The sequence below is a fragment of the Ruegeria sp. AA6 genome, from assembly GCF_056542865.1.
The window spans coordinates 455,665-568,476 of record NZ_JBQGAN010000001.1; the positions used below are offsets into that span (position 1 = coordinate 455,665).

Sequence of the window (112,812 nt, forward strand, 5' to 3'; positions counted from 1 at the left end):
GTCCGGTTTCGGTGATCAGGATCGACTCGGTAATCTCAAGCCCCCAGTCATCCATCCAGAGGCCGGGCATGAAGTGGAAAGTCATTCCGGGTTCAAGAACGGTCTCATCCTCGGGGCGCAGCGATATGGTGCGTTCTCCCCAATCCGGCGGATAGCTGAGGCCCACCGGATAACCGCAGCGAGCACCCCGTTCGATCCCGGCGCGTTCTAGTGGGGCGGCCAGAGCCAGTGCAATGTCCCGTGCCTGATTACCCGCGCGGGCGGTGTCCAGACCGGCCTCAAGCCCTTCGACAAGCGCCTCTTCGGCCCGAAGCAGGTGATCGGGTGGCTGGCCCAGAAAGACAGACCGGCAAAACGGCGTGTGGTAGCGGCGGTAACAGCCGGACAGCTCAAAGAACGTGCACTCACCAGATTCGAATGGCGCGCCATCCCAAGTCAGATGAGGCGCGGAGGCTTCCGGGCCAGAAGGCAGAAGCGGAACGATGGCAGCGTAGTCGCCCCAGTCGTCGCCCACACCCGTCATCGCGTCATGATAGATTTGAGCGACCAGTTCGTTCTTGCGAAGGCCGGGTTCAACACGCTCTAGCACGCCGTCGATCACATGCTCGGAAATTCGGGCGGCTTTGCGCATCAGGGCGATTTCTTCGCCGGATTTAACTGTGCGTTGCCAGTTTACCAAAGCATTCGCGTCAACCAGTTCGGCCTCAGGCAATTCTTCCAACAAGGTTAGGTGCGCTTTGGCCGAGTAGTAGTAGTTGTCCAGTTCAACTCCGATCCGGCCAGTCACCAGCCCGCAGTCGCGTATCAGAGCAGCAAGGTCCTGCATTGGATGGCGGATGGTGGATTGCACATAGTGATCCGCATAGCCGTGGATTCGGTTATCTGACATCCAGACCGTGCGCCGTGCGCCGTTGGCGTCCTGATTGCGGCCCCACCAAATCGGATCTCGGTCATGCAGGACCAGCACGCCCTGATGGACATAGAACGACCAGCCCTCATACCCCGTCAGCCAAGCCATGTTGGAGGGGTCTTCCACAAACAGCGCATCCAATCCGGCGGCCGCCATTGCGGTGCGGGTTTTCGCCAGCCGGCGGTCGTATTCCGATTGGCTGAAGGCCGGGTTGGCGTGTGCCATAGACTGCTCCTGTGGTGACCGAGTTTTGTTGACAGAACTCGACGGATGGGATCACGTCAATGGGCAACACAGGAAAGACACTCACTTGAAACTCACATCAAACCCGTATCGTGGCGGCGCCAAGCTGATTGAGGCCGCACCATATCCGTCTACCGATGCAGGCCGTGTAGCCGACCTGTTGAACCAATGCCCGGCGGCGGCCGAGACGCCCTTGGTGCCGGTCGATGGTTTGGCCGACGTGGCGGCACTTTGGGTCAAGGATGAGCGTGGCCGAATGAACCTGGGGTCGTTCAAGGCGTTGGGTGCGGCCTATGTCATCGCGCGCCACGCGGCAGATGTGTCCGAGAAGCCGGATGGTGGTACTCTGTCTGGTCGGACGTATGTCACGGCCAGTGCGGGCAATCACGGAATGAGCGTCGCCGCTGGCGCTCGAATTTTCGGTGCGAACGCAGTCGTTTATATCGCCGACACCGTGCCTGAAAGTTTTGCTGACCGCCTGCGCGCACAGAATGCTCAGGTCGTGCGGCATGGCGCGGATTACGCCGCCAGTATGGATGGGGCCAGCAAGGCCGCGCAGGACAACGGTTGGATATTGCTGTCGGACAGTTCGTGGGACGGGTACTTTGAGCTGCCGCATACTTTGATGGAAGGGTATTTGCAGATGGCCGCAGAGGCCGCCCAGCAATGCCCGGAAGAACCGACCCATATCATGCTTCAGGCCGGTGTCGGCGGGCTGGCGGGCGCGGTCGCCGCATATGCGCGAACCGTATGGGGTGATAGACCGACGATCATCGTGGTTGAACCCGACGCCGCGCCAGCCTTGCAGGCGAGTATTGAGGCCGGGGCATGTGTTTTTGCCGACGGCCCAGACAGCGTCATGGGGCGGCTGGATTGCAAAGAGCCGTCGCTGATCGCCCTGAACGGACTTGCACGAGATGCGGACTATTTCCTGACCCTGACCGATCAGCAAGTGACGGAACATCTCTCGGCCATGGCCTCGGCAGGTATCGCCACAACTGCATCGGGTGGGGCAGGTGTTGCTGCTGTCATGAATGCGGATGCGCGCAAGGCTCTGGGCATTGGTCCTGATGCCCGGGTGTTGTGTTTCCTCTCTGAGGTTGCTGAATGAGAGGGTTCGACACGTCCGAGTTCCAGTCCCGAACCGACCGCGCGCAACGTCGCATGGCGCGGGCGGGTCTGTCGGCGCTGCTGCTGACCACCGAACCCGAGATTCGCTATTTTACCGGCTACCTGACCCGCTTTTGGGAAAGCCCGACGCGCCCTTGGTTTTTGATCCTTCCTGCGAGCGGGAAGCCGATCGCTGTCATTCCTTCGATCGGAGAAGCCTTGATGGCGCAAACCTGGGTCGAAGACATCCGCACCTGGAGCGCGCCGGACCTGACCGATGATGGCGTCAGTCTGTTGGCAGAAACCTTGTGCGAAATCTGTCCATCGGATGCAGTGATCGGTCTGCCGGATGGACACGAAACCCATGTCCGTATGCCTCTGGCCGATCTTCACCGGTTACAACAGGGGATTGGCCATCGTCGCTTTGGAAGTGACGACGGCATTCTGCGTAGGCTTAGGATGGTCAAATCCGAAGCGGAGATCGCAAAGATTGAAACCGCCTGTGCCATTGCTGGGCGGGCTTTTCAGCGCGTGCCTGAGATTGCAACAGAAGGCGTGGCGGTGGACGAAGTCTTTCGCCGCTTTCAGATGTTGTGTTTGGAAGAGGGCGCGGACTGGGTCCCATACCTTGCAGGCGGCGCAGAGCAGGGCGGTTATACCGACGTGATTTCCCCTGCGCGGGCGACTGCGTTGAAATCTGGGGACGTGCTGATGTTGGACACCGGTCTGGTATGGGACGGGTATTTCTGTGACTATGATCGCAATTGGTCAGTCGGACCCGCCAGCGCCGAGGTTCGCGATGCCTACGCCACGCTGATCGAGGCATCGGATGCCGCCTTTGACGTCGCGCGGGAAGGCAATACGGCAGCCGATCTGTATCACGTTATGAACAACATCCTGTCTAGCCAGAGCGAAGACACTGGTGCAGGCCGATTGGGGCATGGGTTGGGGATGTCGTTGACGGAATGGCCGTCGATGATCCCAGATGACCACACTGTTCTGGAACCCGGGATGGTCCTGACGTTAGAGCCCGGCATCTCGGTCGGAGGCAAAATTTTGGTCCACGAAGAAAACATCGTCATCACCGATGGCGAGCCGCGTTTTATCAGCCCCAGAACGAGAACGGAGTTGCCCCAGATATGAGCTATTTGCCGCACACGCTGGACGAGGATGATCCCAACGCAACGCCGATGGGGCTGATTGTACTGCAGACCGATGAAACCATTGAACCCGAGTTCAACGCCTATTTCGCCGACCGGTCCTGTCCGATCTATGTTTCGCGTATTCCAAGCGGAGCTGAGGTGACAACGGACACGCTGGCAGAAATGGAAAAAGCCCTGCCAGCGGCTGCGGCTTTGCTACCCAAAATTCGCCCCTACAAGGTCGTCGGATACGGGTGCACCTCGGCCAGTTCCATTATCGGCTCAGCCCGGGTTGAGAGGATGGTTCAAAAGACCTGCAAGGCCGCGGTGGTCACGAACCCACTGCGCGCTGCGTCGGCTTGTGCGGCGCATGTGGGCGTGTCGAAATTTGCGCTGCTCTCGCCATATGTCGAAGAAGTGAACGAGCCGTTACGTCGGGCATTTGCTGAAAACGGGGTTTCGATGGACGTTTTTGGCTCATTTGGAGAGGCCGAAGAATCGAAAGTTGTGCGCATCTCACGGCGATCGGTCGTTGACGCAGCGCTTAAACTTGGGGCTGATCCATTAGTTGAAGCTGTTTTTATAAGCTGCACGAATCTAAGGACTTTTGACGTGATACCCGAGGTGGAAAAACGTCTGAGCAAGCCTGTTTTATCAAGTAATCAAAGCCTTGCCTGGCATATGCGAAAGCTGAATTTTGCTTAGGTGCGGTTTGAGTTGTTCAAAAATTGTCATGTCACCGACACATTTTGGTTGCGCGTCCTGCCTCGCGTGTCCTTAAATGGCGCCGATAGGTCTTTGAGATCCGGATAAACCGGGCAAACAACAGGCCGCACAGGGAGCCAAGTCGGTATATGTCCAATGACGCAGCGTTCGTCGAATTTCAGCGTGTCCAAAAGTCTTATGATGGCGAAGTACTCGTTGTAAAAGATCTTAACCTCTCAATGCCCAAAGGTGAGTTTCTGACAATGCTGGGTCCGTCAGGGTCTGGTAAGACAACTTGCCTGATGATGTTGGCCGGGTTCGAAACCGCCACGCATGGCGAGATCATGTTGGACGGGCGTCCGATTAACAATATCCCGCCGCATAAACGCGGAATCGGGATGGTGTTCCAGAATTACGCGCTGTTTCCGCATATGACCGTTGCCGAAAATCTGTCCTTCCCCTTGGAAGTACGGAAGATGGGCAAGGATCAGCGCGAAGAAAAGGTAAAGCGCGCGCTGGACATGGTGCAGATGGGGGCTTTTGGCAGCCGCCGTCCGGCCCAATTGTCTGGTGGCCAGCAACAGCGGATCGCACTGGCGCGGGCGCTGGTGTTCGAACCCGAACTGGTTTTGATGGACGAACCGCTGGGCGCGCTGGACAAGCAATTGCGTGAACATATGCAATTCGAAATCACACGTCTGGCGCATGAGCTGGGGATCACCACCGTATATGTGACCCATGACCAAACCGAAGCTCTTACGATGTCTGACCGGGTTGCCGTTTTTGACGATGGGCGGATTCAGCAGCTGGCTCCACCGGATCTGTTGTACGAAGAACCCGAGAATAGCTTTGTCGCCCAATTTATCGGCGAAAACAATACGTTGGAAGGCGTTGTTAAGTCAATTGACGGCGACTCTTGTGTGGTGGCTCTGGACGATGGGTCCGAGATTGATGCCAAGCCGGTGAATGTTCACAATGCGGGTGATCGGACCAAAGTATCTATCCGTCCAGAGCGGGTCGAGTTCAACAAAGACCGACTACACGCCGATGCGCATACGCTTACTGCGACGGTTAAAGAATTCATCTATATGGGTGACGTGTTCCGGTTCCGCCTGTCGGTGGCGGGGAATGATGATTTCATCATCAAGACACGGAACGCACCGGATGCGGTGAAGCTGCATCCAGGTCAAGAAGTCGAGATCGGCTGGTTGGCCCAAGATTGCCGGGCGCTGGACGCCTGAGCCGAAACCTTCCCGCGCGGTCCGCCCGGGCACGCGGGACACTCAGAGGATCGGGTTGCCCCGTGATCCGGTCTTCAAAGCTACAATTACGGGTATAACAGGGAGTTAACTATGAAAGTGACTAAATCCACTCTGCTGGCCAGTGCAGTTGCTGCGGTTGCTGGCGGTGCAATGGCCGAAGAGATGACGATCGTCTCTTGGGGCGGCGCGTATTCTAAATCGCAGCTGAAGGCGTATCACGAGCCCTATTCCGAAAAGACAGGCGTCACCATCCTGAACGACGACAGCTCGAACGAAGCGGTGGCCAAGCTGCGCGCGATGAACGAAGCGGGCAACATCACATGGGATGTGGTTGACGTTGTGGCTTCGGACGCGATCCGTCTATGTGACGAAGGTCTGGCGCTGGAAATCGACTTTGACAGCCAACTGGCCGCGGCACCTGACGGGACTCCGGCGTCCGAGGACTTTGGCGACCTGCTGGTCAGCGACTGCTTTATTCCGCAGATCGTGTATTCGACCACCTTTGGCTATCGGACCGATCTGGTGGGTGACAACCCTCCGACCGAAATCTGTGCCGTGTTCGACCTCGAGACTTATCCGGGCAAGCGTTCGCTGGAAAAGCGTCCGATCAACAACATGGAATGGGCTCTGCTGTGTGACGGTGTAGCCAAGGACGACGTTTATGATGTTCTGGCAACCCCGGAAGGGCAAGATCAGGCGTTGGCCAAGCTGGACACCATCAAGGACAGCGTTGTCTGGTGGTCTGCGGGTGCCGACACGCCGCAGCTGTTGGCTGATGGCGAGGTCATCATGGGCTCGACCTATAACGGTCGCCTGTTCAGCGTGATCGAAGAGCAAAACCAGCCGGTCGCCATGCTGTGGGACGCGCAGGTGTTCGATCTGGACGGTTGGATCATCCCCGCCGGTCTGAGCGAAGAACGTCAGCAGCGCGCGTTGGACTATATCATGTTCGCAACAGACACGCAGCGTCTGGCGGATCAGGCCAAGTGGATTTCATACGGTCCTGCACGCGCGTCTTCGGCGCCGTTGGTCGGTCAACACGCGGAACTGGGTATCGACATGGCACCACACATGCCGACCGATCCAGAAAATGCCAAGAACACGTTCCTGTATAACTACGAGTTCTGGGCCGACTACCGCGACGACATCGACGCGAAATTCCAGGCGTGGCTGGCGCAATAAGCCCGCTTTGTAAGACACGGTCGGGGCCACCATTGGCCCCGACCCACAAAAGACCAAGGGACGCAGATGACTGACGCTACTCAATCCGGCCCGATGCTGGCCGCCGATGGCACGCCTCTGAAAAAATCGCTGGCGCGTTCGTTGCGACGTCGCAAACTTCGGGCCTTGGCCCTCGTTGCGCCCTTGTTGCTGTTTGTTCTGCTCTCGTTTGTGATCCCGATCGTTTCGATGCTGTTCCGGTCGGTGGAGAATGGCATCGTGGCCGAAACGCTGCCGCTGACAGTAGTCGAGCTAAGGAACTGGGATGCTGAAAGCGGTGAGCTACCCGACGAAGCCTTGTATGCGGCCTTTACGAAAGACATGGTCGCCGCAGTTGAGGCGAAAGAGCACACGAAACTGGGTACACGGCTGAACTATGAACAGACAGGCATGTCCTCGATGTTTCGGAAATCAGGTCGTAATATTAAGAAAATAGACCCCGAAGCTGATGCGCCGTTCAAGGAAAAGCTTATTGATATTCACGATGGCTGGGGCGACGTGGAAACGTGGCGCACGATCAAAACCCATGCTGTTCCAATCACAAACGGATATTTCCTCAACGCGATCGACATGCGTCGAACCCCTGAGGGGGCTCAGGCCCAACCAGAAGACAAGCAAATCCTGATCAAGCTGTTCGGACGCACTCTGTTCATGTCTTTGGTGATTACGGGCGCGTGCATCCTGCTGGCCTATCCGGTCTCGTACCTGTTGGCCACCTTGCCGATGCGGGTTTCAAACCTACTGATGATCCTTGTTCTGTTACCATTCTGGACATCGCTACTGGTGCGAACTTCGGCTTGGAAAGTGATGTTGCAACAGCAGGGTGTGATCAACGAAACGCTGGTCTGGCTTGGTCTCGTGGCGGATGACGCGCGGCTTGTAATTATCAACAACCAGTTCGGCACTATCATTGCGATGACGCATATCCTGCTGCCATTCATGATCCTGCCGATGTATTCCGTTATGCAGACGATCCCACCGTCCTACACCCGTGCGGCTAAATCCATGGGGGCCACCAACTGGACGACATTCTGGAGGATCTACTTCCCGCAATCCATTCCCGGTATCGGGGCGGGGTCGATCCTCGTGTTCATTCTGGCCATTGGCTACTACATCACGCCCGAGATCGTCGGCGGCACCAAAGGCGTCTTTATCTCGAACCGGATCGCGTACCACATCTCGTCCTCACTGAACTGGGGTCTGGCTGCGGCGCTGGGGACGATCCTGCTGGCGGTCGTTCTGTTGCTCTACTGGTGCTACGACAAGATCGTTGGCATCGATAACGTCAAGCTGGGTTAAAGATCATGGCAGCACTTACACCTATATCCCGCAAGCCGTTGTCGGTGGTTCTACCGACAGTAGCTGTCGCAGGAGGTTTCCTCGGCATGTTTGTTGGCGCCGGACAGGGCAGTGTTCTGCTTGGCATCCTAGTTGGTGCCGCATTGATGGCGGGCCTCGCATGGCTTTATATCACTGTGCTGGACAACGAGCGCGTCGCGCGCTGGATCACCATTCTGGGTCTTGCTTTGGTCGGTTATTTCTTTGCAGGTATGACCGGCCTGATTGTGGGTCTGTTGGCCGGATGGTTCTTCGCGTTCTTTATTTTCTGGCTTTACGAAGGGCGCTATCGCCGAAAGCTGTTGCCGTACCTGACAGGCCGTCAGGTTTTCGAACACTACCTGTTCCGGGTAATCTGCGGAGCGATCTTCGTTTTCCTGATCACGCCGATCCTTGTGGTTCTGCCGCTGTCGTTCAACGCACAGGACTTCTTTACCTTTACGCCCGAGATGCTGAGGCTGGACCCCGAAGGGTATTCGCTGAAACATTATCGCGATTTCTTCACCAATAATGAGTGGCAGCGCAGCTTCAAGAACTCGCTGATCATCGCGCCGATTGCGACGTTCATTTCGGTGTCGCTCGGTACATTGGCAGCTATTGGTCTAAGTCAATCGCACGTACCGGGGCGGCGCGCCATCATGGGGGTCTTGATTTCGCCGATGATCGTGCCGCTGATTATCTCAGCCACAGGTATGTTCTTTTTCTATAGCGATATCGGTCGGTTCCTTGAGGGAACGCTGGGAATGGATAAGAACTTTGTCGGCTATGTCAAAGTCATCTTGGCGCACGCAGTTCTGGGCATTCCGTTCGTAATCATCACCGTAACGGCAACTCTGGTTGGGTTTGACCAATCGCTGACCCGGGCCGCGGCGAATATGGGGGCAGGGCCGGTGCGGACCTTCTTCAAGATCCAAATGCCGTTGATCCTGCCGGGGGTGATTTCGGGCGGCCTGTTCGCCTTTATCACCTCATTTGACGAAGTGGTTGTGGTGCTGTTCGTCGGTTCGGCCAGCCAAAAGACGCTGCCATGGCAGATGTTCACCGGTCTACGTGAACAGATCAGCCCGACAATTTTGGCGGTTGCGACCATCCTTGTGGTGATTTCGATTGCGCTGCTGACCACAGTTGAATTGCTGCGGCGGCGGTCAGAGCGCCTGCGGGGGCTTAGCCCGGCTTGACGCGACTCGAAAGCTGATTTAGCGATTTCACCATGCACTCCGGTCACGATGGCGTCGTGACGCAACGCGGGGTGCATGGCTCTCGGTTCCCGAGGCCGCTCGTCCTGAACGCCGGGGCTTGTGGCCGGGCGATGCCTGTCCGGCATTGAGGAGAGACCCTATGAATGACCTGAACAATCGCCCCGAGTTCTTTACCTGCCACAATGGCGACAAAGCACCGTTGCCTTTCAGCAAGGCGGAATATGCGCGCCGTCTGGCCAGCTTGCGCGCGACGATGGCCGCACGAGATATCCCTGCGGTGCTGCTGACGTCGATGCAAAACATCGCGTATTATTCGGGCTTCCTGTATTGCTCATTTGGCCGGCCGTACGGCTGTGTCGTGACTCAGGAAAGTTGCACGACGGTTTCGGCAAATATCGATGCGGGCCAGCCGTGGCGACGCTCGGTCCAGGACAATGTCATCTACACCGATTGGAAGCGGAACAATTACTGGCGCGCTGTGGCTAATCTGATTGGTTCCGCTAAAAGGATCGGTATCGAAGGCGATCACATGACCCTGGCGATGCGCGACACCGCGCTGGACATGCTTGGCGGGCCGGAACTGGTGGACATTGCACCTGACACAATGGCCGCGCGGATGGTTAAATCCGCGGAAGAGATCGAATTAATCAAAGGCGGCGCACGCACTGCAGATGTCGGCGGCGCGGCCGTTCACGCCGCAATCCGCGAAGGCGCGACCGAGATCGAAATCGCCATGGCTGGTCGTGATGCGATGGAGGCTGAGATTGCCCGCGCTTACCCTGACGCCGAATATCGTGATACATGGGTTTGGTTCCAGTCCGGACTGAATACAGACGGGGCACATAACCCAGTTACCAAGCGGGCGTTGCAAAAAGGCGATATCCTGTCATTGAACACTTTTCCGATGATTTCAGGCTATTACACCGCGCTGGAACGCACTTTGTTCCTTGGCGAACCTGACGCGGAAAGCCTGCGTATTTGGAAAGCCAACGTAGCTGCGCATGAACTGGGGCTGAGCCTGATTAAACCCGGCGCGACATGCTCGGGCATCTGCGAAGAAATCAACCGCTTCTTCGCGGATGAAGGGCTGCTGCAGTACCGCTCATTCGGCTATGGGCATTCTTTCGGAATTCTCAGCCACTACTACGGCCGCGAGGCCGGGTTGGAGCTGCGTGAGGATATCGACACAGTACTGGAACCCGGCATGGTTGTCTCAATCGAGCCAATGCTGTGGATCCCGGAAGGTCAAAAAGGCGCCGGCGGCTATCGTGAGCATGACATTCTGGTTGTCCAGGAAGACGGCGCGGAAAACATCACCGGCTTCCCGTATGGCCCCGAACATAACACGATCAGCGCCTGATTTGATCGGCAGGAGGGGAAGCATTCCTTCCTGCCACACCTCAAAAGCCGATGGGGACTGCCGTCCCGTGCCCGGTGTTCTGCCGAACCACTTATAAGCGTTAACAAAACTGTCAGTATGATATAAACTTGCAGTGTTGTTCTTGGTTGATGCTTGGGTGTGTAGTGTGGGTCAAACAATCTATGAAAGATATGGTGGGTTTAAAACGATCAGTCGGATCGTGATGACTTTCTATGAAATGGCCTTGGATTCCGATCAGATTGGCGGTCACTTCGAAGATATCGACATGCCGCGTCTGATTGACCATCAGACAAAATTTGTTTCTTCGCTGGTTGGTGGGCCAGCGTCTTTTAGCGACGATAGAATAGAGGCCGTGCATCGGAACCTGAACATCTCTCACGCTGACTTCGATGAGATGGCCGAGCTGTTTGCTGAAGCGCTTTCAATGCACGGGATGCGAGATGATCACATAAAGATCGCCTTGCAAGCCATAGAATCAAAACGGGCCATTATCGTTGCGCGAGACGCGGCATGAGCATTTTGGCAATAAACGAACAATTGCTCCGCGCGATTGGTGTTGGCGTGGCAGTCGTGCGCGCATCGGATTTGACTTTTGTGTTCCACAACGGGCCATTTGCTGAATGGTTTGGCGCCCCGACCGAGGGGCAGACTTTACTGGATATTTTGCCCTCGCTTGATCCGCGCGAGTTGGACGACGTCAAGCAATCCGGGCTCCGCTACACCGTTGAACTGCAGATCAAGCCAAAACGTAGAACGCTGATATTTGCGACAGCTGTTTCACTGGCAAACGGTTTGTCCGAACAGGTTTTGGTTGTCGAATGCCAGAACATCACGCGCATTCGAGAGCTTGAGAGTATGATCGACAGCTACTCGACCATGGTCGAGCGCAACACGCGGGAATTGGAGCGCGAGAAGGAGCGGGTCGAGAGGCTGTTGCTGAACCTGATGCCCAAGGCTGTGTACGAAGAGTTCAAAACGTTCGGCGTTGTTACACCGCAACTGTATGATCAGGTTTCTGTTGTGATGTTGGATTTCGTGGGGTTCACGGATTTCGCTGCCAAAACCGACCCGACCGTCACGCTGAGCGAGTTGAACGACATATTCACCGCCTTTGACCGCATCGTTGAGCAATTCGGTTGCGAGCGGATCAAAACCATCGGCGACGCGTATTTGGCGGTTTCCGGGATGCCAGACCCGACACCGGATCATGCGACCGCCGTTGCCCATTGCGCCGTACGTTTTTTGCGATATCTGGAGCGACGCAATGAAAGCCACCCTCATAAGTGGCAGGCCCGGATCGGGCTGGGGACGGGGGCTGCGGTTGGGTCTGTGGTGGGCATTCAAAAGTACGTTTATGATGTTTTTGGTCCGGCTGTGAATATCGCGTCACGCCTGCAAGTGTTTGCCAATCCTATGAAAATCGTTGCCCCTGAAGAAATGAAATACGCTCTGATCGACGAATTTCAGGTCTCGGATCTGGGGAGTGTGGATATCAAAGGCATGGGTGCGATGGAGCTTATCAATGTCACGTCTGGGCTAAGTGCACCGCAGCCATTGTCCAGATTCTAAATCTCAATCATCCTGTGGAACCAATCCCAATCCGCGCAGATAGATACCAATCCCGGATTCAAGCAAATCCTCCGGCGGGAAAGGTGAGCTTGCACCGGTGTTTCGGGCGAACAGTTCAACGACACCGTGGCTCATGGCCCAGATATGTGCGCTGAACATAGACGCCGGAGGGCGCTTTTCAGGTGGGATATGTTGCGAAAGGTCGGCTGCGGCTTTCTCTAGCACACCCTTGGCACGGTTGGCAGCCAGCGCCAGTTTCGGGGTTCGATTGATGGAAATCCCACTTTCAAACATGGCGATGTAGTGACCCGGATGTTTGCGCGCAAAGGCCAGGTAGGCACGGCCCGTGGCCTCGAACGCAGCCAGGGCTGAGGGCTGCCCTTTGTCGTAAGCGTATTGCATCAGGTCCGCGAACATCTCAAACCCTTGGCGGGCGGCCTCGGCGATCAAATCCTCGCGCCCGTGGAAATGGCGATAGACCGCCGCAGGGGTGACACCAGCGGTCTTTGCAGCCTCGGACAAGGTAAAGCCGGTTGGCCCTTTTTCCTCGATCAGCGACAGGGCAGCCTCAATCAAAGCTTGTTTGAGGTTCCCGTGGTGATACCCGCGTTTTGTCATCCCTGTTTAAGCTGCCTTTGTTGTTTAAGTTATAGGAATGAATGACATAGGTCGCGCGGCTGTATTCGTCCACCGGAGATCACGCATCCCAGATTTCAGGCCCGCCGCAAATTCTAGGATCGTTGGGCCCGATGGCATCCTCATCCTTCTCGTCATAGTCCAAAGCGTGCAGCACGGTACGAATGGCCGCGAGACGCGCCCGTTTCTTGTCGTCTGACCGCACGATGGTCCAGGGGCAATGTTCGGAATGGGTGCGTGTCAGGGTCTCGGAAATCGACTCGCTGTATTCGTCCCATTTGTTCAGGCCGGCGACGTCGATCGGGCTGAGTTTCCATTGTTTGAGCGGATCAGTCTCTCGAGCCAGAAACCTATTCAGCTGTTCGGCCCGGCCAACGTTCAGCCAGAACTTGAACAGTTTGATCCCATCATTCACAAGACCGGTTTCCAACGGCAGAACCTGCCGGAAAAACCGCTCGCGTTGCTCAGCCGTACAGAACCCGAACACGTTTTCGACAACGCCTCGATTGTACCAGCTGCGGTCAAAAAACACGATTTCCCCAGCGGCGGGCAGGTGGGTGACGTAACGTTGGAAATACCACTGACTGCTTTCCGTATCCGACGGTTTGCTTAGGGCTACGTTACGCGCCCCGCGAGGATTTAGATTTTCCCGGAACCGCTTGATTGTACCGCCTTTTCCTGCTGCGTCGCGTCCCTCGAAAATCAAAGCGACGCGTTGGTCTGTTTCTTTGATCCACGACTGCATTTTGACCAATTCGATCTGCAGCTTTTCCATCTCTTTGTCGTAATCCTTACGCTTCATCCGTTCGTCGTAAGGGTAGGTCGGGTTCAGAATGTCGTCTTTTCCCGACTTTTCGATGGCCGATCGCACCTCTTTCGGGGCGTCTTTTTTGAAGTACTTTTCGATGGAACCTTTTTCGGAACGGGCCATGCGTTACCTCGCCATAAAATCCATAACTTACTATGGATTAGCCGAGGGCTTAACGCAAACCCGCACGTTGGGCTGCGCGGTCAATGGCTGCGGCGACCTCGGGGGCGGCGACCACCTGCGGCATATGCCCGATCCCAGGCAATTCAATCAGTTCCGCACCGGGGATTTCGTCGATAAGGCGATGCGAATGCCACTCAAGGCCAACGGTGTCATCAGCAGTGCCGTGGACGATCTCGGTTGGAACATCGATTTCGCTGTAGCGAGGCTGTAATTCGCGGACCTCTTCCAGCAGATTGGCGCGCTGTTTGGCGTTCGCATGCATCGAAGCGCGGCGCATGGTCAGGCCGGGGCCGAAATGGTCTGCATAGCCCTCGGGCGCTGTTTGAGGGGCGAACACCCGATCTAATGCTTTTCCCACGTACCATTCAGGGACAAAGGCAGTGACCAGCGGCAGCGCACCAGCATTCCCGGCCGAAGTGGCTGCCATTTTGTTGAACCCGTCCAGGGGCGTCTCCCATGGGATGGCGGCGGGTGCGATCAGGACAAGACCCGAGATGTTGTCTGGCCGCGTCACAGCCCACGCAAGCGAGACAGACCCGCCATAGCTTTGCCCGGCGACGATAGGCGTGTCAACCCCGAGTCGGGCTGCGGCCTTTTGCAAAATATCTGCTTGTTCTTCAATCGTTTCGCCATCAGGGTTGAAGCTGGCGCTATAGCCCAGACCCGGACGGTCGAACACGATCACACGGTAGTTTTCAGCCAGGATTGGCGCCAGAGCAAAGGTCATATCGCGCGTATTGCCGCTGGACCCGTGGATCAACACGACGTCCGGTCCTTCACCCACTACGACGGCATGAACGGGGACGCCGTCGACGTCGACGATCTGACCTTCGGGCGGAAAGGCGGCTTCGGCCCGGGCCTCGTTTCGCGCAGCGCGCCAGATGGCGACGGCCCACAGCACGACCAGAAGGGTCAGAGCGATGAGGCCGACGCGCATCATCTTCTCAGGCTCTCAGATCGGTTATGTCCACACCGATCCGGCTGATGTCATAAGGTGTGGTGCCGTAAATCTCGCTGATCCAGTTGCCGTAAAGCAGATGCGCATGGCTGCGCCACCGGTTTTGTGGTGTCTGGCTCGGGTCGTCGTCAGGATAATAGTTCATCGGCACGTTGATGGGCGTGCCATTGGCAACGTCGCGATCATACTCTTGCTTCAGAGTATCGCTGTCATATTCGAAATGGTTGAAGATATAGAGCGCACGATGCGCCGGGTCTTCAACCAGACAGGGTCCGACATCTTCGCTACCCAACAGAGTTTTCAACCCGTCAGCGCCGTCGATTTCACCTTGCTTCATTTCGGTCCAACGGCTGACAGGGATCACACAATCATCCGAGAAACCGCGCAGGAAGGGGGAAGCAGGTTCGAGGTTCGCATGACGGAAGCAACCAAATGCCTTGGCGTCCAGCATGTGTTTCTTGACGCCGTGGAAATGGTTGATCATCGCCATGCCGCCCCAACACACGCCAAAGGTGGAATGCACATTGGTTTGTGTCCATTCGAACACTTCACGCAGTTCTTCCCAATAAGTGACGTCGTCGAACTCTAAATGCTCGATCGGAGCACCGGTAATAATCAGGCCGTCGAATTTCTCGTCCCTGACTTCCTGAAAGGGGCGATAGAACTCGGCCATGTGCTCTGCGGCGGTATTCTTGGTGCGATGCTCTGTCATGCGGATCAAAGATAGGTCGATCTGCAGTGGCGTCGCCCCGATCAGACGGGCGAACTGGTTTTCCGTCTGAATCTTCTTGGGCATCAGATTCAGAAGGCCGATCCGCAGGGGGCGAATGTCCTGACGCATTGCCTGATCCTCGGCCATGACCGAGACGCCCTCTTTCGTGAGGACATCAAACGCGGGCAGGTCGGAGGGAATCTTGATCGGCATCAGGTACAAGCCTTTGGAGTTACAGTGTAGAGGCGGTAATTAAGCGCGGTTGGCGCGGGTCTCAAGGGTGCGTTCGATCAACTCGTCGAAATCGGCGGCGTCGCGGACCTTGTGCATATCACCGGCGGTGACTGCGACGCCCCAGTTATCCGCCATTGCCTGATAGCGCGGCTGACGATGCGCCAGTGCCTGGGCATAGGTCCAGCGGATAAATGCGTTGGGGTCTACATCTTCTGCGCGGCAGGCGTGCTGTTTCAGGTATTCATCCCAAACACGTGTCAGGAACTCTGGCTGGTAAGACATTGGCTTGGGCGCCTTGTCGAAACGTCGAACCAGTTCGGCTGTGTGGTCCTCATCCCCTTTGATCCAGATCATCAGCGTCTGACTGGACAGTTCTGACAGCACGTGATCGGTGGGATCGTTCGGGTCTACCCATTCGCAGATCGAGCCGCCTGTGTCGCAGATAAAGTGCGGGTATTGATACAGACGCTGCGCGCGATCGATAAAGTACTCGGTATCTAGCAGGGCATAAATTTCAGCTTGCCGGAACTGTTCTTGCCTGCGGCGGTATTCCGGCAGGTCCAGACCGCCCATTGCAGGGTTTCCTGGCTTGCCCAGATAAGCGGCAACGGGGGTCAGGTTTTCGAACGTAATATTCGAGCCGATGAAGATCGAGTCTGACAACAACAACTCGCGCAGGAAAGGGACTTTCATCGCCTCGGCCTTTGCGTTGTCTGCGATGTATTCGCCCATGTACCGGGTGCCAATGCGGTAATCGATCGAGTAATGGAACCAGTCGCCAGAATCCCGCAGGACATTCGAGACATAGGTCTTGCCCAGACCCGACATACCGAAAAACAGCACCTTTTTTCGCGCCGCGTCGCGCCAGTCTTTTGCCGAGCTGTAGATCATTACCGCTATCCCTTTTTCTGACCTAGCTAAAACGGGCAGCGGACGGCGTCAATCGCGTGGGCCCGAGCGGTTGAGGATCAGCAGCCCCAGCGCGAGGATTGCAAAGCCCAGAAAGGCCTGTGGTGGCAGAGCTTCGTCTCGTAGAACTGCGCCCAAAACGATGGCGACTGGAGGGATGACCAGCGTCACAAGCAGCAGGTTGCCAGCTCCGGCCATAGCAAGAACCCGGTAATACAGCAGGTAGGCACCGGCGGTTGCGATCAGAGCGTAGTAGCCAATCGCAAGCCATGTTGTCATCGGAAGGTCCAAGCGAGGCGCGCCATCAACCAAAAGTGTAAGGGGCAGAATCAACACGGTTGACGCAGTTAACATACCAGCCGCCGCAACGACGGGCGGAAGGTCCGACAATGTCACGCGTGCCCAGGCACCGGCCAGTGCATACGAAATTGTTCCTGCGATAATAGCCAGTTGCGCCGCGCTCTGAAGGTCGAAGCTGGCGAAGTTCCGAATGCCTATTGCAACCGCTACACCTAGAAACCCAAGACCAACTCCTATTGCTCGTGATCGGGTCAAACGTTCATCCTTGAACAATAGCGCAGCGGTTATGACACCGAAAATGGCCGTCGCCGCATTCAGGATCGAGGTCAGTCCGGTCTCGATGTATAGCTGTCCCCAGGCCATTAAAGAGAACGGTATCGCGTTGTTCAGCAGACCCATGACGGCAAATGAAAACCAGATACGGGGGCTGCGCGGTACGGGCAACTTTCGGACCCAAACGACCAACCACAGCACCAGCATGGCCCAAAATACCCGGTGGAGTACGGAAGTCATTACTGGAATCGTATCCAATGCTATCCGGATCGATACGAACGAAGCGCCCCAGATCAAGCCCAGCAGAAGAAGCTCGGCCCATGCGTTTGGGGAAAGATGTTTTTGTTTTGCCATGGTTCGTTCTTGCAGTTGGGCTTGCTTCATTCGACCCGGAACTTGCGCAAAGGGAAACCCCGCCCAAAAGGACGGGGTCTCAATTGCTTTCGGTGAGCTTTCGATACTTAGAAAAGAGTATCTTCCAGCGTTGTCAAAGCGTTGTGACGCGGCGCCATTGCTGCCCGTGCGACGCTGTTGAGCGGCGTAGCAGCGCTGCGATCGCCAAGTGGGAACGTCAGACCAAGGCGAATGGTATCTATGTCGCCGCTGACACTGGCGATATCGATGTCCGTTCTGGCCAGTTCCAAGGAAACCTGAGCGGGGATTTCACTGATTTCACGCAAGTTAAAATCGACTCCAATACCAAATGTGGTGAGATCCGTATCGATATCGCTGAATGATTGGTGCACAACGCCGGCATAGGTGCCCCAGCCACTAGCAAATTGGTAGTAGCCGCCCAGGCCAATGCTGTACAGATCAAGGTCAACGCCCCCGCCTGACACATCGCTGCGGACGTAATGACCGCCGAAAGACGCGTTATCTGATACCTGATACCGGAACAGAGCGCCGATGTCGGTCCAATCTGCGCCGCCTGGCAGATCGGGGGACGTTGTGGATTCACCGACCCATGCTTCGAAACCGAAACCTTCAACTACGTAGCCACCTGAAATACCATAGGATGTTACGTCGGTGGACAGGCTGAAGCCCAAGCCAGTGTCCAAATCAGCATCCGCATAGTCGAGATAACCGCCCAAGACTCCGCCGCTGTTGAATTGATAGTTCAACGTGGTTCCAAGATCCCACACGGATACGTCACCCGAGAAATCATCGGGATCAACAGAGTAGTACTTGGCGTCCAAGCCCCAATGCAGGCCGTTATCAAAGCTCAGCGTGCCGGTTGCGTCGCCCGTAAAAGTACTAAAGTCGCCACCGCCGTCTGACAGGGATGATTGTCCATAGCCCAATGTCGCTGCGCCACGAAATTCCTGGGCGTTGGCAATTCCCGCAGTCATGCAAAGGATCGCTGCGGTTGAAATTTTGCTCGTTTTCAACAATTTCATTCCTCGTCTTTTTGTTGTGCGCGTCCCGTACATGACCTGGTTCTGAGTCGACAGGTGGAATGTCACTGTGAGATGCGCTGGTCAGGAATTTCCCGCGGAGTGTGGCCCAAACGCAATGAGAACGAAATCGGTGGTAAACAACTAATTTGTAACAAAAAACCCCGCCGAAAGACGGGGTTCCTTGATTGAGTAATGCTTTGGTTAGCCCAGAGAGTAAGTGATCTGGAAACCAACGCTCCAGGCGCTGTTGCCGCTGAACTCTCCACCTGTGGTGGTGGTGGCATCGCCGATATCCGTGTACCTTACACCACCGGAAATCTGCGCTCGTTCAAGTGAATAGGTTCCACCAACCCCAAGGCTCCAAAAACCATCCGTCGGGCCAAGGTTTGTGACTTCTGAGCCGGTGGAAGTTTCATATCCAGCCGTCACGGCGCCCGAGAACTCTTCCGAGAACTGATAGCCAAGACCCAGAGAATAGGTGAAAGTATCATCTGCGTAGTCGACGAGGTTATCACCTACGATGTCGACATAGTTTGGCGGTGCAAACACAGTTTGCGGCCAATCCACCCACCGGATTGAACCAAACAACAATGTTTTGGGCGCTACACCAGTTTGGAAGTCCAAGTTGATGGATTGAGGTGATTCAATTTCAGTCTCGGTGTCAGCTGTGACCAGTACTGCACTCGGTGGGAATACAGGCGGTACGACATTGAAAGATTCAGTCTGGGAGATGTCGTGCGTGATCTTTGAGTTGTAAGTCAGAGACACCCGCGCGGCGATTTCTGGCTTCTCCCACGCGACGCCGACGACATATCCGAATGCGATATCAGAATCTGTGTCGACTTCGTATCCGAGAGCGGCGGGTACGGCTACGTTGGCCTTCAAGCGTTGCGCGCGCAGACCACCGATGGCGCTGAAGCCACTGTCGAACTTGTACCGAAAAAGTGCAGTGATCGCGTCAACATCTGCTTCGGCACGCAAGACATCTGTGCGCCCACCAAACGGCGTTGTCGGGTTGATAGACAACGGGTAGTTTGACGGATATTCGATATCCGCGCCGAATGGTTCATCATAGATCAACGCAAAATCCAGCTGGTCGGAAAAAGCGTGTTTATAGGCCAGGTGCGGGGTGAAGAAATCTTTGGCGACGTTGCCTGAGTCTACACCGTCCTGGCTGCCGCTTACGTCCGGCGACGTGTATCCCAAGCGGAATTGAACCACCGAACCTTCTTCGAACAGAATATTAACTCCCTGTCCGCTGCGATCCAGGCCGCCTGCATATGCACTGGTTGCCCCAACGCTCAAAACGCACGCCTGTAAAAGCGCTTTTTTCATTGTGTCCTCCCTAAAGGTGTCTTTCAGGCCAGATCCCGTTTTCGAGTGGTTAAGATCAACCTGCCTTGCGGTGCTCGATACTTTCTTAACCCGTGTTTAACCGTCAACCGGTGACGGTGCGTTACTACTGGCTAGAGTGACGGGAATCTGTTGCCAAACTGTTACGATTTTCGGCCTGAACGTTCAGAAAAATACCAGAGAAGATCACAACCGCGCCCAGAAGGGTCCAGTGATCCAGTGGCTCATGGTACAGAATCATTCCCACCACGGCGATTGTGGGCAGGCGGGCAAAGTCGAACGGAACGACCACTGTTGCCGGGGCAATCGCCAGCGCGTTGGTGATGCAATAGTGCGCCAATAGCCCTGCTAATCCCACAAGCAGCAAGAAGGGGGCGGATTTTAGTGTCGGCAGCGTAATTTGGCCGTCCGCCCCGGCGGCGATTAGGCCAAGGACCGCCTGCATAACAGTTAGCCAAAATAATATACACCCGATGCTGGCAAACTGAGTTAGTTTCTTGGTGGAAATCGTTGTTAGCGCGAAGAAAACAGCGGAAAGAGCGGCCGCTAACACGCCCGCATTCATGGGAACAGCTCCGGGCCGGGCAACGATTAGTATACCAGCGAATCCTATTAGTGCAGACAACACACGGACGGGCGTTAACCGTTCTCCCAACAGCAAGGGTGACAAAAGGATTACCCAAATTGGCTGCGTGAATTCCAGCGCGAAGACTTGTGCCAATGGTATGACCGAGACCGCATAAAACCACAGGTTCTGACCGGCGAAATGCATCAGGTTTCGAACGCCGTGCAAGCCTATCCGGTAGGTGGAAACCTGATGCCAGTTTCGCGTCAGCGTCAGAATCAGCGCTACGACGCAGATGCCTACGAGGCTGCGAAAAAACATGATTTCGAATGTGTCATGCGTAACGCTCAGCTCACGACCCGCTACAGCCATGGATGAAAAGGAGGCAATCGCCCCCGTCATCCAAAGTGCGGCCTTGCCGATCTGCGGTTTGCTGCTGTCCATGTTCTTGCCTGCGGGAATCGCGGATTTCTTGATGGAAACCTTTGGGTTTCTGGCAATAGTTAAACAAAAAAGCCGGGACTGTGCCCGGCTTTTTACGTTATTCCCACTCGATTGTTCCCGGAGGTTTCGAGGTAATGTCATAGGTGCATCGGTTGATGCCCTTAACCTCGTTGATAATGCGCGTTGCAGTTTCGCCAAGGAATTCGTGGCTGAACGGGTAATAATCAGCAGTCATTCCATCAACGGACGTCACGGCACGAAGGGCACAGGCATAATCATAGGTGCGCCCATCACCCATTACGCCCACGGTTCGAACCGGAAGAATCGCCACAAACGCCTGCCAGATGTCGTCATAGAGTCCGTGTTTGCGGATCTGGTCGATGTAAATCGCGTCCGCCTCGCGCAGAATCTCTAGCTTCTCGCGCGTGATCTCACCGGGGCAGCGGATCGCAAGGCCGGGACCGGGGAAGGGGTGACGGCCGATGAAGCTTTGCGGTAGCCCCAGCTCCCGGCCCAAGGCGCGGACCTCATCCTTGAACAACTCGCGCAGGGGTTCGACCAGTTTCAGGCCCATCTTTTCCGGCAGACCGCCCACATTGTGGTGCGACTTGATCGTTACTGACGGACCGCCCGAGAACGAAACCGATTCGATCACGTCAGGGTACAGCGTACCTTGGGCCAGGAACTCGGCACCTTCGATGGTGTCGGCGTGTTTCTGAAACACGTCGATGAACAACTTTCCGATGATCTTGCGCTTGGTCTCGGGGTCGGACTGGCCGTCCAGTTCACCCAGGAACAGGTCGCTTTCATCCGCGTGGATCAGTTGGATGTTGTAGTTGTCGCGGAACATGCCGACGACTTCTTGCGCTTCGTTCTTGCGCAGCAGTCCGTGGTCCACGAACACACAGGTCAGCTGATCGCCAATCGCCTCGTGGATCAGGATCGCCGCGACCGAGCTGTCGACGCCGCCGGACAGGCCGCAGATGACTTTCTTGTCACCGACCTGTTCACGGATCTTGCGGATCATCTCATCGCGATAGGCACCCATGGTCCAATCGCCGTTGAACCCGGCAAGTTTCACGAAGTTCTCGTATAGCTTCGCGCCCTTGGGAGTGTGGTGCACTTCGGGGTGGAACTGCACTGCATAGAAGTGACGGCTGGTGTTGGCTGTGATCGCATAGGGCGCGTTGGGCGAGGTGCCGAAAACCTCAAACCCCGGAGCGATTTCGCTAACGTGGTCGCCATGGCTCATCCAGACTTGTTCGTCACCTTCTTCGAACCAGCCGTCCAGAATGTCCAGCTGACCCTTCGGAGTCACAAAGGCGCGTCCGAACTCGGCGGTGCCGTGGCCGCTTTCGACCTTGCCGCCCAGTTGATGCATCATCACCTGTTGGCCGTAGCAGATACCAAGAATCGGCACGCCATAGTCGAAGATTTCCTGCGGGGCGCGGGGCGATCCCTCACGCGTGACGCTGTCCGGCCCGCCCGAGAAAATAACGGCCTTGGGTGCCATCTCGCGCACAAAGTCCATCGTGACGTTCTGGTAGGGGTGGATTTCGCAATAGACATTCAATTCGCGCAGGCGGCGTGCGATCAACTGCGTTACCTGGCTGCCGAAGTCTATGATAAGAAGGCGGTCGTGGGATGTCTGGCTCATGACTGGCTCTTAGGTCGCGCGGCAGTTATGTGCAAGCGTTATGAAGGCGTTTTGCGTCAGATGTAGAAGGAGTTCGGATCAATGACCGCTGTTCGTTTCGTGAATGCGACACAAGACGATGTCCAGGCGATCACCGATTGTATTGCTGCCGCCTATGCAAAGGCGCGCGAATCCATCGCCGATCTGCCGGACGTAACTGCAGGTGTAGATCATGAAATCGCCGATCATCAGGTGGTTCTGGCCTGGACCGAGGCCGGGTTGGGCGGTGTAATCATCTATTCTCAGTCAAACGATACGCTGAAAGTGATCAATCTGGCCGTGTCGCCGCAATCACAAGGGCAGGGGATTGCCGGGAAGTTGCTAAAAAATGCTGAAGACGCCGCCCGTCGGAACGGATGCACATACATGGTGTTGCGGACGCACTTGATGATGCGGGATACCCGTGCGATCTATGCTCATCTTGGCTGGCGCGAAACTGAAGTTGCTGGAAATTCAGTCACCATGATCAAAGACCTGTAGAACTGCATTCAGCCCATTGATTCAGACTTTGCGCTGCCACGGTGCGACGCGCGGCGCCCGTCCACCCGGTAGCTCCAGATCGCGATCACTGACCAGCACACAATGTAGAAAACACCGGTAACAATCAGCGCCTCACCGGGGATGGGGCCGACATCGGCCCGGTCGATAGCTTGAGCAAAACTCTCAACCGGTGACGGGTGGACCGAGAGTTTAACGCCGAAGGCCAAGCTCTGGATTAATAGAATCCACAAATAGTTTCTGCGGATTCTGCGCCCGATCGCGATCATCAGGCTGACGTGATAGCGTGGGTGCAGGTAATCTTCGGCCAATACCTTCTGCCAGTTCTCCTCCATATGAAGATCGCCGTCATATAGCAGGGGGGCATAAAAGTGTGTTTCCAACCATCTGGCTCGGGCGCGCCATACGTTGAAATATCGATAGCGGCGGGCTTCGAGCATCAGGAACAGGATGATCAGAATGCCAACAAGTACCAAAGGTAAAGGTGACGACTCGGGAGAGGAAAAGGATATAGAAAGCGCAACGCCCAACGTCACAACGGCCCAGTTTGTTGTCGTGTCCAACCGTGTACGCCAAATGGTGCTGCGGTAAACCTCACCTCGGTACAGATGTGCAACAGCACCAATTTCGGCGGCATCAAGGGTTTTGCGCTCAAACTCGGGCGGCGGCGTCGCCTGATTTTCGGTCGTCATCGTGTTATCATGCCCGGACAGGGCCGACCGGTCAAAGTCTTAGAGCTACCTTATACATGTCGCTTTTACCCCCAGAGCGCCGTAAACCATATGCAGATACCCTGGGCGCTCCTGTAACAAAATGATCAATCTAACCAACCACACGGGATTTTCTCATGGCAGAGGCAAACACCCGGCGCAGGGCAAGAGGTGGCGGTGGCGCTGCCCGCCGGGCCGAACGCACCGCAGTTCGCATTGAAACCGCGAAATACATCGAACGGAATATTCCGAATTTCGAGGTTCTCAACGAAGAAGCGCTGGAAATCATCGAAGCCAACGCGGAAACCATTCTGGCCGAGGTCGGCGTCAACTTTGTTGACAACCCGGGCGCATTGCAGCGGTGGAAAGACGCCGGTGCCGACGTCGACGGAGAACGCGTTCGCATTCCGCGCGGTCTGGCACGCGAGCTGATCAAAACTGCGCCCAGCCAGTTCACTCAGCACGCCCGCAACCCCGAGAAATCGGTTGTGATCGGCGGTCGCAATCTGGTTCTGGCCCCGGTCTATGGCCCTCCGTTCGTGCGCGATGCGCAGGGTGGACGTCGCTATGCGACCATGGACGATTTTAACAAGTTCGTGAAACTGGCCTATATGTCCAAGTGGTTGCACCACTCGGGCGGGACCGTGTGCGAACCGACCGACGTTCCGGTGAACAAGCGTCACCTGGACATGCTGATGGCGCACATGACCCTGTCGGACAAGCCGTTCATGGGCTCGGTCACCGATCCCAGCCGCGCGCAGGATTCGGTTGAGATGTGTGAGATTATGTTCGGCAAAGAGTTCGTTCAGGAAAACACTGTCATGACCTCGCTGACCAATATCAACTCGCCGATGACGTTCGACGACGTAATGATGGGATCACTTGAGGTTTACGCGCAAAACAACCAAGCCTGCATCATCTCGCCCTTTATCGTTGGCGGTGCGATGGCGCCGGTTTCGGTTGCGGGTACGCTGACACAGGTATTGGCCGAGGTTCTGACCGGTGTTGCATACAGTCAGATTGTTCGTCCCGGCGCCCCTGCGATCTTTGGTGCCTTCGTGTCGTCAATTGACATGAACTCCGGCGCGCCGACCTTTGGTACGCCAGAGGCGTCGCTGGTCACCTATGGCGCGGGTCAACTTGCACGGCGTCTGAACCTTCCATTCCGCTCGGCTGGTTCGTTCTGTGGCTCGAAACTGCCTGACGCACAGGCCGCGTACGAAACTGCGAATTCGCTGAACATGGGGCTGATGTCTGGCGTGAACTTCATGCTGCATTCCTGCGGTTGGCTGGAAGGTGGTCTGGTTGCTGACTTTGAAAAATTCGTCATGGATGCCGATCAGCTGGGCGTTCTGCACGGATTGGCCAAGGGCATTGCCGTTGACGACAATGCTCAGGCCATGGATGCGATCCGCGAGGTGGGTCCTGGCGGCCATTATCTGGGCTGCGCACATACACAGGCCAACTTCAAAGAAGCGTTCTGGAAAAGCGAAGTGCTGGACTATAAGCCCTACGAAACATGGGAAGACGAAGGCGGGCGTGACACGCGTCAGTTGGCTTCGGCGCGGGTCGAGCATCTGCTGGCCAACTACCAGCAACCGCAACTCGACCCTGCAATCCATGCCGCGCTCAATGAATATATTGAGAAAAAGAAGGCATCCATGCCGGATGCGTTCAGCTAATTACTGATATTGCGAGGCGCGGCTGGCCTGAAACAGTTGCGCTTCGCCCAAAAGCGCGATCAGCAGGTCCAGATGACGGACCAGAGAATAGGCTGCGTCTTCCTCGACACGCTGCTCGTTAACCTCTCTTTCCATTTCCAGAAGGCGCATCAGCGCCGCCCCCGTTCCGGGCAGTGATCCGTATCCGAGAATGCGTTGCAAATGCCGGTCCCGATCATAGTCCTGCGCGCCATGTTTTGCGGCACGTGCCAGCAGTCGAGGACGGCGTAGGGTGGTAATCATGGTCATCAGGTCCTGCATTCCGGGGATCCTTTGTGAGAGTGAATGTCCCCGAATGTGCTGCACAACCTAAGCGGGCGTTGCCTTGACTGGGTTCTCGCCGAACTCTGACTTCATGAGTGTTTATGTTTTTGAATCAAATCTGGTGCTTGTCCTCGCAGGTTAACGAACGAGTAACGAAAGCGACTCTAGTTAGAATTGGTTAACAAATTTACCGGGGGCGATTGGGAACAGATTGTTTTGTCTACGAGGTCAAGGAACTATGGAAAATAACATGGCTTTCACCATTCCGGCTTGGGTGCCTGAGGGGGCGCAAAGATACCTCGCCCACACAGAGACCGGCCAATCGATCCGTGATATCGCGCGATCCGCCGGGTGCCATGCTTCGACCATTCTCAGGCAAATCAGGCGGATCGAAACGCGTCGGGATGATCCGTTGGTGGATGCCGCGTTGCAATCCTTGGCCGAGACTCATTTTGCTGATCCCGCCAGTGCTGCCCACAACACATTTGCAGCCACGAAAGAAGAAGAAGCGGCTGCCAAGGATGAAGAGTTCAACCGGGAAGCCCTACGCATTCTGCGCCGATTGTGCGAAACAGGCGCAGTGCTGGCCGTCGCGGAAGAGATGGACAAGGCTGTGGTGGTGCGCGACTCGGGTGATGGTGGAACGACCAGAACCGCTGTGGTCGAGTGCAGTATTGCCCAAGCGCTGGCTCTGAAGGACTGGATTTCCTGCGACAATCCGGGGCGTATTTCGCGGTATCGTATTTCGTCGTCAGGCCGGTCGGCGCTTAGCCAATTGGTCGCTGATGCGGAAAACAAAGCGCGAGCTCGTAGTGAATTCGGGATGGCCGAAGCGCAGGCATCTTTTCAGGCGCAGTTGATGCCGGGAAAAGGTGGGGCCAACACGAATGATCGTCCAAAGCGTGTTCGCTACGGCGTAGCTGAAAGCCCTCTTATCGCGTTGGCGCGCAGGCGGGATCGGGACGGCAAGCCGTTTTTGGACGAAACGTTGGTGGCAGCGGGGGAACGACTGCGTGAGGATTTTGAGCTGGCGCAGATTGGCCCTCAAGTCGCGCAGAATTGGGATCATTTCCTGACAGCCGGGGGACGCGGCAGCTTCGGAAGCGAGGCGCATGGTGGCCGCGGTTCATCAGATGCGCGTGACCGCGTGGCGCAAGCGTTGTCGGATCTCGGGCCGGGGTTGAGCGATGTAGCGCTGCGATGTTGCTGCTATCTGGAAGGGTTGGAACTTGCCGAAAAGCGCATGGGGTGGTCGGCTCGTTCGGGCAAGATTGTCCTTCGGATCGCATTGCAGCGACTAAAACGGCATTATGAGAGCCAGTCGGAGAGAAACCGACTGATCGGGTGATATGTTTAGGTTGCGGAAGCCCTGCCAAGTGATAATCAGGGGTTATGAATTTCACCCTTAGACAACTTCAGTATTTCCGGGCTGTCGCGGAACAGCGCAATTTTGGCCGGGCTGCGCAGGTCTGCCATGTGTCTCAGCCCGCTTTGTCGGTTCAAATCAAGGCCCTCGAGGAAAACCTCGGCGGCCCGTTATTCGAACGTAAGGCCCGAGACATCTTGCTGACACCACTCGGGCGCGACGTACTGGATCATGCGCGCGAGGTTCTGGGTGCAGCAGACCGGCTGGATCAGTTCGCACGGGATCGTTCGGGCGGGCACAGGTCTTTGTCGATTGGGATAATCCCAACGATTGCGCCATATCTGCTGCCTGGCGTTCTGGCTGGATTGCGTACCTCGGACGTGTCACTTCGGGTGCAGGTGCGAGAAGCCAGAACAGAGCGTTTGCTGACAATGTTGCGTGCCGGTGAAATCGACGCTGGTGTCGTAGCCTTGCCAGCCGGAGGCAACGAACTGTTCGAAGTTCCTCTGTTTCAGGATCGGTTTCTTCTGGCTGGAAGCGCTGCCCGGTTGAAGGGGATGACGACCAACCCCGAAGTTCTGCGCCCACTGGATTTGCAGACCGCACAGTTGATGTTGCTGGATGACGGCCACTGCTTGACCGATCAGGCGCTTGAGGTCTGCGGTCAGGACAGAAGCAGCGGGTTGATCAATATGGGCGCGTCCTCATTGGCGACCCTATCGAGGCTGGTGGCCGAAGGGTTTGGTCTGACGCTTATGCCCGAATTGGCTGCTCGGGCTGAATCCGAGGCTGTACCGGGATTGCAGTTGATGCGCTTCAGTAAACCTCAACCGGCGCGTACAGTTGGCTTGGTACGGCGTGCGTCGACTGGGGGTGAGGACTGGTTTGACGGCCTGGCCGAGGTCATCCGGCAGGTTGGCGAGGGTATAGTTTCCGCAACCCGCGCTTAAAAAAGACCCGCCAGCGGCGGGCCCTTTGTGTTCGATTGAACGAAAGCTTAGGCCAGAGCCGGCTCTTTCGCTTCGTCCAGGTGTTTTTTCAGGTTCTCAGGAGAGGAAACACCATAAGGATCTTCAGGGCAGTTATCCATCAGGCCGGGCTCTTCAAACCATGCTTCGACCACGCCGTTGTCAACGATGGCCGCATAGCGCCATGAGCGCATGCCGAAACCCAGATTGTCCTTGTCGACCAGCATGCCCATCTTGCGGGTGAACTCGCCCGAACCGTCTGGAATAACCTTCACGTTTTCCAGACCCTGATCCTGCGCCCATTTGTTCATGACAAAGCTGTCATTGACCGACATGCAATAGATGTCGTCGATACCTTTATCCTTGAATTCGGCATAGCCGTTTTCAAAACCCGGCAACTGGTAGGTCGAGCAGGTGGGCGTGAACGCACCGGGCAGCGAGAACAGGATCACGCGTTTACCGGCAAAGTAATCTGCGGTGGTTTTATCTTCCCAGCGGAACGGGTTGGGGCCTTCGACGGCCTCATCACGGACACGGGTGTGAAAGGTTACGTCAGGCAGTTTGGTACCGGATTTCATATTCATGTTCCTGTGATTCATTTGTGAACTTCGCGTGATTTAAAACAGTTCTAAAAATGCTTCAATGTGATTTGTACTGCGATTGCAAAATAGGTTGTCAGACCTTTAAGTGAGCGCGGTTTAAGGGTTTTATCGCTATCAATCAGGGCTTTATTCTGCGTATGCATGGTGCGCTGTTATGGCAGGTATGCACGGGTGGTGTAGCTATGGGCGACTGTGTATATTATATGGAAGCATAATTGACCCAAAGTCAGGAAAGCGAACCGTGCGTGATCTAAAGATCCCCGAACAACGACATCCCGAAAAGGCGCATCGTCAGGACAATGCGCAGCCGAAAAAGCCGAAGTGGATTCGCGTAAAAGCGCCCGGCGGCAAAGGGTATGCCGAAACGCACAAAATCATGCGTGAAAACAATCTGGTCACTGTCTGTGAAGAAGCCGGGTGCCCAAATGTCGGCGAATGCTGGAGCCAGGGCCACGCCACCATGATGATCATGGGTGAGATTTGTACCCGCGGTTGTACCTTCTGCAACATCGCCACTGGCCGCCCGGATGAGTTGGACGCCTTCGAGCCCGGACGCGTCGCGCATGCAGTGCAGAAGCTGGGCCTGAACCATGTGGTCATCACCTCTGTCGACCGGGATGATCTGAAGGACGGCGGGGCAGAGCATTTTGCGCAGACCATTCGCGCGGTGCGTCACCGTTCGCCGAAAACAACGATCGAGATTCTGACGCCGGACTTCCTGAAATGCGACCCCTCGGTTCTGGAAACCGTGGTCGAGGCCAAACCGGACGTATTCAACCACAACCTCGAAACCGTTCCCGGCCTTTATCCCGAAGTGCGCCCCGGCGCGCGATATTTCCACTCGCTGCGGCTGCTGCAGCGGGTCAAGGAGTTGGACCCGTCCATCTTTACCAAATCCGGTATCATGGTCGGTCTGGGTGAGGACGAACAGCAGGTTCGGCAGGTCATGGACGACATGCGTGCCGCCGACATCGATTTCCTGACTATCGGTCAGTATCTGCAGCCTACGCCGAAACACCACGGCGTTGACCGCTTTGTCACGCCCGAGGAGTTCGCGTCTTACGAGAAAGCCGCCTATGGCAAGGGCTTCCTGATGGTCTCGGCTACGCCGCTGACCCGGTCGTCCTATCACGCAGGCGATGACTTTGCGCGCCTGCGCGATGCACGTCAGAAGAAGTTGGAACAAGGGTGACACCAGAGGTCATCGAACGGCTGATCCGTCTGCGCCACGAGCTGCATCAAACACCGGAACTCTCTGGTCAGGAGCAGGCGACGGCTGCTCGCGTTGCCGAAGAATTGCAAGCGCGCGGCGTCAGTCAGGTTCTGACAGGCATCGGAGGGCACGGCGTGGCAGGTATCTATGACAGCGGTGAGCCCGGAGCGACCGTTGCCATCCGATGTGAATTGGATGGATTGCCAATACAGGAAATCTCGGGCGCGGCATACAAGTCGCGGGCTCAGGGCAAAGGTCATCTGTGCGGCCACGACGGCCATATGACGATGGTTTTGGGCGTGGCTGATCATCTGAGCCAAAGCCGCCCGCAATCAGGTCGCGTAGCGCTGATTTTCCAACCCGCCGAGGAAACCGGGCGGGGTGCAATTGCCTATCGAGCAGACCCGAAGTTTTCTGAAATCGCACCGGACTATGTGTTCTCGCTGCACAATTTGCCGGGCTTGGCGTTGGGGGAAGTTGAACTGTGCGCTGGTCCCGCCAATTGTGCCTCGCGCGGCATGAAGGTTGCGCTGACGGGTAAGACTTCGCACGCATCGGCTCCGCAAGATGGCTTGTCGCCAGCAACGGCACTGGCGTCCTTGATGCCGAAATTGGCAGCGCTCGGAAAAGGTGGACCTTTGGACGCCCGTTTCGCACTGACCACCGTCACACATGCCAATTTAGGTGAGCCGACCTTTGGTGTGGCCCCCGGAAAGGCCGAGCTTTGGGTAACTTTGCGCACCGTCGCTGATGATCGCATGCTCAGCTTGGTGGATGAGGCCGAGGCTTTGGTAGCGCAGGTCGCCTCTGAACAGGGTTTGGATTTTGGAATAACCTATGACGATGTGTTTGAGGCCTGCGTAAATACACCCGAGGCCGTCGAAATCCTGAGCGAATCCTGTTTGAAAGCGGGTGTTGGCTGTAATGAGACGCTAACTCCGCAGAAGTTTTCAGAGGATTTCGGACAGTTTGGCAAAGATGCAAAAGCCGCGATGTTCTGGCTTGGGGCGGGGGTCGAACAGCCGCAACTACACAACCCCGACTACGATTTCCCAGACGCGCTGATCCCGGTCGGAACCGGGATATTTTTGGCTGCAATCGAGCAGGTGCTCGGGCCGCTTATTCCCCGGTAAAGCGGACTTTGCCAATAAAGGGCAGATTGCGGTTGCGTTGCGCGTAGTCAATGCCATAGCCCACGACGAACTCATCGGGGATCTCAAACCCGATCCAATCTGACCGGAAATCAACCTCACGTCGGCTTGGTTTGTCCAACAAGGCGATGGATTTCAAACGCGCAGGCTTACGGCTTAACAGCAACTTGGTCACATGGTTCAGCGTGTGCCCGGTGTCGACGATGTCTTCAACCACAAGAACATCACGCCCTTCAATTGCGCCGCGCAAGTCTTTGAGAATGCGCACTTCGCGGCTGCTTTCCATCGAATCGCCGTAAGAAGATGCCTCAAGAAAATCTACCTCGATCGGTAGGTCCAGTTCACGCACCAGATCAGCGATGAAAACAAAGCTGCCGCGCAGCAAGCCGACAACGATCAATTTATCAGTATTACCGAATTCGGTGGTGATCTCACGACACAGTTCCTCAATCCGGGCGGCGATGGCCTTGGCCGAGATCATCTCATCTATCACATAAGTGCGGTCAGTCATCACAGCCCCCTTGATCTTTGGCGCGCAACATACGAAATCACGCGCCATTGTCACCTGTTAATACCGGACGCCATGCCTACTCATTCGGAAACCCGTCACCTGCCGTATACAGCTCAGCAGATGTACGACTTGATTGCGGATGTGGCGAAATACCCTGAATTTCTGCCCTGGTGCGCCGCCGCCCGTATCCGCCGTACCTATGCCGCAGGCGAGGCGCAGGTGTTGGAGGCGGATCTTATCATCTCGTTCAAAGTGTTCCGCGAACGGTTCGGCAGCCGGGTGACGCTATTTCCTGAGAAGATGAAGATCGATACCGAATATCTGGACGGCCCGTTCAAATACATGAAATCCGATTGGCAGTTCGAAGACGCAGCCGAGGGTGGGTGTAACGTGTCCTTCCACGTGGATTTCGAGTTCAAGAACGCCATCCTGCAAGGCATTATTGGCGTCGTCTTTAACGAGGCCATGCATCGGATCGTGCAAGCTTTTGAAACCCGCGCGGCGGAATTATACGGCTAGGTCTTTACCCGCGAATGCCGGGCGTTAGACTGCGCCCATGAATGATTTCTCCAATTCTCTGGCTGGGTTCGCCGCAGGACCGATTGAGACGACTATGCAAACGCGAGTCGTTACCTCTCTGTCTGCTTTGGACTGGATCGCTGTTGGGCGTGCAGGCGTTGCTGAGCCGGTCTCAAAGGCCGTTCGTGATCTGGTATTAGGCGAAGAAGGTGCCGCGCAAGCTCATCTGTTCGGCGGTGGAGCGGCCCCATTGCGAGGGGCGGCTTTGGTCAACGGAACCGTGTCACATGCCCTGGATTATGACGACACGCATTTTGCCCATATCGGGCATCCTTCGGTGGCTGTGCTGCCAGCAGCAATGGCGCTGTGTGAGTGGGATGATCGCATTCTTGTCGATTTCCTTGAAGCCGCGCTGATCGGGATGGAGGTTTCGATCCGCGTCGGGCTTTGGCTGGGTCGCGACCACTATCAGGCGGGTTTCCATCAGACTGCGACGGCGGGCGCGTTTGGGGCCGCTGTCGCGGCAGGACGTGTACTTGGTTTCGACGCCGTTCAGATGAACAAAGTTCTGGGTCTGACAGCAACCCGCGCGGCGGGTCTCAAGGCGCAGTTTGGGACGATGGGCAAACCGTATAATGCGGGCCTGGCGGCGTCTGCGGGGGTTGAGGCTGCATTGCTGGTTGCCAAAGGATTTGAACCGAATAGCAGCGCGCTCGAAGGGCAATTCGGTTTCGGCGCGACACACAAAGGGGAAGCCGATGCTCAAACGGCATTGGCCGGATTGGGTGAAGAATGGCTGTTCGAAAGCGTCAGCCACAAATACCACGCCTGCTGCCACGGCCTGCATGCCGCGCTTGAGGCCGGGCGCGATCTGGATATTGCCGAACCCGAAGTGGCTGAGATCAAAGTGAAAACCCATCCACGCTGGATGAGCGTGTGCAACCAGATGTCTCCATCGACAGGGTTGGGTGCCAAGTTTTCATATCGCACTGTGATCGCCATGCAGGCGCTTGGGTACGATACGGCACTGCCCGACAGTTACACGGAAAAGGTCTGCGCTGATCCGCGCCTAAACTCGCTGCGTGACCGTGTCGCGGTTGAGGCAGATGAAACGTTGACCGAAACGCAGGCGCATCTGACCTTGTTGCGTCGGGACGGTGCACGGCTTGAGGCGACGCATGACTTGTCGGCACCCATGTCACTGGCAGACCGCGAGGACCGCGTGCGCGGGAAAGCCGCCAAGCTGATCGGAAGAGACGAGGCGGACGCGATCTGGTCGATGCTGCGCACCGGAGGCCGCGTCCGCGATCTAGCTGCAAAACTGGCGGGTTAAACCACGCGCCAGTGCAGTGGGAAGCCCGGCTCGAACACTGTCACCGGGCCGTCGCCTGTTTCGATTTTGCTGGGGTATTCGACAGGGTCGCCCTTGGTCAGGGTGATCGTGTCTTGGTTCACGGGCAGGCCATAGAACGCAGGCCCGTTCAGCGAAACGAAACCTTCCAGCTTGTCCATGGCACCTTCACGATCGAACATCTCGGCGACCAGAGACATGGTATTCGTCGCGGTGAAACAGCCAGCGCAACCACAGGCCATTTCCTTGTTGTCATCGGTATGCGGCGCACTGTCGGTGCCAAGGAAGTACCGTTTGTCGCCCGACGTGGCCGCTTTCAGCAGCTCCAGACGGTGTTCTTCGCGTTTGGCGACGGGCAGGCAGTAGTAATGCGGCTTGATCCCGCCGACCAGAATGTGGTTGCGGTTGATGATCAAGTGGTGAGCCGTGATGGTCGCACCCAGATCCGTTTCGTTGGACTTCACATACTCAACGCCATCTTTAGTGGTGATGTGCTCCATCACCACGCGTAGACCCGGGGTCGCCTTGCGGATCGGGTCCAGAACGCGGTCGATGAAAACGGCCTCTCGGTCAAAAATGTCGATCTCGGCATCGGTGACTTCGCCGTGGACGCACAGAGGCAGACCAATCTCGGCCATTTTCTCCAAAACGGGACGGACGTTGTCGAAATTCCGCACACCGGAATGCGAATTGGTCGTTGCACCTGCCGGGTACAGCTTGACCGCCTTGACCAGACCGCTTGCGTGGGCGGCTGCCATATCTTCGGGGTCAGTATCTTCGGTCAGGTACAGGGTCATCAGTGGCTCGAACGTCATATCTTCGGGCAAAGCGGCCATGATGCGGTCGCGATAGGCGGCGGCCTGATCGCCGCGAACGACGGGCGGCACGAGGTTCGGCATGATGATCGCGCGGCCAAAATGACGCGCGGTTTCAGGCAGTACGGCTTGCAACATAGCGCCATCGCGCAGGTGCAGGTGCCAGTCGTCGGGGCGGCGGATCGTGATGCTATCGGTCATGGGGCCTCCGCTAGCATACAGGCAGCGCGTGCGAAAGACCTTGTCAACATTCCTGATCGCCGTACGTCAATGGCAGGCGCAGTCTTGACGCGCGCGCGCCACCGTGACCTGTTGGTCCAAGGGAGAGATTTGTAAATGACACAGCCGGACACAATTGATGCCGTTCAGAAAATGCTGGGCGCACAGGGTTATGTCTGCGGGCGGGCATTGGCCACCGTGGTCTTCTTGTCACTAAAGCTTGGTCGTCCGTTGTTTCTGGAAGGCGAAGCTGGTGTTGGCAAAACGGAGATCGCCAAGGCTCTTGCCTCGGGGCTGAACCGGCGTCTGATCCGCTTACAATGCTATGAGGGGTTGGATGCGTCCTCGGCCGTGTACGAGTGGAACTTTCCGGCGCAGATGGTGGCGATCCGCACGGCAGAAGCGGCGGGCGGCGCGGATCGGGGCGCGTTGCAGAATGAACTGTTCTCGGATGAATACCTGATCGAACGCCCGCTGTTGCAAGCCATGCGCCCGGATGGAAACGGCGCGCCGGTCCTGCTGATCGACGAATTGGACCGCACCGATGAACCGTTCGAAGCCTTCTTGCTGGAAGCGCTCAGCGATTTTCAGGTCACGATCCCCGAATTGGGAACGGTGCAAGCCCCCGAACCGCCAATCGTCATGGTGACCTCGAACCGCACGCGCGAGGTGCATGACGCCTTAAAACGTCGTTGTCTGTATCACTGGGTGGATTACCCGGATTTCGACCGCGAGATCGAAATCCTTCACGCTCGCGCGCCCGAGGCCGCCGAGGCACTCAGCCGCGAGGTGGTGGCCTTTGTTCAAAGGCTGCGCACGGAAGACCTGTTCAAGAAACCGGGCGTGGCCGAAACGATAGACTGGGCCAAATGCCTGCTGGCACTGGACGTGATCAACCTCAGCCCCGAAGTGATCGGTGATACGCTGGGTGCGATCCTGAAATACCAGGACGACATTCAAAAGCTGCAAGGGTCCGAGGCAAAGCGGATACTGGATCAAGCCAAAGCTGACCTGGAACCTGCTTAATGGCCAAGCAACTGTCGCTGGACATTCCCAACGATCCAAAGCTGGCGCAAAACATCACTCATTTCGCCCGCGCGCTACGCAAGGCCGGGTTGCCCATCGGAACTGGGCGCGTCATTGATGCCATACGCGCCGTTCAGGCCGCAGGTTTCACCGAACGGCGGGATTTCTATTGGACCCTGCATGCCTGTTTCGTGAGCCGTCCCGAACATCGCACAGTGTTTGCGCAAGTGTTTCGCCTGTATTGGCGCGACCCGCGATACTTGGAACATATGATGTCCATGATGTTGCCCGCGATCCGGGGCGTGCAGGAAGAACGCAAGGCTGATGCAGCAGAAAAACGCGCGACCGAGGCTCTGCTGGACGGCGTTGAACGCGAACTGCCCAATGTGACCGAGCAGGAAGACGACACAGAGTTGGAGATTGATGCCTCACAAACGGCATCCTCGGAGGAAAGGTTGCGAAGCCTGGACTTCGAGCAGATGAGTACAGCCGAAATTGCGCAAGCCAAACGCATGCTTTCTCGGTTGGCGCTGCCGGTGAACCCGATCGAATCCCGGCGCGGCCAAGCCAGCCATTTGGGCAGCAGAATCGACCGCGCCCGGACTTTGCGCGCGGCGATGCGTCAGGGCGGAGAACTGCGCGATATTGCGCTCCTCAAGCCCAAACCGCGCTGGCCGAACCTTGTGGTGCTGTGCGACATCTCGGGGTCGATGAGCCAGTACAGCAGGATCATTCTGCATTTTCTGCACACAGTTTCGAATGCCAAAGGGGCCGGTTGGGCCAAGGTTCATGCGTTCACTTTTGGCACAAGGCTGACCAATATAACCCACCATCTGCAGCAACGTGATGTGGATGCGGCCCTAGCTGCTGCAGGGGCCGAGGCGCAGGATTGGGAGGGGGGAACTCGGATCGGCGAATGCCTGCACGCGTTCAATCGCGACTGGTCGCGGCGGGTCATGGGGCAGGGGGCGGTGGTACTGTTGATCTCGGACGGGCTGGACCGCGGTGACCCCGAGGCGTTGGGGAAAGAGATGGAGCGTTTGCACCTGTCCGCGCGCCGTCTGATCTGGCTCAATCCACTGCTGCGCTGGGATGGTTTCGCGCCCAAGGCACAGGGCGTGGCGGCGATGCTGCCGCATGTCGACAGCTTTCGCGCGGGTCATTCGATTGCGTCGCTGGAAGATCTGGCCGCCGTCATCTCGAAGCCCGACGACGTGGGTGAGAAAGCGCGGCTGATGACCGCGCTTTCGGGCTGAACCTCAGCTCAGCTGTTCTTCATTGCACTTGCGGGCCATTTCCATGGCCTTGTAGGTGCCGGTCAGATCGACGGTGAAGGCAAATTCTTTCTCGGGGAAAACTACCATCACCTTTTGTTTGGCAATATCGTCCGCGAACTGAGGGTCATCGGACAGAACGTATCCGCCTGAATACCCTTTCGTGATGTTGCCCTTCATGCCTGTGGCTTCACCAAGATAGACGTTGTCGCCCAACAGGATCGCCACGGCTTCCTTCTCGCCGCGTTTGATATCCGTCTTGGCCTTGGTGAAGACGCCCACATAGCCAACGCCCCGATCTTCGGTCAGGCCCATCTGAACCACGTTTTCGGCGTCATCTACTGCCTCGATCAGGCAGGACTTCTTGTCCTGGTCGATGAAGACTTTCCAGCCCTCAACCTCACCATAACGCAGGAAACTATCCGCGCTGACCGCTGTCGAGGCCAGCAGGCCCATTGCCGTTGCGAGTGTAAAAATGCGTTTCAAGTCTCTGTCTCCCTTGTGAAAAATAAATATGCGCATACTGGAATGCGGTATGAGCGCGTGTAGGCTAGAATCACGTATGCTGACAATCAATCCTTTGCGTAAACGGTGGCAATCCGGGCTAATTCGTGCCGAGAGCCTCTTTTCTTGAACTTGCTTATGTGGTTGTTGGCACCGGTTCCTTTTCATCCTGTCAAACCTGCTTATGTTGGTTCAGAACATGCCCGGAGGGTTCTATGGACAGATTCGACAACAGCCCCGAAACGGCTTTGCGGTGGTATCGCGAAGGCAGGCCGACAGCTTTGGCCACTGTTGTCGAAACATGGGGCAGCGCTCCGCGCCGCGTTGGTGCGCAGTTGGTCATTGGCGGGGATGGTCGGATCGAAGGATCAGTCTCGGGCGGGTGCGTTGAAGGCGCTGTCGTGGTTGAGGCGCTGGAGGCAATCGACGAAGGCGACGCGCGACTGTTGGAGTTCGGTGTCAGCGACGAAGATGCGTTTGCCGTGGGGCTGGCCTGTGGTGGCACTATTCGTGTCTTGGTCGAGCCGGTAGGCAACGTCCTGCCCGAACGAATGCTGCAGGAACTGGTCGATGCGCGCGCGCAGCGTGAACCCATAGCCTATGAGGTGAATATCGAAACCGGCCACAGAGCGCTGCGCCGCAATGCCTACCCGGACCGGCTGCGCATGGATCGTTCGGGGTTCGAGGAAGACGGGCAGACTTTCGTGGCAGTTCATAACCCACCGCTGCGGCTGATCATTGTCGGAGCAGTTCACATTGCGCAGGCGTTGGTGCCCATGGCAAGGATTGCGGGTTATGATCCAGCCATCGTTGACCCCCGCGATGCCTTTGCTTCGAGTGCACGTTTCCCCGGTGAAACCATCCTGACAGACTGGCCAGACGAAGCGGTCGCCAAGCTTGGTATGGACGCGCGCACGGCGGTCGTGTTGTTGACACATGACCCCAAGTTGGATGATCCGGCGTTACAATCCGCATTGCAGGCTGGAGTGTTTTATATCGGAGCTTTGGGCTCGACGCGCACCCACGCCAAACGTGTGGCACGGATGAAAGAGGCTGGTTTTACCGACGCTCAGATCGCGCGAATTCACGGCCCCATCGGACTGGATATCGGCGCTGCGGACCCTTCTGAAATAGCGGTGTCCATTCTGGCTCAGATGACCGCAGTGTTGCGAGGCAAATCGTGAAGTTTGGTCCTGTCCCCGTAGATCAGGCCGCTGGTGCCATTCTTGCCCATTCCGTGCAGGCCTGTGATGCCAAGCTACGCAAAGGTATTGTCCTGACAACTGAACATCAGGCGCAATTGACTTCGGCTGGGTACAATACTGTCACAGTCGCCCAGTTGGAGCCCGGAGATTGCCACGAAGACAAAGCGGCCGGGATGTTGGCCAACGCTCTGGTTCCAGACCCAGCAGCCGCAAACCTAAGAGTGACGCAGCCGTTTACCGGCCGCGTGAACCTGCTTGCCGATGGGCCGGGCGTAGCGGTTCTGGATGTAGCCGCGCTTGAGGCGTTCAATCAGGTTAACCCGATGATTACGGTCGCCACTGTGCCGCAACATCAGCAAATGGGCGCTGGCCAAATGGTCGGAACCATTAAGGTCATATCCTATGCCGTGCCCGGTGCTGACGTGATGGCAGCCTCTCGTCTGGCTCAAGGGGCAATTCGCCTGGCTACACCCGTCTATCAAAAGGCGGGTTTGGTGGTGACCGATATTCCCGGTGGGCCTCCGAATGAAAAAGGCATCGCTGCGATTGGCGGGCGCGTTGAAGCCTTGGGGATGGAGATGAACGACATACGCATTGTGCCCCATCAGGCCGATGCGCTTTCTGCGGCACTTGGCGAAATGCAGGGTGATGTGCTGATGATCTTGACCGGCTCGGCCACTTCGGACGTGGCAGACGTTGCACCCGAAGCGGTACGCGCTGCCGGTGGGCAGGTGGATCGGTTCGGCATGCCCGTCGATCCGGGCAACCTGTTGTTTCTTGGCTCGCTCGGGCAGCGCCCGGTGATCGGCTTGCCGGGATGCGCCCGATCTCCGGCGCTGAACGGGGCGGACTGGGTACTGTCCCGCGTCGCATGCGGCATCGAAACAACCGGCGCGGACATTGCCGGAATGGGTGTGGGTGGCCTGCTAAAAGAGATCCCGACGCGTCCGCAACCCCGTGCTTCGCGCCGATAATTTGCCTTTCGAAGTTGCCGCTATACCTTTGAAGACTGTCCAAATGCCTTCCTAGTTAGCGCGCTAAATATTTTTGTTCTCAAACAAAAAATCCCGTGTTTAACTCGGGCCAGGGAGAATTTCATTTTGGGAGGAGCCAATGACACAGGTCTCAATGACTGTGAACGGAAAGTCCGTGAGCGGTGATGTCGAGGGCCGGACATTGCTGTCCAGCTTTCTGCGCGACCATCTGCACCTGACCGGCACACATGTGGGATGCGACACCGCGCAGTGCGGCGCGTGTGTTGTGCATGTGAATGGAGAGGCGGTCAAATCCTGCAACATGCTCGCGCTTGAGGCCGATGGCGTCGATGTGGGCACCATCGAAGGTCAAGCCGCAGCAGATGGTTCGCTGAACACGATCCAGCAGGCGTTTCAGGACCACCACGGCCTGCAATGCGGCTTCTGCACACCGGGCATGGTGATGAGCGCAGCGGCGTTGCTCAAGGACAATCCGCGCCCGACCGAGGCCGAGATCCGTAAGTACCTCGAAGGTAATCTGTGCCGTTGTACCGGCTACCACAACATCGTCAAAGCGATCATGGCCGCATCCGGTCAGGACGTTAGCAGCATCGCTGCCGAGTAATGCCGCTGCGGGCGTGAGAGGAGGCGCCCGTGGAATGAAAGGGATGCACAAAAGCACCCGATAATGGGAGGAGAACAAGCAATGCCCAAAGACAGTGGCATCGGAGCCAGTTCAAAACGGCGCGAAGACGTGCGCTTTCTGACCGGAACTGGAAAATATACTGACGATATTGCTTTGCCAGGTACGACCTTTGCAGCTTTTGCGCGCTCGACGGTCGCTAATGGCGCAATAAACTCCGTAAACACGGCTGAGGCTGAGGCGATGCCCGGCGTTTTGGCAGTATTTACAGGAGAAGATTTCGCAGACGTAGGTGGAAATCCCGCTGGCTGGTACATCGAAAGCCGGGATGGAACCCCAATGAAAGAGCCCAAGCGTCCGGTGCTTGCGCACGGCAAAGTCCGCCATGTTGGTGATGCATATGCCGCGGTGGTCGCCGAAACCTATGAACAGGCGCGCGCGGCCGCCGAGGCGATTGATGCAGACATAACCGAACTGACGGCGATTACCTCGACCGCACAGGCACTGTCAGAAGGTGCGCCACTGGTTCACGATGAAATTGAAACCAACCTGTGTTTCGATTGGGGCTGGGTCGAAGACAATCGCGAATCCGTCGATGAAGCAATCAGAAATGCGCCTCATGTCACGACCCTGGAACTGGTCAACAACCGCCTGGTTCCCAACGCAATGGAGCCGCGTTCCTCGATTGGTGATTACAACCCGGGAACCGGTGACTATACGCTGTATTCAACCTCTCAAAACCCGCACCTTACTCAACTTCTGATCTGTGCTTTCGTTCTGGGAATTCCGGAAAACAAGCTGACTGTCATCGCACCAGATGTTGGCGGTGGTTTTGGCTCTAAGATCTATCACTATGGTGAAGAGGCGTTAGTACTTGCCGCAGCCAAAAAGCTGGGGCGGCCGGTTAAATGGACTGCAGAACGTTCGGAGTCTTTTTTGACCGATGCACATGGACGCGATCATGTAACCAAGATCGAGATCGCCTGCGAAACGGACGGAACGTTTGTGGCGTTCCGTACCGAAACGCAGGCCAATGTTGGTGCTTATTTGTCGAATTTTTCGACGGTGACGCCGACGTTTCTTCACGGCACCTTGATGGCGGGCAACTACGCCGTGCCCCATGTGTACGTGAATCTGAAAGCGGTCTTTACGAATTCGGCGCCAGTCGATGCCTATCGTGGCGCCGGTCGCCCCGAGGCGACCTATTCCATCGAACGTGCGATCGACAAGTGCGCGCGCGAGCTTGGGATGGATCCTTTCGAAATTCGCCGCAAGAACTTCATTAAACCCGAGCAATTCCCATACACGACGCCTGTCGGGTTGGAATACGATACCGGAAACTATGAGGCCTTGGTGGATAAGCTGGAGGAGATCGGCGATCTCGCCGGTTTCAAAGCACGGCGTGCGCAGAGTGAAGCCAATGGCAAGCTGCGTGGATTGGGTGTGAACTGCTATATCGAAGCCTGCGGCATCGCGCCTTCAAGTCTTGTTGGCGCACTCGGAGCCCGGGTCGGACTGTACGACGCTGCGACTGTTCGTGTGAACGCGACTGGGAACCTGTCTGTTATGGTTGGCGCGCACAGCCACGGGCAGGGCCATGAAACGGCGTTTGCGCAGGTCGTGGCGGATATGATCGGCATTGATGAGTCGATGGTCGAGATTGTGCATGGTGATACATCGAAGATACCATTCGGCATGGGTTCGTACGGTTCGCGCTCGCTTGCGGTATGTGGCTCGGCCATGGTGAAAGCGACCGAAAAAGTGATCGGTAAGGCCAAGAAAATCGCAGCCCATTTGCTGGAAGCTTCCGAGGCCGATATTGAACTGAAGGACGGCAAGTTCAGCGTCGCGGGCACGGACAAGTCAATGGCTTGGGGCGATGTGACCCTGACAGCATATGTTCCACACAACTATCCGTTGGATTTAGAGCCGGGGCTTGAGGAAACCGCATTCTACGATCCGGCGAATTTCACTTACCCTGCGGGTGCCTATGCCTGTGAGGTCGAAGTTGATCCCGAAACTGGTCAAGTCACCATTGAGAAGTTCACGGCTGCAGATGACTTTGGCAACATTATCAACCCGATGATCGTCGACGGTCAGGTTCATGGCGGAATTGGTCAGGGCATCGGTCAGGCGCTGTTGGAAAACTGCACCTATGACGAGAATGGTCAGCTGCTGAGTGCATCCTACATGGATTACGCCATGCCCAGGGCCGATGACGTGCCGTTTTATAGTGTTGACCACTCCAGCCAAACTCCCTGTACGCACAACCCTCTGGGTGTGAAGGGCTGTGGAGAGGCTGGGGCAATTGGGTCTCCTCCAGCGGTTGTAAATGCGGTTCTGGATGCGCTGAATTCAGGAGGCAAGTCGGTCGATCATATCGACATGCCCTTGAGCCCGGCGCGCGTTTGGGCGGCGATGAACAGTTGAGTGGAGAGGGCGGACCGGGGGCCAGCCCCGGACCCCCGGAGTATTTCCAAAAGGATGAAGAGCTGAGGAGTGCTCTTTGGAAAGGAAGACGAAATGTATAATTTCGAGTTTGAAAAGCCCTCGACCATTGCTGATGCGGTTGCCGCTTTGGAGGTTGAGGATGCTCAGGCCCTTGGGGGCGGGCAGACGTTGATCCCCACGTTGAAGCAGCGCTTGGCGGCACCTTCCAAGTTGGTTTCGCTGGGTGGTATTGCCGAGATTAAAGGCGTCTGCGTCAATGATGATGGCTCGGTGTCCATCGGTGGCGCAACGACCCACGCCACGGTGGCATCAGAAGCAGCGGGGAGCTATCCCGCATTGGCGGCTCTTGCGGGGCAGATCGGTGATCCGGCGGTGCGCAATCGTGGCACGCTAGGTGGCTCTGTCGCCAATAATGATCCTGCGGCCTGTTATCCGGCGGGTGTGTTGGGATCCGGTGCGACGATTATCACCAATACGCGCGAGATCGCGGCAGATGATTTTTTCGAAGGGATGTTCAGCACTGCGTTGGACGAAGGCGAAATCATCACTTCGGTTCGGTTCCCCGTGCCGCAGGCTGCGAGTTACCAGAAATTTCTGCAGCCCGCGTCTCGGTTCGCTTTGGTCGGGGTTTTTCTGGCGCGTTTTGCAGATGGTGTACGTGTTGCTGTCACCGGGGCCAGTGAAGACGGCGTCTTCCGCTGGACCGAGGCCGAGGAGGCGTTGAATAAAGAATTCCGCGCGGATGCGCTGATGGGTTTGCGTATAAACCCAGCCAACATGATTGCCGATCTGCACGGCAGCAAGGACTACCGGGCGCATCTTGTCGGGGTCATGACCAAGCGGGCGGTTGACGCCTGTGTTTAAACGATGATTTGCGAAGCCCTGACCTTGTGTCGGGGCTTTCAACTGCGGCGCAATCTTGGTGGTTTTGAGGGCTGCCAATAGGCCCCGGTATCTTCACGCGCTTTTTGGTATGCATCCGTTCGTTGGCGTGCCGCGTCGCCTCCGGCGTCGAATAAGTGGCCCAACAGGCATTCCAATACGGCCATTGCGCCGGTAAAGCAGGCAAACGGGTGCAGGGCGCGGGTACTGACCGTAAAGGCGACGTCGGGTTCGACCCCCGGCGCAATCACGTCGCTGTCGGAAATCAAGACGAGGCGCATTCCTCTTTGTTTCGCGAACCGCATCGACTGGATGGTATCAGCAGAGTAGGGATGAACTGTAATGGCCAGCAAGCAATCCTGATGGTCGGCATCCAGCAGATCGTCAGTGGCAGACCCCAAGTGACGCGGCACCAATTGCACGCCCGGATGGGCCATGCGACCAGCGTACGAGAAGTAGTAGGCCAGCGCATAACTGGCGCGTGTTGCGGTCACAAAACATCTTTTGGATGAGGTCATGTGCTCGACGGCCTTGCGTACATTTTCAGGCTTCATCAGGCGCAAGGACCGCGCGACAACGTTCTGTTCGTTCAGCGCCAGTTTGGCTTGCGTATTACTGAAGGCGTCTTCAGTTTGTAGAGAGGCCAACCAATCCTGCCCCAAATCATTTTCCCGATCTGTTACCAACGCGTTGCGGAAAGGAGCGCGGAATGCTTCAAAACTGTCAAAGCCCAGACGTTGCGCGAGGCGTACCAGTACATTTGAGCTGACGCCTATTTTGGCGGCGGTCGTTCGGATCGGGTCCAGACCGAAATCTCCTGGATGGTCGATAACGTACTTTGCCGCTGCCTGTAGGGCCGAAGGCATCTGGCCGATTTCCTGACGCAGACGCGTGATGAGTTGGTTTGGTGTGGTTTCCATTGCCGTAAAAAAACAAATGTTATGCGATAGGCAAGTAAAAAACGAAGGTGACTATATTAAATCTACTGGGTAACCCAGAGGGATATCCATGGCTCCAACACATTCAAAAATTGAACATGCACAGCGACCTTATATTCTGGTCGCTCCAAACGGCGCGCGAAGGGGAACCTCGGACCACCCTAGTTTACCCATATCCACGGTTCAGATCGTAGACACTACACGGGCCTGTTTCGACGCGGGAGCAAATGGGTTGCATTTGCATGTTCGGGACTCGGAAGGGCTACATTCATTGGATTCCGGTCTTTATCTTGAGACAATAACCGAGATTAGGCAGTCTGTGCCTGGAATGGAAATTCAAATTACGACTGAGGCTGCTGGGGTGTTTGACGTTTTCGCCCAGATAGCATGTCTGGAACAAGTGCGTCCGGGTTGGGCCTCAGTTTCCGTACGTGAGATCGCGCGTTCGCCCGAGTTGGCGGATCAGGTTTACGGGTTGTGTGCTGCTCAAGGAACTCGGGTGCAGCACATTTTATACGATGCCAAGGATTCCGCTCTGCTGGAGCAGTGGCAGCAAAGCGGGATTGTGCGAGGCGGGCAGACAGAGCGTATTTTTGTGCTGGGCCGGTATGCAACTGGCCAACAATCTGTGCCGCAGGATTTGGATCAGTTCCCACCGACTTCATCGCCTTGGATGGTCTGTGCTTTCGGAGCGCAGGAGCACGCCTGCCTGGAATATGCCGCGCGGCAGGGCGGAGACGTTCGCGTCGGGTTCGAAAACAGTCTGACTGATGAAAAAGAGAACCTCTGGAAAGATAATGCCGCGTCCGTGTCGGCGCTTGTTGCCATGTTGGAAAGGGCAGTCGAATGAGTCACGTTTTCCCACGCCACACGAAATCTGACCTACCAATCGCTGCGGGGGGCGACGGGTGTTATCTGATAGACGCTCAGGGGCGCCGATACCTGGATTGCGGTGATGCGGCGGTTTCGTGTTTGGGGCATACCAACCCAGCAGTGATCCGGGCGGTTCAGGAACAAGTTGAGAAGATCGCTTTTGCGCATACGGGCTTTATGACCTCGGAACCCGCCGAGGCACTGGCTGATCTGCTGGTTAAGCATGCGCCGGGTGAATTGGACCGCGTCTACTTTGTTTCCGGCGGGTCCGAGGCGACCGAGGCAGCGATCAAACTGGCGCGCCAGTATTTCCTTGAGATTGGTCAGCCAGACCGCAGGCACGTGATTGCACGAAGGCAGAGCTATCACGGCAACACACTGGGTGCATTGTCAGCTGGTGGGAATGCGTGGCGACGGGAACAGTTCGCGCCGATGTTGATCGACATGACGCACATCGCGCCTTGCTATGAATACGCAGAAAAGCCGGACGGTGAGAGCAGCTATGAGTACGGTCAGCTGGTGGCCAATGAGCTGGAGGCTGAAATTCTGACCCTCGGCCCCGAGACTGTGATGGCCTTCATCGCCGAGCCGGTTGTCGGTGCCACTTTGGGTGCGGTGCCCGCGGTTGAGGGGTATTTCAAACGTGTCCGAGAAATCTGTGATCGTTACGGCGTGCTGCTGATATTGGACGAAGTGATGTGTGGCATGGGCCGAACGGGGCATCTGTTTGCTTGCGACCATGACGGCGTCGCACCGGATATTCTGTGTATCGCGAAAGGGTTGGGGGCAGGCTATCAGCCAATCGGAGCGATGTTGTGTACAGGTCAGATATATGATGCGATCCGTGATGGGTCGGGTTTCTTCCAACACGGTCACACCTATGTCGGGCACCCGGTGGCGACGGCGGCAGCATTGGCCGTTGTCCGCGAGCTGGCTGAACGTGATTTGCCTGCGCGGGCAGCTGTCATGGGGGAAAAGCTTCAAACAGAACTTGAAGCTTCGCTAGGGCAGCATCCCAATGTCGGGGATATTCGGGGCCGTGGCCTGTTCCGGGGGATTGAGTTGGTCGCGGATCGGGACAGTAAAACGCCTTTCGACCCTGCGCTTGGTGTGGCTGGTAGGATCAAAAAGGCGGCCTTGGCCGAAGGGCTGATTTGCTACCCCATGTCCGGTACGCGCGATGGTCGGTTGGGCGATCACATCCTTTTGGCCCCGCCTTTTATAATCGAAGATGCTCAGATCGACGAGTTGGTCGGAAAATTGAGCAAGGCAATTTCGGCGGTGATCTAATCAAAATGAAAAGCCCCCTCGGCATGAGGGGGCTTTGCTCAATTCAGTTGGTCAGAACCTTATTTCTGCGGCAGAGGCCCGATCATCATGATCATCTGGCGGCCTTCCATCTTGGGCATGTTTTCAACCTTGCCTAGGTCTTTGATGTCTTCGGCCACACGTTCAAGAAGTTCACGGCCCAGATTCTGGTGCGCCATCTCGCGGCCCCGGAAACGCAGAGTGACTTTTACCTTGTCGCCCTTTTCCAAGAACTTGAAGACGTTCTTCATTTTGACGTCATAGTCATGCGTGTCGGTGTTGGGCCGGAATTTGACCTCTTTCACCTCGATGACTTTTTGTTTCTTGCGGGCTTCGCTCTCGCGTTTTTGCTGTTCGTATTTGAACTTGCCGAAGTCCATGATCTTGCAGACCGGAGGGTTCGCATTCGGCGAAATCTCAACCAGGTCAAGGCCGGCATCGGCCGCAAGTTGCATGGCTTTGGCGGGATGAACCACCCCGACGTTTTCACCATCAGCGCCAATCAGGCGAATTTCGGGGGCACGGATCTTTTCATTGACGCGCGGTCCGGTATCTCTTTGCGGCGGCGCGTTGTGGGGTCTGCGGGCTATGGGTTCATTCCTTTGATGATTGCAGAATTTCGAGCCCGAAATCTAGACCGCCCCGCGCCCTGATTCAAGCGCCATCCGCGTCGAAAGGGCTGAAATTCACAGGTTTTGCAGCGGGTTTAAGTGCGGGTCGCTATTAATCCAGCGACCCGCGCCGTTGGATCAGCCTACAAAGGCCTTTTCGATCACGAATTCCTTGGGTTCCGAGTTGGCACCTTCACGCAGGCCGAACTCTTCCAGGATTGCCTTGATGTCCAGGTTGAAAGCCAGCGAACCACAAACCATGGCGCGGTCGGTTTCGGGGTTGATGCCGCCTTCGATACCCAGATCGGCAAACACAGTGCCGTCTTTCAGCAGGTTGGTGATGCGACCCATCTTAGGGCTCTCTTCCCGCGTGGTGGTTGGGTAGTAGCGGATTTTGTCCGCAAAACCTTCGCCCATCAGTTCAGCCAGCATTTCATCCTGACGGATGTTTTCGATCAGTTGACGGCCGTACTCCAGTTCCGCCACTTCTCGGCAGGTATGAGTGATGATGACCTCATCATAGTCTTCATAGGTTTGGGGCTCGCGCAGCAGCGAGGCAAACGGCGCAAAGCCGGTGCCGGTGGCGAAGAACCAAAGGCGTTTGCCAGGCAACAAGGCGTCATGGACCAGCGTGCCAACAGGCTTGGGCCGCAGGATGATCTGATCACCCGCCTTGATGTGCTGAAGTTTCGAGGTCAGCGGACCGTCCTGCACCTTGATCGAGTAGAACTCCAGTTCCTCATCCCAAGAAGGCGAGGCGATCGAATAGGCGCGCAGCAGCGGCTTGCCGTTATCGCCCAGCAGGCCGATCATCACGAACTCGCCCGATCGGAACCGCAGCGAGGCAGGGCGCGATACCTTGAACGAGAAAAGGCTGTCGGTCCAATGCTTCACATCGGTCACGGTCTGGGCGTCCGGCAGGACAGGGGCCTTCACGGCGGTGGCTTCGGTCACGGGTTTCATCTCTGTCATGGTTTCACTGTCGGTCAGCGTGACCGGCATCTCCGTTTAAACATTGTTACAAGGCAAGAAAAGGGGACAGATTGCCCCCGTTTCTTCACAAGCTGGCGATGGCGGTCTTAGCCGCGCAGGCGGGCCTGGTAGTTGTTGTCTTTCCAGTTGGCGCGGGCAAGCCACTGATCTTCGGGCTGGCGGTCGGCCAAGGCGTCGTCAATCTCGACCTCGTCGAAACCAGAGCGGCGCGCCATGGCATATTGGTCAGCCAATATATGGCCCTTTGCGCGCAGGCGGCCGGTAAAGCCCTTCAGGCGCAGTACCCGGGCTATGGTAAAGCCGCGTCCATCCGCCGAGGACGGAAAGTCCACGCGCACCATCTGCGCACTGCCCAGACGGTCAATCAGCTCATCCGGGTCGGTGTCCGAGGCCACATCCAGCGCGACCACATCATTGGCCGCGTCTTCCAACGTGACAAAGCCGTCGGTCCAGTCATCGGGGGCGAACCCGGTATCCGATACGATTACGTTCATGTTTTCTCTCCGGCGCGCACCATCTTGCCATCGACAAAATGGATGCCGCATTCTTCCTTGTTCTGGTCGCGCCAGCGTCCGGCACGGGGGTCTTCGCCCTCTTTGACCGGCGAGGTGCAGGGCGCACAGCCGATCGAAGGGTATCCTTTGGCCACCAGCGGATGCCGGGGCAGGTTGTTTTCTTCCATATAGGCGCGCACGTCTTCGGGTGCCCAATGGGCCAGCGGGTTGACCTTGATGCGGCCCGTGCCGTCTTCGACCTCGAAGAACTCGAGCGCAGCCCGGCTGCCCGCCTGAAAGCGTTTGCGTCCGGTGATCCAGCCGTCATAGCCGGTCAACGCCCGCTGCAGCGGGAAGGTCTTGCGCAGGTTGCAGCACGCATCCGTATCCCGCAGGCGCAGCGCGCCATAAGGGTCATCACGCTGCACATCTTCATCCTCGGCGCGGATGATGTGGACATTCTTCAGGCCCAGACGTTCGCTGACCTCCTGCTGATACTCCAGCGTTTCGGTGAACAGCATCTGAGTGTCCACAAACAGCACCGGAGTCATCTTGTCGACCACCGCTGCCATATGCAGCAAGACCACAGACTCGGCCCCAAAGCTGGAGACCAGAGCAAGCTCGTCAATCTCTTCAATGGCGCCGTGCATCACGTCATGCGCCGAGTGATGGCGGAACTGGGCGTTCAGCGCGTTGACCGTTTCGGTCAGTTCAGCGCGGTCTTTACCCAGTTCCGTCTGGATCAGGTCAAGCGGCATTAGCCTGAGCCTCGGGGTAGAGGGCCGCCTTGAACGGCGCCATGCCTACCCGACGATAGGTCTGCAGGAACGTCTCCTCGCTGCTTTCGCGTTGTTCCAGATACGTGTCGACGATGCGTTCAACGGCAGGCACGATTTCGTCATAGGCAAAGCCCGGACCGGTGCGGTCGCCGATAGCCGCGGTTTCAGTGCCGTCGCCGCCCAGAGTGATCTGGTAGTTCTCAACGCCTGCACGATCCAAACCAAGGATGCCGATATGGCCCACGTGGTGGTGACCACAGGCGTTGATGCAGCCCGAGATCTTGATCTTCAGGTGACCGATGTCATGCTCCAGCTTTAGCTCGTCGAAACGGGTCGCGATTTCTTGCGCTACCGGGATCGAGCGAGCCGTCGCCAGTGCGCAGTAGTCCATGCCGGGGCAAGCGATGATGTCGCTGATCAGGCCGATATTGGCGGTGGCCAGTTCGTACTCTTTCAGCTTCGCGTGGATTGCAGGCAGGTCCGACTTGTGGACATGCGGCAGGATCACGTTCTGCTCGTGGCTGATGCGCAGCTCGTCATAGGTGAACTCTTCGGCCAGATCGGCCATGACGCGCATCTGTTCAGCGGTCGCATCACCCGGTGTTGCGCCGTGTTTCTTGATCGAGATCGTGACGATCGCGTGGTCCGCGTTCTTGTGCGGCGCGATGTTGGTATCGACCCACGAACGGAAGACCGGATCTTTGGTGTAGGCGCTTTCAAACGACGCAACGGAGCCTTCGCGGAAGGCAGGGGCGGCAAAGTGGCCCTTGATCTCTTCCAGCAGGTTCATGTCGGCGCCTTTGAACTGCGGGCGAACCTGCAGGAAACGCTCGTTGACCTTGGCGCGGATGGTGTCGATGCCGTTTTCATGAACGGTGATCTTGATGCGCGCTTTGTACTTGTTGTCGCGGCGACCGATCTGGTTCCACACGGAAACAGTGGCTTCGAGGTAAGCCAGCAGGTCGTCAAAGGCGACGAATTCGGACAGTTCTTTGCCGATCATCGGGGTACGGCCCAAACCGCCGCCCACGATGACGCGGGCACCCAGAACGCCGTCACGCTCGACCAGTTGCAGGCCGATGTCATGCGCCTTGATCACGGCGCGGTCGTTTTCCGAACCGGTGATGGCGATCTTGAACTTACGCGGCATGAACTGGAATTCCGGGTGGTCGGTTGACCACTGGCGCAGCAGTTCGGCATAGGGGCGCGGGTCGGCGATCTCGTCCGCGGCGGCACCGGCGAAATGGTCGGCGGTCACGTTGCGGATGGTGTTGCCGCTGGTCTGAATGGCGTGCATGCCAACCTCGGCCAGTGCGTCCAGCATATCCGGCACGTCTTTCAGTTTCGGCCAGTTGTACTGGATGTTCTGACGGGTGGTGAAGTGGCCGTAACCCTTGTCCCACTTTTCAGCCAGCAGGGCCAGTTGGCGCATCTGCGCGCTGGACAGCGTGCCATAGGGGATAGCAACCCGCAGCATGTAAGCGTGCAGCTGCAGATACAGGCCGTTCATCAGGCGGAAGGGTTTGAATTCGTCCTCGGTGAGCGAGCCGTCAATGCGGCGCTCGACTTGCGCGCGGAACTGTTTGTTGCGCTCTTCCAGGAATGCTGTGTCGAACTCGGAGTAGCGATACATGTCTAGCTGTCCTTAGTTGCAGCCCCGAAACCTGGGGGCCTTTATGGGGAGAGAGAGGGCCGAGGGTTAGGCCCGGGGCTGCGTTTCTGTTTCCTGCTTGCCATGGGCATAGTTCGAGGGTCCGGTGCGGCGGAACTCCTCACGGAAATGGGTGGGTTCGGGGCCGTTTGCACCTGCGACTGCATCAGCAAGGTAGGCTCCGACGATTTTGTTGGCCTGACGGGCGGCGTCCAGCAGACGGACCTGTGCGTGGGCCTCGTCTGTGATCAATTCGGCATCCGACAGTTCGCGCGACCAGCGGTCGTCTTCGGTCAGGTAAATAACGTCGCCTTCCAACAGGTCGTTGGCAGTGACCACTTTAGGGGTAAAAGCGCGAGCCATCAGGCGTGCTCCTTCTTGAATTCGGTCATGGCCTTGGCCGCTTGGCGCGGGGCGAGGCCGTAAAAGGTCAGGGTGGGGCCGTCCAAATCGGCGGCGTTCAGATCGTTGGGCAACTGGTCCAGATTGGTGGCCAGTATGCGTTGATCAGGGCGCGAGGCGTTTTCCACCAGAGTCACTGGTGTTTCGCGGTCAGCACCATGCATAATCAGGCGGCCCTGAATGAAGCGGGCAGATTTCTTGCCCATATAGATCGCCGCCACGGAACCTGGACGTGCCAGCGCGGTCCAATCGTGATCGGCAAAACCTTTCATGTCGTGACCGGTCAGGATACGTACCGATGAATTGCGACCCCGGCGCGTCAGGCTTTGACCAATCCCTGCAACGGCAGCAGACGCCGCAGTGATGCCGGGAACAATCTGCCACGTGATACCGGCAGCTTCGACGGCTTCAATCTCTTCGTCCAAGCGGCCAAAGACAGTGGGGTCACCTGATTTCAGGCGCACGACGTGGTTGCCTTTAAGGGCGTAGTCGACAAGCAGCGCGTCAATGTCTTCCTGTCTCCAAGAGGGGCCAAAGCCCGCCTTGCCAACATCGACCATCTCAGCAGACATGGCAGCCAGTTCAAGCACCTCGGCACTGATCAGGCGGTCGTGCAGCACTACGTCAGCACGCTCAAAGGCGTTCAGCGCCTTGAGCGTCAGCAATTCTGGATCGCCGGGACCAGCGCCGACAAAGTCGACGTGTCCAGTGCCATCATATGAATGCGTAAGCTGCATATTCGATTCCGCTTGGTTTGACTTGACCTGTAATATAGGAAATATTCCCGGTATTGCGCCATATGGGCGCTTAAATAAGAACAAACGTTCCGTCAATGTCCTGATCGGGGACGTGGGTTTCGAAACGAAGGAAAAATTGGAATGTCGGTGCGAATTGATGACACGGATCGGAAAATTCTGGCTGAGCTTCAGCGCGACGCCAGCCAATCGCTGGACGAAATAGCAGCCCGTGTCGGCAGTTCCAAGACCCCAGTTTGGAATCGTATCCGCAAGCTGAAAGGGGCAGGAGTAATCGGTCAACAGACCGTTCTTCTGGACGCCGAAGCGCTGGGATTCGAGGCCACGTTTTTCGTTCTGATCCGTACCTCAGAGCACGAAGCCGAATGGCAGCGTAAGTTCCTGAAGGCCTTGCGGGACCGGCCCGAAGTGCAAGAGGCGCACCGGCTGGCCGGTGACATCGATTATATCCTCAAAGTCCGGGTCAAGAACGCGCGGGCATATGACGAGTTCTACCAAACCCTGATTTCCGAAGTACGCGTTCACAACGTAACCGCACTGCTGTCGATGGAGGAAATCAAGGCTACCACGATGCTGCCGCTAAATGCGCTGATCGAGGGCTGAGAGTGTCTAGACCTGAACCATCAGCCGGGTTAGCCCGTGGAAATGGTAGGTGTTGGAATATTCCGGTTCGTCGCTAAGACGCAGGTTCGGGCAGCGTTCGAACAATGCTTTTAGCGCGATACGCATCTCTAACCGTGCCAGTGGTGCGCCGACACAGAAATGCAGCCCTCCACCGAAACTGGAGTTAGTGACGATCGGGCGAGTGGGATTAAAGCGGTCCGGGTCGCTCCAGACCGACGGGTCGCGGTTTGCAGCCCCCAGCAGAAGTGCAACTTCGTCGCCGCGCTTGAAAGTGTGGCCGTAAATGTCAACTTCCTCATAAGCATAGCGCGTGAACATATGCAGGGGCGCGTCGTAACGCAGGATTTCCTCAACCAGCCCGTCCAGTTCGCAACCTCTGGGATCAAGCCCTTGTTGAAGAACCGTTTTCACGCCGTTTCCCAATGAGTGGACCGTGGCTTCGTGCCCTGCATTCAGAACGAGAATACAGATTGCAATAAGCTCATCATGCGAAAGCTTCTCGCCGTCTTCTTCGGCGGCGATCAGACGGGTGATCAGATCGTCGCGCGGCTCTGACCGGCGTTCCTCGATGTACTCGCTGAGGAATGCGGTAAAGTCCCGACTTGCCGCCTCTGCTTCGTCTTCGGTCTTACGCGTGCGGCCAGCTTGATACATCGCGACCATTGCGTGCGACCAGCGCAACAAATCAGGTGAGACTTCTTCGGGCACGCCCAGAAGGCGGCAGATCGTGATGACCGGGATTTGCGTGCAGTAGGCGTCCAGCAGATCAAAGGGCGCGTCAGGAAAGCGGTCGATCAGCGAGTGGCTGAGGACATGAATCGACGGCTCGAGCGCGGTAATTGCCCGTGACGTGAACGCCCGCATGACAAGAGCCCGAAGGCGTGTATGACGAGGCGGTTCGACTTCCAGCAGCGAGTTTTCTTCGGTGACAAGCCACGCTGTCAGATGCGCAGGGCCAGAACGTTTCAACTCAGCGGGCGTTTCGCGACCAAAGCGACGGTCTTTTAGCAGTAACTGAACGGCCCTGTGCGAGACCGCAGCAACCATGTTGTAGTCGTCCCAAAAAACAAAGTCGCCCTCGGCGCGGGCCTTTTCATAAAACGGATAGGGGTTTTGTACGAAACCCGGCTCGACCGGGGATTGGGACAGCGTCTTCATGCGCGGCAGACTTGCCATGCGGCGCGTCGAATGCAAGACCCTATATTATGCAACGAGTTTGGGTAATCCTGGGATTTCTGTGTGCCGTCGGGCTGTTGTCTGCCGGGGTGTGGTCTTACGGCTATCGTCAGGCGCTGTCACAGCTGAGCGAAAAGGCCGAGGCCGACCTTGAACTGGCGGCTGACCGATTGAGCACGCAGATGCAGGTGTATCAAGAACTGGCTGTCCTCATGGCAAGCCATCCTGCCTTGGAAACACTGGAAACGCCCGAAAACCGCAGGGCAGCGCAAAAGATGTTGTTGGACGTTGCCGACAAAACGGCGGCGGTCAACATGATGTATCTGAATCCTAACGGTCAGGTCTTGGCCGCAGCCCAGCCGGTAGTTGAATCTCAGATGGCAACGCATCCGGCCTTCGAGCGCGCCATGCAGGGTGCTTTGGGCAATGCCCATGGTGTCGGGCCGGTCACGGGCCAGCGGACCTATACATACGCAGCCCCGTCCTTTGATCCTTCAGGGTATGTAGACGGGGCATTGATGGTTGTTGCGGACGTGCAGGACGTGGAACAAACATGGCGCGGCAGTACCGAAGCTGTGTTTTTCGTCGATTCCGAGGGCGTGGTCTTTATCTCGAACCGGTCCGACCTGTTGTTCTGGCGGCGCGACAACGGGCAGAACGGTTTGACACCGCCTGAAGGCCAAAAGGTTGACTTCGCCTCGTCGCTAGTGGGGCCACATGAGCTTTGGACGTTGAATTGGGGCCGCTACCTACCAAGCCGCGCACTGCATCTGATGTTGGAATTGCCCGTGATCGACATGACTGCCGAAGTGTTGGTTGACGTATCCCCCGCGCGCAGGTTGGCCGGGCTGCAAGCCGCAACCGTAGCGGCAATCTGTCTTGCCTTCGGCGCGCTGTTGTTCTTGGCAACCGAACGCAGGCGTGCATTGGCTGAAGCGAACGTCGTTCTGGAAAGCCGTGTTGCAAAACGCACACGTGATCTGACAGTCGCCAACACCGCGCTTCGGCGTGAGGTGCGCGAGCGGCTAGAGGCTGAGGCCGCGCTGAAACACGCACAAGAAGAGTTGATTCAGGCAGGCAAGCTCAGTGCTTTAGGGCAGATGTCGGCGGGTATTAGTCACGAACTGAACCAGCCTTTGATGGCGATCCAGCAATTTGCTGACAACGGGGCGGCGTTTTTGTCTCGGGGGCGAGAGGAAAAAGCATCTGAGAATCTGTCCCGCATCTCGGACATGGCCGCTCGGATGGCGCGGATCATCAAGAACCTGCGCGCCTTTGCTCGTAACGAAAACGAACCGATGGGCAAAGTCGACCTGGTTCAGGTCATTGATACCGCCGTTGAACTGACCGAGGCACGATTGAAGGCTGACAGGGTGGCGATGGATTGGCAGCGCCCTGATAAACCGGTGTTTGCATGGGGCGGAGAAGTGCGTTTGGTGCAGGTGTTTGTAAACCTGATCAACAACGCCGCAGACGCAATGAGCCAGCAGGAAGACCGGTTGATTCACATTGCAATCGAAGCTGGGGACAGGTTGGCAGTGACTGTGCGAGATATTGGCCCGGGCATCGAAAATACAGAGAAACTGTTTGAACCGTTTTATACGACCAAGGCAGTGGGATCGTCCGAGGGGATGGGGCTCGGCTTGTCGATCTCTTATGGATTGGTCCAGAGTTTCGGAGGAAATATCCGAGGTACCAACGCGAAAATAGGTGCCGTGTTTACTGTTGAGCTTGAATACTACCGGGAAGACAAAGTGGCATGACGCGCAAGGTTCTTTTGGTTGATGATGACGCCGCAGTTCGCGAGGCGCTTGCGCAGACGCTGGAACTTGCCGACTACAATCCGGTATCTGCGGGGTCGTTTGTGGCGGCCAAAGACCACATTCGCGCAGATTTTCCCGGAGTGATCGTGTCGGACATCCGTATGCCGGGCCGGGATGGATTTCACCTTTTGAACTACGCGCATGAGGTGGATCCGGATCTGCCGGTCATATTGTTAACCGGTGAAGGCGACATTCCAATGGCAGTGCGGGCGATGGGGCAGGGAGCCTTTGATTTCCTGGAAAAACCATGTGCGGCCGCTGATCTTCTCGAGGTTTTGGGCAGAGCCTTTTCGGCCCGTTCTCAGGTTCTGGAACAGCGTGCCTTGAAGCATGAGTTGGAGCGCGGAGACCCCGCTGCGCGTTTACTGTTCGGCCTGTCGCCCCAGGCTGAGGCCCTTAGAGAGCGCGTTCGTTCAGTTGCGCCGACCGGGGCGGAGGTTCTGGTGACGGGTCCCGCAGGCAGTGGGATTTCCAAAGTGGCCGAAGTTGTGCATCTGATGTCGCCCCATGCGCAGGGACCGTTTGTAAAAAGACCCGCGTCGGGTCTGACGCCCGACGCTCTGGTTCAGGTTTGCGAAGACGCCGCCGGAGGATCGTTGTTTCTTGATGAGATTTCGGCGATGCCCGAGGCCACGCAATACGCCGCGCTCGAATTGGTCGAGCAGGGGGTCGGTGCACGTATTCTTGCGGGTACCACTGCGGATCTGTCAGCCATGTCAGCCGAGGGCCGCTTTCACGCGGACCTGTTCTATCGTTTGGATGTGATGCGTGTGCGCATTCCGTCATTGGCTGAGCGTCCCGAAGATATTCCGGTCATCTTCCAGCACTACGTTTCGCAAGCGGCAGAACAAGCTGGTATTGCCGAACCCGAGATATCTTCGGAATATCTAGCGTCGCTGATGGCAAGTGACTGGCCGGGAAACGCGCGGTCGCTTATGTCAGCAGCGATGCGGTTTGTGTTGGGAATGCCGGAAGAGGTCGCGCAAGCCACCGATTTGGGATTGAGCGAACAGATGGCGCGTGTGGAACGGTCACTGCTAATCGCTGCGCTGGGTCGGCACAACGGCAAGGCTGCGGATGCCGCCAAGGCGCTCAAGCTGCCGCGCAAGACGTTCTACGACAAACTGGCTCGGTATCAGATTCGCCCCGAGGATTACCGTAGATAGTCGCGAGAACTCCCGCCGCCTTTCACCGCATTGCATGCAGTTAAAGTCGTTGGGCCGTGCAGCCTGCTGGCGCAGGCTGCGTATGGTGCGATGCTATACCGGGTTGATTCTACAGAGATGATTCGAGTGTGGTGCGAAAATCCGCACAAGTGGCGGAATGCTTGTGCGGATTTTCGCACAGTGGTCACTATGCCCTGATATGTGACTCTGAGAAACGTATTTTAATAGACTGTTTTAAATAGAAAAACGGCGAACCGTCGAGATATGCAACAAAACGTTGAGCCGTGGTCATCGATTCGCTTCACTGCCCGACATACGGCGTTGAACCTGCGCCGAAGTGAACATTGACGAAGTCTGGGAGGAGAAGACTTATGAAACTACTGACAACAGCTGCGACTGCTTTGGCGCTGACTGTAACTGCAACAGCGGGTATGGCGGCGTGTGACGATGGCGAGATTGTCGTGAAGTTCGCGCATGTGACCAACACTGATAAACACCCTAAAGGCATCGCAGCCTCGCTGCTGGAACAGCGCGTCAATGACGAAATGAACGGCGTGATGTGCATGGAGGTCTATCCGAACTCGACCCTCTATAACGACGACAAAGTACTTGAGGCGATGCTGCAGGGCGACGTGCAACTGGCCGCGCCTTCGCTGTCGAAATTCGAAAAGTTCACCAAGCAGTTCCGTCTGTTCGATCTGCCGTTCATGTTCAAGAACATCGACGCTGTGGATGCGTTCCAGGCTTCGGCTGACGGTCAGGCGATGAAGGACAGTATGCAGCGTCGCGGCCTGCAAGGGCTGGCCTTCTGGCACAACGGTATGAAGCAGATGTCGGCCAACAAGCCGCTTGAGAACCCGTCCGATGCTGAGGGCCTGAAGTTCCGCGTGCAGTCCTCGGACGTTCTGGTGGCGCAGATGGAGGCCATCGGCGGCAGCCCGCAGAAAATGGCCTTCTCGGAAGTTTACGGCGCGCTGCAGCAGGGCGTTGTGGACGGGCAAGAGAACACCTGGTCGAACATCTACGGCAAGAAGTTCTTTGAGGTGCAGGACGGCATCACCGAGACCAACCATGGCATCATCGACTATCTTGTTGTGACCTCGGTTGATTGGCTGGACAGCCTAGAGCCGGACGTCCGTGATCAGTTCATGACCATTCTGGACGAAGTAACCGCGACCCGGAACAAAGAAGCCTTTGCGGTGAACGAAGCGGCCAAAGCCTCAATCACTGATGCAGGCGGTATCATTCGTGAACTGAACCCCGAACAGCGTCAGGCTTGGGTCGACGCAATGAAGCCGGTTTGGGACAAGTTTGCCGGTGACGTAGGTCAGGACAAGATCGACGCCGCTCAGGCCATCAACGCCGGGTTCTAAATCCGGTCCAGGCCGCGCGTCAGGGACTGGGGAGTTATCGACGCGCAGGCCGGGCGGGCCCAATATAGAGGCCCGCCCGCTATTACTCTCATCTCAAAAAATGCGGGGACAGAAAGATGTCTGGTGCGAAATCCGGCCAAGGCGGGCTGGTCGACCATATCGAAGAAACACTGATCGCGTTGTTGTTGGGCCTTATGACGGTCGTAACCTTTGCCAACGTGATCGCGCGGTTCGTTTTTAATTCCAATATCCTGTGGGCGCTTGAGCTGACGGTGTTCACCTTTGGCTGGCTGGTTCTGCTGGGCGCATCCTACGCGGTGAAAAAGCACGCGCATCTGGGTGTGGACGCGATCCTGAACATGCTGGCCCCGGCGCCACGGCGAATTCTGGCGCTGATCGCGGTGGGGTGCTGTCTGGCGTTCTCGTTGCTGATGCTGAAGGGAGCCTATGACTACTGGGCGGTATTCGCCGACCTGCCGCCCACGTCGGGCCGCTGGTTCCCAACCGGGTTTAACTTCGATGCCCGCAGTCAGAGTTTCTATGAGGTCGACGACATCCCCATGATCGCTCCGCTGCGGTTTTTGGAGGACATGATCAACTACGGCGAGTACTACGAAAAGCTGCCCAAGGTTGTCCCATATTTCATCTTGCCATTGTCGATGTTGCTGTTGGTGATCCGGTTCGCTCAGGTCGCCGTTCAGATCTGGCGCGGTGAAACCGACCGTCTGGTCGCCAGCCACGAAGTCGAAGACGAGATCGAAGAAGTTCGCGCTCAGCAGGGGGAGCATGACTGATGGACGTAGTACTTCTTTTCTCGATGGTCATCGGCCTGCTGCTGATCGGGGTTCCGATTGCAGTTGCTCTGGGTCTCAGCTCGACTCTCTTCTTGCTGATATATTCCGACAGTTCACTGGCTTCGGTTGCGGGCACGCTGTTCGAAGCGTTTGAGGGGCACTTTACCCTGCTGGCGATCCCGTTCTTCATTCTGGCCTCGTCTTTCATGACGACGGGCGGCGTGGCGCGTCGGATCATCCGGTTTTCGATTGCCTGCGTCGGGCACTTGCCCGGTGGTCTGGCGATTGCGGGCGTGTTTGCCTGTATGCTTTTCGCCGCGCTTTCAGGGTCGTCTCCGGCGACTGTTGTGGCCATCGGTTCGATTGTCATCGCAGGGATGCGGCAGGTTGGATACTCCAAGGAATTCGCCGCCGGTGTGATCTGTAACGCGGGTACGTTGGGCATCTTGATCCCGCCGTCCATCGTGATGGTTGTTTACGCCGCTGCCGTTGAGGTTTCGGTCGGACGGATGTTCTTGGCGGGGGTCATTCCGGGCCTGATGGCTGGCCTGATGCTGATGATCACCATCTACGTCATGGCAAAGGTCAAGAACCTGCCCAAGGGCGAGTGGAAGGGCTGGGGCGAGGTCTTTACCTCGGCGCGAGAGGCCGGTTGGGGTCTGTTCCTGATTGTCATCATTCTGGGTGGTATCTATGGCGGGATCTTCACCCCGACCGAGGCCGCTGCGGTTGCCGCTGTTTACGCCTTCTTCATTGCAAGCTTTGTCTACAAGGACATGGGGCCGCTCAGCACCGAAGAAGGAGCGAAGAACCTGCCGCTGATGAAAAAGCCCTATGCTCTGGTAACAGCCTTGTTCCATCCCGACACCAAACATACTTTGTTCGAGGCCGGTAAGCTGACTGTCACGCTGCTGTTCGTGATCGCCAATGCGCTGATCCTGAAACACGTGCTAACCGATGAGCAAGTGCCGCAGCACATTGCGGAGGCTATGCTGTCCGCAGGTCTTGGCCCGGTCACCTTCCTGATCGTGGTGAACGTGATCCTGCTGATCGGCGGTCAGTTCATGGAGCCGTCGGGCCTGTTGGTGATCGTGGCACCGCTGGTGTTTCCGATTGCGATTGAGCTGGGCATCGACCCGATCCATCTGGGCATCATCATGGTGGTGAACATGGAGATCGGGATGATCACGCCTCCGGTCGGTCTGAACCTCTTCGTGACCTCGGGGGTGGCGGGTATGCCGATGATGAGCGTTGTGAAAGCGGCGCTGCCGTTCCTGGCCGTGCTGTTCGTCTTCCTGATCATGGTAACGTACATACCGTGGATCTCGACTTTCTTGCCCAACACCTTCATGGGGCCGGAAATCGTGACGAATTAGCGAAAACGGACATTTGTTCAGGCCGGGCAGCGCAATCTGCCCGGCCTTTTTCTTTTAGGACCACTTGAAGTTAAGCCTCGCATTCCCACATCAGATGTCTGAGGACGACCTCCCCATATCGGGTGATTATTCGGGACGACCCGAACATCAATGAGGTGTCCTTATGGCTTGGATTTATCTTCTATTTGCTGGTTTGCTTGAAATCGTATGGGCGGTTGCCATGAAGCAATCCGCTGGTTTCACACGTCTATGGCCGACTGCCATCATGGGGGTGTCGATGATAGGGTCGTTTGGCTTGTTGGCTATGGCAATGCGTACTTTGCCGTTGGGCACGGCCTATGTCATCTGGACCGGCATCGGTGCAGTTGGCGCGTTTTTGGTTGGCATCATGCTGTTGGGAGAAACCGTAAACGCCGCGCGCATCATCGCAGCGGTACTAATCGTGACCGGTCTGGTGACAATGAAACTGGCCTGAGTTTTTTCTCAGGCCCTTTGCAAGGCGTCGATGATCCCCGAGAAATCCTGCGCCTTCAGGCTGGCGCCGCCGACCAACGCACCATCGACGTTTGAGACACCAAAAATCTCTTCGGCATTGGATGGTTTGACCGAGCCCCCATAAAGCAGGCGCACAGATCGGCCGACGCCTTCACCGAACCGCCGTTCAAGCCGGTTTCGTATGAAATCATGAACCTCTCCGATTTCATTCAGGGTGGGCACTTTCCCGGTGCCAATGGCCCAAATGGGTTCGTAGGCTACGATCAGGTTCTCACCGGTTGATTGGTCCGGGATAGAACCTGACAACTGCCCCCCGATGATATCCAGCGTATTCGCAGCCTCGCGCTGCTCGAGGCTTTCACCGACGCAGATGATAGTCTTTAGCCCGGCATCCATTGCCGAACGCGCTTTGGCGCGCACATCTTCGTTTTGTTCACGGTGATCTTCGCGGCGTTCGGAATGGCCCAGAATCACTGCGTTCGCTCCGGCATCGATCAGCATTTCCGCGCTGATGTCGCCAGTATGCGCGCCCGAGGTTGCGGCGTGGCAGTTTTGACCGCCCACAGTGATGCCGGTGTCGCCCACAACTTCTGCCGCACGGTGCAGCAAGGTCGCCGGTGGACAAATCAGAACATCAATTGATGGAGTAGGATACGCGCGGGCCAAAGCTTCTAGCTCGCTTAACGCTGCCGTGGTTCCGTTCATCTTCCAATTGCCCGCCGCCAGCTTGCGCCGCATATTCCAAACTCCCTGATTGTTCCCATTTAAATAACCGGATAACACCGCCAGTTGAAACTAAAAATTGCGGTTGGCAAGCGGGTTCAAAAACTTGGACGCAGCCGGAAAACAGGAACGAAGGCATGATCGAAGACCTTGATCTTGAGAAATTGGACCAACGTAATCCTGCTGAGCTGGCCAAGCTTTCGCATGCGGTTGGTGACGTGGGGTTTCTGACCATTTCGAACACGGGCCTAAGCGGCGACCGCGTACGCGAAGTGATCGCGGCCTATCGTGAGTTCTTTCGTTTGCCCGAGGCGCAGAAAAAACAGGTTGATATGGCGCGGACCGGATCAAACCGCGGTTGGGGCGGGCCGCTGTCCGAGCAGGTCGACCTGAGCGCAAATCCTGATTTCAAAGAGGTGTTCGATTGCGGATATGAACTGCCTGCGGACAGCCCTTATGCCGAGGCTGGTTTGAGTGTCTATGCCCCGAACCTTTGGCCTCTGGCCCCATTGGCGTTTCAGGAAACCGTTCAAGCATATTACGAGGACGCCTGCGCGGTGGCCTTGCGGGTGCTGCGGGCCATTGCGGTTGCACTGGGGCAAAGGGCAGACAGCTTCGATGACGCATTCGATACACCGATGGCGCTTTTGCGTGGCAACTACTATCCGCAGCGCCCTGAATGGGCGGGAGATCGGGATTTCGGGATCGGCGCCCACACTGACTATGGCTGCCTGACCTTGCTGGCGACTGATGGGACCGCGGGGCTCGAGGTGCGGATGCCGGATGGCAGTTGGGAGCATGTCGCAGCCGAACCGGGAAAGTTCATCATCAACTTCGGTGAGATGCTAGAGTTCTGGACCGCCGGAAAGGTCAAAGCCACACAGCACCGCGTGGTTGGAGGTTCGCAAGAACGTCTGTCGGTGCCGCTTTTCTTTAACCCGTCCTACGACACCAACGTGGCACCGCCGAATTCAGGCCGCACTATCAGCGCGGGCGAACACCTGACGCGCCGTTTCAACGAAACATACCTACACTTGCAGGCGTCTTAGTTTTGAGGGGAAAGCCCTTCGTCGAACTTAATTGATTCACCGCAGCCACAGGCATCAACAACATTCGGGTTGCGGAACTTGAAGCCGGATTCCAGCAACGATACCTCATAATCGATCTCGGTTCCGAAAAGGAACATTTGGGCCATGGGGGCGATCATGATGCGAGCACCGTTCTGTTCGACAACTTCGTCGTTCGGATCTGCCTGCTCGACATAGTCCATGGTATACTCCATGCCAGCGCAGCCACCCTTTTTGATGCCAATCCGCAGGCCAGCGTGGCCGCCGGATTCCATCAGGCGGGCAATCTGTTCTATTGCCTTGGGCGTCATGGTCACGGCTTGTTTGCCGGGAATGCCGAACATTGTGATCTCCGTTTTCGCGCGTAAGCTCTAATTTAGTGCCGAGTGGGCGACGGCTCAAGACATAGCAGCCATACTTACCTAACATTTCACACTTTAGGTGAATATTCTTGCCTTTTAGCACAAGCTGACCTTAGCTGAGCACACGCAAATTCAGCCAAAAAAAATAGGGTGAGGTAGAATGAAGAAGCGGATTTTCACAAGCATAAACATATATTTGGTTGCGGTTTCTTCAGCGACTTGGGCGCTGGTAAGTCCAGCGTCTGCCGATGCTACGCTAAAAAGGCATCCAATAAATTGCGCCACTGCCGAGGGGGATCTGCGGGCAATCGCGGCGGAAAAGAAGCATGCTCAGGATCAGCAGGTGGAAAGCGTCGTAGCTTTGACGCCAGCCGGAGCGCTCTTGGGGCTGGTGACGGGTACAGAAAACAAGAACCTGTCCATGTTGTCAGGCGATTACGTAAAAGCCTTGGATGAGCGCGCGGCAGAAATTAAGTCAACCTGTGGTGTACAATAAGCGTTTAGGTCGCATGAAAAGACCGCTCTCGGGCAAGAGCGGTCTATTATTCGGGTCGTCAGGCTGGATTTTTGGGGGACACAAAAAATATCCAGCCCGTGCTGAGCCTATCAGGATGCAAGCGCGAGCACGCCGGGACTATTCTCGGTCTTGGTAACGGTTTTTCTAAGTCTGTGTGACAGAAAAATAAATCTTTTGCGACAGAGGCTTAGTTTGCGTCCTTACATAAAGCCCAGTTCAAGGCGCGCTTCGTCGGACATCATTTCCATGCCCCAGGGTGGCTCCCAGGTCAGTTCTACGTCTACTTCCTTAACACCGGCAACCGGCTCAATCGCCTCAACAATCCAACCGGGCATTTCACCTGCGACGGGGCATCCCGGAGCAGTCAGCGTCATGATGACTTTGACCGCGTTTTCGGTTGTGATGTCGATCGTGTAGACCAGACCCAGATCGTAGATATTCACAGGAATTTCGGGATCAAACACCGTGCGGCAAGCCTCCACTACGGCGTCATAAAGGGGGTGCTCAATGCTCGAAGGCGCAATCAGCGGCGAGCCTTCAAACTGTTCACTCGGATGAGTCATTCGTGCCTCGGGTTTGTTACCTGAGCATTTATATAGGGAACACCGACGGCAGCGTCCAGAGGCGCAGTGACGCCCCGACAGGGGCGCCGTTATCATTCAGTCGTTAATGTCGTGCCGAAATTTTTTGACCTGACCATGAGGCAGGGCAAAGACACGCCGCAGCAATAGCCATGCAACCAAAGACAGCACTGCGAAGATCAGCAACAGGATCGGTAGCGATGGCGTGAGCGCCGGGATGATCAACAACAGCCCCGTGACGGCGGCCCCGATTGCAAAGCCCAAAAATATAAATCCGGGCAAGACGATTTCGAGGATTCCCAGGGCGAGGGCTCCGGCAAGCCATAACCACCAGGTTAGCCAGAAGGGATCGGCCATTACTTGCCTCCTTTCAGCATGTTAAAGGCGTTACCAAAAGCTTCGAGTGCGTTGGCAGGCACCACGATGGTTTGCGATCCATTGCCGTTACCCAGTGCATTCAGCGCCTCGACCTGTTTGAGGGCAACCTGATACTGCGCCGCTTCGATACCGTTATCCTGAATGGCCTTTGCGACCACACCGGTTGCGTAGGCTTCGGCTTCGGCCTGAATTCGGCGGGCCTTGGCGGTTTGCTCGGCCGCGTACAGTTCCGCATCGGCGTTCAGTTCGACTGCACGTTTCTGCCCCTCGGCCTCGGTCACTTGCGCGCGGCGAGCGCGTTCGGCGTTCAGCTGTTGCAGCATCGCGTCACGGGTGGCTTGGTCGAGGTTCACGTCCAGAATCTCAGCACGGGTTACTTCAATACCCCAGTCATCCACGGCAGTTTCGACGCTTTCCTGAATGCGGGTGATCAGCTGTGCCCGGTTTGATTGTACCTCATCCAGATCCATTTTACCGATTTCGGCACGCACGATACCGGCCACAGTTGTAGCAATGGCGCCGTCTACATCGCGGATCCGGTACACGGTCTTTTCAGGTTCCAGAATACGGTAAAACACTGACGTGTCGATCTGCACCAATACGTTGTCCTTGGTGATCGCGTCCTGAGTTGCATTCGGTAATTGACGCTCGAGAATGGATATCTTGTGACGCGCAACATCCAGAAATGGAACGATAAAGTTAATGCCGGGGCCAAGCACCGAGTGCAGGCGTCCGAACCGTTCGACCACGTATTTTTCGGATTGGGGCACGATTTTGATGCCCTTGAAGGTGACTGTGATGATCAAAATCGCCGCCAATACGTAGATTATATTCGACGTCAGCAATCCAATAATCTGGTCTTCGTTCATATCTGTCCTCGTTTATTGTGTACTATTGTATACATGTGGGAGTTGAATTTGCTAATTTCAACTCTGGTATGAAGGGGTTGGACGTGGAAGCAAATCATAGAAACATGGGATTAGGGGCGGAAAATACGGAATGTGACCGCTTTGCATCCCGCTATGTTTGCGATATCGGGGCGGGATGAAACTTATCATCGACACTGATCCGGGCATCGACGATGCGATGGCGATTGCCTATGCGGTCGCCGCGCCTGAGATTGAACTCATTGGCTTGACCGCTGTATTCGGCAACACGCATGTGCACCAGTCCAGTCGAAATGCCCGGTATTTGCTCCATAAACTAGGCGTGGATTTGCCAGTGGCCGAAGGTGCTGCGTTTCCAATTGGGCAAGATATGCACGCGCCGTCCGAGCATGTGCACGGCCCCGAGGGGTTTGGCGATATCACCGATATTCCCGAGGTCGGGGTAAATCACCCGATGTCGGCTGCTGAGTTTCTGGTCGACATGGCGCGCCAGCATAAAGGAGAGCTGGTCGTCTGCGCGGTTGGTCCTTTGACAAACATTGCCCTGGCAATGCAACTGGACCCCGCATTTGCGACCAATATCCAACGTCTGGTAATAATGGGGGGCGCGGTCTACTGCCCGGGTAATGTCACGCCACATGCTGAGGCCAACATTTATCACGACGCCAAAGCCGCTGACGTGGTTTTCGCGACACCGCCTGAGACCGTTCTTGTTGGTTTGGATGTGACGCTAAAAACCCTTTACGAGACAGCAGATTTTGAAGATTTAGCGACCCGGTCGTCAGAGATCGGTGGATTTCTGCGGGATATCTCTCGGTTCTACCTGAAGTTTTATAAAGAGGTCGGCGGGCTTGAGGGCTGTGGCCTGCACGATTCAACAGCGGTGATTGCCTGCACACATGAGAACATGTTTGAAACAGTTGAAACCGGTTTGAAGGTTGCAACTGATGGACACGAAATCGGTGCGACGCGACCCGAACGTTCGCGACCTCCAGTCCGTGTTTGCCGAGATTTGGACGGGGCAGGGGTAGTGCACTTGTTTACCGAGCGCGTCGCAACGCTACCCTGACGGGTTGCATTGGTCCGGCAGATCGGGCACATCCCACCCGGTTCAGCGACCCTGAGGCACCCCCATGACCGAGCGTTTTTCCTTTGACCTGAAAGCCACTGATGGCAAGGCCCGCACTGGTGTGATCCACACACCGCGCGGCGGAGTGCGGACCCCGGCATTCATGCCCGTGGGTACGGCGGCAACGGTCAAGGCAATGATGCCCGAAAGCGTGCGCGCGACCGGCGCGGACATACTGCTGGGCAACACCTATCATCTGATGCTGCGCCCTACGGCTGAACGCATTGATCGGTTGGGTGGATTGCATAAATTTATGAATTGGGAACGCCCCATTCTGACGGACTCGGGCGGGTTTCAGGTCATGTCTCTGGCCGGGTTACGCAAGCTGACCGAAAAGGGCGTGACGTTCAAATCCCACGTGGATGGCTCCAAGCACGAACTGACGCCCGAACGGTCGATGGAGATTCAGCGCCTGCTTGGGTCAGACATCGTCATGTGCTTTGATGAATGCCCAGCGTTGCCTGCAGACCGTGATCGCATCGCCGAGTCGATGCGCCTTTCAATGCGGTGGGCGGATCGCTCGCGTGAAGCGTTTGGGGATCGTCCGGGCCATGCTCTGTTCGGCATCATGCAAGGCGGGCTGGAACAGGACTTGCGCGAAGAAAGCGCATTCGCTCTGAAAGAGATCGGATTTGAAGGATACGCGGTCGGCGGGCTGGCCGTGGGTGAGGGGCAAGAGGCAATGTTTGGTTGCCTCGATTACGCGCCTGATTTCCTGCCGACAGACAAACCGCGCTATTTGATGGGGGTTGGCAAACCCGATGACATCGTCGGCGCTGTTGCGCGTGGCATTGACATGATGGACTGCGTTCTGCCGTCTCGTTCGGGTCGGACTGGGCAGGTCTTCACCCGGCATGGTGTCGTGAATATCAAAAACGCCCGCCACGCCGACGATCCACGCCCGCTGGACGAGAACTGCTCGTGCCCAGCGTGTTCAAATTATTCGCGCGCCTATCTGCATCACGTTTTCCGTTCCAACGAAATGATTTCGGGCATGCTGCTGACCTGGCACAACCTGCACTATTTCCAAGAGATTATGCAGGGCATGCGCGATGCAATTGCCTCCGGGACGTTTGAGGCATGGCAGGTCCAGTTCCACGCGCAACGGGCGCAGGGCGATATCGAGCCGCTTTGATCACCTTGCGATAGCGCCAATCTGCAAAAATGGTGGATATGTAGGCGCGATACCTTGCAGTCCGATAAACCTCGGGTCATTCTGAGTCTCGATATACGGCGGTAAGGTTGAAAAAGGGCGATGAGGCCCCACCTTTATCGTCCAAGACAGGAGACGGCCGAGCGTTGCCTTATTCAGGGACCGGAGCCGTCTTGCCAATGATAAGGATTGAGCATGCAAGAGCCCCTTAATTCCTCATACCCCGTCCTTCCGCTGCGCGATATCGTGGTATTTCCGCATATGATCGTGCCGCTGTTCGTGGGTCGGGAGAAATCGGTCCGCGCGCTGGAAGAGGTGATGCAGGACGACAAGCAGATCCTTCTGTCCAGCCAGATTGATCCGGGTGATGATGACCCGGCCGAAGATGGTATTTATCGTTCGGGCGTTCTGGCCAATGTTTTGCAACTGCTGAAGCTACCCGATGGCACCGTCAAGGTGCTGGTCGAAGGTCAGGCACGCGTACAGATCACAGAATTCCTTGAAAACGAAGAATTTTTCGAGGCCCGCGCCGAGTATCTGACCGAAATTCCGGGTGATGTGACCACGACCGAAGCGTTGCTGCGCACTGTCGCGGATGAGTTCGAGCGTTACGCCAAAGTGCGCAAGAACATCCCCGAAGAAGCGCTGACCGCTGTGGGTGAGACCGCCGAACCCGCAAAGTTGGCTGACCTTGTGTCGGGTCACTTGGGCATCGAAGTCGAGCAAAAGCAGGAACTGCTGGAAACCCTCAGCGTCAGCGAGCGGCTTGAGAAAGTCTATGGCCTGATGCAGGGCGAGATGTCGGTTCTGCAGGTCGAGAAAAAGATCAAGACCCGCGTCAAATCTCAGATGGAGAAGACGCAGCGCGAATACTATCTGAATGAGCAGATGAAGGCCATTCAGAAAGAACTTGGCGATGGCGAGGACGGCAGCAACGAAGTCGCCGAGCTGGAAGCCAAGATCAACGAGACAAAGCTGTCGAAAGAGGCGCGCGAAAAGGCCGAAGGCGAGCTGAAAAAGCTCAAGAACATGTCGCCCATGTCCGCCGAAGCCACCGTTGTGCGCAATTATCTGGACTGGATCCTGTCGCTGCCGTGGGGCACCAAATCCCGCGTTAAAAAGGACTTGGGTCGGGCGCAAGACATTCTGGACGCGGATCACTACGGGCTGGAGAAGGTCAAAGAACGGATCGTAGAGTATCTGGCAGTCCAGCAGCGTTCGAAAAAGCTGAAAGGCCCGATCCTGTGCCTTGTTGGCCCTCCGGGTGTGGGTAAAACCTCGCTGGGTAAATCGGTTGCCAAAGCCACGGGGCGCGAGTTCATTCGCATCTCGTTGGGAGGTGTGCGCGACGAATCCGAGATTCGCGGCCACCGCCGGACGTATATCGGCTCGATGCCCGGTAAGATTATTCAGGCTCTGAAAAAGGCCAAGACCACAAACCCGCTTATCCTGCTCGACGAGATCGACAAGATGGGTCAGGATTTCCGTGGTGATCCGGCTTCTGCGATGCTGGAAGTGTTGGACCCGGAACAGAACAGCACGTTCATGGATCATTACCTTGAGGTCGAATACGACCTTTCGAACGTGATGTTCCTGACCACGTCGAACAGCTACAACATGCCTGGGCCTTTGCTGGACCGGATGGAGATCATTCCCCTGGCCGGTTACACCGAAGAGGAAAAAAGTGAGATCGCCAAGCAGCACCTGATCAGCAAGCAGGTCAAAAACCATGGCCTGAAGGCCAAGGAGTTTGAACTGACTGATGAGGCCCTGCAGAAAATGATCCGCACATACACTCGCGAGGCGGGTGTGCGGAACCTTGAGCGTGAGATCGCCAAAGTTGCGCGAAAATCGCTGACCAAGATCATCAAGAAAGAGGCTGAATCCGTCACGGTGACGCCTGACAATCTGGATGAATTCCTGGGCGTTCCAAAGTTCCGCTATGGTCTCGCCGAACAGGACGATCAGGTCGGTGTAGTTACCGGGTTGGCTTGGACCTCGGTCGGAGGTGATCTGCTGCATATCGAGGCGCTGAAACTGCCCGGAAAAGGTCGGATGAAAACCACGGGTAAGTTGGGCGATGTGATGAAGGAATCCATTGATGCGGCTTCGTCATATGTTCGGTCTATTTCGCCTCAGATCGGGGTGAAGCCACCAAAGTTCGATACACTGGATATCCACGTCCACGTGCCGGATGGCGCAACACCCAAGGACGGTCCGAGTGCCGGTTTGGCGATGGTGACATCGATCGTGTCGGTGCTGACCGGTATTCCGGTACGCAAGGATATCGCGATGACTGGTGAGGTTTCGCTGCGCGGCAACGCGATGCCGATTGGTGGTTTGAAAGAGAAACTGCTGGCGGCCCTGCGTGGTGGCATCAAGACCGTTCTGATCCCGGAAGAGAACGAAAAGGATCTGGCCGAGATTCCGGACAATGTGAAGGAAGGGCTGGAGATCATTCCGGTCACGCATGTCTCGGAAGTACTGAAACACGCACTGGTCAGCGAGCCTGAACCGATTGAATGGGATGAGGCGGCGGAAGAGGCTGCAGCAGCGGCGGCAAAAGCGACCGAAAGTGCAGGGCCATCCGCGACAGCGCACTAAGACCAAAGGCGGGGGTAACCCCGCCTTTTTACAACCCGATGACGGGTTTCTTTGGGTCCAAAATCTCCTCTTCGGCTATGTATTTCTCGAACTTCTGCTGGGGCAGGGCCGAACGCACTGCAAGGCCAAAAATCACTGTTGAAAACAGCACGCATAGCACGATGTCCCACCCGAACGGGATTTGATTTAACGCACCTTCTCCGAACTGTCCGAGATAGGAAATCAGCCCGATGCCGATGAGGTAAGGGACCAGCCATATCGCTTCGGTTACGTCCATCTCGTCCAGCCGCCTCCGGAATCGCACGAGAAGAAGGAGGAAACCGATGGCCAGCGCGATGCCGAGGCGCCAGACCGTGTCCCAACCGCTCCAGTATACGACCAGCGTTGCGATGGCGAAGGCCGAGACGGCAACCACTTTCACGGCGGGAATTCTGATGGATCTGGGATGATCCGGCATCAAATGTCGCAGGCACACCACGGCGATGGGGCCGACGGCAAACGACAGCACGATAGCGGCGCCGTTAAGCGCAATGACTGTAGTGAACGGAACCGTCAGCAGGAACAGCGTGCCGATCAGGAAATTCAGGGCCAGAGCCCAAAGCGGAACCCCGAACGACGACAGAATCATCAAGCGTGATGGCAAAAACCCGTTTTTTGCCAATGCCATTGCGATTCGTGCGTTTGATCCAGTCGAGACAAGGCCATTGCCGAACGGCCCAATGACCGATCCGATGTTAAGAACACTTAGAAACCAGACAAACCCGACCGAAATGATGACGCCATCCAACGGGCCTTGACCGCCGAAACTCAAACTGGCCCAGCCGTTGGCAAGCATTTTTTTGTCCAACGCACCGATAAAGGCGATTTGCAGGCCGACATAGATCAAAGCACAAAGCACGATGGACAGAACCAACGCGGCGGGGATGGCGAACTTGGGGTTTCGGACTTCTCCGGCCATGTCGACTACGTGACGGAAGCCGATGAAGGAAAAGATGACGCCTCCGGTCGAAACTGCGGCCATGATGCCTTGCAGTCCATAAGGTGCGAAACCATCAGGTCGGGTGAAATTTTGAGTATCGAACCGATTGGCAATTAGCAATCCGGCCAACACGATTGGTATCGCGATCTTCGCCCAGGTCAGCGTTGCGTTCACCTGGGTGAAGAACTTGACGCCCAATGCATTGACCGCAACGAACAGCAGCATGAAGAACAGGGCAACCGTGATGCCGGCGCCCGTCAGGTCTCCGGTGTCGGCAGTGTGCAGCCATGGGGCGTAGGGAGCCAGATATTTCAGCATTGCCTCGACCTCGATCGGGGCGGTGGTGTTATAGCCAATCCAGGCCGTCCAACCCATTGCCATCGAGACGATATTGCCGTGGGAAAACTGCGGCACCCGCGCAATGCCGCCTGGAATCGGCAGCATGGCGGAAATTTCTGCAAAGGTGATCGCCAGAATGAACATAGCTGCCGCACCAATGATCCATGAGAAGACAGCGGCGGGCCCCGCATGTTGCACTGCAAGAAGCGGGCCGAATAACCAGCCGGAGCCAATGATGCCGCCGACCGAGATGAAGGTCAGCCCGACCAGACCGATATCCCGCTTCAATCTGGTCACGTGCTCACCCCACCCCAAAGCGCCGCATGATCTTGCGGCCATTCAACGCAGGATACGCAGTTCGGGCGAAACCTGGCAAGTGCCCGTCACAGCGAAGAAATTTGGAAGGTGCTTACGAAAAGAAAGGTGGTGGGTGATAAGAGATTTGAACTCCTGACATCTTCGATGTGAACGAAGCGCTCTACCACTGAGCTAATCACCCATGAGGCTGCGTGCTATACCAACTGGGTACGCGCTGCAAGAGCCAGATGCCGCGCACTTTGCCCGTATTGATGAAAGAAGGCACGTTGTGACCCAGTCTATTGGCCCGCATTTTCAGTTGGTTTTCTTGGACGCGCCGCTGGTCTCCAAGTTGGCCTTCAGAACAAAGATGGTGCAGCGTGGGTTACGTAGCCACGGCCTTGTTCGCACAGGCGGTCAGGAAAGTTTCAGGATTTTCAAAAAACTTCAAAACGCCGCTTGACGCTGCCCGACCATAGCCATAATACACCCCAACGTTCAGCAACGAACGGGCAGCGGGCGGTTGTAGCTCAGTTGGTTAGAGTACCGGCCTGTCACGCCGGGGGTCGCGGGTTCGAGCCCCGTCAACCGCGCCATCGCTGCCAGCCTTTGATCCGGGCATATGGATCAGACATAGACCCTAATGCGCGGTTGTAGCTCAGTTGGTTAGAGTACCGGCCTGTCACGCCGGGGGTCGCGGGTTCGAGCCCCGTCAACCGCGCCATTTCTCTTAGATACGATGAAATATCACCCCCTTGTAGGGGAGACACATCGGATTGAGGGTTCTGTGTCAGGAGATGTCGGCAATAATCCGGTAGTTCACACTTTGTTCTAACTTTTCTGTTGGAGACTCGGTGCCGCTCGCCTATTTCTAGGACACTTGTGTGTTGGGGGCCGAAAATGGCTGAGCTGAAGAATATCGAGGTGCGCGGCGCGCGCGAGCATAACCTCAAAAGCATCGACGTAGATATCCCGCGGGATCAGTTGGTGGTGATCACCGGCTTGTCCGGCTCGGGCAAGTCGTCTTTGGCGTTTGATACGATCTACGCCGAAGGTCAGCGCCGCTATGTTGAAAGCTTGTCGGCCTACGCCCGCCAGTTCCTTGATATGATGGAAAAGCCGGACGTGGATCACATCAGTGGCCTGTCTCCGGCGATTTCGATCGAACAGAAAACCACGTCGAAGAATCCACGTTCAACTGTCGGAACGGTTACCGAGATTTACGACTATCTGCGTCTTTTGTTTGCCCGCGCCGGCACGCCAATCAGCCCCGCCACTGGCCTGCCGATTGAGGCACAACAGGTGCAGGACATGGTCGACCGGATCATGACGATGGAAGAGGGGACACGGGGCTATCTTCTGGCACCCATCGTGCGGGATCGGAAGGGCGAGTACAAAAAAGAGTTCCTAGAGTTGCGCAAGCAGGGTTTCCAGCGTGTGAAAGTGGATGGCGAGTTCTATGAACTGGACGAACCGCCCACGCTAGACAAAAAGTTCCGTCACGATATCGACGTTGTTGTAGACCGCCTCGTCGTTCGCGAAGGGATGGAGACGCGGCTGGCCGACAGTCTGCGTACCGCGCTGGATCTTGCAGACGGGATCGCGATTCTGGAAACAGCGCCGCGTGAAGGTGACCCGGAACGCATCACCTTCAGTGAGAATTTTGCCTGCCCGGTCAGTGGCTTCACTATTCCCGAGATCGAACCCCGACTGTTTTCCTTCAACGCGCCGTTCGGGGCCTGCCCGGATTGTGACGGTCTGGGGGTCGAGCTGTTCTTTGACGAACGGTTGGTGGTGCCGGACCAGACCCTGAAGCTTTATGACGGTGCTTTAGCGCCTTGGCGCAAAGGCAAGTCGCCGTATTTCTTGCAAACGATTGAAGCCATTGCGCGGCATTATGAGTTTGACAAGAACACGCCCTGGAAAGTTTTGCCGGCGAAGGTGCAGCAGGTGTTCCTGCGCGGATCAGGCGATGAGGAAATTCAGTTCCGCTATGACGAAGGTGGGCGGGTCTATCAGGTTACCCGCAGCTTTGAGGGCGTGATTCCGAATATGGAGCGTCGCTATCGCGAAACCGACAGCGCGTGGATTCGAGAGGAATTCGAACGCTATCAGAACAATCGACCCTGTGGCTCGTGCGAAGGGTATCGCCTGCGCCCCGAGGCTCTGGCGGTCAAGATCGCAGGTCTTCATGTGGGGCAGGTGGTTCAGATGTCGATCAAAGAGGCTCTGGCCTGGGTCGAAGACGCGCCGAACCATCTAAGCGTTCAGAAGAACGAGATTGCGCGGGCGATTCTAAAAGAGATTCGTGAGCGGCTGGGTTTCCTGAATAACGTGGGTTTGGAATACCTTACCTTATCACGTTCAAGTGGCACTCTTTCCGGTGGCGAGAGCCAGCGCATTCGCTTGGCCAGCCAGATCGGTTCGGGCCTGACAGGCGTGCTGTACGTACTAGACGAGCCTTCTATCGGTCTGCATCAACGCGACAACGACCGCTTGTTGGGAACGCTCAAGAACCTGCGCGATCAGGGCAACACGGTCATCGTCGTTGAACATGACGAAGAAGCCATCCGTGAAGCTGACTATGTGTTCGATATCGGGCCTGGAGCCGGTGTCCACGGCGGGCAGGTGGTAAGCCAGGGTACGCCAGACCAGATTGCAGCCGATGCGGCATCTATGACGGGTCAGTACCTCGCCGGAACCCGGGAAATTTCGGTGCCAACCGAACGACGCAAGGGGAACAAGAAGAAGGTTTCAGTCGTTAAGGCGACAGGAAACAACCTTAAAAGTGTCACGGCTGATTTCCCGCTGGGCAAGTTTGTCTGCGTGACCGGTGTATCTGGTGGCGGTAAATCGACGCTGACGATTGAGACGTTGTTCAAAACGGCCTCGATGCGATTGAACGGGGCGCGACAGACACCCGCGCCGTGTGAAACGATCAAAGGGCTGGAGCATCTGGACAAGGTCATCGACATTGACCAACGGCCCATCGGTCGAACTCCACGTTCGAATCCAGCGACTTACACCGGGGCCTTCACCCCGATCCGCGACTGGTTTGCCGGCCTGCCAGAAGCCAAGGCGCGTGGCTACAAACCGGGGCGCTTTAGCTTTAACGTTAAAGGCGGTCGGTGCGAAGCCTGTCAGGGGGACGGTGTCATCAAGATCGAGATGCACTTCCTGCCGGACGTCTACGTGACCTGCGAGACCTGTAAAGGCGCGCGTTACAATCGAGAAACGCTTGAGATCAAGTTCAAGGGCAAGTCCATCGCCGATGTCCTTGATATGACAGTGGAAGACGCGCAGGAGTTCTTTAAGGCGGTGCCGTCAATCCGGGATAAAATGGATGCATTGGCTCGCGTCGGTCTTGGCTATATCAAGGTCGGTCAACAGGCGACGACCCTTTCGGGTGGTGAAGCCCAGCGGGTCAAACTGTCTAAAGAGTTGTCCAAACGCTCAACCGGGCGGACGCTGTATATTCTGGACGAGCCGACTACTGGTTTGCATTTCGAAGATGTTCGTAAGCTGTTGGAAGTGCTGCATGAACTGGTTGATCAGGGCAATACGGTTGTGGTGATTGAGCATAATCTGGATGTCGTCAAAACCGCAGATCACATCATTGATATCGGCCCCGAAGGCGGCGATGGCGGGGGTGAGATTGTGGCGACGGGTACGCCCGAGGATGTGGCCTCGGTCGAGCGCAGCCATACTGGTCGCTATCTGAAGCAGATGTTAGATGGTACGCGGGTCGCCGCGGAATAGGGGGCCGGCCCTTAGTATAGGATGTCAGCCACCGCACCAATCAGGTTAAGTACTTTCCGGGTGTCGGGGTCGACACGGTAAACGTAGTCACCGGCCCGGATGTACGAATATTTCCGGTTCAAACCATAGCGATATGGGTCATTGATCCAGCGGTAGTCATCATAGATGAAATCACCGTTTCGGTAGAGTTTCTTTGCCTGACCGGGTGGAACACAGGGCACAGACTTTTTAGCCAGACCTGGCGGGCAGTGCCCACCTTTGTTTTTGGCCATGGTTGCAACGGGTGTTAAAGCCAATGCAATAAAAGTGGCCGTCGTCACCAAAAATTTGGTCATTCTACAGTCCTTCGCGGTGTGGCCCTAGCGACCTTGACACACCCCATAGATGGCGAATCGCGCAGCGGCTGTCAAACCGCTGTGCGGGATATCGCTTAGGCACTCAGCCTCGGCTGCGTCTTTCGAATCGGGGCAACATTGCCGAGAAATCTTTGCCCAACCCGCCTTCGGATTCGACGAATTGTTCATAAATCGCCGTTGCAGCCTGACCCATTGGCGTGTCAGCATCCGAGCTTTCAGCGGCCTGCTGACTAAGGCGAAGATCCTTCAGCATCAATTCGGCGGCGAAACCGGGCTGGTAGTCGTTATCTGCCGGGCTTGCCGGGCCAACGCCAGGGGCAGGGCAATAGGCATTCATTGTCCAGCTATAGCCCGAAGAGGTGCTGACCACATCGAACATCTTTTGCCTGTCCAGACCCAGTTTGTCAGCCAGCGCAAACGCCTCGCAGGTGGCGATCATGGTCACGCCAAGGATCATGTTGTTGCAAATCTTTGCGGCCTGACCGGAACCCGACTCACCGCAATGCACGGCCTTTTGTCCCATGATGTCGAATAGGGGCGCAGCCTTGGCGAAAGCAGCATCACTGCCGCCAGCCATGAAGGTCAATGTTCCCGCCGCAGCGCCGCCGATACCGCCCGAAACCGGCGCGTCCACGGTGAGGATACCGGCTTCTTTAGCCTGATCCGCCACGGCGCGTGCGCTATCGACGTCCACGGTGGAACAATCAATCCAAACAGCACCGGTTTTCATCGCGGGAATGATCTCATCCGCGACCGAGCGCAGAATCTGTCCGTTCGGCAGCATCGTGATGACGATTTCGGCATTTGCGGCAGCTTCCGCACCAGTGTCGGCCAAGGAAACGCCCGCCACGTCGACATCCGCCATGTCAAAGCCTGTCACATCGTGCCCGGCTTTGGCCAAGTTGGCAGCCATCGGATTGCCCATGTTTCCAAGGCCGATAAACCCGATTTTCATCCCTTATGTCTCCTCAAATGTCAGCGTGTCTTTCCCCAGAGGCTGCAGCATCTTTGACACCGCTGCTGTAGGTACTGTTTGATCTGCAAACTGCCAGCGCGGATCGCGGTCTTTGTCGATGATTTGGGCACGAATGCCTTCAAGAAAATCCCCGTGCTCCATTGCGCGGAAAGTATACCGGTATTCCAGTTCCAATGCTTTGCGCAGTGTAATGCTGGGGCCGCGCAGACGGTGCAGCATTTCAACCGTGCACGCCATCGACAGTGGTGAATTTCGATCCATCAGCTTGCGCGCGTCGGTTGCCAGCGCGTGATCCGATTGAGTTAGTGCGTTCAGGATATCGCCTAAGCTTTCTCCGGCGAAATGGGCGTCAATTTCAGGCTGCCGTTGCGCAAGTTCGCTTTCAGGTGGCGTCATTGCATGGGTTTTCAACAGTTCAGCGTCGCCCGAGGCCTCGAGCATTTCAATCAGATCGGGCCATTGTTCTATGGGAACGAAGTGGTCGGCAAACCCAGCGAAAATTGCGTCCCCAGGTCCAATACGATGCCCAGTCGCCCCTAAATATTCTCCCAGTCGTCCAGGAGCCATCGCCAACATCAGTGTACTGCCGACATCTGGAACCAATCCGATCGAGCATTCCGGCAGCGCGATTTGGGAGCTTTCACAGACGATGCGGTGACTGCCATGGCAGCCGATCCCGACGCCGCCGCCCATGGTGAAACCTTGCAAAAAACTGACGACCGGTTTCGGGTATTCAAAGATCAACGCGTTCAGACGGTATTCGTCTCGCCAAAAGGTGCGCCCGTATTCGAAATCACCTTTCATTCCCGTGGCATACAGGTCGGCGATGTCTCCGCCTGCGCAAAAGGCCTTGTCGCCTTCGGCGTCCAGAATCACCAGATCAACGGCGTCATCTTCACGCCAGTTGCGCAGGGCGGTGTCGATAGCCATGCACATGTCGTAGGTCATTGCGTTCAGCGCACTGGGACGGGTCAGGGTGATGCGCCCAGCGCGGCCTGTGATGCGTATTTCGATGTCTGGCATTGGCTCCTCAGCGTTCGGCGAGCATTTGTCGGGCCACGATGACCCGCATGATTTCGTTCGTGCCTTCCAGAATCTGGTGTACGCGCAAATCGCGGACCAGCTTTTCGATGCCGTAATCGGCAAGATACCCATAACCGCCGTGCAACTGCAGGCATTGATCGACGATTTTCGATCCGGTTTCGGTCACGAATTTCTTGGCCATGGCGCAAAACTTGGTGGCGTCGGGCGCGCCCTGATCCAGTTTCCAGGCGGCTTGGTGCAAGAATATGCGGGCGGCTTGTATTTCAATCTCCATATCCGCGAGCCGAAACTGCAGCGCCTGAAACTGGTCGATTGACTGGCCGAAAGCCTTGCGTTCGGACATGTATTGCAGGGTCGCGTTCAGGCCAGCCTGAGCCGCCCCAAGCGAGCAGGAAGCAATGTTCAATCGCCCGCCGTCCAGACCCATCATCGCGTATTTGAAACCGTCGCCCTCTGTTCCTACAAGGTTGCCTGCCGAGATTTTGCAGTCATCGAACTGCACCTGTGCTGTCGGCTGGCTTTTCCAACCCATCTTCTGCTCTAGCGCGCCAAAGCTGAGGCCCGGCGTTCCGTCTTCGACATAAACGGTCGAGATTCCCTTTGGCCCATCCTGACCGGTGCGCACCATGCAAACATATGCGTCAGAATACCCTCCACCAGAGATGAAGGCCTTGGTGCCGTTCAGCGTGTATCCTTCATTGGTACGATCGGCCCGTGTTTTCAAAGCCGCCGCATCCGAACCTGATCCCGGCTCGGTCAGGCAATAGCTGAGGACTGTGTTCAAACTCAGCACATTGGGCATAATGCGGGATTTGAGGTCGTCGCTTGCTAAACTGTCCAACATCTTGGCGCACATGTTGTGGATCGACAGAAAGGCTGCGACCGAAGGGCAGGCCATTGAAAGCGCCTCGAATACCAATGTGGCGTCCAGACGGCTTAAACCCGAACCGCCACTGTCTTCCGAGACATACAAACCGCCAAACCCCAATTCACCAATCAGCGGCCAAAGTTCCTTGGGGATGGTACCGTCATTCTCCCATTGGCGGGCGTTTGGGGCGATGTGATCCTGCCCAAACTGATAGGCCATGTCGAAGATTGCGGTTTGCTCTTCTGTCAGTGCAAAATCCAAGGCTTGCCTCCCACGCTGCCGAATGAATTGAACGATTGTTTATTTCGCGATTCTTACAGAAATTTTGCACGGGCAGCAATCATTGGTAGAGGGCTTCAAAGATCTTGGTGATACTCTTCGATCAGGTGCTGAACCACCGCCTTGCCCGGGTCGTCGCCGCGAGCCGTGGCTTCCGCGTAAACGCGGCGCTGACGGGTAGCAGAGGTGCCATTTTGCGCAATCTGCTGCAAACGGGCCAGTTCGGTCATTGTGCCTAAAGTTTCGGCATCCTCGGCCAACATGCCCATCAGTTCACCCATCAGTTCGGGCATGGGTTTGATAGATCGGTCGCCGAAATCAATCAGCCCTTCGCCAACGCCATATCGTTGCGCTCGCCAGCGGTTTTCGCCGATCAGGAACTGGTCGTAATGCCGCCAACGTAGGTTTCGATCTTTCAAACGGCACAACATACGCGTCAGCGCCTGAACCAAAGCTGCCAGAGACAACGTATGTTCTAGCCGCGGTTGCACATCCATGATGCGCGTTTCCAGTGTTGGGAAACGATGCGAAGGGCGCAGGTCCCACCAGATTTTCGTCGTGTCTTCGATTACGCCGAGCTCGACCAGAATACCGGTCGTGCGTTCGTAATCTGACCAGCTGGCAAGAACCGGAGGCAATCCCGTACGTGGCAGGTTGTCAAAGACTGTCAGGCGATAGGACGACAGGCCGGTGTCTTCTCCGTTCCAATACGGCGAAGAGGTCGACAACGCCAACAAGTGGGGCAGGAAATAAGAAAGCTGAGGCATCAGATCAGCGCGCAGGGCAGGGTCTTCAACCCCGACATGGACGTGCATTCCACAGATCAGCATGCGCCGCGCAACACCGCCGAGTGCATGTTGCAGCGCGTCGTAGCGATCTTTGCGTGTGTGATGTTGTTTCTTCCAGTCGGCGAACGGGTGGCAGGAAACGGCAATCGGGGCAAGATTATACTCGGCAGCGCGTTCTGCTACGCAGGATCGTAAACGTTTTAGATCCTCTCGGGCGGACTTGACGGTCGTATGGGGGCGGGTGCCGACCTCAATCTGGCATTGCAAAAACTCAGGGCTGACCTGACCTTCAAAATCGGATTGGCAGGCCTCCATCAACGCGGCGGGTGCTTCGGCGAGTTCAAGGCTGTCGCGATCGACCAGCAAATACTCTTCTTCGATGCCCAGCGTAAATTCCTGCTGCATGGCGGCCCTCGTACAACTATTCCGACCAGTGAATACGGAAATTGCCGTTTTGCCAAGCGTTTGACGCTGGTTCGCTTGCAGAGGTCCGGCAAGCAACGGTAAGGAACACGCAAGATGAAAGTGGAGCCGCCCGTGAAACCCAGAAAATTCCCCAAGATCAACGAAGCCCTTGATGAGTTGGGGGTAAAGCTGATCGACAAGGCCCCAGAACTGGACGAACGCGCCCGGCTAGAGGCGTTTGAACGGGCAGGTGGGCTGACCCGACCCGCCTATACCTTGTCGCCGGGGATGGAGGGTTTCGATATCACCCAACTGGTTGCCGAATACCAACAACACGCCGAGGCGTTGGACGCTCTGAAAAACCCAGCGCAGAATCAGACGGGATACCGCATCGGCAACGGCTACTATGACAGCCCCGACGCCGACGCTCTGTACCTGATGATCCGTCGATTTGCGCCCAAACGAGTGATCGAGGTCGGCTGCGGCAACTCAACCCGTGTCACTCGGCAGGCGATCATTGACGGTGGCTTGGATACTCAGATCACCGCGATTGATCCGTACCCGCGCGCCGACATCGCGCATGTTGTGGACCGGTTCGAACAAAAACGGCTGGAGGAGGTCGACCCGGCGCTGTTCGATCAACTCGAAGCGGGTGATGTCCTGTTTATTGATTCCAGTCATGTCGTTCGTATGAGCAACGATGTAGCGCATCTGTTCTGCCGCATCATTCCGACGTTGAAACCAGGCGTCGTGATCCACGTCCACGATGTTTTTCTGCCCTACGAATACCCCAAGCGGTTCTTCTATGACTGCCCGGGATGGGGAGAGCAGTACGTTCTACATGCATTGCTGCAATCCGGTTCATATTCAATGCTTTGGCCGGGTTACTATCTGCAACAGAACCGCCCCGATGCGGTTGAGGCGCTGCCCTTTCTAAAGGATGGTCGCGCGCAGAGTATCTGGGTTCAGGTCAAAGAAACTTGACGCCTGAGTGATCCGTTGCGGCAAAGTGCCCGTACTCCTTTCCGAAACAAGCTGGAGAGGAGACAACAGCCATGTTCCGTCGCACAATCATGAGCGCTGCCGCAGCACTCGCGCTTGCATTGCCTATAAAAGCCCAGGCTGCCGATATCGTAGACACTGCCGTTTCGGCCGGGTCCTTTAACACCCTAGTCGCTGCTGTTCAGGCTGCAGGTCTCGTAGATACGTTGAAAGGCGATGGCCCGTTCACGGTTTTTGCCCCGACGGATGAGGCATTCGCCGCGCTGCCAGAAGGAACGGTGGAAACACTGCTGTTGCCCGAAAACAAGGACCAACTGGTCGAGATTTTGACCTATCACGTGGTTCCGGCCAAGGTCATGTCTGGTGATATTGCCGGTAAGCGCGCAAAAGTTCTGACCGTTCAAGGTGATCGCCTCAGCGTCAATGCAAGAAACGGCGTTAAGGTAAACGGCGCCGAGGTGGTTCAGGCTGACATTGAGACCAGCAACGGCGTAATCCATGTCGTCGATGCGGTGATCTTGCCTGAATAACAGACTACGCCCAAAAGAAAGCCCCGGTCCTTTGGGCCGGGGCTTTTGTTGTCAGACTAATCTGACTTGAGTTCCGATTTGGACCAGAGGATACAGCTCCTCAACATGCTGGTTATAAAGGCCAATGCAGCCAGACGAGCTTTGCCGCCCAATCTTGCGCGTATCGTGGGTGCCGTGCACCAGATATGCAGGCCAATCCAAGTACATAGCACGCGTGCCAAGCGGATTGCCCGGATCGCCGCCTTTCATGCGGATGGGCAAGGATGGGTCACGTTCGCGCATGGATGCGGTTGGCGTCCAGCTTGGAAATTCTGTTTTACGAACGACTTTCGTGTAACCACGCTTTGTCAGTTCTTCGCTCATTGGAACGGAACTCGGGTACAGTTTGTAAGTTCCGTCCGGGCCCCAATAGTGAACGGCCCGGCTTGTGATATCGGCCAAAAGGCAACCCACGCCCAGCTCGTCGAAATGGTCCTGCCAGTTCTGTTGCGAGAACGAGGACACATTGCGGCGCACCGGCAGTTGAGTACTGATCGCATCTTCATCCGTTGGGAAGGCGTCCGTGCTTTGAGCGCGCACTATTGCGGGCGTTGCGACAAGAGATGCGACACCCAGCAAAGCAGAGCGACGAGTCATGCGGGGATTGGACAAGTTGGCCTCCGATTCAAGAACTGCTCGAGCAATAGTTTGCTAGTAAATTATGGGTCATCACCCTGTAATTCTAGGGCTCTCGACTTGAATTTATCGTGAAACCGCGCGTTTTGGCGGCGCTTTGCCGAAAAAACCCGGCCTGAGAAGGCCGGGTTGATGCCGTTGAGCCTGTTTGGATCAGTCCATGGCTTTGAAGTTGAACTCGCCACCTTCTTTGATGCCCGAAGGCCAGCGGGCCGTCACCGTCTTGGTGCGGGTATAGAACTTGAAACTGTCCGGGCCGTGCTGGTTCAGGTCACCGAACATGGATTTCTTCCAGCCGCCAAAGGTGTGATAGGCCAGCGGCACCGGGATCGGAACGTTAATGCCAACCATGCCGATATTCACGCGGCTGGCAAAGTCGCGGGCGGTGTCACCATCGCGGGTAAAGATCGCGGTGCCGTTGCCGTATTCGTGGTCCATCGCCAGCTTCAACGCTTCCTCATAAGATCCGGCGCGGACGGTCGACAGAACAGGACCGAAGATCTCTTGCTTGTAGATGTCCATCTCGGGCGTCACGTGGTCAAACAGGTGTGGGCCAACAAAGAAACCGTCTTCGTACCCTTGCAGGCTAAAGTCGCGGTTGTCGACGACCAGCTTCGCGCCTTGTTCGACGCCCGAATTGATCAGGCCGAGGATACGCTGCTTGGCCGCTCCGGTCACAACCGGGCCCATATCCACGTCGTCGCCAGCGGTGTAGGGGCCAACCTTCAGCTTTTCCACGCGCGGGATCAGTTTTTCGATCAGCGCGTCGGCGGTTTCTTCGCCAACAGGTACGGCGACTGAAATCGCCATGCAGCGCTCGCCTGCTGCACCAAATCCGGCGCCGACCAGCGCGTCGGCCGCTTGGTCCAAGTCAGCATCGGGCATAACGATCATGTGGTTCTTGGCACCACCGAAACACTGCGCGCGTTTGCCGTTCGCGGTTGCGCGGGAATAGATGTAATGGGCGATTGGGGTCGAGCCCACAAAGCTGACGCCCTGAATGATTTCACTGTCCAGCAGGGTGTCCACCGCCTCTTTGTCGCCATTGACGACCTGGAACACACCTTTGGGCAGACCCGCCTCGACAAACAGTTCCGCCAGCATCAGAGGAACCGAGGGATCACGCTCGGAGGGTTTCAGAACGACCGCATTGCCACAGGCCAGCGCCGGGCCAACATGCCATAGCGGCATCATGGCCGGGAAGTTGAACGGCATGATTGCTGCCACAACACCCAACGGCTGGCGCATTGAATACATGTCGATGCCGGGGCCTGCGCTATCGGTGAACTCGCCTTTCAGCATCTGCGGCGCGCCGATGCAGTATTCGATTACTTCCAGACCACGCTGTAGATCACCCTTGGCGTCCGGGATGGTTTTGCCGTGCTCTCGGCTCAGCGCTTCGGCCAGTTTGTCCATGTCGCGGTTCATCAGGTGAACCATGGCCATCATGACACGGGCACGCTTTTGCGGGTTGGTTGCGCCCCATGCCGGTTGAGCAATCGCGGCCTGTTCGATCGCCGCGGTCGTTTCAGCGGCGCTTGCCATCGGGCACTTGTACTGAACTTCGCCCGTTGCCGGGTTGAAGACATCGTCGAAACGGCCGGATGTGCCGGCAACTTGCTCGCCGTTGAGGAAATGGGTCAGGTCTTGCATCGAAAACTCCTCCGATAATTTGCGCGCAGGATAGGCTTGCAAAAATCCCGCGAACAGAGGCAATGTTTCAAAAGAGCTTTGCAAAAATGCAAAAGGTAAGAGATGAACCCGAATTGGGATGATATGCGAGTTTTTCTAGCCGTCGCGCGCGAGGAAAGCCTGTCTTCCGCCGGACGTATTCTGAAGATGGACCCGGCTACAGTTGGGCGGCGCATTGCCCGACTGGAAACGAACCTGAATGCGCTGCTCTTCACGAAATCATATCAGGGATATGTCCTGACAACTGCGGGCGAGCGTCTTTTGGATCATGGCTTGCAAGCCGAAGAAGCAATGCGTGCGGCCGCCGGGGCAGTTGCGGGGTCCACCAAGTCGTTAAGCGGCCAGATACGAATAGGTGCGCCCGACGGCAGCGCCAACTATCTGCTGCCGCAGGTTTGCGCAAAGATCAGCGATGCAAATCCTGATTTGGATATCCAAATTTTGGCCCTGCCAAGAATCATCAACCTCTCTCGTCGAGAGGCGGATATGGCCGTAACGGTTAGCGCACCGACCGCAGGCAAGCTGTTGGTGAAGAAAGTCAGCGATTACAAACTGCATATGGTTGCTGCACGGGAATATCTTGACCGTCATGCGCCGATCCGGTCGGTCGCAGATTTGAAGGGCCATCGTTTGATTGGTTACATCCCGGATATGATCTTTGATCAAGAGCTGGATTATCTCAACGATATCGGCATTGACCGTGTCGCGCTTGCATCGAATTCGGTCTCGGTTCAGTTGCGGCAAGTATCACTTGGCACAGGGGTTTGCGTGGCACATGACTTTACATTGCCGTTCCACCCGAACCTTCGGAAAATCCTGACGGATCAAATGAGTTTAACGCGAAGCTTCTATCTGGTTCGACATCAGGGGGACCAGCGTAATGAACGACTGAACCGTTTTGCCGAAGCTCTGACAAAAGGCCTCCGTGACGAAGTTGCGCGGTTAGAAGCCGACGCCAACGCTTGACAGGTCGATCCAATCGCGCAACGCTTTGGATAAGTTCATAATTCCGGAGGTGTTCTTCATGCTCGTTCAGGCCATTCTGAAATCCAAGGCGACAGAAGGCGTGGTGACGGTCGAACCTTCAGCGACGGTCTCAGAGGCGTCAAAAATCCTGGCAGAAAAACGGATCGGTACCGTTATCGTTTCAGAGGATGGTGGCACAACGGCAGCTGGCATCTTGTCGGAACGGGATATTGTTCGCGAACTCGCCGCCAGCGGCAGTGGTTGTTTAAACCAACCGGTGTCCGAATATATGACACGAGACCTTGTAACGGCGACGCGTCAGGAAACTGTCAAAGACATCATGACCCGTATGACCGAAGGTCGTTTTCGCCACATGCCGGTTGTTGAGGAAGGTAAACTGGTTGGTATTGTGACCATTGGCGACGTGGTCAAGGCGCAGCTAACTGAGTTGGCCATGGAAAAAGATGCTCTTGAAGGCATGATAATGGGTCACTGAAAGGGCCTGTGACCAAGCAACCCATTGCGCCGACGCTAATCCTGTGTTTGCTGGCGCAGAAAATTCAGAACGCAGGAGAGCGTGATGCGGGTTGGTCTTTACCCCGGAACCTTTGACCCGATTACTCTGGGCCATATAGATATCATTCGCCGCGCTTCGGCCTTGGTAGACAAGCTGGTGATAGGTGTCGCCATCAATCGCGACAAGGGGCCATTGTTTTCATTGGAGGAGCGTGTCGCCATGATCGAGGCCGAATGCGCGCATCTTACAGAACAAACCGGCACAGAAATCGTTGCCCATCCCTTTGAAAACCTGTTGATCGACTGCGCCCGTGATGTGGGCGCACAGATTATCGTACGCGGGCTGCGCGCTGTCGCGGATTTTGAGTATGAGTTCCAGATGGTGGGTATGAACCGCGCATTGGATGACTCGATTGAAACCGTGTTTCTGATGGCCGAGGCGCGACACCAGGCCATCGCCTCGAAACTGGTGAAAGAGATCGCCCGGTTGAACGGGGACGTGTCTAAATTCGTCACACCCCGCGTTCATACGGCGCTGCGAGAGCGCTTAGGCTAGTGCACCCATCGCGGCGGCTGTATCCAGCATCCGGTTCGAGAAGCCCCATTCATTGTCATACCAGGCCAGAACGCGCACCATTGTGCCGTCGGTGACTTTGGTTTCCGCCAGCGATACGGTCGAGCTGTGGGCATCGTGATTGAAATCAATGGAAACCAGTGGGCGGCTTTCTGCAGCCAGAACGCCAGGGATTTTGGCGGCTGCTTCAACGAACAGCGCGTTGACCTCTTCCTCAGTGGTTGGGCGCGAAACTTCGGCCACCAGATCAACGACCGAAACATTCGGGGTGGGCACGCGGATCGCTTGACCGGTCAATTTACCCGCAAGCTTGGGCAGAACTAGTCCAACGGCTGCAGCGGCGCCGGTTGTGGTTGGGATCATCGACAGGGCACCTGCACGGGATAGGTAGGGGTCTTTTCCTGCAGTGTCGTGAACGGGCTGGCTGGCAGTATAGGCGTGCACAGTGGTCATGTTGCCGTGCACGATACCCAATCCAGCGTCCAAAGCGGCGGCAGCCGGTGACAGGCAGTTGGTTGTGCACGAGGCATTTGATACAATCGTATCGTCGGCGGTCAATTCATGATCGTTCACGCCAAACACGATGGTTTTTACAACTCCGTCGCCGCGTGCGGGCGCTGAAATCAGTACTTTCTTTGAGCCATTCTTCAGGTGGCGCTCGGCTGCCTCGCGGGTGCGGAAGACACCAGTACATTCCAGAACGACGTCCACGTCCGACCAATTCAGCGCCTCAGGATCACGCTCGCTTGTCAGACGGACCGGGCCAGCACCAACGTCCAGACCTTCGTCCGTTAGGGTAACCTTGTGAGGATAGCGGCCGTGCACACTGTCGAATTCGAACAGATGTGCGTTCATTTCAGGTTTGGCGAGGTCATTGATTGCCACGATCTCTACATCAGTGCGACCAGTTTCCATTACCGCGCGGAGAACTCCGCGCCCGATACGTCCAAATCCGTTGATTGCCAGCTTGAGTGTCATGTTCCGCTCCGTCCGAGTATCGGCTTGAATTGAGTTAGCGCTAACAACGCTGGATCGACGGAAATGTCAAGCAAAACCTCTGTCAGCGCCAGAAGGCGAGCCAGTCAAGAAAGGCGTAGAGCTTTTTTCCAAGAAAGACCAAATGCTCGGGGCCGAAGAGAGCGTAGTCAATAATAAGGCCGCCCAGAATAAGAAGGCCGAGCCAGATCGCAATTTGGTTGGTCATAGAGGCCCCGAACGAAAACGCCCGCCCAGATAACCTGAGCGGGCGAAAAGGATCAAGAAACCAAATCAGTCTTAGTTAAGGCGACCCATAGCAACTGCGACGTCGGCCATGCGAACCGAAAAACCCCATTCGTTGTCATACCATGCCAGAACGCGAACCAACCGACCATCAACCACGCGGGTCTGTTCGGGCGCGAAGATCGAGCTTTCTTCGGTGTGGTTGAAATCGGTCGAGACCAGCGGTGCGGGTTCATAACCAAGGACGCGCTGCATCGGGCCTTGCGCGGCTTCACGCACGATCTCGTTGACTTCTTCAACGGTCACTTCGCGTGTGGCGCGGAAGGTCAGATCAACGGCGGAAACGTTCGGAGTAGGAACGCGGATTGCGGATCCATCCAGGCGACCCTTCAGATTCGGAAGCACTTCGCCAAGGGCAGCCGCAGCACCAGTGCTTGTCGGGATCATCGACATGGCGGCGGCGCGAGCGCGGTAGAGGTCGCTGTGGCGGCGGTCGAGGGTAGGCTGGTCACCGGTATAGGCGTGGATCGTGGTCATGATGCCGTTTTCGATGCCGATGCCTTCGTCCAATACCTTGGCAAGCGGAGCAAGGCAGTTGGTGGTGCAGGACCCGTTCGAGACCATATTGTCGTTTGCGGTCAGAGTGTTGTGGTTCACTCCGAACACGATGGTTTTGTCGACATTTTTGCCCGGTGCGGACAGCAGCACCTTGCCTGCGCCGCGTTCCAGATGGGTTTTTGCCTTGGTGCCGTCGTTGAACTTACCGGTGCATTCCAGAACGACGTCACAGCCTTCCCAGTCCAGCTCGTTCATGTCGTAGGTCGAGTACATTTCCATCGGACCGCGACCCAGATCCATCGTGTTGCCATTGATTGCAATATCACGGGGAAAACGACCGTGGATGCTGTCGTATTTCAGAAGATGCGCCGAGGTTTCCAACGGGCCGGTTGCGTTGACCTTGATCACTTCGATGTCGTTACGGCCTGACGCGGCGATGTGCGACAGGGTGCAGCGGCCGATGCGGCCAAAACCATTGATACCGACCTTGATGGTCATGTGACGTCTCCAAAATGCGCTTGCGTTTCAGGCCATATAACGGCGAAACCGGAATCTCAAAAGGGCAAAAGCGGCATATTTTTAAGGTGTTAGCGCAAACCTGTGCCGATTGCGCTAACGCTTGCGCTAGCTGAAAGATCGGGTAGGGTCCTGTTGCGGCAGGTGACAGGAAAGGAAGCGCAATGAGCGGTCTGTTGGCCCTTTTGGATGACGTGGCGGGCATCGCCAAGGTGGCTGCGGCCTCGGTGGATGACGTGGTTGCCGCTGCGGGCAAGGCCGGGGCCAAAACGGCTGGCGTGATCATCGACGATGCCGCTGTCACTCCGAAATATGTGCAGGGCTTCGCTCCCGCTCGGGAATTGCCAATTATTTGGCGGATCGCGCGGGGATCGGTGTTCAACAAGCTCGTGCTATTGCTGCCGGTGGCTTTGTTGCTGGCCAATTTTGCACCTTGGCTGATCACGCCATTGCTGATGATCGGCGGGTCGTATTTGTGTTTTGAGGGGGCAGAGAAGATTTTCCACGTCTTGTTCCCGCATGGCAGCCAAGCCATCGACGAAGACATGAACGTGCGCGATCCGGGTCATCTGGAGGAGCAAAAGGTCAGGGGGGCTATCAAGACGGATTTCATCCTGTCGGCTGAGATCATGACCATCGCTCTGGCGGCTATTGAAGCGCCGAATCTATGGATGCAAGCGGCGACTTTGGCGGTTGTGGGGCTTGGGGTGACAGTGGCCGTCTATGGCTCGGTCGCGCTGATCGTGAAAATGGATGATGTGGGACTGTATCTGGCGCAGAACGCGCCGACGCCCGTCGGGCGCGCGTTAGGTCGCGGTTTGGTCAAGGCGATGCCTACAGTGATGAAGACATTGTCCATCGTTGGCACCGCTGCAATGCTCTGGGTCGGTGGATCGATTGTCATTCACGGGATGGAGGTTCTGGGTTTTGGCTGGCTGGGCCATCACATTCATGACTGGGCCTATGCCATTGGTCACTCTGTATCCGAGCAGTGGGTTGGTGCAGTTGAGTGGATATCCAAGGCCACTATGGATGGTATTTTCGGCCTTGCCTGGGGATTTGTTCTGATCCCGGTTGCGACGCGTCTGGTTTCTCCGCTTTTGGCCAGTTTCCAGTCACGAAAAACATAACGAAAAACCTGATTAACCTTACGCGCCATACCCGTCGGTGTGTTGAATGCGTTTGAGTGATATGGTTCGGGCGCACGCGATAGTCTTGCGTGCGTTGAAGAGTCCATTTTCAGACGCAAATCAAATACTTTCAGGAGGAGTTTATGGCACTTTTTTTGCTAATGGCTCGGTTTACACCGCAAGCCCTGGCGGCGGTCGTCGAAGGGGAACTCAACCGAGAGGAAATGGCGCGAAAGGCTGTTGAAGCCGCGGGAGGTAAACTTGTCGGGTTTTACGGTCTTGTAGGGCAGGAATATCACATCGCTTTTGTTTGTGATTTTCCTAAGATGAGCGATTTTCTTGCAATCGAAATGTCTGCTAACGTGCTGGGGTCCAACGAGAAACTAAAATCCATTCCGCTTTACGGCTGGAGCGAGTACAAAGACGCGCTTGAGACCTACAAGGCGGTCAAGGAAGTTTACACGCCTCCTGGACACTCATAAAAAAACGCCGACTTTTTGGGTCGGCGTTTTCCTGTTGTAAGGGTGATTGGTTAGGCCAAAAGTTCCTTGACCTTTGCGACGGTGGCCTCGGCGGTGATGCCGAAATGTTTGTATAGCTCACCCGCTGGGGCAGACGCGCCAAAGCTCGACATGCCGATAAAACCTGCCTTGGCTTCGCGGCCACGCTCGCCCAGCAACCAGCGGTCCCAGCCACCGGCGCGGACGGCTGCCTCGATGCCGACGCGGACGGCACCAGCGGGAAGAACGCGCTTGCGGTAAGCTTCGTCTTGCTCAGCGAACAGTTCCATGCAGGGCATGGAGACGACACGCGTGCCAATGCCTTCAGCCTCAAGCAAAGCCTTGGCCTCAATCGCCAGCGAAACCTCGGAGCCGGTCGCGATCAGGATGGCCTGACGTTTACCTTCCGCTTCCGCCAGAACGTAGGCGCCTTGTGCAACCAGGTTCTTTGATTTGTGCTCTGCACGTACGGTCGGCACGCCCTGACGGGTCAGCGACAGAACCGAAGGGCTATCCTTGAAGGTCAGCGCCAGTTCCCAGGCTTCGGCAGTCTCAACCGTATCCGCGGGGCGGAACACATAGGTGTTCGGCGTTGCGCGCGAGATTGCCAGATGCTCGACCGGTTGGTGGGTCGGGCCATCTTCTCCCAGACCAATCGAATCGTGAGTCATCACGAAAACCGACGGGATTTTCATCAGGGCTGCCAGACGCATAGAGGGGCGGGCATAGTCGGTGAAGGCCATGAAAGTGCCGCCGTAGGGGCGGATGCCACCATGCAGCGCCATACCATTCATCGCAGCGGCCATACCATGTTCGCGGATACCGTAGTGGATGTAGCGGCCCTTACGGTTTTCCGGCAGGAACACGCCCATATCCGCAGATTTCGTGTTGTTCGAACCGGTCAGGTCAGCCGAGCCGCCCACAGTCTCGGTCATGATCGGGTTCACGACGTTCAGAACCTTTTCAGACGATGCTCGGGTCGCCAGTTTTGGCTGATCCTCGGACATCTGTTTTTTGAAAGCGCGGATCGCTCCAGCCAGCTTCTTAGGCGCTTCAAACGCATAGGCGCGGTTGAACTCGGCCTGCTTGCGCTCGGAGATTTGCGCGAAACGCTCTTCCCATGCGGCGCGCTCAGCTGCTCCACGGGCACCGATGGCTTCCCAGGCGGATTTCACGTTTGCGGGGACTTCGAACGCGGCATGGGGCCAACCGTAACCGTCTTTTGCCGCCTTCAACTGTTCCTGATCCGTTAACGCACCGTGACCTTTCGAGGTATCCTGCGCAGCGTGTCCAAGAGCGATGTGGCTTTCGCAAGCGATCATCGTCGGCTTGTTCGACTTCTTCGCCTGAATGATCGCCGCGTCGATGGCTTGCGGATCATGGCCGTCGATCTCAATCACATGCCAGCCCGAGGCCGCGAAACGGCGTACCTGATCGGTGCGGTCGGCCATGTCAACGGTGCCGTCGATGGTGATGTTGTTGTTATCCCAGAAAACGATCAGCTTGCTTAGCTCATGACGGCCAGCCAGCGTGATCGCCTCTTGGCTGACGCCCTCCATCAAGCAGCCGTCTCCCGCGATGACATAGGTATAGTGATCGACGATCTTCTTGCCGTAATGCGCGCGTTGGATTTCTTCGGCCATGGCAAAGCCCACGGCGTTTGAAATACCCTGACCCAGCGGGCCAGTGGTGGTCTCGATCCCGTCAACCAGAAAGTTCTCAGGGTGACCTGCGGTTTTGGCGCCCAACTGGCGGAAATTCTTGATCTCATCCAGCGTGACGTCGCCATGACCAGTGAGATACAGCAGCGAATAGATCAACATCGAACCGTGACCTGCCGACAGGATAAACCGGTCACGATCCGGCCAGCTCGGGGCCGAGGCGTCGAATTTCAGGTGCTTTTCGAACAGCACGGTCGCGACGTCGGCCATGCCCATCGGCATACCGGAATGGCCGGAATTGGCGGCGGCGACGGCGTCAAGGGTCAGGGTGCGGATGGCCGCAGCTTTGTCCCAGTGTTCGGGGTTTGCATTGCGCAGCGCAGTCAGGTCCACGGGCGTTGTTCCTTTGGATTACAGGCAGATGGGCGCTCAATACCATCCACCCCCCAAAGTGCAAGCGGAACTGGTTGTTTCGGTGGGGTTTCGGTGCACATGTGGTTCAAGAATGCGGCCCAAGTATTTGAAAGCAAACAGTGGGTATTTTCGACCCCATTGGGTTAGACTAGGGCAATACGCGGGTTATGTTGATTCGGACATGACCGCGAAATGAACGAACCTTGAAAATGAGGTGGCAGGGGCATGAGCCAGATCGAAGAATTACAGCGCCGTATCGTTGCCGCGATGGATCGGATAGGACACGGCGTCGATGCGCTGCGCGAAGCCACACCGGTCGGCGGCGTAGGGGACGACGCCTTGCGCGCGGCATTGGATGATGAGCGGATCGCCAACGCGCAATTGGAAGAACGCCTAAAAACCCTAAAGGAACGACACGACCAGGAAGTCAGCGCAATGCGCGCGGACATGGAAAGTCTGCGCACAACGCCAGTAGAAGACCCTGAAAATGGCATGTTGCGAAAGCAGCTGGCAGAGGCAAGCGCAAAGCTGGCCGCGGTCGAGGCCGCGCGTTCTGAATTGGCAGCAGCCAAAGAGGCGCTTGAGAACCAGGATGAGCTTGAGACGCTGAAAGCCGAGAATGCACAGCTAAAAGCTGCGGCAAGCGCAGCGCAAGAAATTAAAGCCGAAAACGCGCGTTTGCGGTCAGAGCTGGCGGATAGTGAGCGCGTAGCGGAGTTGAGCGCTGAGTTGGATATGTTGCGCGCTGAGCGTTCCAGCCATGGGGCCGCTATGTCTCGGTTGGATGACGATCTTCAGCGGATGCGAAAGGCCAACGAACAGTTGCGCCATTCGGTGGATGAACTGCGGGCCGCCGCGGCCGAGGGTATTTCTGATGCCGATCTGCTCAATCGGGCCACTGTGGCCGAGCTGGAAGCGACACGCGCCGCGCAGGCCACCGATGCAGCCGAGGCGCATGCAGTTCTGGCCCGATTGGAGCCTTTGCTGTCCAAAGCGAAACTGGCGGAAGGAGAGGTTGAATAATGCCCGAAGTGACCATTCAAATCGGCGGGCGCGGCTTTGACGTCTCGTGCCAAGAGGGCGAAGAGGCTTTTCTGCACTCGGCAGCCAAGATGCTGGACGACGAGGCTCAGGTTCTGTCCGATCAGATTGGCCGGATGCCCGAGTCGAGAATGCTGCTTATGGCTGGGCTAATGTTGGCCGACAAAGCAGCCGGAACCGAGGACAGGATCAAGGCGCTGGAAGCGAAACTGGCCGAGATGGAATCGGAACTGCATACGTTAAGAAACATGCCGCGACCCGAGCCAGAGCGGATTGAGGTCGCCGTCGTGCCGCCGTCTGTAACCGATACTCTGGCAGAGCTGGCTGCACGGGCCGAGGCTTTGGCATCTGTGATTGAAGAAAGATCTACATGATGAAAGCAGCAAAAACGTTTGCCTGTGCCGCAACCGTGGCTTTACTGGGCAATGCGGCTTTTGCCGAGATAGATATACTGCCGGTCACTTTTACCTGCCAGAATGGGGTTCCACTACAAGTTGCGTATTTCAACGCGCCCGACGGCTCAAGCGCAGCAGCGATGATGGTGGACAACCAGCTTGTCACTCTTCGACAGGTCGAGAGCGGGTCTGGTATTCGCTATGAATCCAGCGGTGGGGCGGGAACCTACGTTCTGCGCTCCAAAGGGTGGGAAGCGACAGTTAGCTTTCTGGCGACAGGTGCGGATGCCGCCAGTGAGCAAGTCGTTTTGGAAAACTGCGTCAGCGGTTGATCAGCCGGCGTTCGCTTCGCGAATTTTATCAGCGGCTTCTTTGTTGTAGCCGACGCCGTTGTCGTCAAACAGTGTGTCCAACTCGCCCGACAGGGTCATTTCTGTGATGATGTCGCAACCGCCGACGAACTCGCCTTTGACGTAAAGCTGCGGAACGGTCGGCCAATCGGAATAATCCTTGATGCCCTGACGTACCTCTTCGTCGGCCAGAACGTTCACATCGGTGTAGTCCACACCCATGTAGTTCAGCACGCCAGCAACGCGGGACGAGAACCCGCATTGCGGCATCTCTTTGGTGCCTTTCATATACAGCACCACGTCATTTGCTTTTACGGTTTCGTCGATTTGGGTTTTAACGTCGGTCATCTTGCTTGTCCTCTTCACCCGCATCTCGGGCTGTCGTTTCAGTTTGAGCGGGGTCCGGTCCCCATCCTTCTTTCTCTAGCCGCCGATGTTCGGCCTGCGCCAGGGCCAGTGGGTCCAGCCCGTATCTTTCTATGCCGCCAACCTTGCTGATTTTGTCCGGGTCAGGACGCATCTCGACGAGTTTGCGCTTTTTGTTGCGCTTCAAATAGGCTTCGATCAGCGCAGCGGCAACTATCAATGTTGCGATTACGCCTATCCAGAACATCCAGCCATTCATTTTTTCGGAGCCATTGCTTTGGCGTACTCCTGAGGGTCTCTCGTGACCCGGGAAACTGTTACATGACCGCCACCGCCACCCAACACAGTTCCATGGTCTATGAGTTGGTCACCCTGACCGGGTTCCGCGCCCCTAATTTTTTCAGAACGCTCATTTTTTATCGTAGATCTGACAATAATGACGCTGCCGACGACGGCGATCAGTCCGCAAATGCCATATATCCAGATAGCAACGTTCATTCAGGCACTTTTGTTGTCAACGCCAGCGCGTGCAGCTCTCCGTCCGGGCCGTCCATCTTGCCTTTCAGCGCCGCATAGACCGCGCGTTGTTGCTGTACCCGGTTTTTTCCGCGAAAGCTTTCGTCCACGACCATGGCGGACATATGCACGCCGTCATGCCCGCCGACCTGAATTTCCGCGTCTGGAAAGGCTTCGCGCAGCAGGTGTTCGATTTCGTGGGCGTTCATCGGCATGTAGGTAACTCCATAAGGTCTTTCCCAAGATGTAGAGCGCCGGGGCGAGGCGTGCAAGGGCATGATGGGGGGCTGGAAACGACAAAACCTGCACCGGGCCGGCGCAGGTTTCGCGATTCATTTTTGATCCGAGATCAGGCCACAGCCGCTGCAAAGCTGGCTCGGAACGTGTCTGTTAGTTCGGCCAGTGGCGCTTCGGAGCTGCCGATCTTCACCGCGTCACCTGTGAAGCGACCAACCGACACAAGCGGAACCCCGGCCTGACCGGCCGCGATCATCAGCGCTTCGGCTTGATCGAAGTTGCACGCGACCAGATAACGGGCCTGATCTTCGCCAAACAGGAATTCTGTCGACGCTTCGTCAAGATGGACGCCCACGCCAGCGACCTCCGCCAGTTCGAACGCGGCCAGCGCAAGGCCACCATCGCCCAAATCGGTACAGGCTTTAATCATCTCGCGATTGGCACGGATGAACTCGCCGTTGCGTTTCTCTGCTTCCAGATCGACCTGCGGCGCGTCGCCGTCTTCGCGGTTGAACACTTCGGCCAGCAGGGCAGATTGGCCCAGATGGCCGTTGGTTTCGCCGATGACTAGCGCGACATGACCGTCGCGGACCTCGTTGCCGATAATCTCATCGGTGTGCGCCAGCAGGCCCACCGCGCCGATGGTCGGGGTTGGCAGGATCGCCTGACCGTCTGTCTCATTGTAAAGCGAAACGTTGCCCGACACGATTGGCATGTCCAGAGCGGCGACAGCCTGACCGATGCCCTGAATCGCGCCGACGAACTGTCCCATGATCTCGGGTTTTTCGGGGTTCCCGAAGTTCAGGTTGTCAGTGGTGGCCAACGGTTTGGCACCCACTGCGGTCAGGTTGCGGTAAGCCTCGGCCACGGCTTGTTTGCCGCCTTCAATGGGATTGGCGCGGACATAGCGCGGGGTCACGTCTGATGTGAAGGCCAGCGCCTTGTCGGTGCCGTGTACGCGAACCATGCCTGCGCCCAGACCCGGCGTACGGGCGCTGTCTGCCATGACCATTGTGTCATATTGCTCGTAAACCCACTGCTTGCCCGCGTAGTTGGGGGAAGAGAGCAGGGCGCGCAGACCGTCAATTGGGTCAATCTGAGGCACTTCGGCCAGTTCTTCAACATCTGGCGTCGCAACCCAGGGGCGGTCGTATTCCGGCGCAGTCGAGGAGAGTTTCGACAGAACCAGATCGGCTTTGACCTCACCATTGTGCACAATCAGGAAACGGTCCTCGGCAATTGTCTCACCAACGATGGCAAAATCCAGATCCCATTTTTCGAAAACAGCGCGGGCTTCGGCTTCAAGCTTGGGCTTGAGAACCATCAGCATGCGTTCCTGAGACTCGGACAGCATCATCTCGTACGCGGTCATGTTCTCTTCGCGCTGCGGCACGTTTTCCAGATCAAGGCGCACGCCCAGACCGCCCTTGTCCCCCATCTCAACGGCGGAACAGGTCAGGCCAGCAGCGCCCATATCCTGGATCGAGATCACGGCGCCGGTCTGCATCAGTTCGAGCGTTGCTTCCATTAGACGCTTTTCGGTGAAGGGGTCACCGACCTGAACGGTTGGGCGCTTTTCTTCGATGGTGTCGTCGAACTCGGCCGAGGCCATAGTCGCACCGCCGACGCCATCACGGCCAGTTTTGGCCCCCAGATATACGACAGGCATGCCAACGCCTGAGGCTGCCGAATAGAAAATCTTGTCACTGTCGGCCAGACCAGCGGCAAATGCGTTCACAAGGCAGTTGCCATTGTAGGCGGGGTGAAAGCGTACCTCTCCGCCGACGCACGGCACTCCGAAGCAGTTGCCATAGCCACCGATGCCTTCGACCACACCGTTGACCAGTTGACGGGTCTTGTGGTGGCCAGGTTCACCAAAGGACAGCGCATTCATAGATGCAATCGGACGCGCGCCCATAGTGAAGACGTCGCGCAGGATGCCACCGACGCCTGTAGCTGCCCCTTGATAGGGTTCGATGTAAGACGGGTGGTTGTGGCTTTCCATTTTGAATACGACGGCCTGACCGTCGCCGATGTCGACCACCCCAGCGTTTTCACCCGGTCCGCAGATCACCTGAGGGCCCGAGGTGGGCAGGGTGCGCAGCCATTTCTTGGAAGATTTGTAGGAACAGTGCTCGTTCCACATAGCCGAGAAAATACCAAGCTCGGTGAAGGTCGGCTCGCGCCCGATGATCTCAAGTATCATGTCGTATTCGTCGGGCTTGAGCCCGTGTGCAGCGATCAGATCGGGGGTGATTGCGGGCTCTTGCATCTTCTGTCCTGTGTCCAAGTGGGCCGAGATTGGGCGCCTTTTAGGGCAAGGGCGCGTCGGTGGAAAGAGTTAAGACTGGCACTAATGGTTTTCCTGTGGTCGTCCAGTCAAAAAAGCCGCCCGACAGGAATGGCGGGCGGCTTTTATAGTGCTGGGCGTTGTTTCTTATTTTGGAGCGCCAGTTCCAGAGCCGGGCTTTTGCTCTTGCTGCTCGGCTTGCTGGTTGGCGATTTCGCCAGCCGCCGCACCGATCGCGGCTTTTTGCTCTTCATTCAAATGTTCCACCTCGTCCAGACCGGGGATCGCAACGCGCACCTCACGGCGGGCAAAGTCGATGCCGTTCTCTTTGAACGCGGCTTTGACCCGGTTGAAGATCTCCTTGCGAAGGGTGAACTGCTTGCCGGGTTTGGCCATGAACTTGCCTCGGATGATCATGCCGACATCGTCAAAGTCGAAGACGCCCTGAGATTTAAACGGTTGCAGGAAACCATCCTTGTGGACTTCGTCCTCCATCATTTCGGCACCGATCTTTTTAAAGATCTTCTTCACCTTGTTCGGATCGGTGTCGAATGGCACGGTGAATTTCAGTTTCATGATGACCCAGTCACGGCTGTAGTTGGTCAACTTCTGAATCTCGCCGTAAGGGATCGTATGAACCGGCCCGCGATGGTGGCGTAGCTGCATGGAGCGGATCGAGATTTTTTCGACTGTACCAGTGGTGCCGCCGACATCGACATATTCGCCAACACGGAAAGCGTCATCAACTAGGAAGAAGATGCCGCCGACGATATCGGCCACCAGTTTCTGAGCGCCAAAGCCGATGGCCAGACCCAGAACACCGGCACCGGCCAGCAGTGGCGTGATGTTGATGCCTAGCGCGCCTAGAGCCAGCAACACAAATATCACCGAAATCGCCACCTGAGCAGTGACACGCAGCAGCGGTAGGACCGTTGCCAGACGCGATCCACCTGATCCGCCTCCTTCTCCGGCCTCTTCGTCGGGGCTTTGTTCGGCTGCGGTTTGCTCTTTTGCCAGACGCCGATTGATCCATAGCGAAACAAGTTCGTTCAGGATGTAACCTACCGCAATGATGATGAAGAACTGAACCAGCTTGCTGCCAGATTCATCTCCGCCACCTGCGATTTCCTGCAGGTCCAAATCCCAGGCTCGGGCGATCATCAGGATCACCAGAATGCCAGCCAAAACCCTGCCTATGCGGATATAGCTGCGTTTGGTCGACTTATAGGCCCGCTCGGCCACAGGGCCTTCGCCCTGCATCGGTGGCTGCAGGTGACGCACCAGGCCACGGATCAGCGTGTCAAGCGCCGGGGCAATCAGCAACCAGAACATGGTGGCGAAATGCGCCCCCTGAACCAAAAGAGCGAGAGACGACGGATTGCGCTGCGCCACCAAAAACTCGACCAACAGCCAGATTGCTGCAGACACTCCGATGGCGAAGTAGGGATAGTAATGCGCAACTTCTTCGTCGAACTTGGTGTGATCAGGGTCCGTTCCCAGCATCATTTGAGACAGCCCTTCGCGTGCCTTCCAAGCAATTACGCCGATATAAATATGAATCGCTGCGTTCAGCCAGAACCCGATGCGCGTCTCATCTCCGGTGACGCCGTTAAGCCCGTTGAAGCGGAGCAGGAACAATGTGAACCCGATCAGGATTAGCAGTCCGATCAAATTGCGATTCAGGTATTTCGCCCAGTGATCCGTGATATTAACCAAGCGGTAGTGCGGCTTGTTCGGCGCGAGGACAAAGCGCGAAACCGCAGCGCCCAGACGTGGCACCCAGATCAGATAAAATACGAAAGGCGCTGCATATGTAATTTGTTCGGGCGTCAACAATGCGCGTCCGACGGCGCGAATTACCACGTAAAAGACCACGAGACCGGCAATTTCGTGGCAGAAGCGAACGAACAGATATCTAGCGGCGCCCCAGAGGTCATTCTCATCCGCATGATCTGCTTTGCTGTGCCATTTACGTGTCAGCAGGCCAAACAGCTTTTCGGCAATGAATCCGACAACCAATACACTGAAAATAAGACCCATCAGCAACAGCGCACCGTTCGAGGTGAATTTGTCCGTGAAGTTACTGACAGCCTTGGCCTGTGCGCTGAAGATATTCGGAATGGTCGTGATGACATGGGTCCATGATGCGACCATTTCGGCCCAAATCTCGTTGATTTCGGTAATTGGGTCTTCCCTGTCCTCTGCTTCCGCAGCGCGTTGTTCGGCGACCGCGTCCAAACGCTCCAACAAAATAGCGCGGACTTGATCGTCAGACATACGGGCGACCAGGTCGTCCACCTGTTCAGGCGTGAGATCATCGGGAATCGTGATTGTGGTTGTTGGACTTCCGCCGCCGTTGTCCTGCGCCCAAAGCGGCCCTGAAAGGCAAATAACCGAAAGTATCGCCAGAAAAAGGCGAATGGAGTGAAACATCGAATCTGTCCTCGAACACAAGTCTTGATGATTTTTTTGTGATCATAAGTCTAAGTGTCGGAGATTCACAGATGTTTTGCCGTTCTGGGGGCGCAGACATTGTTTGAAAGCAAAAAAAAGGCCGAGCACTAAGCTCGGCCGTAGTCCAACAGGGAGGTATGAAGATGATGAGCGTTTCAGCATCACCGCCTTCGAGTGCTCATTTAGGGATCACTTTGTGAACGATCAAGGATTATCAGGCTGACCACAGGTCATGTCCGCTATGCTGATTGTGCATAGCTAGAGTTTTCCCATCAGCTTCAATTGCTTGCGCTGTTCGACAATCTCATCCTGAACGAAATCGCGGAAGGCCGCGACGCGTTTTGAGTGGCGCAATTCCTCAGGGTAGGCGAGGTATACGGGAACATCCGCGCTTTCGATGTCAGACAGGATAGGAACAACGTTGGGAAGCCCCTGGGTCACATAGTCCGGCAGGACACCAATACCCAGATTGTGCAACACGCCCTGGAGCACGCCAAAGTAGTTGTTCACAGTCAGCAGGGAACCGGGATTGTAAGTCATTAAGTGGCGCACCATCGCGGCGCTTGCGCCGACTTGCGGTGCTGCAGGTGTCTGGCAGATCAGCCGGTGATCTTTGATTTCATCCAGAGACGTCAGCATTCCGCCGTGAGTCTCAAGATATTCCTCGGTCGCATATAGCTGCATCTGAACAGTCATCAGGCGCTTACGGACTAGATCGGCCTGGCTGGGCTCTTTCATCCGAATGGCGACATCGGCTTCACGCATTGGCAGGTCGAGAACGCGTTCTTCCAGCATCAGGTCAATGTTCAGATCAGGATATTGCGCGTACAGTTTGGGCAGGCGTGGAGCCAGCCACAAGGTGCCAAAGCCGAAGGTGGTGGTGACGCGCAGAACGCCAAATACTTCTTCCTCGCTGTCGCGGATGCGCGCCGCGGCGGCGTCCAGGCGTTTTGACATCGCAGATGTCGCGTCAAACAGCAGTTCTCCTTGCTCGGTCAGTATCAACCCACGCGCGTGGCGGTGAAACAGTGTCGAATCGAGCGATTCTTCCAACGCCCTGATCTGGCGACTAACGGCCGATTGCGACAGATTCAGCTTGTCACCTGCATGAGTCAGGCTGCCTGCATCCGCAACTGCGTGAAATATCCTAAGCTTGTCCCAATCCATCGCCGCAACTTTCGTTATCCTTCGGAACGCCTATATGAAATAGATAACAACTTCTACATTCAAAGGCTGAAAACCTTGGGATTCAGAGGATAAATACTATGCAGGTCAGAATTTATGACCTAAAATGAGGGAAAATGTTGCACACTGATCTGACGAGGGGAGGCGTCTGATGAGTCAGCCACAAATATCGCTGAATGACCGCTTTGATTTAGAGAAAAACCCCATTCTTCTGAATGGCACGCAAGCGCTTGTGCGACTGATGTTGATGCAGAAAGCGCGTGACACTCAGGCGGGGTTGAATACGGCTGGTTTGGTAACCGGTTATCGCGGCTCTCCGCTGGGGGCAGTAGACCTGCAGATGACGCGGGCGCAGAAGCAACTGGCCGAGAGCGACGTCACCTTTCAATACGGGCTTAACGAGGATCTGGCTGCCACCGCGCTATGGGGCAGTCAGCAGGCCGGCCTGCGCGGTGACGGCAAGTTCGATGGAGTATTTGGCCTTTGGTACGGCAAGGGTCCGGGGGTCGACCGGTCTGGTGACGTTATGCGCCACGCCAATATGGCGGGCACTGCCCAGCATGGCGGTGTGTTGATGGCGATGGGCGATGACCACACGGGCGAAAGTTCGACTGTGCTGCATCAGTCCGAGTGGTCTTTGGTAGATATGTATATGCCGGTCGTTAGCCCGGCAGGCGTGCAGGAAATTCTGGATTACGGCATCTACGGATTTGCGCTGAGCCGCTTCTCGGGTTTGTGGGTCGGCCTTAAGACAATGAAAGACACGATCGAGGTCACGTCGGTTGTCGATGGCCGTTTTGACCGCATGAAACTGGCCGTGCCTCAATTCGACATGCCCGAGGGCGGGTTAAACATCCGTCTGGGCGACACACCGCACCTGCAAGAGGGGCGGATCATCGACTATAAACGCTTCGCTGCCGAGACGTTCTCGCATGCCAACAAGATGGATCGCAGGGTTTGGGGTAAACCCGGTGCCAAGATCGGGTTTGTCGCTGCGGGTAAAAACTGGCTGGACCTGGCCCATGCGATGTCGCTGCTGAACATCGACGCGGAAGAGGCCGAGCGGCTGGGGATTACAACCTACAAAATTGGCCAGACCTTCCCGTTGGATATGACCGGATTCCACGATTGGGCTGAAGGGCTGGATCTGATTGTTATCGTTGAGGAAAAACGAAAACTGATCGAAGTTCAGGTCAAAGAGGCCATCTTTGACGACCGCCGAGGGCGTCGCGTTTACGGTTGGTACAAGGGCGGAGCAGGAACGCTGCATCGCGAGGAATTGTTCCCCACACGTGGTGCGCTGGACCCGAATATGATCGCCGAAAAGCTGGGCGAGATCCTGATCGAAGAGGGGCGCGAAACCGAAGGCATTCGTGCCGGTCTGACTAAACTTTCCGAGGCGCGCCGGGCTGACAATGCTGAAGAAATTGCGACGCGCCTGCCGTATTTCTGTTCGGGCTGCCCACATAACAGCTCTACTCGGTTGCCGGAAGGCAGCCGCGCCTACGCGGGGATCGGCTGTCACTACATGGTTCAATGGATGGATCGAGAGACCACCGGGTTCACCCAAATGGGCGGTGAGGGCGCGAACTGGGTTGGCGAAGCGCCGTTTTCGAACACCAAACACGTGTTTCAGAACCTCGGCGACGGGACGTATAATCACTCGGGCGTGCAGGCGATCCGCGCGGCACTATCGGCGGGTACGAATATCACCTTTAAAATCCTGTTTAACGATGCAGTCGCCATGACTGGCGGGCAGGAGAACGAAGGCGGCCTGACGGCGGAACGGATCGTGGCCGAGGTCAAGGCCATGGGCGTTCAGCATGTCGCCGTGGTTTACGATGAAAAGGAAGACGTCAACTTCAAGGCTCTGCCCTCGGGAGTTGAGACCTATGAACGCGCCCAGTTGATGCGTGTTCAGGAACAATTCCGCGAAATCGAGGGTGTGTCGGTCATCGTCTATATTCAGACCTGCGCCGCTGAAAAGCGCCGTCGGCGCAAGCGCGGCCATTTTCCCGATCCAGACAAACGCGTGTTTATCAACACTGATATCTGCGAAGGCTGCGGTGATTGCGGCGTGCAGTCGAACTGCGTATCGATCGTGCCGAAGGAAACCGAATTCGGTAGGAAACGCGCAATTGACCAATCCAGCTGTAACAAGGATTTCTCTTGCCTCAGTGGGTTTTGTCCGTCGTTCCTAACCCTGGAAGGCGCAATCATTCGGAAAGAAGCAACGACAGAGATTGATCTGCCGGATTTGCCAGAGCCGGTTCTGCCTGAAATCAAAGGGACGCATAACGTCGTGATCACCGGAGTTGGCGGTACCGGTGTTGTGACGTTGGGGGCCATTTTGGCTCAGGCCGCTCAAATTGACGGAAAGGGCGCTGGAATGATGGAGATGGCCGGGTTGGCCCAAAAGGGCGGCGCGGTTCATATCAATTGCCGATTGGCCAACAAGCCCGAAGACATCAGTGCAATTCGGGTCGCGACGGGCGAGGCGCACGCATTGATTGGCGGTGATTTGGTCGTCTCGGCAGGGGCCAAAACGCTTGGCCTTACACGCGCAGGCCAAACAGGCGCGGTGGTCAACAGCCATGAAACAGTAACAGGTGATTTCACGCGGGACACCGAGTTTCGTATTCCCGGTGACCGGCTTGAGCTAGCTTTGCAAGCTCGGCTGAAAGAGGGTGTCACGTTATTCGATGCAACCGATCTGGCTCGTGCCGTGATGGGAGACTCGATCTATTCCAACATGATGATTTTTGGCGCCGCCTGGCAAAGAGGCTTGTTGCCGATCAGTCACAGCGCAGTGTTGCAGGCGATTGAACTGAATGGAACTGCTGTCGAGCGCAACAAGCGCGCCTTTGACATCGGTCGTTGGGCTGTTCTGCATCCGGAAGAAGTCGCGCGGATACTAGAGCCTAACGTGGCTGATATGCCGAAGTCCCTGGAACAAGTTATTGAACATCGTGCGCAGCACTTGATCGCTTACCAAGGAAGCCGTTTGGCCAATCGCTATCGCAAAATGATCGACGTGTTCGAAGACAAAGATATCCGAATGGCAGTAGCAAAAGGGTATCACAAGCTGTTGTCCTATAAGGATGAATATGAGGTTGCGCGCCTGATGCTGGACAGCCGCGAAAAGGCCGCTGACGAGTTTGACGGTGATTTCAAAATGACCTTCTATCTGGCTCCACCGATTTTGGGCGGCACCGGATCGGACGGTCGTCCTAGTAAAAGAGCGTTCGGAGAGTGGGTTTTGAAGCCGATGAAGTTTCTCGCGCGGTTGAAATCTCTGCGTGGAACGCCGCTGGACATCTTCGGCTATAGCGCGGAACGGCGCATGGAGCGCGCCCTGATCAAGCAATATGAACGCGATATCAAAGATGTAGCGCCGCTTGTTTCAGCGCAAAACCGTGATGCAGTAATTGCTCTGCTACAATTGCCGTTGGATATTCGCGGGTTTGGACCAGTACTTCGCGCCAACGAAGCCAAAGCTGCCAAACGGCGTGAGGAATTGCTGGGTATTATTCGTGACGGAGGGCCAGAGCTGCGCGCCGCCGCTGAATAAATCGTCACGGGAATGTCACGAAAGCTAGGCAAAATTGTTGCTTACACTTATTTAGCAGGCAGCAAACCTCGGAGAGTCGTATGCCCTCGCGCCGCCATGTCGCTCGTGACATTTCCTATGCCCATTCCGCCGAAACCAAAGGCGGGAAGATGGTGATCAAACTGATGGAAAATACGACGGGCCGCTTGCGCCTTATCAAGCGCGCGGACGGGTACGAGCATGAGGTCGCCAACGGGCGCGACTTTTGGTCGGTCATGGTAGATCGCTATGGGTTGAGCTTGGATGTCGTCGGCGGGTCGCTGTCGAATATTCCAAAGGACGGTCCGCTGATTCTGATCGCCAATCATCCTTACGGAATCCTGGATGGGTTGATGATGGGGCACATGTTGTCCGCTACGCGCGGTGATTTCCGTATTCTGGCACACCGCGTGTTCCGTAAGGCCGAGGATATCAACCGCATCATCCTGCCGATCTCGTTCGATGAGACGAAAGAGGCGATGAAACTGAACCTCGAAACCCGCAAGACTGCGCTGAACTATCTGGGCGAGGGCGGTGCGATCGGCATTTTCCCCGGTGGAACCGTTAGTACTGGGGTCAAGCCATTCTCGCATCCTATGGATCCGGGCTGGCGCGGGTTCACGGCTCGGATGGTGGCAAAATCCAACGCGACCGTAGTACCGGTTTTCTTTGACGGCCACACCTCACGCCTGTTCCAGATTGCCAGCCATTTGCATAACACCCTGCGCATGGGCTTACTGATCAAAGAGTTCAAAAAGCGTGTTGATACTCCGGTCAAAGTGGTGATCGGAGACCCCATTGGCCGCGATGTTCTGGACCCATTGGCCAAGGATACGCGCAAGATGATGGATTTCTTGCGCAAAGCCACGTATGAGCTGTCTCCGACGCCGTTGAAGTCTTATGACTACGGCTATGAATTCGAGGAACGGCATCGCGCCTAAAGGGGCAAATGGCAGTAGGCATTTTTGATTCTGGTTTGGGCGGTTTGACCGTTCTGGACGCCGCGCAGAAACGTCTGCCGGACGTGGACTTCCTGTATTACGCGGACAGTGCACACGCACCCTATGGCGTACGTGATGCCGAAAACATCTACGATCTGACACGCAGTGCTGTGCACGCCTTGTGGAACCGCGGTTGTGATCTGGTGATTCTGGCCTGCAACACCGCAAGCGCTGCAGCGCTGCGCCGGATGCAGGAAGAGGGCGTACCCGAAGGCAAGCGCGTTTTGGGCGTTTTCGTACCTTTGATTGAGGCCCTGACCGAGCGGCAGTGGGGCGACAACAGCCCCCCGCGTGAGGTTGCCGTTAAACACGTGGCCTTGTTCGCCACGCCCGCCACCGTGTCCAGCCGCGCCTTTCAGCGAGAGTTGGCGTTTCGTGCGATTGGCGTCGATGTTGAAGCGCAGGCTTGCGGTGGTGTGGTCGATGCCATCGAAGACGGCGACATGATCTTGGCCGAGGCGCTGGTGCGCAGCCATGTAGACGCATTGAAGCGAAAAATGCCCGAGCCGCAGGCTGCGATCTTGGGCTGCACGCATTACCCGTTGATGGCAGAAACCTTTCAGGCCGCATTGGGTGAAGACGTCCAAGTCTTCAGCCAGGGGGCTTTGGTGGCTGAAAGTCTGGCGGATTACCTGCAGCGCCATCCGAACATGCAAGGCGCGGGCGAAGGTGGATTCCTGACCACTGGCAAGCCGAACTTTGTCAGCGACCGGGCGACGCAGTTCCTCCGACGACAAATCACGTTCGAGGCCGCCTGACTTAGGTCAAGGACGCCGCTGCACACTCTACCTTATTCGAAGACCGTCACGTCGGCGGTCGTGTTATGTGACACCAAGTATGAAGAGGTCTGACCATGACCCATAAAATCGCAATTCTGGGCGCTTCCGGCTATACCGGCGCCGAACTGGTGCGGCTGATCGCCGAGCACCCGAATATGGACATCACCGCTTTGGCCGCTGAGCGGAAGGCAGGGATGTCGATGGCGCAGGTCTTTCCGCATCTGCGTCACATGAACCTGCCGAACCTGTGTAAGATTTCCGAGATCGACTTTTCGCAAATTGATCTGTGTTTCTGTGCCTTGCCGCATAAAACCAGTCAGGAAGTCATTCGCGACCTGCCGAAGAACTTGAAGATCATTGACCTGTCTGCGGATTTCCGGCTTCGGGACCCGGACGAATACGAGAAATGGTACGGCAACGCGCACAGCGCTTTGGAACAGCAGGAAGAAGCCGTCTATGGTTTGACCGAGTTTTATCGGGACGACATCCGTGACGCTCGGCTGGTGGCTGGCACAGGCTGTAATGCGGCAACGGGTCAGTACGTTTTGCGGCCTTTGATCACGGTAGGTGTGATTGATCTGGACGATATTGTTCTCGATCTGAAATGCGCTGTGTCTGGTGCGGGGCGTTCGCTGAAAGAAAATTTACTCCACGCAGAACTTAGCGAGGGGTACAACGCCTACGCGGTGGGTGGAACCCATCGGCATTTGGGTGAGTTCGATCAGGAGTTTTCGGCGCTGGCAGGGCGGACGGTACACGTGCAGTTCACTCCGCATCTGATCCCTGCCAACAGGGGTATCCTGGCGACAACATACGTCAAAGGCGATCCGGTAAGCGTGTATGAGACACTCGCCAAAGCCTATGAAACCGAACCATTTATCCAGATGTTGCCTTTTGGAGAGACTCCTTCGACACATCACGTGCGCGGCTCGAACTTCTGCCATATCGGCGTGGTTGCCGATCGGATCGAACGGCGTGCCATCGTGATCGGAGCTTTGGATAACCTGACAAAAGGTAGCAGTGGCCAAGCCTTGCAGAACGCCAACCTGATGTTAGGTGAGGATGAAACCGCGGGCCTGATGATGGCCCCGTTGTTCCCGTGAGGATGAAATGAAAACGCTCAAGAAACGTCGTCGTGTACAAGTTATTCTATTGGCTGTTGTGGCCCTTGGGCTCGCGACGGCGTTGATTGGGACCGCAATGAAGGACGGTATCAACTTTTTCCGTTCGCCCAGCCAAGTGATCGCGGAACCGCCCAAACCGACCGAAGTATTCCGTATCGGCGGCCTAGTCGAAGAGGGTTCGATCATCCGCGGGCAGGGTGAAACCGTGCGTTTCGTTGTCACCGATGGAGGCGAAAGTGTACCGGTTGCGTTTACCGGTGTTCTGCCAGATTTGTTCGCGGAAAATCAGGGGATGGTCGGCACGGGTTCGTACGTGAATGGCGTGTTCGAAGCCACTGAAATTCTTGCGAAACATGATGAGACCTATATGCCGAAAGAGGTCGTGGATGCCTTGAAAGAACAGGGCGTCTACAAAGAAGCTGAGGAAAGCTGAGAGCTGCTTCGCAGCGTGCCTGCGGCGTAAGTATTTGTAAAAAGATGTAGCGGGGCGTTGCGCGCAGCAGGCGGGCAGCGCCCTGTTTCGTTGGGGGCAATTAACCGAATTGGGAAACCGTGTGTCGAACCAACGACGGAGGTTGCGATGCAGACGGTGGAACAAATCGCGACGGAGATCGTGGCGCGAGAGGGCGGATATGTAGACGATCCAGATGATCCGGGCGGAGCGACAAAATACGGCGTGACCATCCACACGATGCGCCGTCTTGGGTTGGACCTTTCGGGGGATGGGGTGGTGAATGGCGTCGATGTGCGCTTGCTCAGTAAAGCTCGGGCTGTTGAGATCTTTGTTCAGCACTATTTTGAACGGCCCCGTCTAAACTTGCTGCCACGGATGCTACAGCCCTCGGTGTTTGACATGTATGTGAACGCGGGCGGTCAGGCGGTGAAAATTCTGCAACGTCTGCTGCGTGACATGGGGTTTGAAATCTCGGTGGACGGGGTGATCGGACCCAACACGGCGCAGGCCAGCCACAGTGCTGCGGATCCCGAACCAATTGCACTGAGGGACGCCTACGGCGTGGCGCGGCGCAATTACTATTTTCGGCTTGCCGATCACCGACCGGCATCACGTAAATACGCCCGCACTCGGGCTGGCGGCAAAGGTGGCTGGATCCGTCGAGCCGAGGAGTTTGTCTCTCCAACCTATCATCTGAGCGACGCAGAGTTTCAAAGGAGGGTTGCAGGATGGGCTTGATCTCGAACGTGTTAACATTTCTCTTTGGTGGAAATCGTAATATCGTCCGCGAAACCACTGAAATATTTCGGGAAAATGCCGAGAATGGCGCTGCTCGCAGTTTGGAATTGCAACAGCAGGCGATGGTGCAATTCGGTGAGGAGTTTAACGCACCGCAAAAGGGTGCGTTTGATCGGTTCATGGACGGCTTAAATCGACTGCCTCGCCCGGCCATGGCACTTGGCACCCTGGGACTGTTTGTGGCGGCGATGGTTGATCCGGTCTGGTTTTCGGCGCGGATGCAGGAGATTGCGCTGGTCCCTGAACCTCTTTGGTGGCTTCTTGGGGTAATCGTATCGTTTTACTTCGGAGCACGCCATCAGGCCAAGGTGCAGGATTTTCAGCGAGAGATCACAGCCACGATGCGGCGTACACCAGAAGTGGTAGAGAATTTGCGGTCATTAAAAGCATTGCGCGCCGATAGTATCGGCGCTGCGAATCCGGGAACGGATGCGGCGCTGGAGGTAAAAGCGGCCCGCTCGGACGCAAACCCAGCTCTTGAGGATTGGCGGCGACAGCGTATGGGATGACCCGCGACACTATGCTCGCCCCAGAGGGGCGAAAGTGATTGGAGCTTGCCTCGGAACAGGAATATACCCGGGGCCATGATTACAGAACTTGGCCACTTTGCCCTGATCCTCGCTTTTCTGGTTGCCATCGCGCAGACCGTGGTTCCGCTGGTCGGTGCCGCGAAACGATGGCCCAGCTGGATGGGCTTTGCCGAACCAGCCGCGATCATTCAGTTTTCGCTGGTTGCGTTTTCTTTCGGGGCGCTGGTTTGGGCATTTGTGACTTCGGATTTCTCGCTGAGGATCGTGGTAGAAAACAGCCATTCGGCCAAGCCGATGCTTTACAAGATCAGCGGAACATGGGGGAACCACGAAGGGTCCATGTTACTGTGGGTGCTGATTGTGGCGCTGTTCGGGGCCATGGCTGCGTTCTTTGGGGGTGGCTTGCCGCCAACACTGAAAGCACGGGTATTGGCAGTTCAGGCCGCAATTGGTGTGGCGTTTTTTGCCTTTATTTTGTTCACCTCAAATCCTTTCGACCGGCTCATCATAGCTCCGTTCGATGGGCGGGACCTGAACCCCTTGCTGCAGGACCCCGGATTGGCCTTTCATCCACCGTTCCTTTATCTGGGTTATGTCGGTCTTAGCATGGCATTCAGCTTTGCCGTCGCCGCCTTGATCGAAGGTCGGGTGGACGCCGCATGGGGCCGGTGGGTGCGTCCGTGGACGTTAGCTGCGTGGGTGTTTCTGACTATAGGTATCGCGCTGGGGTCTTGGTGGGCCTACTACGAGTTGGGTTGGGGCGGTTTCTGGTTCTGGGACCCGGTTGAGAACGCCTCATTCATGCCCTGGCTCTTGGCTGCTGCGCTGCTGCACTCGGCCATTGTGGTCGAGAAACGCGAAGCGCTGAAAAGCTGGACCATCCTTCTGGCAATCATTGCGTTCGGTTTCTCTCTGATCGGTACGTTTATCGTGCGTTCGGGTCTGCTGACCTCGGTTCACGCCTTTGCCAATGACCCCGAGCGGGGCGTATTCATCCTGCTTATTCTGGTGTTCTTCATGGGCGGCGCGCTGACATTGTTTGCAGCTCGTGCGCAGGCGATGGAGGCCAAGGGCGTTTTTGGCATGGTTAGTCGCGAAAGCGGGTTGATTCTGAACAATATCCTGCTGGCCGTTAGTTGTTTTGTGGTGTTCGTCGGAACGATGTGGCCGATGGTGGCCGAGATGGCGTTTGACCGTAAACTTTCGGTCGGGGCGCCGTTCTTCAATGCTGCATTCACCCCGTTTATGGTCGCGTTGGGCATTGCCTTGCCCGTTGGTGCCATGTTGCCGTGGAAACGCGGCAAGCTGGGAAAAACCGCGTATTCCCTACGCTACGCCTTTATTCTGGCAGTCGCGCTGGCCCTGCTGGTTTGGGCGATGCAAACAGGACGCAGTGCGCTGGGGCCGGTTGGCCTGTTCCTTGGCGCGTGGGTCACCTTTGGCGCTGCCGTTGATTTATGGAGCCGAACCGGTCGCAAAGGAAATCTGAAACGTCTGTTCCGGCTGCCAGGCGCGGATTGGGGCAAGGCCGTGGCTCATACTGGGCTGGGTGTGACCATGTTCGCGATCGCCGGTCTGACCGCATGGGAGGTTGAGGACATTCGCGTCGCGCAGCCTGGTCAGCCGTTCGAGGTGGGGCAATTCACGCTGACGCTGGAAGACGTTCGGAACGTAGAGGGGCCGAACTATTTCTCGACGACGGCGGATGTGCTGGTCGAAAAGGATGGGCGGCGCATTGGTACTCTGCATCCCGAAAAGCGGAACTATCCGGTAGCTCGGATGCCCACGACCGAGGCGGCGATCGACTATCGGTTTCTGCGTGATCTGTATGTTGTAATCGGTGATCAGCAAGCGGATGGCGGTTGGGTTATGCGGACCTATATCAAGCCATTTGCCAACTGGATCTGGGCCGGATGTATCCTGATGTCTCTGGGCGGATTGCTGAGCTTGTCGGACCGCCGGTTCCGTGTTGCGGCCGGGGCGCGTAAGGCACCAGCAGGCGGAGTTCCAGCAGAATGAGGCGTCTGATCCTGATCCTGACGTTGATAGCGTCGCCACTGTTTGCGGTTCAGCCCGACGAGGTTTTGGACGACCCGGCCTTGGAGCAACGTGCCCGCGATCTCAGCACTGGATTGCGTTGTCTGGTCTGCCGCAATGAAAGCATCGACGAGAGCAACGCAGAGCTCGCGCGCGACCTGCGCCTGCTGTTGCGTGAGCGTCTTGTTGCTGGGGACACGGATGAAGAGGCGATTGCCTTCATCGTAGACCGCTATGGCGAATATGTTCTGTTGAAACCGACCACCTCGGGCTCGAACCTGATGCTGTGGCTTGCGGGTCCGATCATGTTGTTGATTGCCGCAGCCGTTGGATTCAGTTTTCTGCGCAAGCGTTCTCAGGTTCAGGCAGAGGGAGAGAAGGACTCCCTCAGCGAGGCCGAAAAGGAACGCCTGCGCCAAATTCTGGAAGACTGACCCAGGGTTCCGCTTTTCCTTCACCCGCATTTCAGTCAGGGTTCTGAAAAGCGCAGAGTTGGCGAGGGTTTCATGGAATACGAAACGATCCTGTTGGACATAACGGACGATTTGGCGGTTGTTACCCTGAACCGGCCCGACAAGATGAACGCGATGACGGTGCAGATGCGCGCCGAGATCACGCATGCCATGAAACACGCCGCGCGCCACGCCCGAGCGATTGTTCTGACCGGGGCGGGCGATGCTTTCTGCTCGGGTCAGGATTTGGGCGATGCGTCCAGCACCGGTAAAGTCGATCTGGAGCGCACACTGCGTGATGAATACGAGCCGATGCTTGAAACCATCTACGATTGTCCGGTGCCTACGATTGCAGCCGTAAACGGGGCGGCAGCCGGGGCGGGGGCGAACCTTGCGCTCTGCGCGGATGTCGTGATTGCAACCGAGAGCGCGTATTTTTTGCAGGCCTTTGCCCGGATCGGGCTGTTACCCGATGCGGGTGGGACGTGGTTCATGCCACGGCAGATGGGATTCGCCAAAGCCATGGGAGCGGCCTTGTTCGCCGACAAGATCAGCGCGCGGCAGGCAGACGAATGGGGGATGATCTGGGAAGCCGTGCCAGATGATCAGTTCGACACCCAGTGGCGCAAACGTGCAGCCTACCTGGCCAATGGTCCGACCGCAGGGTTCGGCGCGATAAAGCAGGCAATCCGAGGCACTTACGAAAAGACGTTGCCGCAGCA

The 112,812-nt window shown here is 56.6% G+C and carries 109 protein-coding genes and 3 tRNA genes (2 of these 112 cut by a window edge); 62 read left to right on the forward strand and 50 right to left on the reverse strand.

Going from position 1 to position 112,812, the window contains the following annotated elements; genetic code table 11:
- On the reverse strand, positions 1–1,135 hold the 5' portion of the coding sequence (locus ACR0LN_RS02080) for a M24 family metallopeptidase (protein ID WP_480427450.1). Its footprint begins 50 nt before the window's first position; the window shows 1,135 of its 1,185 coding nt (coding positions 1–1,135); it begins with the start codon at positions 1,133–1,135; its stop codon lies off the left edge, out of view.
- A gap of 85 nt (positions 1,136–1,220) precedes the next feature.
- Between ACR0LN_RS02080 and ACR0LN_RS02085 the strand changes: the two genes are divergently transcribed.
- The 10 genes from ACR0LN_RS02085 (at position 1,221) to ACR0LN_RS02130 (ending at position 12,080) form a co-directional block, all read left to right on the forward strand.
- The gene (locus tag ACR0LN_RS02085) at positions 1,221–2,264 is read left to right on the forward strand and encodes a pyridoxal-phosphate dependent enzyme (RefSeq protein WP_480427451.1); all 1,044 of its coding nucleotides are present in this window, start codon (positions 1,221–1,223) and stop codon (positions 2,262–2,264) included.
- Entirely contained in the window at positions 2,261–3,406 is a 1,146-nt protein-coding gene (locus ACR0LN_RS02090; protein WP_480427452.1) for a M24 family metallopeptidase, read from the forward strand. Before ACR0LN_RS02085 ends, ACR0LN_RS02090 begins: the two co-directional genes overlap by 4 nt.
- Entirely contained in the window at positions 3,403–4,110 is a 708-nt protein-coding gene (locus tag ACR0LN_RS02095; RefSeq protein ID WP_480427454.1) for a maleate cis-trans isomerase family protein, read from the forward strand. The genes ACR0LN_RS02090 and ACR0LN_RS02095 overlap by 4 nt, the downstream gene beginning before the upstream one ends.
- A gap of 149 nt (positions 4,111–4,259) precedes the next feature.
- The gene (locus tag ACR0LN_RS02100) at positions 4,260–5,351 is read left to right on the forward strand and encodes an ABC transporter ATP-binding protein (protein ID WP_480427456.1); all 1,092 of its coding nucleotides are present in this window, start codon (positions 4,260–4,262) and stop codon (positions 5,349–5,351) included.
- A 111-nt stretch (positions 5,352–5,462) separates the two neighbouring features.
- Positions 5,463–6,554, forward strand: coding sequence for an extracellular solute-binding protein (locus ACR0LN_RS02105; protein WP_480427457.1), 1,092 nt, complete (start codon positions 5,463–5,465; stop codon positions 6,552–6,554).
- A gap of 66 nt (positions 6,555–6,620) precedes the next feature.
- Positions 6,621–7,892 (forward strand): ABC transporter permease, encoded by a 1,272-nt coding sequence (locus ACR0LN_RS02110; RefSeq protein WP_480427459.1) that lies wholly within the window; start codon positions 6,621–6,623, stop codon positions 7,890–7,892.
- Positions 7,893–7,897: 5 nt separating this feature from the next.
- On the forward strand, positions 7,898–9,109 hold the full coding sequence (locus tag ACR0LN_RS02115; RefSeq protein WP_480427460.1) for an ABC transporter permease: 1,212 nt from the start codon (positions 7,898–7,900) through the stop codon (positions 9,107–9,109).
- 160 nt (positions 9,110–9,269) lie between these two features.
- The gene (locus tag ACR0LN_RS02120) at positions 9,270–10,490 is read left to right on the forward strand and encodes an aminopeptidase P family protein (RefSeq protein WP_480427461.1); all 1,221 of its coding nucleotides are present in this window, start codon (positions 9,270–9,272) and stop codon (positions 10,488–10,490) included.
- Between the two features lie 166 nt (positions 10,491–10,656).
- Positions 10,657–11,025: a group I truncated hemoglobin gene (locus ACR0LN_RS02125; RefSeq protein WP_480427462.1), complete on the forward strand. Its 369-nt coding sequence runs from the start codon at positions 10,657–10,659 to the stop codon at positions 11,023–11,025.
- Complete coding sequence (locus ACR0LN_RS02130; RefSeq protein WP_480427464.1) at positions 11,022–12,080, forward strand: adenylate/guanylate cyclase domain-containing protein; 1,059 nt, start codon at positions 11,022–11,024, stop codon at positions 12,078–12,080. Before ACR0LN_RS02125 ends, ACR0LN_RS02130 begins: the two co-directional genes overlap by 4 nt.
- 3 nt (positions 12,081–12,083) lie before the next feature.
- On the opposite strand, the gene ACR0LN_RS02135 is transcribed toward ACR0LN_RS02130, so the two are convergent.
- The 10 genes from ACR0LN_RS02135 to guaA all read right to left on the reverse strand — a co-directional run bounded on the left by ACR0LN_RS02135 (position 12,084) and on the right by guaA (position 22,509).
- Entirely contained in the window at positions 12,084–12,698 is a 615-nt protein-coding gene (locus ACR0LN_RS02135; RefSeq protein ID WP_480427466.1) for a TetR/AcrR family transcriptional regulator, read from the reverse strand.
- A 79-nt stretch (positions 12,699–12,777) separates the two neighbouring features.
- A complete protein-coding gene (ppk2, locus tag ACR0LN_RS02140) occupies positions 12,778–13,647 on the reverse strand; it encodes a polyphosphate kinase 2 (protein WP_480427467.1) in 870 nt (289 codons plus the stop codon).
- A 49-nt stretch (positions 13,648–13,696) separates the two neighbouring features.
- The gene (locus ACR0LN_RS02145) at positions 13,697–14,647 is read right to left on the reverse strand and encodes an alpha/beta fold hydrolase (protein ID WP_480427469.1); all 951 of its coding nucleotides are present in this window, start codon (positions 14,645–14,647) and stop codon (positions 13,697–13,699) included.
- Positions 14,648–14,651: 4 nt separating this feature from the next.
- On the reverse strand, positions 14,652–15,590 hold the full coding sequence (gene metA / locus ACR0LN_RS02150; protein WP_480427471.1) for a homoserine O-acetyltransferase MetA: 939 nt from the start codon (positions 15,588–15,590) through the stop codon (positions 14,652–14,654).
- Between the two features lie 39 nt (positions 15,591–15,629).
- Entirely contained in the window at positions 15,630–16,502 is an 873-nt protein-coding gene (locus tag ACR0LN_RS02155) for an ATPase (RefSeq protein WP_480427472.1), read from the reverse strand.
- Positions 16,503–16,550: 48 nt separating this feature from the next.
- Positions 16,551–17,447 carry a DMT family transporter gene (locus ACR0LN_RS02160; RefSeq protein ID WP_480427473.1) on the reverse strand — a complete coding sequence of 299 codons (897 nt, stop codon included), beginning with the start codon at positions 17,445–17,447 and terminating at the stop codon, positions 16,551–16,553.
- A 107-nt stretch (positions 17,448–17,554) separates the two neighbouring features.
- Positions 17,555–18,523, reverse strand: a complete 969-nt coding sequence (locus ACR0LN_RS02165) for a porin (protein WP_480427475.1) — start codon at positions 18,521–18,523, stop codon at positions 17,555–17,557.
- A 168-nt stretch (positions 18,524–18,691) separates the two neighbouring features.
- On the reverse strand, positions 18,692–19,825 hold the full coding sequence (locus tag ACR0LN_RS02170; protein ID WP_480427477.1) for an OmpP1/FadL family transporter: 1,134 nt from the start codon (positions 19,823–19,825) through the stop codon (positions 18,692–18,694).
- A 124-nt stretch (positions 19,826–19,949) separates the two neighbouring features.
- On the reverse strand, positions 19,950–20,852 hold the full coding sequence (locus ACR0LN_RS02175) for a DMT family transporter (RefSeq protein WP_480427479.1): 903 nt from the start codon (positions 20,850–20,852) through the stop codon (positions 19,950–19,952).
- A gap of 97 nt (positions 20,853–20,949) precedes the next feature.
- Positions 20,950–22,509, reverse strand: a complete 1,560-nt coding sequence (guaA, locus tag ACR0LN_RS02180; RefSeq protein ID WP_480427481.1) for a glutamine-hydrolyzing GMP synthase — start codon at positions 22,507–22,509, stop codon at positions 20,950–20,952.
- Between the two features lie 81 nt (positions 22,510–22,590).
- On the opposite strand from guaA, the gene ACR0LN_RS02185 reads away from it, so the two are divergent.
- Positions 22,591–23,028: a GNAT family N-acetyltransferase gene (locus tag ACR0LN_RS02185; RefSeq protein ID WP_480427483.1), complete on the forward strand. Its 438-nt coding sequence runs from the start codon at positions 22,591–22,593 to the stop codon at positions 23,026–23,028.
- 8 nt (positions 23,029–23,036) lie between these two features.
- On the opposite strand, the gene ACR0LN_RS02190 is transcribed toward ACR0LN_RS02185, so the two are convergent.
- On the reverse strand, positions 23,037–23,738 hold the full coding sequence (locus ACR0LN_RS02190; RefSeq protein ID WP_480427485.1) for a DUF2270 domain-containing protein: 702 nt from the start codon (positions 23,736–23,738) through the stop codon (positions 23,037–23,039).
- Positions 23,739–23,893: 155 nt separating this feature from the next.
- On the opposite strand from ACR0LN_RS02190, the gene ACR0LN_RS02195 reads away from it, so the two are divergent.
- Positions 23,894–25,438, forward strand: coding sequence for a trimethylamine methyltransferase family protein (locus ACR0LN_RS02195; protein WP_480427487.1), 1,545 nt, complete (start codon positions 23,894–23,896; stop codon positions 25,436–25,438).
- Here ACR0LN_RS02195 and ACR0LN_RS02200 read toward each other — a convergent pair whose 3' ends face one another.
- Positions 25,439–25,738 (reverse strand): DUF6477 family protein, encoded by a 300-nt coding sequence (locus tag ACR0LN_RS02200; protein WP_480427489.1) that lies wholly within the window; start codon positions 25,736–25,738, stop codon positions 25,439–25,441.
- A 241-nt stretch (positions 25,739–25,979) separates the two neighbouring features.
- Between ACR0LN_RS02200 and ACR0LN_RS02205 the strand changes: the two genes are divergently transcribed.
- Both ACR0LN_RS02205 and ACR0LN_RS02210 read left to right on the forward strand, forming a co-directional pair.
- Positions 25,980–27,089: a DUF6456 domain-containing protein gene (locus ACR0LN_RS02205; RefSeq protein WP_480427491.1), complete on the forward strand. Its 1,110-nt coding sequence runs from the start codon at positions 25,980–25,982 to the stop codon at positions 27,087–27,089.
- Positions 27,090–27,133: 44 nt separating this feature from the next.
- Entirely contained in the window at positions 27,134–28,057 is a 924-nt protein-coding gene (locus ACR0LN_RS02210) for a hydrogen peroxide-inducible genes activator (RefSeq protein WP_480427493.1), read from the forward strand.
- Positions 28,058–28,104: 47 nt separating this feature from the next.
- On the opposite strand, the gene ACR0LN_RS02215 is transcribed toward ACR0LN_RS02210, so the two are convergent.
- Positions 28,105–28,653, reverse strand: a complete 549-nt coding sequence (locus tag ACR0LN_RS02215; RefSeq protein ID WP_480427495.1) for a redoxin family protein — start codon at positions 28,651–28,653, stop codon at positions 28,105–28,107.
- A 265-nt stretch (positions 28,654–28,918) separates the two neighbouring features.
- Between ACR0LN_RS02215 and lipA the strand changes: the two genes are divergently transcribed.
- Together lipA and ACR0LN_RS02225 are read left to right on the forward strand one after the other, a co-directional pair.
- Positions 28,919–29,869, forward strand: coding sequence for a lipoyl synthase (gene lipA, locus ACR0LN_RS02220; RefSeq protein ID WP_480427497.1), 951 nt, complete (start codon positions 28,919–28,921; stop codon positions 29,867–29,869).
- Positions 29,866–31,023, forward strand: a complete 1,158-nt coding sequence (locus ACR0LN_RS02225; protein WP_480427499.1) for an amidohydrolase — start codon at positions 29,866–29,868, stop codon at positions 31,021–31,023. The genes lipA and ACR0LN_RS02225 overlap by 4 nt, the downstream gene beginning before the upstream one ends.
- On the opposite strand, the gene hpt is transcribed toward ACR0LN_RS02225, so the two are convergent.
- Positions 31,010–31,552: a hypoxanthine phosphoribosyltransferase gene (gene hpt, locus ACR0LN_RS02230; RefSeq protein ID WP_480427501.1), complete on the reverse strand. Its 543-nt coding sequence runs from the start codon at positions 31,550–31,552 to the stop codon at positions 31,010–31,012. The two genes, ACR0LN_RS02225 and hpt, sit on opposite strands and share 14 nt — an antisense overlap.
- A 72-nt stretch (positions 31,553–31,624) precedes the next feature.
- On the opposite strand from hpt, the gene ACR0LN_RS02235 reads away from it, so the two are divergent.
- Both ACR0LN_RS02235 and ACR0LN_RS02240 read left to right on the forward strand, forming a co-directional pair.
- Positions 31,625–32,071: a type II toxin-antitoxin system RatA family toxin gene (locus tag ACR0LN_RS02235; protein WP_480427503.1), complete on the forward strand. Its 447-nt coding sequence runs from the start codon at positions 31,625–31,627 to the stop codon at positions 32,069–32,071.
- A gap of 37 nt (positions 32,072–32,108) precedes the next feature.
- Positions 32,109–33,404 (forward strand): MmgE/PrpD family protein, encoded by a 1,296-nt coding sequence (locus tag ACR0LN_RS02240; protein ID WP_480427505.1) that lies wholly within the window; start codon positions 32,109–32,111, stop codon positions 33,402–33,404.
- Here ACR0LN_RS02240 and pyrC read toward each other — a convergent pair.
- Entirely contained in the window at positions 33,401–34,438 is a 1,038-nt protein-coding gene (gene pyrC, locus ACR0LN_RS02245) for a dihydroorotase (protein ID WP_480427507.1), read from the reverse strand. The genes ACR0LN_RS02240 and pyrC overlap by 4 nt on opposite strands.
- Positions 34,439–34,573: 135 nt before the next feature.
- Between pyrC and ACR0LN_RS02250 the strand changes: the two genes are divergently transcribed.
- Positions 34,574–35,482, forward strand: coding sequence for an AAA family ATPase (locus tag ACR0LN_RS02250; RefSeq protein WP_480427509.1), 909 nt, complete (start codon positions 34,574–34,576; stop codon positions 35,480–35,482).
- On the forward strand, positions 35,482–36,738 hold the full coding sequence (locus ACR0LN_RS02255) for a vWA domain-containing protein (RefSeq protein WP_480427511.1): 1,257 nt from the start codon (positions 35,482–35,484) through the stop codon (positions 36,736–36,738). Before ACR0LN_RS02250 ends, ACR0LN_RS02255 begins: the two co-directional genes overlap by 1 nt.
- 3 nt (positions 36,739–36,741) lie before the next feature.
- Here the strand turns inward: ACR0LN_RS02255 and ACR0LN_RS02260 are convergent, their stop codons facing one another.
- Positions 36,742–37,242 (reverse strand): hypothetical protein, encoded by a 501-nt coding sequence (locus ACR0LN_RS02260; protein ID WP_480427513.1) that lies wholly within the window; start codon positions 37,240–37,242, stop codon positions 36,742–36,744.
- 233 nt (positions 37,243–37,475) lie between these two features.
- On the opposite strand from ACR0LN_RS02260, the gene ACR0LN_RS02265 reads away from it, so the two are divergent.
- From ACR0LN_RS02265 to ACR0LN_RS02285, 5 genes are all read left to right on the forward strand, one after another.
- Positions 37,476–38,444, forward strand: a complete 969-nt coding sequence (locus tag ACR0LN_RS02265) for an XdhC family protein (protein ID WP_480427514.1) — start codon at positions 37,476–37,478, stop codon at positions 38,442–38,444.
- A complete protein-coding gene (locus ACR0LN_RS02270) occupies positions 38,441–39,439 on the forward strand; it encodes a molybdopterin-binding protein (RefSeq protein ID WP_480427515.1) in 999 nt (332 codons plus the stop codon). The genes ACR0LN_RS02265 and ACR0LN_RS02270 overlap by 4 nt, the downstream gene beginning before the upstream one ends.
- Before the next feature lie 139 nt (positions 39,440–39,578).
- Positions 39,579–40,064 (forward strand): (2Fe-2S)-binding protein, encoded by a 486-nt coding sequence (locus tag ACR0LN_RS02275; RefSeq protein ID WP_480427516.1) that lies wholly within the window; start codon positions 39,579–39,581, stop codon positions 40,062–40,064.
- An 81-nt stretch (positions 40,065–40,145) separates the two neighbouring features.
- Positions 40,146–42,512: a xanthine dehydrogenase family protein molybdopterin-binding subunit gene (locus ACR0LN_RS02280; RefSeq protein WP_480427517.1), complete on the forward strand. Its 2,367-nt coding sequence runs from the start codon at positions 40,146–40,148 to the stop codon at positions 42,510–42,512.
- Positions 42,513–42,605: 93 nt separating this feature from the next.
- Positions 42,606–43,397 carry an FAD binding domain-containing protein gene (locus tag ACR0LN_RS02285; RefSeq protein WP_480427518.1) on the forward strand — a complete coding sequence of 264 codons (792 nt, stop codon included), beginning with the start codon at positions 42,606–42,608 and terminating at the stop codon, positions 43,395–43,397.
- Positions 43,398–43,435: 38 nt separating this feature from the next.
- On the opposite strand, the gene ACR0LN_RS02290 is transcribed toward ACR0LN_RS02285, so the two are convergent.
- Entirely contained in the window at positions 43,436–44,281 is an 846-nt protein-coding gene (locus ACR0LN_RS02290) for a MurR/RpiR family transcriptional regulator (RefSeq protein ID WP_480427519.1), read from the reverse strand.
- A gap of 142 nt (positions 44,282–44,423) precedes the next feature.
- Between ACR0LN_RS02290 and ACR0LN_RS02295 the strand changes: the two genes are divergently transcribed.
- Positions 44,424–45,203, forward strand: a complete 780-nt coding sequence (locus ACR0LN_RS02295; RefSeq protein WP_480427520.1) for a beta-keto acid cleavage family enzyme — start codon at positions 44,424–44,426, stop codon at positions 45,201–45,203.
- Positions 45,200–46,516, forward strand: coding sequence for an aspartate aminotransferase family protein (locus tag ACR0LN_RS02300; RefSeq protein WP_480427521.1), 1,317 nt, complete (start codon positions 45,200–45,202; stop codon positions 46,514–46,516). The genes ACR0LN_RS02295 and ACR0LN_RS02300 overlap by 4 nt, the downstream gene beginning before the upstream one ends.
- Before the next feature lie 59 nt (positions 46,517–46,575).
- Here ACR0LN_RS02300 and infC read toward each other — a convergent pair whose 3' ends face one another.
- From infC to cobA, 7 genes are all read right to left on the reverse strand, one after another.
- Complete coding sequence (gene infC / locus ACR0LN_RS02305; RefSeq protein ID WP_425328919.1) at positions 46,576–47,166, reverse strand: translation initiation factor IF-3; 591 nt, start codon at positions 47,164–47,166, stop codon at positions 46,576–46,578.
- A gap of 117 nt (positions 47,167–47,283) precedes the next feature.
- Complete coding sequence (locus tag ACR0LN_RS02310; protein WP_480427685.1) at positions 47,284–48,117, reverse strand: ferredoxin--NADP reductase; 834 nt, start codon at positions 48,115–48,117, stop codon at positions 47,284–47,286.
- A gap of 107 nt (positions 48,118–48,224) precedes the next feature.
- On the reverse strand, positions 48,225–48,632 hold the full coding sequence (locus ACR0LN_RS02315) for a DUF934 domain-containing protein (protein WP_480427522.1): 408 nt from the start codon (positions 48,630–48,632) through the stop codon (positions 48,225–48,227).
- Positions 48,629–49,390 (reverse strand): phosphoadenylyl-sulfate reductase, encoded by a 762-nt coding sequence (locus tag ACR0LN_RS02320; RefSeq protein WP_480427524.1) that lies wholly within the window; start codon positions 49,388–49,390, stop codon positions 48,629–48,631. Before ACR0LN_RS02320 ends, ACR0LN_RS02315 begins: the two co-directional genes overlap by 4 nt.
- A complete protein-coding gene (locus tag ACR0LN_RS02325) occupies positions 49,380–51,044 on the reverse strand; it encodes a nitrite/sulfite reductase (RefSeq protein ID WP_480427526.1) in 1,665 nt (554 codons plus the stop codon). Before ACR0LN_RS02325 ends, ACR0LN_RS02320 begins: the two co-directional genes overlap by 11 nt.
- Positions 51,045–51,110: 66 nt before the next feature.
- Positions 51,111–51,425: a DUF2849 domain-containing protein gene (locus tag ACR0LN_RS02330; protein ID WP_480427527.1), complete on the reverse strand. Its 315-nt coding sequence runs from the start codon at positions 51,423–51,425 to the stop codon at positions 51,111–51,113.
- A complete protein-coding gene (gene cobA, locus ACR0LN_RS02335) occupies positions 51,425–52,201 on the reverse strand; it encodes a uroporphyrinogen-III C-methyltransferase (RefSeq protein WP_480427529.1) in 777 nt (258 codons plus the stop codon). Before cobA ends, ACR0LN_RS02330 begins: the two co-directional genes overlap by 1 nt.
- Positions 52,202–52,342: 141 nt before the next feature.
- Between cobA and ACR0LN_RS02340 the strand changes: the two genes are divergently transcribed.
- Complete coding sequence (locus ACR0LN_RS02340; RefSeq protein WP_480427530.1) at positions 52,343–52,822, forward strand: Lrp/AsnC family transcriptional regulator; 480 nt, start codon at positions 52,343–52,345, stop codon at positions 52,820–52,822.
- A gap of 6 nt (positions 52,823–52,828) precedes the next feature.
- On the opposite strand, the gene ACR0LN_RS02345 is transcribed toward ACR0LN_RS02340, so the two are convergent.
- Positions 52,829–54,001: a cytochrome P450 gene (locus tag ACR0LN_RS02345; RefSeq protein WP_480427686.1), complete on the reverse strand. Its 1,173-nt coding sequence runs from the start codon at positions 53,999–54,001 to the stop codon at positions 52,829–52,831.
- Positions 54,002–54,048: 47 nt separating this feature from the next.
- On the opposite strand from ACR0LN_RS02345, the gene ACR0LN_RS02350 reads away from it, so the two are divergent.
- The 6 genes from ACR0LN_RS02350 to ACR0LN_RS02375 all read left to right on the forward strand — a co-directional run bounded on the left by ACR0LN_RS02350 (position 54,049) and on the right by ACR0LN_RS02375 (position 61,026).
- Complete coding sequence (locus tag ACR0LN_RS02350) at positions 54,049–55,782, forward strand: sensor histidine kinase (protein WP_480427531.1); 1,734 nt, start codon at positions 54,049–54,051, stop codon at positions 55,780–55,782.
- Positions 55,779–57,008: a sigma-54-dependent transcriptional regulator gene (locus tag ACR0LN_RS02355; RefSeq protein WP_480427532.1), complete on the forward strand. Its 1,230-nt coding sequence runs from the start codon at positions 55,779–55,781 to the stop codon at positions 57,006–57,008. The genes ACR0LN_RS02350 and ACR0LN_RS02355 overlap by 4 nt, the downstream gene beginning before the upstream one ends.
- Positions 57,009–57,379: 371 nt before the next feature.
- Positions 57,380–58,381, forward strand: coding sequence for a DctP family TRAP transporter solute-binding subunit (locus tag ACR0LN_RS02360; protein WP_480427533.1), 1,002 nt, complete (start codon positions 57,380–57,382; stop codon positions 58,379–58,381).
- Positions 58,382–58,497: 116 nt separating this feature from the next.
- On the forward strand, positions 58,498–59,175 hold the full coding sequence (locus ACR0LN_RS02365) for a TRAP transporter small permease (RefSeq protein ID WP_480427535.1): 678 nt from the start codon (positions 58,498–58,500) through the stop codon (positions 59,173–59,175).
- On the forward strand, positions 59,175–60,551 hold the full coding sequence (locus ACR0LN_RS02370) for a TRAP transporter large permease (protein ID WP_480427536.1): 1,377 nt from the start codon (positions 59,175–59,177) through the stop codon (positions 60,549–60,551). Before ACR0LN_RS02365 ends, ACR0LN_RS02370 begins: the two co-directional genes overlap by 1 nt.
- Before the next feature lie 163 nt (positions 60,552–60,714).
- Positions 60,715–61,026, forward strand: a complete 312-nt coding sequence (locus tag ACR0LN_RS02375) for a DMT family transporter (RefSeq protein WP_480427537.1) — start codon at positions 60,715–60,717, stop codon at positions 61,024–61,026.
- 8 nt (positions 61,027–61,034) lie between these two features.
- Here the strand turns inward: ACR0LN_RS02375 and tpiA are convergent, their stop codons facing one another.
- Positions 61,035–61,784: a triose-phosphate isomerase gene (gene tpiA / locus ACR0LN_RS02380; protein WP_480427538.1), complete on the reverse strand. Its 750-nt coding sequence runs from the start codon at positions 61,782–61,784 to the stop codon at positions 61,035–61,037.
- A 122-nt stretch (positions 61,785–61,906) separates the two neighbouring features.
- Between tpiA and ACR0LN_RS02385 the strand changes: the two genes are divergently transcribed.
- Complete coding sequence (locus ACR0LN_RS02385; RefSeq protein ID WP_480427539.1) at positions 61,907–62,818, forward strand: isopenicillin N synthase family dioxygenase; 912 nt, start codon at positions 61,907–61,909, stop codon at positions 62,816–62,818.
- Here ACR0LN_RS02385 and ACR0LN_RS02390 read toward each other — a convergent pair.
- Positions 62,815–63,180 (reverse strand): HesB/IscA family protein, encoded by a 366-nt coding sequence (locus ACR0LN_RS02390; protein WP_480427540.1) that lies wholly within the window; start codon positions 63,178–63,180, stop codon positions 62,815–62,817. The two genes, ACR0LN_RS02385 and ACR0LN_RS02390, sit on opposite strands and share 4 nt — an antisense overlap.
- Before the next feature lie 178 nt (positions 63,181–63,358).
- Here ACR0LN_RS02390 and ACR0LN_RS02395 point away from each other — a divergent pair, with 178 nt between their 5' ends.
- On the forward strand, positions 63,359–63,694 hold the full coding sequence (locus ACR0LN_RS02395; RefSeq protein ID WP_480427541.1) for a hypothetical protein: 336 nt from the start codon (positions 63,359–63,361) through the stop codon (positions 63,692–63,694).
- A 221-nt stretch (positions 63,695–63,915) separates the two neighbouring features.
- Here the strand turns inward: ACR0LN_RS02395 and ACR0LN_RS02400 are convergent, their stop codons facing one another.
- The 3 genes from ACR0LN_RS02400 to ACR0LN_RS02410 form a co-directional block, all read right to left on the reverse strand.
- On the reverse strand, positions 63,916–64,278 hold the full coding sequence (locus ACR0LN_RS02400) for an SUF system Fe-S cluster assembly protein (protein ID WP_480427542.1): 363 nt from the start codon (positions 64,276–64,278) through the stop codon (positions 63,916–63,918).
- Positions 64,279–64,374: 96 nt separating this feature from the next.
- Positions 64,375–64,653, reverse strand: coding sequence for an NfeD family protein (locus ACR0LN_RS02405; protein ID WP_480427543.1), 279 nt, complete (start codon positions 64,651–64,653; stop codon positions 64,375–64,377).
- Positions 64,653–65,543, reverse strand: coding sequence for an SPFH domain-containing protein (locus tag ACR0LN_RS02410; protein WP_480427544.1), 891 nt, complete (start codon positions 65,541–65,543; stop codon positions 64,653–64,655). Before ACR0LN_RS02410 ends, ACR0LN_RS02405 begins: the two co-directional genes overlap by 1 nt.
- A gap of 175 nt (positions 65,544–65,718) precedes the next feature.
- On the opposite strand from ACR0LN_RS02410, the gene ACR0LN_RS02415 reads away from it, so the two are divergent.
- The 3 genes from ACR0LN_RS02415 (at position 65,719) to lon (ending at position 70,447) form a co-directional block, all read left to right on the forward strand.
- On the forward strand, positions 65,719–66,630 hold the full coding sequence (locus ACR0LN_RS02415) for a nucleoside hydrolase (protein ID WP_480427545.1): 912 nt from the start codon (positions 65,719–65,721) through the stop codon (positions 66,628–66,630).
- Positions 66,631–66,694: 64 nt separating this feature from the next.
- Positions 66,695–67,825 carry a tRNA guanosine(34) transglycosylase Tgt gene (gene tgt, locus ACR0LN_RS02420; protein WP_480427546.1) on the forward strand — a complete coding sequence of 377 codons (1,131 nt, stop codon included), beginning with the start codon at positions 66,695–66,697 and terminating at the stop codon, positions 67,823–67,825.
- Positions 67,826–68,038: 213 nt separating this feature from the next.
- The gene (gene lon / locus ACR0LN_RS02425) at positions 68,039–70,447 is read left to right on the forward strand and encodes an endopeptidase La (RefSeq protein ID WP_480427547.1); all 2,409 of its coding nucleotides are present in this window, start codon (positions 68,039–68,041) and stop codon (positions 70,445–70,447) included.
- Between the two features lie 28 nt (positions 70,448–70,475).
- Here lon and ACR0LN_RS02430 read toward each other — a convergent pair whose 3' ends face one another.
- Both ACR0LN_RS02430 and ACR0LN_RS02435 read right to left on the reverse strand, forming a co-directional pair.
- The gene (locus ACR0LN_RS02430; protein ID WP_480427549.1) at positions 70,476–72,062 is read right to left on the reverse strand and encodes an APC family permease; all 1,587 of its coding nucleotides are present in this window, start codon (positions 72,060–72,062) and stop codon (positions 70,476–70,478) included.
- Between the two features lie 127 nt (positions 72,063–72,189).
- Positions 72,190–72,264, reverse strand: a tRNA-Val gene (locus ACR0LN_RS02435).
- A 317-nt stretch (positions 72,265–72,581) separates the two neighbouring features.
- Here ACR0LN_RS02435 and ACR0LN_RS02440 point away from each other — a divergent pair.
- From ACR0LN_RS02440 to uvrA, 3 genes are all read left to right on the forward strand, one after another.
- A tRNA-Asp gene (locus ACR0LN_RS02440) sits at positions 72,582–72,658 on the forward strand.
- Positions 72,659–72,709: 51 nt separating this feature from the next.
- Positions 72,710–72,786 (forward strand) — tRNA-Asp (locus ACR0LN_RS02445).
- Between the two features lie 176 nt (positions 72,787–72,962).
- Complete coding sequence (gene uvrA, locus ACR0LN_RS02450; protein WP_480427550.1) at positions 72,963–75,821, forward strand: excinuclease ABC subunit UvrA; 2,859 nt, start codon at positions 72,963–72,965, stop codon at positions 75,819–75,821.
- 11 nt (positions 75,822–75,832) lie between these two features.
- On the opposite strand, the gene ACR0LN_RS02455 is transcribed toward uvrA, so the two are convergent.
- The 5 genes from ACR0LN_RS02455 to ACR0LN_RS02475 form a co-directional block, all read right to left on the reverse strand.
- Entirely contained in the window at positions 75,833–76,156 is a 324-nt protein-coding gene (locus tag ACR0LN_RS02455) for a hypothetical protein (protein WP_480427552.1), read from the reverse strand.
- A gap of 103 nt (positions 76,157–76,259) precedes the next feature.
- Positions 76,260–77,132: a 3-hydroxyisobutyrate dehydrogenase gene (mmsB, locus tag ACR0LN_RS02460; protein WP_480427553.1), complete on the reverse strand. Its 873-nt coding sequence runs from the start codon at positions 77,130–77,132 to the stop codon at positions 76,260–76,262.
- A 3-nt stretch (positions 77,133–77,135) separates the two neighbouring features.
- A complete protein-coding gene (locus tag ACR0LN_RS02465; RefSeq protein ID WP_480427554.1) occupies positions 77,136–78,176 on the reverse strand; it encodes an enoyl-CoA hydratase/isomerase family protein in 1,041 nt (346 codons plus the stop codon).
- 7 nt (positions 78,177–78,183) lie between these two features.
- Positions 78,184–79,326 carry an acyl-CoA dehydrogenase family protein gene (locus ACR0LN_RS02470; RefSeq protein WP_480427555.1) on the reverse strand — a complete coding sequence of 381 codons (1,143 nt, stop codon included), beginning with the start codon at positions 79,324–79,326 and terminating at the stop codon, positions 78,184–78,186.
- Positions 79,327–79,421: 95 nt separating this feature from the next.
- Positions 79,422–80,537 (reverse strand): carboxylate-amine ligase, encoded by a 1,116-nt coding sequence (locus ACR0LN_RS02475; protein ID WP_480427556.1) that lies wholly within the window; start codon positions 80,535–80,537, stop codon positions 79,422–79,424.
- A 132-nt stretch (positions 80,538–80,669) separates the two neighbouring features.
- Between ACR0LN_RS02475 and ACR0LN_RS02480 the strand changes: the two genes are divergently transcribed.
- Both ACR0LN_RS02480 and ACR0LN_RS02485 read left to right on the forward strand, forming a co-directional pair.
- On the forward strand, positions 80,670–81,521 hold the full coding sequence (locus ACR0LN_RS02480; RefSeq protein WP_480427557.1) for a class I SAM-dependent methyltransferase: 852 nt from the start codon (positions 80,670–80,672) through the stop codon (positions 81,519–81,521).
- A gap of 71 nt (positions 81,522–81,592) precedes the next feature.
- Positions 81,593–82,069 (forward strand): fasciclin domain-containing protein, encoded by a 477-nt coding sequence (locus ACR0LN_RS02485; RefSeq protein ID WP_480427558.1) that lies wholly within the window; start codon positions 81,593–81,595, stop codon positions 82,067–82,069.
- Positions 82,070–82,120: 51 nt separating this feature from the next.
- Here ACR0LN_RS02485 and ACR0LN_RS02490 read toward each other — a convergent pair whose 3' ends face one another.
- Both ACR0LN_RS02490 and ACR0LN_RS02495 read right to left on the reverse strand, forming a co-directional pair.
- A complete protein-coding gene (locus tag ACR0LN_RS02490; RefSeq protein WP_480427688.1) occupies positions 82,121–82,705 on the reverse strand; it encodes a L,D-transpeptidase in 585 nt (194 codons plus the stop codon).
- 192 nt (positions 82,706–82,897) lie between these two features.
- The gene (locus ACR0LN_RS02495; RefSeq protein WP_480427559.1) at positions 82,898–84,397 is read right to left on the reverse strand and encodes a CoA-acylating methylmalonate-semialdehyde dehydrogenase; all 1,500 of its coding nucleotides are present in this window, start codon (positions 84,395–84,397) and stop codon (positions 82,898–82,900) included.
- A 102-nt stretch (positions 84,398–84,499) separates the two neighbouring features.
- Between ACR0LN_RS02495 and ACR0LN_RS02500 the strand changes: the two genes are divergently transcribed.
- The 3 genes from ACR0LN_RS02500 (at position 84,500) to coaD (ending at position 86,474) form a co-directional block, all read left to right on the forward strand.
- Entirely contained in the window at positions 84,500–85,402 is a 903-nt protein-coding gene (locus ACR0LN_RS02500) for a LysR family transcriptional regulator (RefSeq protein ID WP_480427560.1), read from the forward strand.
- A gap of 58 nt (positions 85,403–85,460) precedes the next feature.
- Positions 85,461–85,898 carry a CBS domain-containing protein gene (locus ACR0LN_RS02505; protein ID WP_480427561.1) on the forward strand — a complete coding sequence of 146 codons (438 nt, stop codon included), beginning with the start codon at positions 85,461–85,463 and terminating at the stop codon, positions 85,896–85,898.
- An 84-nt stretch (positions 85,899–85,982) separates the two neighbouring features.
- The gene (coaD, locus tag ACR0LN_RS02510) at positions 85,983–86,474 is read left to right on the forward strand and encodes a pantetheine-phosphate adenylyltransferase (protein ID WP_480427562.1); all 492 of its coding nucleotides are present in this window, start codon (positions 85,983–85,985) and stop codon (positions 86,472–86,474) included.
- Here coaD and gap (ACR0LN_RS02515) read toward each other — a convergent pair.
- The 3 genes from gap (ACR0LN_RS02515) to gap (ACR0LN_RS02525) all read right to left on the reverse strand — a co-directional run bounded on the left by gap (ACR0LN_RS02515) (position 86,466) and on the right by gap (ACR0LN_RS02525) (position 88,769).
- A complete protein-coding gene (gene gap, locus ACR0LN_RS02515) occupies positions 86,466–87,470 on the reverse strand; it encodes a type I glyceraldehyde-3-phosphate dehydrogenase (RefSeq protein WP_480427563.1) in 1,005 nt (334 codons plus the stop codon). The two genes, coaD and gap (ACR0LN_RS02515), sit on opposite strands and share 9 nt — an antisense overlap.
- Positions 87,471–87,552: 82 nt before the next feature.
- Positions 87,553–87,696, reverse strand: coding sequence for a hypothetical protein (locus tag ACR0LN_RS02520; protein WP_480427565.1), 144 nt, complete (start codon positions 87,694–87,696; stop codon positions 87,553–87,555).
- A gap of 71 nt (positions 87,697–87,767) precedes the next feature.
- Positions 87,768–88,769 carry a type I glyceraldehyde-3-phosphate dehydrogenase gene (gene gap / locus ACR0LN_RS02525; protein ID WP_480427566.1) on the reverse strand — a complete coding sequence of 334 codons (1,002 nt, stop codon included), beginning with the start codon at positions 88,767–88,769 and terminating at the stop codon, positions 87,768–87,770.
- Positions 88,770–88,951: 182 nt separating this feature from the next.
- Between gap (ACR0LN_RS02525) and ACR0LN_RS02530 the strand changes: the two genes are divergently transcribed.
- Positions 88,952–89,917, forward strand: a complete 966-nt coding sequence (locus tag ACR0LN_RS02530) for a DUF808 domain-containing protein (protein WP_480427568.1) — start codon at positions 88,952–88,954, stop codon at positions 89,915–89,917.
- A 143-nt stretch (positions 89,918–90,060) separates the two neighbouring features.
- Complete coding sequence (locus ACR0LN_RS02535) at positions 90,061–90,399, forward strand: GYD domain-containing protein (protein ID WP_480427569.1); 339 nt, start codon at positions 90,061–90,063, stop codon at positions 90,397–90,399.
- Between the two features lie 50 nt (positions 90,400–90,449).
- Here ACR0LN_RS02535 and tkt read toward each other — a convergent pair whose 3' ends face one another.
- On the reverse strand, positions 90,450–92,471 hold the full coding sequence (tkt, locus tag ACR0LN_RS02540; RefSeq protein ID WP_480427571.1) for a transketolase: 2,022 nt from the start codon (positions 92,469–92,471) through the stop codon (positions 90,450–90,452).
- Between the two features lie 246 nt (positions 92,472–92,717).
- On the opposite strand from tkt, the gene ACR0LN_RS02545 reads away from it, so the two are divergent.
- From ACR0LN_RS02545 to ACR0LN_RS02555, 3 genes are read left to right on the forward strand one after another with little or no spacing between them, the layout of a single operon-like run.
- Positions 92,718–93,515 (forward strand): hypothetical protein, encoded by a 798-nt coding sequence (locus tag ACR0LN_RS02545; protein WP_480427573.1) that lies wholly within the window; start codon positions 92,718–92,720, stop codon positions 93,513–93,515.
- Complete coding sequence (locus ACR0LN_RS02550) at positions 93,515–93,907, forward strand: cell division protein ZapA (protein ID WP_480427575.1); 393 nt, start codon at positions 93,515–93,517, stop codon at positions 93,905–93,907. Before ACR0LN_RS02545 ends, ACR0LN_RS02550 begins: the two co-directional genes overlap by 1 nt.
- Complete coding sequence (locus ACR0LN_RS02555) at positions 93,904–94,260, forward strand: MliC family protein (protein WP_480427577.1); 357 nt, start codon at positions 93,904–93,906, stop codon at positions 94,258–94,260. Before ACR0LN_RS02550 ends, ACR0LN_RS02555 begins: the two co-directional genes overlap by 4 nt.
- Here ACR0LN_RS02555 and grxD read toward each other — a convergent pair whose 3' ends face one another.
- The 6 genes from grxD to ACR0LN_RS02585 all read right to left on the reverse strand — a co-directional run bounded on the left by grxD (position 94,261) and on the right by ACR0LN_RS02585 (position 101,308).
- Complete coding sequence (gene grxD / locus ACR0LN_RS02560; RefSeq protein WP_480427578.1) at positions 94,261–94,626, reverse strand: Grx4 family monothiol glutaredoxin; 366 nt, start codon at positions 94,624–94,626, stop codon at positions 94,261–94,263.
- Positions 94,613–94,891, reverse strand: coding sequence for a hypothetical protein (locus ACR0LN_RS02565; protein WP_480427579.1), 279 nt, complete (start codon positions 94,889–94,891; stop codon positions 94,613–94,615). The genes grxD and ACR0LN_RS02565 overlap by 14 nt, the downstream gene beginning before the upstream one ends.
- 247 nt (positions 94,892–95,138) lie before the next feature.
- Positions 95,139–95,375 carry a BolA/IbaG family iron-sulfur metabolism protein gene (locus tag ACR0LN_RS02570; protein ID WP_480427580.1) on the reverse strand — a complete coding sequence of 79 codons (237 nt, stop codon included), beginning with the start codon at positions 95,373–95,375 and terminating at the stop codon, positions 95,139–95,141.
- Between the two features lie 134 nt (positions 95,376–95,509).
- Positions 95,510–97,669, reverse strand: coding sequence for a phosphoribosylformylglycinamidine synthase subunit PurL (gene purL / locus ACR0LN_RS02575; protein WP_480427581.1), 2,160 nt, complete (start codon positions 97,667–97,669; stop codon positions 95,510–95,512).
- A gap of 165 nt (positions 97,670–97,834) precedes the next feature.
- Positions 97,835–100,120, reverse strand: coding sequence for a mechanosensitive ion channel family protein (locus tag ACR0LN_RS02580; protein ID WP_480427583.1), 2,286 nt, complete (start codon positions 100,118–100,120; stop codon positions 97,835–97,837).
- Between the two features lie 279 nt (positions 100,121–100,399).
- Entirely contained in the window at positions 100,400–101,308 is a 909-nt protein-coding gene (locus tag ACR0LN_RS02585; RefSeq protein WP_480427584.1) for a LysR family transcriptional regulator, read from the reverse strand.
- Positions 101,309–101,477: 169 nt separating this feature from the next.
- Here ACR0LN_RS02585 and ACR0LN_RS02590 point away from each other — a divergent pair, with 169 nt between their 5' ends.
- The 10 genes from ACR0LN_RS02590 to ACR0LN_RS02635 all read left to right on the forward strand — a co-directional run.
- Entirely contained in the window at positions 101,478–104,897 is a 3,420-nt protein-coding gene (locus ACR0LN_RS02590; protein ID WP_480427586.1) for an indolepyruvate ferredoxin oxidoreductase family protein, read from the forward strand.
- Between the two features lie 80 nt (positions 104,898–104,977).
- Positions 104,978–105,856 carry a lysophospholipid acyltransferase family protein gene (locus tag ACR0LN_RS02595; protein WP_480427588.1) on the forward strand — a complete coding sequence of 293 codons (879 nt, stop codon included), beginning with the start codon at positions 104,978–104,980 and terminating at the stop codon, positions 105,854–105,856.
- Between the two features lie 8 nt (positions 105,857–105,864).
- A complete protein-coding gene (murI, locus tag ACR0LN_RS02600; RefSeq protein ID WP_480427589.1) occupies positions 105,865–106,674 on the forward strand; it encodes a glutamate racemase in 810 nt (269 codons plus the stop codon).
- A 95-nt stretch (positions 106,675–106,769) separates the two neighbouring features.
- Complete coding sequence (argC, locus tag ACR0LN_RS02605; RefSeq protein WP_480427590.1) at positions 106,770–107,798, forward strand: N-acetyl-gamma-glutamyl-phosphate reductase; 1,029 nt, start codon at positions 106,770–106,772, stop codon at positions 107,796–107,798.
- Positions 107,799–107,805: 7 nt separating this feature from the next.
- Positions 107,806–108,252, forward strand: coding sequence for a cytochrome c maturation protein CcmE (gene ccmE / locus ACR0LN_RS02610; protein WP_480427591.1), 447 nt, complete (start codon positions 107,806–107,808; stop codon positions 108,250–108,252).
- Between the two features lie 147 nt (positions 108,253–108,399).
- Positions 108,400–109,011: a holin-associated N-acetylmuramidase gene (locus ACR0LN_RS02615; protein WP_480427592.1), complete on the forward strand. Its 612-nt coding sequence runs from the start codon at positions 108,400–108,402 to the stop codon at positions 109,009–109,011.
- Positions 109,002–109,580 carry a holin family protein gene (locus ACR0LN_RS02620; RefSeq protein WP_480427593.1) on the forward strand — a complete coding sequence of 193 codons (579 nt, stop codon included), beginning with the start codon at positions 109,002–109,004 and terminating at the stop codon, positions 109,578–109,580. Before ACR0LN_RS02615 ends, ACR0LN_RS02620 begins: the two co-directional genes overlap by 10 nt.
- A 75-nt stretch (positions 109,581–109,655) precedes the next feature.
- On the forward strand, positions 109,656–111,620 hold the full coding sequence (locus ACR0LN_RS02625; RefSeq protein WP_480427594.1) for a heme lyase CcmF/NrfE family subunit: 1,965 nt from the start codon (positions 109,656–109,658) through the stop codon (positions 111,618–111,620).
- On the forward strand, positions 111,617–112,072 hold the full coding sequence (locus ACR0LN_RS02630) for a cytochrome c-type biogenesis protein (protein WP_480427595.1): 456 nt from the start codon (positions 111,617–111,619) through the stop codon (positions 112,070–112,072). The genes ACR0LN_RS02625 and ACR0LN_RS02630 overlap by 4 nt, the downstream gene beginning before the upstream one ends.
- A 72-nt stretch (positions 112,073–112,144) precedes the next feature.
- A protein-coding gene (locus ACR0LN_RS02635; RefSeq protein ID WP_480427596.1) for an enoyl-CoA hydratase-related protein crosses the window boundary here: on the forward strand, positions 112,145–112,812 show its 5' portion. 109 nt of this gene lie beyond the right edge of the window; the window shows 668 of its 777 coding nt (coding positions 1–668); it begins with the start codon at positions 112,145–112,147; the stop codon falls past the right edge of the window.

Bases quoted from the DNA above. Each gene is read 5' to 3' on its own strand.
- ACR0LN_RS02090 (WP_480427452.1), top strand. From the start codon at position 2,261: ATGAGAGGGTTCGACACGTCCGAGTTCCAGTCCCGAACCGACCGCGCG.
- ACR0LN_RS02095 (WP_480427454.1), top strand. From the start codon at position 3,403: ATGAGCTATTTGCCGCACACGCTGGACGAGGATGATCCCAACGCAACG.
- ACR0LN_RS02100 (WP_480427456.1), top strand. From the start codon at position 4,260: ATGTCCAATGACGCAGCGTTCGTCGAATTTCAGCGTGTCCAAAAGTCT.
- ACR0LN_RS02105 (WP_480427457.1), top strand. From the start codon at position 5,463: ATGAAAGTGACTAAATCCACTCTGCTGGCCAGTGCAGTTGCTGCGGTT.
- ACR0LN_RS02110 (WP_480427459.1), top strand. From the start codon at position 6,621: ATGACTGACGCTACTCAATCCGGCCCGATGCTGGCCGCCGATGGCACG.
- ACR0LN_RS02115 (WP_480427460.1), top strand. From the start codon at position 7,898: ATGGCAGCACTTACACCTATATCCCGCAAGCCGTTGTCGGTGGTTCTA.
- ACR0LN_RS02120 (WP_480427461.1), top strand. From the start codon at position 9,270: ATGAATGACCTGAACAATCGCCCCGAGTTCTTTACCTGCCACAATGGC.
- ACR0LN_RS02130 (WP_480427464.1), top strand. From the start codon at position 11,022: ATGAGCATTTTGGCAATAAACGAACAATTGCTCCGCGCGATTGGTGTT.
- ACR0LN_RS02135 (WP_480427466.1), bottom strand. From the start codon at position 12,698: ATGACAAAACGCGGGTATCACCACGGGAACCTCAAACAAGCTTTGATT.
- ppk2 (WP_480427467.1), bottom strand. From the start codon at position 13,647: ATGGCCCGTTCCGAAAAAGGTTCCATCGAAAAGTACTTCAAAAAAGAC.
- ACR0LN_RS02145 (WP_480427469.1), bottom strand. From the start codon at position 14,647: ATGATGCGCGTCGGCCTCATCGCTCTGACCCTTCTGGTCGTGCTGTGG.
- metA (WP_480427471.1), bottom strand. From the start codon at position 15,590: ATGCCGATCAAGATTCCCTCCGACCTGCCCGCGTTTGATGTCCTCACG.
- ACR0LN_RS02155 (WP_480427472.1), bottom strand. From the start codon at position 16,502: ATGATCTACAGCTCGGCAAAAGACTGGCGCGACGCGGCGCGAAAAAAG.
- ACR0LN_RS02160 (WP_480427473.1), bottom strand. From the start codon at position 17,447: ATGGCAAAACAAAAACATCTTTCCCCAAACGCATGGGCCGAGCTTCTT.
- ACR0LN_RS02165 (WP_480427475.1), bottom strand. From the start codon at position 18,523: ATGTACGGGACGCGCACAACAAAAAGACGAGGAATGAAATTGTTGAAA.
- ACR0LN_RS02170 (WP_480427477.1), bottom strand. From the start codon at position 19,825: ATGAAAAAAGCGCTTTTACAGGCGTGCGTTTTGAGCGTTGGGGCAACC.
- ACR0LN_RS02175 (WP_480427479.1), bottom strand. From the start codon at position 20,852: ATGGACAGCAGCAAACCGCAGATCGGCAAGGCCGCACTTTGGATGACG.
- guaA (WP_480427481.1), bottom strand. From the start codon at position 22,509: ATGAGCCAGACATCCCACGACCGCCTTCTTATCATAGACTTCGGCAGC.
- ACR0LN_RS02185 (WP_480427483.1), top strand. From the start codon at position 22,591: ATGACCGCTGTTCGTTTCGTGAATGCGACACAAGACGATGTCCAGGCG.
- ACR0LN_RS02190 (WP_480427485.1), bottom strand. From the start codon at position 23,738: ATGACGACCGAAAATCAGGCGACGCCGCCGCCCGAGTTTGAGCGCAAA.
- ACR0LN_RS02195 (WP_480427487.1), top strand. From the start codon at position 23,894: ATGGCAGAGGCAAACACCCGGCGCAGGGCAAGAGGTGGCGGTGGCGCT.
- ACR0LN_RS02200 (WP_480427489.1), bottom strand. From the start codon at position 25,738: ATGCAGGACCTGATGACCATGATTACCACCCTACGCCGTCCTCGACTG.
- ACR0LN_RS02205 (WP_480427491.1), top strand. From the start codon at position 25,980: ATGGAAAATAACATGGCTTTCACCATTCCGGCTTGGGTGCCTGAGGGG.
- ACR0LN_RS02210 (WP_480427493.1), top strand. From the start codon at position 27,134: ATGAATTTCACCCTTAGACAACTTCAGTATTTCCGGGCTGTCGCGGAA.
- ACR0LN_RS02215 (WP_480427495.1), bottom strand. From the start codon at position 28,653: ATGAAATCCGGTACCAAACTGCCTGACGTAACCTTTCACACCCGTGTC.
- hpt (WP_480427501.1), bottom strand. From the start codon at position 31,552: ATGACTGACCGCACTTATGTGATAGATGAGATGATCTCGGCCAAGGCC.
- ACR0LN_RS02235 (WP_480427503.1), top strand. From the start codon at position 31,625: ATGCCTACTCATTCGGAAACCCGTCACCTGCCGTATACAGCTCAGCAG.
- ACR0LN_RS02240 (WP_480427505.1), top strand. From the start codon at position 32,109: ATGAATGATTTCTCCAATTCTCTGGCTGGGTTCGCCGCAGGACCGATT.
- pyrC (WP_480427507.1), bottom strand. From the start codon at position 34,438: ATGACCGATAGCATCACGATCCGCCGCCCCGACGACTGGCACCTGCAC.
- ACR0LN_RS02250 (WP_480427509.1), top strand. From the start codon at position 34,574: ATGACACAGCCGGACACAATTGATGCCGTTCAGAAAATGCTGGGCGCA.
- ACR0LN_RS02255 (WP_480427511.1), top strand. From the start codon at position 35,482: ATGGCCAAGCAACTGTCGCTGGACATTCCCAACGATCCAAAGCTGGCG.
- ACR0LN_RS02265 (WP_480427514.1), top strand. From the start codon at position 37,476: ATGGACAGATTCGACAACAGCCCCGAAACGGCTTTGCGGTGGTATCGC.
- ACR0LN_RS02275 (WP_480427516.1), top strand. From the start codon at position 39,579: ATGACACAGGTCTCAATGACTGTGAACGGAAAGTCCGTGAGCGGTGAT.
- ACR0LN_RS02280 (WP_480427517.1), top strand. From the start codon at position 40,146: ATGCCCAAAGACAGTGGCATCGGAGCCAGTTCAAAACGGCGCGAAGAC.
- ACR0LN_RS02285 (WP_480427518.1), top strand. From the start codon at position 42,606: ATGTATAATTTCGAGTTTGAAAAGCCCTCGACCATTGCTGATGCGGTT.
- ACR0LN_RS02290 (WP_480427519.1), bottom strand. From the start codon at position 44,281: ATGCCTTCGGCCCTACAGGCAGCGGCAAAGTACGTTATCGACCATCCA.
- ACR0LN_RS02295 (WP_480427520.1), top strand. From the start codon at position 44,424: ATGGCTCCAACACATTCAAAAATTGAACATGCACAGCGACCTTATATT.
- ACR0LN_RS02300 (WP_480427521.1), top strand. From the start codon at position 45,200: ATGAGTCACGTTTTCCCACGCCACACGAAATCTGACCTACCAATCGCT.
- ACR0LN_RS02310 (WP_480427685.1), bottom strand. From the start codon at position 48,117: ATGACAGAGATGAAACCCGTGACCGAAGCCACCGCCGTGAAGGCCCCT.
- ACR0LN_RS02315 (WP_480427522.1), bottom strand. From the start codon at position 48,632: ATGAACGTAATCGTATCGGATACCGGGTTCGCCCCCGATGACTGGACC.
- ACR0LN_RS02320 (WP_480427524.1), bottom strand. From the start codon at position 49,390: ATGCCGCTTGACCTGATCCAGACGGAACTGGGTAAAGACCGCGCTGAA.
- ACR0LN_RS02325 (WP_480427526.1), bottom strand. From the start codon at position 51,044: ATGTATCGCTACTCCGAGTTCGACACAGCATTCCTGGAAGAGCGCAAC.
- ACR0LN_RS02330 (WP_480427527.1), bottom strand. From the start codon at position 51,425: ATGGCTCGCGCTTTTACCCCTAAAGTGGTCACTGCCAACGACCTGTTG.
- cobA (WP_480427529.1), bottom strand. From the start codon at position 52,201: ATGCAGCTTACGCATTCATATGATGGCACTGGACACGTCGACTTTGTC.
- ACR0LN_RS02340 (WP_480427530.1), top strand. From the start codon at position 52,343: ATGTCGGTGCGAATTGATGACACGGATCGGAAAATTCTGGCTGAGCTT.
- ACR0LN_RS02345 (WP_480427686.1), bottom strand. From the start codon at position 54,001: ATGAAGACGCTGTCCCAATCCCCGGTCGAGCCGGGTTTCGTACAAAAC.
- ACR0LN_RS02350 (WP_480427531.1), top strand. From the start codon at position 54,049: ATGCAACGAGTTTGGGTAATCCTGGGATTTCTGTGTGCCGTCGGGCTG.
- ACR0LN_RS02355 (WP_480427532.1), top strand. From the start codon at position 55,779: ATGACGCGCAAGGTTCTTTTGGTTGATGATGACGCCGCAGTTCGCGAG.
- ACR0LN_RS02360 (WP_480427533.1), top strand. From the start codon at position 57,380: ATGAAACTACTGACAACAGCTGCGACTGCTTTGGCGCTGACTGTAACT.
- ACR0LN_RS02365 (WP_480427535.1), top strand. From the start codon at position 58,498: ATGTCTGGTGCGAAATCCGGCCAAGGCGGGCTGGTCGACCATATCGAA.
- ACR0LN_RS02370 (WP_480427536.1), top strand. From the start codon at position 59,175: ATGGACGTAGTACTTCTTTTCTCGATGGTCATCGGCCTGCTGCTGATC.
- ACR0LN_RS02375 (WP_480427537.1), top strand. From the start codon at position 60,715: ATGGCTTGGATTTATCTTCTATTTGCTGGTTTGCTTGAAATCGTATGG.
- tpiA (WP_480427538.1), bottom strand. From the start codon at position 61,784: ATGCGGCGCAAGCTGGCGGCGGGCAATTGGAAGATGAACGGAACCACG.
- ACR0LN_RS02385 (WP_480427539.1), top strand. From the start codon at position 61,907: ATGATCGAAGACCTTGATCTTGAGAAATTGGACCAACGTAATCCTGCT.
- ACR0LN_RS02390 (WP_480427540.1), bottom strand. From the start codon at position 63,180: ATGTTCGGCATTCCCGGCAAACAAGCCGTGACCATGACGCCCAAGGCA.
- ACR0LN_RS02395 (WP_480427541.1), top strand. From the start codon at position 63,359: ATGAAGAAGCGGATTTTCACAAGCATAAACATATATTTGGTTGCGGTT.
- ACR0LN_RS02400 (WP_480427542.1), bottom strand. From the start codon at position 64,278: ATGACTCATCCGAGTGAACAGTTTGAAGGCTCGCCGCTGATTGCGCCT.
- ACR0LN_RS02405 (WP_480427543.1), bottom strand. From the start codon at position 64,653: ATGGCCGATCCCTTCTGGCTAACCTGGTGGTTATGGCTTGCCGGAGCC.
- ACR0LN_RS02410 (WP_480427544.1), bottom strand. From the start codon at position 65,543: ATGAACGAAGACCAGATTATTGGATTGCTGACGTCGAATATAATCTAC.
- ACR0LN_RS02415 (WP_480427545.1), top strand. From the start codon at position 65,719: ATGAAACTTATCATCGACACTGATCCGGGCATCGACGATGCGATGGCG.
- tgt (WP_480427546.1), top strand. From the start codon at position 66,695: ATGACCGAGCGTTTTTCCTTTGACCTGAAAGCCACTGATGGCAAGGCC.
- lon (WP_480427547.1), top strand. From the start codon at position 68,039: ATGCAAGAGCCCCTTAATTCCTCATACCCCGTCCTTCCGCTGCGCGAT.
- uvrA (WP_480427550.1), top strand. From the start codon at position 72,963: ATGGCTGAGCTGAAGAATATCGAGGTGCGCGGCGCGCGCGAGCATAAC.
- ACR0LN_RS02455 (WP_480427552.1), bottom strand. From the start codon at position 76,156: ATGACCAAATTTTTGGTGACGACGGCCACTTTTATTGCATTGGCTTTA.
- mmsB (WP_480427553.1), bottom strand. From the start codon at position 77,132: ATGAAAATCGGGTTTATCGGCCTTGGAAACATGGGCAATCCGATGGCT.
- ACR0LN_RS02465 (WP_480427554.1), bottom strand. From the start codon at position 78,176: ATGCCAGACATCGAAATACGCATCACAGGCCGCGCTGGGCGCATCACC.
- ACR0LN_RS02475 (WP_480427556.1), bottom strand. From the start codon at position 80,537: ATGCAGCAGGAATTTACGCTGGGCATCGAAGAAGAGTATTTGCTGGTC.
- ACR0LN_RS02485 (WP_480427558.1), top strand. From the start codon at position 81,593: ATGTTCCGTCGCACAATCATGAGCGCTGCCGCAGCACTCGCGCTTGCA.
- ACR0LN_RS02490 (WP_480427688.1), bottom strand. From the start codon at position 82,705: ATGACTCGTCGCTCTGCTTTGCTGGGTGTCGCATCTCTTGTCGCAACG.
- ACR0LN_RS02495 (WP_480427559.1), bottom strand. From the start codon at position 84,397: ATGCAAGACCTGACCCATTTCCTCAACGGCGAGCAAGTTGCCGGCACA.
- ACR0LN_RS02500 (WP_480427560.1), top strand. From the start codon at position 84,500: ATGAACCCGAATTGGGATGATATGCGAGTTTTTCTAGCCGTCGCGCGC.
- ACR0LN_RS02505 (WP_480427561.1), top strand. From the start codon at position 85,461: ATGCTCGTTCAGGCCATTCTGAAATCCAAGGCGACAGAAGGCGTGGTG.
- coaD (WP_480427562.1), top strand. From the start codon at position 85,983: ATGCGGGTTGGTCTTTACCCCGGAACCTTTGACCCGATTACTCTGGGC.
- gap (WP_480427563.1), bottom strand. From the start codon at position 87,470: ATGACACTCAAGCTGGCAATCAACGGATTTGGACGTATCGGGCGCGGA.
- ACR0LN_RS02520 (WP_480427565.1), bottom strand. From the start codon at position 87,696: ATGACCAACCAAATTGCGATCTGGCTCGGCCTTCTTATTCTGGGCGGC.
- gap (WP_480427566.1), bottom strand. From the start codon at position 88,769: ATGACCATCAAGGTCGGTATCAATGGTTTTGGCCGCATCGGCCGCTGC.
- ACR0LN_RS02530 (WP_480427568.1), top strand. From the start codon at position 88,952: ATGAGCGGTCTGTTGGCCCTTTTGGATGACGTGGCGGGCATCGCCAAG.
- ACR0LN_RS02535 (WP_480427569.1), top strand. From the start codon at position 90,061: ATGGCACTTTTTTTGCTAATGGCTCGGTTTACACCGCAAGCCCTGGCG.
- ACR0LN_RS02545 (WP_480427573.1), top strand. From the start codon at position 92,718: ATGAGCCAGATCGAAGAATTACAGCGCCGTATCGTTGCCGCGATGGAT.
- ACR0LN_RS02550 (WP_480427575.1), top strand. From the start codon at position 93,515: ATGCCCGAAGTGACCATTCAAATCGGCGGGCGCGGCTTTGACGTCTCG.
- ACR0LN_RS02555 (WP_480427577.1), top strand. From the start codon at position 93,904: ATGATGAAAGCAGCAAAAACGTTTGCCTGTGCCGCAACCGTGGCTTTA.
- grxD (WP_480427578.1), bottom strand. From the start codon at position 94,626: ATGACCGACGTTAAAACCCAAATCGACGAAACCGTAAAAGCAAATGAC.
- ACR0LN_RS02565 (WP_480427579.1), bottom strand. From the start codon at position 94,891: ATGTTCTGGATAGGCGTAATCGCAACATTGATAGTTGCCGCTGCGCTG.
- ACR0LN_RS02570 (WP_480427580.1), bottom strand. From the start codon at position 95,375: ATGCCGATGAACGCCCACGAAATCGAACACCTGCTGCGCGAAGCCTTT.
- purL (WP_480427581.1), bottom strand. From the start codon at position 97,669: ATGCAAGAGCCCGCAATCACCCCCGATCTGATCGCTGCACACGGGCTC.
- ACR0LN_RS02580 (WP_480427583.1), bottom strand. From the start codon at position 100,120: ATGTTTCACTCCATTCGCCTTTTTCTGGCGATACTTTCGGTTATTTGC.
- ACR0LN_RS02585 (WP_480427584.1), bottom strand. From the start codon at position 101,308: ATGGATTGGGACAAGCTTAGGATATTTCACGCAGTTGCGGATGCAGGC.
- ACR0LN_RS02590 (WP_480427586.1), top strand. From the start codon at position 101,478: ATGAGTCAGCCACAAATATCGCTGAATGACCGCTTTGATTTAGAGAAA.
- ACR0LN_RS02595 (WP_480427588.1), top strand. From the start codon at position 104,978: ATGCCCTCGCGCCGCCATGTCGCTCGTGACATTTCCTATGCCCATTCC.
- murI (WP_480427589.1), top strand. From the start codon at position 105,865: ATGGCAGTAGGCATTTTTGATTCTGGTTTGGGCGGTTTGACCGTTCTG.
- argC (WP_480427590.1), top strand. From the start codon at position 106,770: ATGACCCATAAAATCGCAATTCTGGGCGCTTCCGGCTATACCGGCGCC.
- ccmE (WP_480427591.1), top strand. From the start codon at position 107,806: ATGAAAACGCTCAAGAAACGTCGTCGTGTACAAGTTATTCTATTGGCT.
- ACR0LN_RS02615 (WP_480427592.1), top strand. From the start codon at position 108,400: ATGCAGACGGTGGAACAAATCGCGACGGAGATCGTGGCGCGAGAGGGC.
- ACR0LN_RS02620 (WP_480427593.1), top strand. From the start codon at position 109,002: ATGGGCTTGATCTCGAACGTGTTAACATTTCTCTTTGGTGGAAATCGT.
- ACR0LN_RS02625 (WP_480427594.1), top strand. From the start codon at position 109,656: ATGATTACAGAACTTGGCCACTTTGCCCTGATCCTCGCTTTTCTGGTT.
- ACR0LN_RS02630 (WP_480427595.1), top strand. From the start codon at position 111,617: ATGAGGCGTCTGATCCTGATCCTGACGTTGATAGCGTCGCCACTGTTT.